The 115343-nt window shown below is 45.0% G+C and carries 78 protein-coding genes, 2 tRNA genes, 1 rRNA gene, 3 pseudogenes and 2 riboswitches; of the genes and pseudogenes, 17 read left to right on the top strand and 67 right to left on the bottom strand.

Translation table 11 applies throughout. From position 1 onward, the window contains the following. Positions 1-49: 49 nt before the first annotated feature. Positions 50-748: an MgtC/SapB family protein gene (locus LWH95_RS07665; protein WP_072181537.1), complete on the top strand. Its 699-nt coding sequence runs from the start codon at positions 50-52 to the stop codon at positions 746-748. Between the two features lie 112 nt (positions 749-860). Then, on the top strand, positions 861-2240 hold the full coding sequence (locus LWH95_RS07660) for an alkaline phosphatase (protein ID WP_133488866.1): 1380 nt from the start codon (positions 861-863) through the stop codon (positions 2238-2240). Between the two features lie 70 nt (positions 2241-2310). Here LWH95_RS07660 and LWH95_RS07655 read toward each other — a convergent pair whose 3' ends face one another. The 19 genes from LWH95_RS07655 to LWH95_RS07565 form a co-directional block, all read right to left on the bottom strand. Then, positions 2311-3312 (bottom strand): phosphotransferase enzyme family protein, encoded by a 1002-nt coding sequence (locus LWH95_RS07655; protein WP_003240104.1) that lies wholly within the window; start codon positions 3310-3312, stop codon positions 2311-2313. Further along, complete coding sequence (locus LWH95_RS07650; protein ID WP_232919267.1) at positions 3305-9733, bottom strand: type I polyketide synthase; 6429 nt, start codon at positions 9731-9733, stop codon at positions 3305-3307. The genes LWH95_RS07655 and LWH95_RS07650 overlap by 8 nt, the downstream gene beginning before the upstream one ends. A gap of 1 nt (position 9734) precedes the next feature. Continuing rightward, positions 9735-17288: a type I polyketide synthase gene (locus LWH95_RS07645; RefSeq protein ID WP_232919266.1), complete on the bottom strand. Its 7554-nt coding sequence runs from the start codon at positions 17286-17288 to the stop codon at positions 9735-9737. 17 nt (positions 17289-17305) lie between these two features. Then, positions 17306-21832 (bottom strand): type I polyketide synthase, encoded by a 4527-nt coding sequence (locus tag LWH95_RS07640; protein WP_232919265.1) that lies wholly within the window; start codon positions 21830-21832, stop codon positions 17306-17308. Further along, positions 21825-24494, bottom strand: coding sequence for a non-ribosomal peptide synthetase (locus LWH95_RS07635; protein ID WP_232919264.1), 2670 nt, complete (start codon positions 24492-24494; stop codon positions 21825-21827). Before LWH95_RS07635 ends, LWH95_RS07640 begins: the two co-directional genes overlap by 8 nt. Positions 24495-24513: 19 nt before the next feature. Then, positions 24514-33609: a non-ribosomal peptide synthetase/type I polyketide synthase gene (locus tag LWH95_RS07630; protein ID WP_232919263.1), complete on the bottom strand. Its 9096-nt coding sequence runs from the start codon at positions 33607-33609 to the stop codon at positions 24514-24516. Positions 33610-33630: 21 nt separating this feature from the next. Further along, positions 33631-34773 carry an acyl-CoA dehydrogenase family protein gene (locus LWH95_RS07625; protein WP_232919262.1) on the bottom strand — a complete coding sequence of 381 codons (1143 nt, stop codon included), beginning with the start codon at positions 34771-34773 and terminating at the stop codon, positions 33631-33633. After that, the gene (locus LWH95_RS07620; protein ID WP_003240117.1) at positions 34760-35029 is read right to left on the bottom strand and encodes an acyl carrier protein; all 270 of its coding nucleotides are present in this window, start codon (positions 35027-35029) and stop codon (positions 34760-34762) included. Before LWH95_RS07620 ends, LWH95_RS07625 begins: the two co-directional genes overlap by 14 nt. 25 nt (positions 35030-35054) lie before the next feature. Then, positions 35055-36116, bottom strand: a complete 1062-nt coding sequence (locus LWH95_RS07615; protein ID WP_019257686.1) for an HAD-IIIC family phosphatase — start codon at positions 36114-36116, stop codon at positions 35055-35057. Between the two features lie 15 nt (positions 36117-36131). Beyond that, a complete protein-coding gene (locus LWH95_RS07610; RefSeq protein WP_084990855.1) occupies positions 36132-36986 on the bottom strand; it encodes a 3-hydroxyacyl-CoA dehydrogenase family protein in 855 nt (284 codons plus the stop codon). Between the two features lies 1 nt (position 36987). After that, positions 36988-37689 carry a thioesterase II family protein gene (locus tag LWH95_RS07605; protein ID WP_232919261.1) on the bottom strand — a complete coding sequence of 234 codons (702 nt, stop codon included), beginning with the start codon at positions 37687-37689 and terminating at the stop codon, positions 36988-36990. Continuing rightward, positions 37686-38669, bottom strand: coding sequence for a hypothetical protein (locus LWH95_RS07600; protein ID WP_133488845.1), 984 nt, complete (start codon positions 38667-38669; stop codon positions 37686-37688). Before LWH95_RS07600 ends, LWH95_RS07605 begins: the two co-directional genes overlap by 4 nt. Further along, positions 38659-40164: a serine hydrolase domain-containing protein gene (locus LWH95_RS07595; protein WP_133488843.1), complete on the bottom strand. Its 1506-nt coding sequence runs from the start codon at positions 40162-40164 to the stop codon at positions 38659-38661. The genes LWH95_RS07600 and LWH95_RS07595 overlap by 11 nt, the downstream gene beginning before the upstream one ends. After that, positions 40161-44657: a non-ribosomal peptide synthetase gene (locus LWH95_RS07590; RefSeq protein WP_232919260.1), complete on the bottom strand. Its 4497-nt coding sequence runs from the start codon at positions 44655-44657 to the stop codon at positions 40161-40163. The genes LWH95_RS07595 and LWH95_RS07590 overlap by 4 nt, the downstream gene beginning before the upstream one ends. Before the next feature lie 81 nt (positions 44658-44738). After that, positions 44739-45932: an MFS transporter gene (locus LWH95_RS07585; protein WP_148983284.1), complete on the bottom strand. Its 1194-nt coding sequence runs from the start codon at positions 45930-45932 to the stop codon at positions 44739-44741. Between the two features lie 124 nt (positions 45933-46056). Beyond that, positions 46057-47247, bottom strand: a complete 1191-nt coding sequence (locus LWH95_RS07580; protein WP_003240132.1) for a CamS family sex pheromone protein — start codon at positions 47245-47247, stop codon at positions 46057-46059. Positions 47248-47262: 15 nt separating this feature from the next. Then, the gene (gene ligA / locus LWH95_RS07575; protein ID WP_232919259.1) at positions 47263-49269 is read right to left on the bottom strand and encodes an NAD-dependent DNA ligase LigA; all 2007 of its coding nucleotides are present in this window, start codon (positions 49267-49269) and stop codon (positions 47263-47265) included. A gap of 23 nt (positions 49270-49292) precedes the next feature. Continuing rightward, entirely contained in the window at positions 49293-51512 is a 2220-nt protein-coding gene (gene pcrA / locus LWH95_RS07570; protein ID WP_084990865.1) for a DNA helicase PcrA, read from the bottom strand. 61 nt (positions 51513-51573) lie between these two features. Continuing rightward, positions 51574-52260, bottom strand: a complete 687-nt coding sequence (locus LWH95_RS07565; RefSeq protein ID WP_003240137.1) for a heptaprenylglyceryl phosphate synthase — start codon at positions 52258-52260, stop codon at positions 51574-51576. Between the two features lie 282 nt (positions 52261-52542). Between LWH95_RS07565 and LWH95_RS07560 the strand changes: the two genes are divergently transcribed. Further along, a complete protein-coding gene (locus LWH95_RS07560) occupies positions 52543-54120 on the top strand; it encodes an FMN-binding glutamate synthase family protein (protein ID WP_232919258.1) in 1578 nt (525 codons plus the stop codon). Positions 54121-54157: 37 nt separating this feature from the next. On the opposite strand, the gene LWH95_RS07555 is transcribed toward LWH95_RS07560, so the two are convergent. Genes LWH95_RS07555 through LWH95_RS07545 form a run of 3 tightly spaced genes read right to left on the bottom strand, consistent with a single transcriptional unit; the run spans position 54158 to position 57239 of the window. Continuing rightward, positions 54158-54472: a YerC/YecD family TrpR-related protein gene (locus LWH95_RS07555; protein WP_003219429.1), complete on the bottom strand. Its 315-nt coding sequence runs from the start codon at positions 54470-54472 to the stop codon at positions 54158-54160. 2 nt (positions 54473-54474) lie between these two features. Further along, positions 54475-55470 (bottom strand): DUF3048 domain-containing protein, encoded by a 996-nt coding sequence (locus LWH95_RS07550; protein WP_232919257.1) that lies wholly within the window; start codon positions 55468-55470, stop codon positions 54475-54477. Between the two features lie 26 nt (positions 55471-55496). Further along, entirely contained in the window at positions 55497-57239 is a 1743-nt protein-coding gene (locus LWH95_RS07545; protein ID WP_232919256.1) for an adenine deaminase, read from the bottom strand. Positions 57240-57369: 130 nt separating this feature from the next. On the opposite strand from LWH95_RS07545, the gene LWH95_RS07540 reads away from it, so the two are divergent. After that, complete coding sequence (locus tag LWH95_RS07540; RefSeq protein ID WP_133488827.1) at positions 57370-57603, top strand: YgaP family membrane protein; 234 nt, start codon at positions 57370-57372, stop codon at positions 57601-57603. A gap of 14 nt (positions 57604-57617) precedes the next feature. Here the strand turns inward: LWH95_RS07540 and LWH95_RS07535 are convergent, their stop codons facing one another. Then, positions 57618-58892: an APC family permease gene (locus LWH95_RS07535; protein ID WP_232919255.1), complete on the bottom strand. Its 1275-nt coding sequence runs from the start codon at positions 58890-58892 to the stop codon at positions 57618-57620. A gap of 143 nt (positions 58893-59035) precedes the next feature. On the opposite strand from LWH95_RS07535, the gene LWH95_RS07530 reads away from it, so the two are divergent. Beyond that, positions 59036-59458: an Lrp/AsnC family transcriptional regulator gene (locus LWH95_RS07530; RefSeq protein ID WP_232919254.1), complete on the top strand. Its 423-nt coding sequence runs from the start codon at positions 59036-59038 to the stop codon at positions 59456-59458. Positions 59459-59492: 34 nt separating this feature from the next. On the opposite strand, the gene purD is transcribed toward LWH95_RS07530, so the two are convergent. The 22 genes from purD to mneS form a co-directional block, all read right to left on the bottom strand. After that, positions 59493-60761: a phosphoribosylamine--glycine ligase gene (gene purD, locus LWH95_RS07525; RefSeq protein WP_232919253.1), complete on the bottom strand. Its 1269-nt coding sequence runs from the start codon at positions 60759-60761 to the stop codon at positions 59493-59495. A 15-nt stretch (positions 60762-60776) separates the two neighbouring features. Further along, positions 60777-62315, bottom strand: coding sequence for a bifunctional phosphoribosylaminoimidazolecarboxamide formyltransferase/IMP cyclohydrolase (gene purH / locus LWH95_RS07520; protein WP_232919252.1), 1539 nt, complete (start codon positions 62313-62315; stop codon positions 60777-60779). After that, positions 62312-62899: a phosphoribosylglycinamide formyltransferase gene (gene purN, locus LWH95_RS07515; RefSeq protein ID WP_019257668.1), complete on the bottom strand. Its 588-nt coding sequence runs from the start codon at positions 62897-62899 to the stop codon at positions 62312-62314. Before purN ends, purH begins: the two co-directional genes overlap by 4 nt. After that, the gene (purM, locus tag LWH95_RS07510) at positions 62896-63936 is read right to left on the bottom strand and encodes a phosphoribosylformylglycinamidine cyclo-ligase (protein WP_060398069.1); all 1041 of its coding nucleotides are present in this window, start codon (positions 63934-63936) and stop codon (positions 62896-62898) included. The genes purN and purM overlap by 4 nt, the downstream gene beginning before the upstream one ends. A 100-nt stretch (positions 63937-64036) precedes the next feature. Then, a complete protein-coding gene (purF, locus tag LWH95_RS07505) occupies positions 64037-65467 on the bottom strand; it encodes an amidophosphoribosyltransferase (RefSeq protein WP_060398068.1) in 1431 nt (476 codons plus the stop codon). After that, entirely contained in the window at positions 65443-67671 is a 2229-nt protein-coding gene (gene purL / locus LWH95_RS07500; protein WP_232919251.1) for a phosphoribosylformylglycinamidine synthase subunit PurL, read from the bottom strand. The genes purF and purL overlap by 25 nt, the downstream gene beginning before the upstream one ends. Further along, a complete protein-coding gene (gene purQ, locus LWH95_RS07495) occupies positions 67655-68338 on the bottom strand; it encodes a phosphoribosylformylglycinamidine synthase subunit PurQ (protein ID WP_004397716.1) in 684 nt (227 codons plus the stop codon). Before purQ ends, purL begins: the two co-directional genes overlap by 17 nt. After that, positions 68335-68589, bottom strand: coding sequence for a phosphoribosylformylglycinamidine synthase subunit PurS (gene purS, locus LWH95_RS07490; RefSeq protein WP_003155758.1), 255 nt, complete (start codon positions 68587-68589; stop codon positions 68335-68337). Before purS ends, purQ begins: the two co-directional genes overlap by 4 nt. After that, positions 68582-69307, bottom strand: a complete 726-nt coding sequence (gene purC, locus LWH95_RS07485; protein ID WP_004397718.1) for a phosphoribosylaminoimidazolesuccinocarboxamide synthase — start codon at positions 69305-69307, stop codon at positions 68582-68584. Before purC ends, purS begins: the two co-directional genes overlap by 8 nt. Positions 69308-69381: 74 nt before the next feature. Then, on the bottom strand, positions 69382-70677 hold the full coding sequence (gene purB / locus LWH95_RS07480) for an adenylosuccinate lyase (protein ID WP_019257664.1): 1296 nt from the start codon (positions 70675-70677) through the stop codon (positions 69382-69384). Continuing rightward, complete coding sequence (gene purK, locus LWH95_RS07475; RefSeq protein ID WP_232919250.1) at positions 70674-71816, bottom strand: 5-(carboxyamino)imidazole ribonucleotide synthase; 1143 nt, start codon at positions 71814-71816, stop codon at positions 70674-70676. The genes purB and purK overlap by 4 nt, the downstream gene beginning before the upstream one ends. Then, on the bottom strand, positions 71809-72297 hold the full coding sequence (purE, locus tag LWH95_RS07470) for a 5-(carboxyamino)imidazole ribonucleotide mutase (protein ID WP_232919249.1): 489 nt from the start codon (positions 72295-72297) through the stop codon (positions 71809-71811). Before purE ends, purK begins: the two co-directional genes overlap by 8 nt. Positions 72298-72437: 140 nt before the next feature. Then, positions 72438-72539: riboswitch (purine riboswitch) on the bottom strand. Positions 72540-72618: 79 nt separating this feature from the next. Continuing rightward, complete coding sequence (locus LWH95_RS07465) at positions 72619-72816, bottom strand: NETI motif-containing protein (RefSeq protein WP_003219403.1); 198 nt, start codon at positions 72814-72816, stop codon at positions 72619-72621. After that, on the bottom strand, positions 72816-73370 hold the full coding sequence (locus LWH95_RS07460) for a DUF2179 domain-containing protein (protein WP_004397724.1): 555 nt from the start codon (positions 73368-73370) through the stop codon (positions 72816-72818). Before LWH95_RS07460 ends, LWH95_RS07465 begins: the two co-directional genes overlap by 1 nt. 214 nt (positions 73371-73584) lie before the next feature. Further along, a complete protein-coding gene (locus LWH95_RS07455) occupies positions 73585-73752 on the bottom strand; it encodes a Fur-regulated basic protein FbpA (protein WP_004397726.1) in 168 nt (55 codons plus the stop codon). Between the two features lie 158 nt (positions 73753-73910). Further along, the gene (locus LWH95_RS07450) at positions 73911-74714 is read right to left on the bottom strand and encodes a hypothetical protein (protein WP_232919248.1); all 804 of its coding nucleotides are present in this window, start codon (positions 74712-74714) and stop codon (positions 73911-73913) included. 209 nt (positions 74715-74923) lie between these two features. Continuing rightward, entirely contained in the window at positions 74924-76246 is a 1323-nt protein-coding gene (gene pbuG, locus LWH95_RS07445) for a hypoxanthine/guanine permease PbuG (protein WP_060398064.1), read from the bottom strand. A gap of 135 nt (positions 76247-76381) precedes the next feature. Next, positions 76382-76483: riboswitch (purine riboswitch) on the bottom strand. A 143-nt stretch (positions 76484-76626) separates the two neighbouring features. Next, the gene (gene guaA, locus LWH95_RS07440; RefSeq protein ID WP_019257661.1) at positions 76627-78168 is read right to left on the bottom strand and encodes a glutamine-hydrolyzing GMP synthase; all 1542 of its coding nucleotides are present in this window, start codon (positions 78166-78168) and stop codon (positions 76627-76629) included. Between the two features lie 160 nt (positions 78169-78328). After that, complete coding sequence (locus LWH95_RS07435; RefSeq protein ID WP_232919247.1) at positions 78329-80542, bottom strand: DUF4129 domain-containing transglutaminase family protein; 2214 nt, start codon at positions 80540-80542, stop codon at positions 78329-78331. A 21-nt stretch (positions 80543-80563) separates the two neighbouring features. Beyond that, on the bottom strand, positions 80564-81760 hold the full coding sequence (locus LWH95_RS07430) for a DUF58 domain-containing protein (RefSeq protein WP_232919246.1): 1197 nt from the start codon (positions 81758-81760) through the stop codon (positions 80564-80566). Next, entirely contained in the window at positions 81760-82722 is a 963-nt protein-coding gene (locus LWH95_RS07425; protein WP_133488801.1) for an AAA family ATPase, read from the bottom strand. Before LWH95_RS07425 ends, LWH95_RS07430 begins: the two co-directional genes overlap by 1 nt. 150 nt (positions 82723-82872) lie before the next feature. After that, entirely contained in the window at positions 82873-83745 is an 873-nt protein-coding gene (mneS, locus tag LWH95_RS07420; protein WP_133488799.1) for a manganese transporter MneS, read from the bottom strand. 412 nt (positions 83746-84157) lie between these two features. Between mneS and gabP the strand changes: the two genes are divergently transcribed. The 6 genes and pseudogenes from gabP (at position 84158) to LWH95_RS07390 (ending at position 89389) form a co-directional block, all read left to right on the top strand. Beyond that, on the top strand, positions 84158-85567 hold the full coding sequence (gene gabP / locus LWH95_RS07415; RefSeq protein WP_004397738.1) for a GABA permease: 1410 nt from the start codon (positions 84158-84160) through the stop codon (positions 85565-85567). 152 nt (positions 85568-85719) lie between these two features. Beyond that, positions 85720-87261, top strand: a complete 1542-nt coding sequence (cotA, locus tag LWH95_RS07410) for an outer spore coat copper-dependent laccase CotA (protein ID WP_232919245.1) — start codon at positions 85720-85722, stop codon at positions 87259-87261. A 98-nt stretch (positions 87262-87359) separates the two neighbouring features. Further along, positions 87360-87848 (top strand): annotated as a pseudogene (locus tag LWH95_RS07405) (DUF4003 family protein); the annotation flags it as partial. An 88-nt stretch (positions 87849-87936) separates the two neighbouring features. Continuing rightward, positions 87937-88752 carry an alpha/beta fold hydrolase gene (locus tag LWH95_RS07400; RefSeq protein WP_133488798.1) on the top strand — a complete coding sequence of 272 codons (816 nt, stop codon included), beginning with the start codon at positions 87937-87939 and terminating at the stop codon, positions 88750-88752. Positions 88753-88834: 82 nt separating this feature from the next. Continuing rightward, positions 88835-89044: a cold-shock protein gene (locus LWH95_RS07395; protein WP_003234008.1), complete on the top strand. Its 210-nt coding sequence runs from the start codon at positions 88835-88837 to the stop codon at positions 89042-89044. A 188-nt stretch (positions 89045-89232) separates the two neighbouring features. Beyond that, a pseudogene (locus LWH95_RS07390) lies at positions 89233-89389 on the top strand (hypothetical protein). 33 nt (positions 89390-89422) lie between these two features. On the opposite strand, the gene LWH95_RS07385 reads toward LWH95_RS07390, so the two are convergent. Together LWH95_RS07385 and walM are read right to left on the bottom strand one after the other, a co-directional pair. Then, positions 89423-90466 (bottom strand): hypothetical protein, encoded by a 1044-nt coding sequence (locus LWH95_RS07385; protein ID WP_232919244.1) that lies wholly within the window; start codon positions 90464-90466, stop codon positions 89423-89425. A 65-nt stretch (positions 90467-90531) separates the two neighbouring features. Continuing rightward, positions 90532-90903: an RlpA-like double-psi beta-barrel domain-containing protein gene (gene walM / locus LWH95_RS07380; RefSeq protein WP_232919243.1), complete on the bottom strand. Its 372-nt coding sequence runs from the start codon at positions 90901-90903 to the stop codon at positions 90532-90534. A 437-nt stretch (positions 90904-91340) separates the two neighbouring features. Between walM and bdhA the strand changes: the two genes are divergently transcribed. After that, positions 91341-92381: a (R,R)-butanediol dehydrogenase gene (gene bdhA / locus LWH95_RS07375; protein WP_004397748.1), complete on the top strand. Its 1041-nt coding sequence runs from the start codon at positions 91341-91343 to the stop codon at positions 92379-92381. 48 nt (positions 92382-92429) lie between these two features. Here the strand turns inward: bdhA and iolT are convergent, their stop codons facing one another. Continuing rightward, positions 92430-93851: a myo-inositol transporter IolT gene (iolT, locus tag LWH95_RS07370; RefSeq protein WP_004397750.1), complete on the bottom strand. Its 1422-nt coding sequence runs from the start codon at positions 93849-93851 to the stop codon at positions 92430-92432. Between the two features lie 609 nt (positions 93852-94460). Between iolT and LWH95_RS07365 the strand changes: the two genes are divergently transcribed. Continuing rightward, positions 94461-95456, top strand: coding sequence for a potassium channel family protein (locus LWH95_RS07365; RefSeq protein ID WP_225516241.1), 996 nt, complete (start codon positions 94461-94463; stop codon positions 95454-95456). 61 nt (positions 95457-95517) lie between these two features. On the opposite strand, the gene LWH95_RS07360 is transcribed toward LWH95_RS07365, so the two are convergent. The 3 genes from LWH95_RS07360 to gutB form a co-directional block, all read right to left on the bottom strand. Further along, positions 95518-96480, bottom strand: coding sequence for a carbohydrate kinase family protein (locus LWH95_RS07360; RefSeq protein ID WP_232919242.1), 963 nt, complete (start codon positions 96478-96480; stop codon positions 95518-95520). Positions 96481-96581: 101 nt separating this feature from the next. After that, on the bottom strand, positions 96582-97958 hold the full coding sequence (locus LWH95_RS07355; protein WP_232919349.1) for an MFS transporter: 1377 nt from the start codon (positions 97956-97958) through the stop codon (positions 96582-96584). Positions 97959-98031: 73 nt separating this feature from the next. Further along, positions 98032-99093, bottom strand: a complete 1062-nt coding sequence (gutB, locus tag LWH95_RS07350) for a sorbitol dehydrogenase (RefSeq protein ID WP_232919241.1) — start codon at positions 99091-99093, stop codon at positions 98032-98034. A gap of 203 nt (positions 99094-99296) precedes the next feature. On the opposite strand from gutB, the gene LWH95_RS07345 reads away from it, so the two are divergent. Beyond that, positions 99297-101798, top strand: coding sequence for a tetratricopeptide repeat protein (locus LWH95_RS07345; RefSeq protein ID WP_232919240.1), 2502 nt, complete (start codon positions 99297-99299; stop codon positions 101796-101798). Between the two features lie 87 nt (positions 101799-101885). Here the strand turns inward: LWH95_RS07345 and LWH95_RS07340 are convergent, their stop codons facing one another. From LWH95_RS07340 to groES, 4 genes and pseudogenes are all read right to left on the bottom strand, one after another. Continuing rightward, entirely contained in the window at positions 101886-102509 is a 624-nt protein-coding gene (locus LWH95_RS07340) for an alpha/beta hydrolase family protein (protein WP_232919348.1), read from the bottom strand. Between the two features lie 210 nt (positions 102510-102719). After that, a pseudogene (locus LWH95_RS07335) lies at positions 102720-103003 on the bottom strand (hypothetical protein); the annotation flags it as partial. 593 nt (positions 103004-103596) lie between these two features. Next, positions 103597-105231 (bottom strand): chaperonin GroEL, encoded by a 1635-nt coding sequence (gene groL / locus LWH95_RS07330; protein ID WP_004397771.1) that lies wholly within the window; start codon positions 105229-105231, stop codon positions 103597-103599. A 46-nt stretch (positions 105232-105277) separates the two neighbouring features. Next, positions 105278-105562: a co-chaperone GroES gene (gene groES, locus LWH95_RS07325; RefSeq protein ID WP_003155970.1), complete on the bottom strand. Its 285-nt coding sequence runs from the start codon at positions 105560-105562 to the stop codon at positions 105278-105280. A gap of 238 nt (positions 105563-105800) precedes the next feature. Between groES and LWH95_RS07320 the strand changes: the two genes are divergently transcribed. Together LWH95_RS07320 and LWH95_RS07315 are read left to right on the top strand one after the other, a co-directional pair. Then, the gene (locus LWH95_RS07320) at positions 105801-106535 is read left to right on the top strand and encodes a CPBP family intramembrane glutamic endopeptidase (protein WP_061186112.1); all 735 of its coding nucleotides are present in this window, start codon (positions 105801-105803) and stop codon (positions 106533-106535) included. Beyond that, positions 106532-106723 carry a YdiK family protein gene (locus LWH95_RS07315; protein WP_003225680.1) on the top strand — a complete coding sequence of 64 codons (192 nt, stop codon included), beginning with the start codon at positions 106532-106534 and terminating at the stop codon, positions 106721-106723. Before LWH95_RS07320 ends, LWH95_RS07315 begins: the two co-directional genes overlap by 4 nt. A 36-nt stretch (positions 106724-106759) precedes the next feature. Here LWH95_RS07315 and tatC read toward each other — a convergent pair whose 3' ends face one another. From tatC to moaC, 4 genes are read right to left on the bottom strand one after another with little or no spacing between them, the layout of a single operon-like run. Then, entirely contained in the window at positions 106760-107524 is a 765-nt protein-coding gene (gene tatC / locus LWH95_RS07310; protein ID WP_225516257.1) for a twin-arginine translocase subunit TatC, read from the bottom strand. A 6-nt stretch (positions 107525-107530) separates the two neighbouring features. Further along, on the bottom strand, positions 107531-107704 hold the full coding sequence (gene tatAY, locus LWH95_RS07305) for a sec-independent protein translocase protein TatAY (protein WP_003225684.1): 174 nt from the start codon (positions 107702-107704) through the stop codon (positions 107531-107533). Positions 107705-107725: 21 nt separating this feature from the next. Further along, entirely contained in the window at positions 107726-108373 is a 648-nt protein-coding gene (locus LWH95_RS07300) for a redox-sensing transcriptional repressor Rex (protein WP_003225686.1), read from the bottom strand. Further along, on the bottom strand, positions 108370-108882 hold the full coding sequence (moaC, locus tag LWH95_RS07295) for a cyclic pyranopterin monophosphate synthase MoaC (RefSeq protein ID WP_003243499.1): 513 nt from the start codon (positions 108880-108882) through the stop codon (positions 108370-108372). Before moaC ends, LWH95_RS07300 begins: the two co-directional genes overlap by 4 nt. 125 nt (positions 108883-109007) lie before the next feature. Between moaC and LWH95_RS07290 the strand changes: the two genes are divergently transcribed. Further along, complete coding sequence (locus LWH95_RS07290) at positions 109008-110936, top strand: ABC-F family ATP-binding cassette domain-containing protein (RefSeq protein WP_232919239.1); 1929 nt, start codon at positions 109008-109010, stop codon at positions 110934-110936. 226 nt (positions 110937-111162) lie between these two features. Here the strand turns inward: LWH95_RS07290 and tsaD are convergent, their stop codons facing one another. From tsaD to rrf, 8 genes are all read right to left on the bottom strand, one after another. Continuing rightward, positions 111163-112203, bottom strand: a complete 1041-nt coding sequence (gene tsaD / locus LWH95_RS07285) for a tRNA (adenosine(37)-N6)-threonylcarbamoyltransferase complex transferase subunit TsaD (RefSeq protein ID WP_060398050.1) — start codon at positions 112201-112203, stop codon at positions 111163-111165. After that, positions 112196-112651, bottom strand: coding sequence for a ribosomal protein S18-alanine N-acetyltransferase (gene rimI, locus LWH95_RS07280; protein WP_060398049.1), 456 nt, complete (start codon positions 112649-112651; stop codon positions 112196-112198). The genes tsaD and rimI overlap by 8 nt, the downstream gene beginning before the upstream one ends. 9 nt (positions 112652-112660) lie before the next feature. Further along, complete coding sequence (tsaB, locus tag LWH95_RS07275; protein ID WP_004397834.1) at positions 112661-113350, bottom strand: tRNA (adenosine(37)-N6)-threonylcarbamoyltransferase complex dimerization subunit type 1 TsaB; 690 nt, start codon at positions 113348-113350, stop codon at positions 112661-112663. Further along, positions 113331-113807, bottom strand: coding sequence for a tRNA (adenosine(37)-N6)-threonylcarbamoyltransferase complex ATPase subunit type 1 TsaE (gene tsaE, locus LWH95_RS07270; protein ID WP_084994826.1), 477 nt, complete (start codon positions 113805-113807; stop codon positions 113331-113333). Before tsaE ends, tsaB begins: the two co-directional genes overlap by 20 nt. 14 nt (positions 113808-113821) lie before the next feature. Next, the gene (gene thiL / locus LWH95_RS07265; protein WP_232919238.1) at positions 113822-114799 is read right to left on the bottom strand and encodes a thiamine-phosphate kinase; all 978 of its coding nucleotides are present in this window, start codon (positions 114797-114799) and stop codon (positions 113822-113824) included. A gap of 179 nt (positions 114800-114978) precedes the next feature. Continuing rightward, positions 114979-115055 (bottom strand) — tRNA-Asp (locus LWH95_RS07260). A gap of 62 nt (positions 115056-115117) precedes the next feature. Further along, positions 115118-115194 (bottom strand) — tRNA-Met (locus LWH95_RS07255). Positions 115195-115216: 22 nt separating this feature from the next. After that, a 5S ribosomal RNA gene (rrf, locus tag LWH95_RS07250) occupies positions 115217-115332 on the bottom strand. Positions 115333-115343: the final 11 nt, after the last annotated feature.

The following is a 115343-nucleotide window of genomic DNA, read 5'->3' as shown; positions in this document are numbered from 1 at the left end:
ACTGTGAGAAAATCATATTTATTTAAAAACACCTTAGATAAGGGGGAAGTTGCTGTTGAGCTGGTACATTGATCCTGATATTTTATTAAAATTGGGCATTGCCACGTTGATTGGCATGGTCATCGGGCTTGAGCGCGAATTAAAAAATAAGCCGCTCGGATTAAAAACCTGTATCGTTATCGCCGTCAGCTCATGCATGCTGACGATCGTCAGTATTAATGCGGCATATCATTTCCCTAAATACTACCGCATCATGATGGACCCGCTGCGTCTGCCGGCACAAATCATCTCCGGCGTCGGGTTTATCGGAGCTGGTGTCATCTTGCGGAAAAGCAACGATGTCATTTCCGGCCTAACGACATCGGCTATGATCTGGGGGGCTGCGGGGCTCGGGCTGGCAACGGGAGCCGGATTTTATAAAGAAGCGTTTGCCAGTCTTCTGTTCATCCTGATCAGCGTAGAATTTCTGCCATGGGTGGTCAGAAAAATCGGGCCCGACCGCCTGCAGGAAAAAGACATCCGCATCAGAATGTCGCTTTCTGATAAGGACAAAATGACAGAGATTTTAAAAGAAATGAAAAGAAGAGATATCAAAACACACTCCGTCCGGATCGACGACCTGGGCGAAAAGGAATTTCCGATCATGGAAGTAAAGGTCCGGGTCCATAAAAACAGATACACGACCGATGTCTACTATGACATTAAAGACATTGAAGGCGTAGTCGGCGTAAAGTGTGATACATTATAAAAGCCAATGGGACATGAATCCCATTGGCTTTTCGCTGTCATCGAAAAAAACATTGAAGTCTCTATTGCTTTCAAATAAAATACATATTAGTAAATAAATATAATAAAAGGAGATGTTCCTCATTACCAAAGCCCGGTTTACAGTAACTGTCGCCCTCATTTTGACTGCTTTCTTAAGTATTTTTGCCATAACAGAATTCATATCCCCTCCTCAATCTCAATCATCCAAGAGCAGCAGCAAGAACCCTAAAAATATTATCTTAATCATCGGAGACGGAATGGGTATGCCAATGATTAACAGCTATAGGACATTAAAAAGCGAAAAGCTGAACACTCCCGTCCAAACAGCATGGGACTCTTATTTAACAGGCATGCAGATGACACATCCTAACGATCCCAGAGACAATATTACTGACTCTTCGGCTGCTGCAACCGCCATGGCAACCGGAACGAAAACATATAACGACGCCATTGCTGTAGACAACAATCATCAGCAGCTCAAAAGCGTAACAGAAGCTGCCAAGGAGAATAAGAAGTCCGTCGGCTTCGTCGTGACTTCGGACTTAACCGACGCCACTCCCGCTGCTTTCGGCGTACATAACATCTCACGGAAAAACTACACTGAAATTGCTGACCAATACTATGATGAACGGATTAATGGATCTCATAAGGTTGATGTTTTACTGGGAGGCGGAGCGAAATATTTCATTCGCAATGACCGAAATCTTGCTGAAGAATTCCAAAAAGACGGCTATCATTATGTGACCACAAAGCAAGACCTGAAAAAAAATCAGCACGATAAGCTGCTCGGACTGTTTGGAGAAGTAGAATTAGATAAAGCGATTGACAGAGAGAACAGTACACCTTCTCTAAAAGACATGACAGAAGCGGCACTCACTCAGTTACAGAAGAACGAAAACGGTTTTTTTATGCTTCTGGAAGGAAGCAATATTGACAATGCAGCCCATGAAAATGACGTGGTGGGCGCTTTGAGTGAAATGGAAGATTTCGAGAAAGGTGTTCAAGCTGCTCTGGATTTTGCGAAAAAAGATAAAGAAACGCTGGTTATTATTACAGCTGACCACTCTACAGGCGGGTTCTCTTACGGCGCAGAGGGAATGACGCGCGAGACCGGCTATAAATGGGACCCTTCCCCAATCATCGCCGCTAAAAAAACGCCGGGCTATATGGCAGAGAAGATCGCTGAAGGCCAAGATGCCGAAAAAGTGCTCAGCACTTATATTGATATAAAGCTGACGGAAAATGAGATCAATCAGGTTAAAAACGCAGCCTCACAATCGAATACAGCTGCTGTCCAAAAAAGCATTCAATTGATTTTTGATAAACGGTCTTTTTCAGGCTGGACGACGTTAGCCCACACCGGGGAAGACGTACCGGTTTATGCTTACGGTCCGGGAAAAGAAAAATGGAAGGGGCTTATCGACAATACGCAGCAGGCAAAAAACATTTTTGCCATTTTAGAACAAAAATAAAAAACTCCGGCTCACTGCCGGAGTTTTTTTATTAAGGAGCGCCGCCCCAGAAAGGATCGGCGCAAATTTCTTAAGCTAACTTCGAAAAGTCAAATTCGGTTATCGGCGTTTGATTTTCGATATCGTTTCTGAATCCCTTCAGCATTTCTTTTTCTTCTTCTCCTATTGAATCAAGGTCAAACATTTGGTGGAGCAATCCATAAATCAGCATATGGCGCAAGCGGAGGAAATCCGGGATTTTCTTGAGCCATTCGGCGGCAATTTCATTTTCCTCCCTGTACCCTTTCATAAAATGCGTCATAAATTCTTCAGTAAAGGCTGCTTTATTTTCATATGGGACAACCGGATACCATAGTACATTGTAGAGGAGAATGCTGATATCATTCACAAACCAGTTGTACCCGATATCATCAAAATCAAATGTAGTGATCTTCCCATGATCCCAGTTAAAATTACCATGGTGAAGATCTGCGTGAACAAGGCCGTAGCTGTCACGGTTTTTTGGCAGTTGCCGCAACTCATTCATTAAATCGTCTGCCTGCTGAAAAACCTTTGTCTGATCTTCAGGGACATATTTTCTGAGCTTCAACTGCTCTTCTTCATCCCACTCTTGTCTTTTAAATCTTGGATTGCTCAGTTTATAGCTTTTTGTCAGGCTGTGCATCTTCCCTGTATATCTGCCAAGCTCGAAAAATAGGGTTTCGTTCCACTCAGATTCGTCTACTTTATGACCCGGCGCCTTTTCATACACTCTCAATAAAAATGCTCCGCCGTTTCCGTCCGGCACTTCCTCAACATCCTTCCCGTTTAACGACGGGATTGGTTTGGCGACTGAAAGCCCGCCTTCAGCAAGATGATGGAGCCATTCCATCTCTCCCATAATATAATCCGGCGACCGGCGAATCGTGTGTGTAATCTTTAAAATATAAGATTCATTGTCTTTGGCAAACTCATACACATAGTTTTCCGCATCCGCTAAAAACTGCACTTGATCTCTAGTAAATCCATATATAACGGCAGCTTCTGCCAAAACCTTTTCTTCATCAAATATTGCTTTAATATCTTTATGCATGCTGATTCTCCCTCTTCATATATTTAGACAATTCCCTTATCGTGTGTTTTTTCGCAAGATTCAAATCATCAACATACCAGCCTTTCTTTTCCATCTCTACTTCCATTTTGACAGCGAGCAGCGAATTTCCTCCTAAATCAAAGAAATCGTTGTCAATTCCTACATAATCCAGGTGGAGAATTTCCTTCCAAATATCTAAGAGAATTTTTTGCTGTTCTGTCTCCGGCCCGCTATCTTCTGTTTCAGCTCCTAAATGTTCCTTCACTAACAGAGCCCGCAAATGCTCCGGCTGATTGGTATCTAAGGCCATTAAATATGGAGAATGCAAGGATTTTTCAGCATGCAGCACTTCCCAATGAGCGTTTGTGTTTTCCATTAAAGCGGATTGCAATACACCATCAGCAATCACTTTCTCCTTTTTGCGAGGCGCGGGCTGTAAAGAGGATGCCCATTCGATATGTCCGCTTTGATCCTCTACCTCATCGACGGTTATGTGATAAACCGTTTTTAACGGGCCAGCCTCTTCCTTAAAGCGATGCTCAGCCAAAAACTCAGAAAAAGCCCGGTTCTTTTCTGATTTCTTATACTCCAAGGACAACGTCGCAAGCTGTTTATCCCGTGCATATGAAGCAAGGCCTGACAGCACTTTATGTTCAATTCCTTTGCCTAGTGCGCGGCAGCTGAGCAGAAAAGTATCTAGCTTTAATGAATCTTCTGTTCGGATTCCCATGATTGCACCGACGATGCCTTCATCACTGAATCTGTCCGCTGCTTCAACGATCCAGCCGATATGGCCGTCCGTATTGAGCCGCTGGGCAAGCTGCTCTTCACGATAGACTGACGGATTCATATTGAACTGATTGATTCTCGCACTCATTTGAGCAACTCGCGGCAAATGCTCTTCTGTCATCTCAGTCAAGGCGATACGCAGGTGTAAGCCGGAAAGAAATTCTTCAAGCGAACGGGACGTATTCAAATCTATTTTTCTTTCTTGCGCAGCCAAATATCGTTCCGTGCGCTTTTGATCAGCTTCTGTCACTCTGAACCTGTCAAATGCCCAGACATGTTCTAGGAACATCGGAATAGAATCTGGATCAGACGGCAGAAGCAAGGTCAGAACCTCTGGCAGGCGTTCGTTCATTTCCAGGCATTGAGCCGGATCATCATCTAAGAATATGAACCGATCCACTGAAATGTTCAGCTCATCGGCCATTTCTTTCATGCTTCTGGCTTTCTCATTCCAATTAATGCGGGACAGGACAAAGTCCTCTTTCTTCAAAATCATATCTGGATGACGTTCAAACACATTCCAGACGTCTTCTTCATTATTTCTGCTTGAAAGCACAAGGAGCAGACCCTCTTCTTGTTTTCTCTTTAAAAATTGCTGCAGCGCTCGGTGGGCAGGAGTAATAATGACCCCTTCCGCACCAGCTTCAGACACGGTACCGCTCCACAAAGTGCCGTCACAATCGATGGCGGCCGCTTTAAATGGCGGTTTGAGCCATGCCGCAAACTCACGTGCCACCCGTGTTCCCATCGCCGCATAAAATTCTTCAGTAAACGGTATTCTTGCCGCTCTTTCACTTTGCGGGTCAAATATGGCATCAAGCTGGTATGTTTGATGCAGCTGGCGGAGATCAATCAAATGTACATCCGTTTCTCCAGCAAGCTGCGCGATCCAATTCTGCTGGGATTGCACAAGGATGTCCCGGAGCTCCTGCTCTTTCACATTTTCCAGCGGAAGCAATCCAATGAAATAAGGCACTTCCTTTTTCTTTTGTTTCATGATGGCGAGCAGTTCATCTGAATTATATTGAACGTGAGCCATTCTTTCTTCCAAAGAAAGACCTGAATCCCCTGCCATATCCTCAAGGCGAATCAACAGCAGGTTGGCACCATTTTTTTGCCGTGACAGCAAGCTTTCTTCATTAAGCAATTCTTGAAACACCTGACCGTAAGGAGACAGCTTTATATCTAGATTGATATCAAACTGTTCGCCCCACCATTTTAGGTAAGGAACAATCGGATCAGCCGTAAAATTGGAACAAATGGTTAATGGGCACGAGATGACTCGGTTTGACTCTCTCTCCCTTTTCCGCTCGGCCTCTTCCTGCTCTTTTTGGCTCAGCACCGGAATGTCCTTTATGCGTTTTTCAGGCTCTTCTGCAGCTTTTTCAGCAAGAGAGATAAAATGAGAAACAAATGCCTGCATGGATTCATGAGTGAAAAGCGACCGGTTGTATTGAAGCACACATTTAAGCTCTCCCGTCACTTCCTTCACGACGTCCATTTTCATATCAAGCTTTGAAATGCCCTTTGCGAATTCGTATGTTTCAAATGTTAATCCGCCAGCCTCTATTTTTATATTCGGGTCATACTCATTATGATAGATCAGCATGGTATCAAAGAAAGGGTTGCGGTTCGGCTTGATCACCGGCTGCAGCGCTTCTGCCATTTGATCGTATGGATAATCCTGATGGTCATAAGCTTCAAGCAGAGTTTGTTTTGTGTGTTGAAGGTTGCCGGCAAACGACTCTTCAGGATTCAAATGAATTTTGATCGGCAAAAAGTTTGTAAACATGCCGATCGTATTCTCAATATCCGCATGACGCCGGCCTGCCACCAATGACCCGATCATCAGCTCCTGCTGTTTTGTATAGCTGGACAAAAGCATGGCATAGAGCTGAAACAGCATGACATTGTTGGTCAGCTGCTGCGCCTCTCCGATTTTCTCAAGCTTTTCTAAAACGCGAGGCGGGATTGTAAACTTAATTGCCCTGCCTAAAAAGCTTTGTTCTTTTCGTTCATAATCAAGAGGCATATTCAGCACAGGCACTTCACCCTCAAGCTGCTTCAGCCAATACTCTTTTTGGCGTTTAAACATGTCACTATTAAAAAATGTCTGCTGCCACTCCGCATAATCTTTATACTGAATGATTTTTTCGGGGAGCTGTTCCCCTCTATATAATTGGGTAAATTCTTTTATAAAAATATTCATCGAGGCGCCGTCCGCCACAATATTATGCATATCAACAAGCAACGCATGTTTTTCTATCTCAATTTTGACGAATTTCACCCGAATTAATGGAGAGACCTTAAGATCAAATGGCCGTATAAATGAACTGATTTCGTCATCAAGCTCATCCATTTTCGCTTCGGTTTGTTCAATCGAAAAATCAAAGTTCTGATGGATTCTCTGCACAGGTTCTCCATCCTTAATTTCAAACGTTGTACGCAGTGTTTCATGCCTTTCGATCAGCTTTTTGAATGTGTCCTCAAAGCGGGCGGCATCAATTTTTCCGAAGCACAAAAGAGCCATCGGCATGTTATATGTGGTGACTTGCCCGATTCTCTGATGAATCAAATACGTTCTTCGCTGTGCCGCTGACAGCCTGTATACGTCTTTTTTCTCTGAAGGCTGAATGGATGTATATTGATTTCGGTCAGAGCGCTCAATAAGTGTGGCAAGCGCACGGATTGTCGGGTGCTGGAACACATCGCTTAACGTAAGCTCCGCTCCAAATTCCTTGTGAATGCGGGAAATCAGACCAGTGGCGTTCAATGAATGCCCGCCTGTTTCAAAGAAATGGGTATCTAATGTGACACGTTTGACTCCGAGAATGTCCTTCCACATAGCAGCCAAGACTGCCTCTGTCTCATTAAATTGAACATCTGATTCTGTATCCGCTGTCTGCCCGTCATTTGCTTGCTCAGGCACCAAAAGCTGAAAATTTTCTGCCACCAGTGTTCCCGACTGTTCATTTGTCCGGCCAATCCAATATCTTTCTCTTTCGAAAGGATACGTTGGAAGCGGAATAAGCTGGCATTGCTCCTGATCATAAAAAGCTGTCCAATCGACCGGCACCCCGTGCAGCCATATCTCACCCAGTCTGCTCAGCAAGTAACGGTAATCAGAAGCTGCCTCCTTTGGATGCCTCATCAGCTGGATTGCAATGTGCTGCTCGTCCTCTGCCTGATACAATTTGCTGACAAACGAACGCAGCGCATTTCCAGGGCCGACCTCTATAAAAATTGGATCCAGCTCTTCTTTTAAGCGTTTTGCGCAGTTCATAAATCTGACGGTTCCCCGCAAGTGATCAGCCCAATATGACGGATCTCCAGCTTCCTCATCAGTGATCCAGTCTCCTGTTACATTTGAGACAAACGGGATCTTTTGTTTTTTAAATTGATAGGCTGAGAGCTTTTGTTTCATGCTTTCTAAAACCGGTTCCATCATATACGAATGGAAGGCATGTGATGTATGAAGCTTTCTGCAGCCGTGTCCTTCCGCGTTCAGCTTCCTTTCCAATGCATCAATCGCACTTGATTCTCCTGATACAACACATGAATCCGATGCATTCACAGCAGCGATTGAAATGGTTCCGTCTGTATACGGTTTGATGTCTGCTTCGCTTAAGGAAACGCTAAGCATAGAACCGGACGGCAGATTTTGGAGTGCTGCCCCTCGATAGCTGACGATGTCAAGAGCATCTTCCAATGAGAGCACACCGGAAATGGCTGCAGCCGTATACTCACCGATGCTGTGTCCCGCCATTGCTTTCGGCTTAATTCCCCAGTGGATCAGCATTTTTGCAAGTGAATATTCGATACAGAACAGAAGAGGCTGCGTATATTCAGTTTGGTTAATCAGTTTTGCATCATGCTGATTATTGTCAGAGAAAAGCACCGTGCGCGGATCTGTGTCCATATGATTTTTTAATATGTCAAAACAGGCATCGAGCTCTTCCTTAAAAATCGGTACAGTATCGTAAAGCCCTTTAGCCATATCAACATACTGCGCCCCCTGTCCCGGAAAAAGAAAGACAACGGGCCGGCTTGCAGATTGAGAGCTGCCGGTTTTAACAGACTCATAGTCATTTTCATGAATAGCCTGAAGAAGCTCAGGCACATCCGCTGCCACAATCGCTTTTTTATAAGGAAACGAATGACGCCCTACTTTGAGGGTATATGCCGCGGCTGCCAAATTGGCCTGCGGATTTTTCACGAAATAGTTTGACAGCCGGTCTGTCATGTTGTTTAAAGCGGCAGGTGTTTTGGCTGACAGCAATAAGAGTTCAGCGTCATGTCTTTCCGCTGCCTTTTGCTGTGCCGGCGCTTCCTCTAAAATGACATGGGCATTTGTTCCCCCAATGCCAAATGAGCTAACGCCCGCTCTGCGCGGGAACTCATTTTCTTCCCAAGGGGTGAGTTTCGTATTGACGACAAATGGTGATTGCTCAAAATCAATTTTGGCGTTTGGCTTTTCGAAATTCAGAGTCGGCGGAATCACTTTATGCTTTAAGCTTAGAACTGCTTTCATAAATCCAGCTACACCAGATGCATCATTTAAATGACCGATGTTGGATTTGACAGAACCAATTCTGCAGTAGCCGCGACGGTCCGTTTGGTAAGCTTGTTTTAATGCTTCAATTTCTATCGGATCACCGAGTGTCGTCCCTGTGCCGTGAGCCTCGACATAGGTAATGGTTTCAGGCTCCACCTCGGCCATGTGCAGGGCTGTTTTAATCGCTGTTACCTGGCCTTTGGTGCTCGGCGCTGTATATCCAACCTTTCTGCTGCCGTCATTATTGATCGCAGTACCTTTTATTACAGCATAAATATGATCTCCGTCTGCTTCAGCATCTTCAAGCGTTTTTAAAATGACCGCTCCTGCCCCGTCTCCAAATACTGTGCCTGCCGCCTCATCATCAAAGACGCGGCAATGCCCGTCTGGAGAATGGATCATACCTTCTTGGTAGAGATACCCGGATTTTTGCGGGAGGCGGATAGAGACTCCGCCTGCAACCGCCATATGGCAGTCCCCATTTAACAAAGCCTGAGCAGCAAGGTGAATAGAGACCATCGAGGTTGAGCAAGCAGTCTGCACCATCATGCTCGGCCCTTTCAGGTTAAGCTTATAAGAAATAAGTGTTGCCATGTAATCTCTCATATTCAAAACGGCTGTTTCCAGCGTCTTTGAGTCTTCTCCAGACTTTGCCCCCTGAAGAGCCCTTAGCACCCATTCTGCATTGAGGCCCGCTCCGGTATAAAGGCCGATCTGCCCTTTATAAGTGAAAGGATCGTAGCCGGCGTCTTCCAAGGCCGTCCACACGCATTCATGAAAGATACGGAACTGCGGATCCATCATGGCAGCTTCCTTCGGCGTATAATCAAAGAAGCCGGCATCAAACAGATCTACATCCTCCACAATTCCTTTTGCTTTGACAAATCGCGGATCATTCAGCAGTTCTTCATTAACCCCCTCTTCTCTCAGCTCCTCATCAGTGAAAAAAGAAATCGTCTCTTTCGCATTTTTTAAATTGCTCCAAAACTCCTGCACGTTTTTTGCTCCCGGAAATCGGCCTGCCATACCGATTACCGCAATTTCAGCTCCATGATTCGCATAATGAGAATTACTCATTCTATTCGCCGCCTCTCAATCTTTTATCTCGCTGATTGCGTATCCGCGTTTTTCTCTGTCCCTTGGATACAGCCGCCATTTCTTCTTTCTCCTCTTCACTTTCTTCTTGATCAGGACTGATAAATTGCGCTAAAGCAGCTACAGACGGGTATGTGAATAAAGTCACCACAGCCTCGTTGGTTCCCAATTCTTTATTTAAACGGTTTGTCACTTGTACAATGTCTAAAGAGCTGGCTCCCAAATCAAAAAAGTTATCATGTATGCCGACTTGCTCCAGACCCATGAAATCTTGCCAAATGCCGCATATGACCTGTTCTGTTTTGTTGCGGGGGGCGACATACGGATTATTCAATTCAGGTCGGGTGTGTAAGGCGCCCGTCTTCTTCTCCTCTTTCGCTATGCTATCGGCATTCATGGATATCCATTGCTTCATTCTGTGTCCCAAATCACCTGTTGAAACTAATAAATGGCGATTGTTGATATCTGACAGCACATATTGAAAAAGAGCTGCTCCTTCTTCAGGCAAAATGGCAAGTTCAGCAATAGATTCTCCGATAGTAGATTCAAGCTGGCCCCAGAAGTTCCATGCATCCCAGTTCACGCAAACCCAAGGAGTCTTGCTGCGCTGATTTACCCTCGCCGCAAAAGCATCCATATAAATATTCGCTGCAGAGTAAGCTGAGAAACCGAGACCTCCAAGCAAAGCACTAATCGATGAAAATAAGAAACAAAAATCTATATTTTCGTTTTCTAATAGAGATTCAAGCACTTTCAATCCCCTGACTTTAGACTGGAACTGGTCTTCTCCGCCTTCAATCGTTGCAGGTATATCTGTAATCGCCCTGAAAGACGAACTTCCCGGAAGCCCGGCAGCGTGAAAGACGCCGTTCAGCTGTCCAAACTCAGTATGAACCTTTCTCATAACAGCCTGCATATCCGACAGGCTTCCCGCATCTGCCTGAAGAGCTGTCACCTTTGCGCCTAACCGTTCCAATTCTTTTATTTTCAGGATTTTCGCCTTAATCGGATCATCTTCCTCATGTTTCTCGCACCAGCTTTCCCACTGGCTGCGCTGCGGAAGTTCACTTCTTCCTGTCAGAATCAGACGGACGTTTCCTTCTTGTGCAAGCAGCTTTGATAACACAAATCCGATTCCGCCAAGCCCTCCCGTAATAAGATAAACACCTTTCGGGCGGATCATATTCGGCAAGCCGGACGCTTTATTTAACTGAACAGGCTGATACATCTGCACCCATCGGCGGCGGTTTCGGTATGCGATAATTTGATCCTCGCCCGCTGCATCAGTTTCCGTCAGGATTTGGTCAATCAACTCCTCTTCTTTCCATGTCAATGTATCCGGTAAAGGAGGAATGTCGATGTTCCAGCACTTCAAATGGTTATATTCCTGCGGGACGACTTTCAACGGCCCCAAAATCGTCGATTTTTCAGCATTGATTTGTTCTTCTCCAGTCACCTCATGAATCCCGCTTGTCAGCACAAACATATTACATTCGTTCATTTGTTTTTGATTAGATGCCGCCTGTGCAGTAAAAATCAAACTATAATAGCCGTTTTCACTGTACGTGCTGAAAGTTTTGGAGGATTCCCCTTGCTCCGAAACGCTCCACAGATGCATCATACAGTTTGGAAGAAGCCCGTCTGAAGCAAGTGAAGAAAATAAACGCTCATAATGTGTCCCATCAGCTGGATTGATGACATACAATCCGCTGTTTATTTTTTTGAATTGCCGGTCTCTCGTGACAATTACGGTCTCATGTCCTTGGCGGCGTATCGCTTGCACCAGCCGATCTCCAAAGGCTGTTCCTTCATGGAAAACCAGGGTTTTTCCGCTTTCAGCTGGCTGCTCTTTCTTTCGGCTGTCAGCGGACTTGATCTTTCTTTCCCATGACGGCAGATAGAACCATTGATCCATCGGTTTCTTTTTATTCCATTCATCAACTGCGGTGAAAGCAGCCGCATTGTCAGCCGCTTCAATCCAATAGCGTTTTTTCTCAAAAGGATAAGGCGGAAGCGATATCAGACGCTTAGGCTTATCACCGCCATACTGCCTCCAGTCAATTTCACAGCCGCAGACCCAAAGCTGACCTAATTTCTTCAAGAAATAGGAATGATCATGCGCTGGTTCTTGAACATGTCTGACGAGATTGACGATGTCATGCTGGCTAGATCTCTTCTTATGCCTTCTGGCAAATGTGCTTAACGTGCTGCCCGGTCCGACTTCTATTAACAGAACGTTATCGTCACTCAAAATCTGTTCTAATCCTTCATGGAAGCGGACTGCGCCTCTTAAGTGCTGAGACCAATAAGCCGGGTCTGCTGCTTGTTCCGGTGTTATCCATGTTCCCGTTACATTCGAAACAAATGGAATCCGAGGGGTGTTCATATCCTGTTGCTTTACAATCGCGGCAAATTCCTCAAGAATGGGTTCCATCATATAAGAATGAAAAGCGTGAGAAGTATGCAGGTGGCGGCCGGCAACGCCCTTTTCTTCAAGAAGAACCGCAAACGTCTCAATGTCTTCTCTTTTTCCGGATACTACGCATAAGTCATGAGCATTGACAGCCGCAAGTGACAGACTGTTCGTAAGCAGCGGCTGCAGCTCTTCCTCTGATAGCTGAACACTCATCATTGCTCCAGATTCCAGCTGCTGCATCAGCCTTCCCCGCTCCATTACGAGCGTTAAAGCCGTGTCTAATGAAAACACGCCTGACAGGCATGCAGCAGTGTATTCACCAATGCTGTGTCCAATCATATAATCCGGTGAGATGCCTGCACTTTGCAGCAGCTTTGCGAGCGCGTATTCAAAGATGAACAGCAGCGGCTGCACAACAGCGGTCTCCGTCAGCTTCGCCCCATCATTTGAATCTGGGAAGACGATCGCCTTCAAATCAATTTGATGTGACTTCTGTGCGAAGGCAAAACAGCGGTCCGCTTCTTTCTGAAATACAGGTTCAGCTTCATATAAATCTTTCATCATATCAATATACTGAGAGCCTTGCCCGGAGAACATAAAGGCAGTCGGGCGCCCACTGTGTCTTTGATAAGCTGTGAGCTCTGCACCGCTTTCCCATTCCGTTGATTTTGACAGCACGACCGCTTTTCGGTATGAAAATTGTTTTCTGCCAACTTGCAAGGTGTATGCCACATCCTCTAACGGAACGTTTGGATGCGTTCGAAGAAATTCCTTCAATCGGTTTGTCATCTGCTCTAAGGCTGTGTCTGTTTTTGCTGACAGAACTAGCAAATGCCGCTGGCTCTCGGAAGCTTCTCTGCCTGACTCCGGCTCTTCTTCCAGTACAATGTGCGCATTTGTGCCGCCAATTCCGAAGGAACTGACACCCGCACGCCTTGGATCAGCGGATTCCTTCCAGTATGTCGCCTCGGTATTGACATAAAATGGCGTCCGGTCAAAATGAATATGCGGATTAGGTGTCGTGTAGTTCAAGCTTGGCAAAATTGTTTTATGTTTTAGCGATAAAACGGCCTTAAAGAGTCCGGCAATCCCGGCAGCGCTGTTTAAATGTCCAACATTGCTTTTCACTGACCCGATTGGAATTGACATTGGCCTGTCACTTTTAAAAACCTGGCTCAGCGCTTCCATTTCGATTGGATCACCCATTTTTGTACCGGTTCCGTGAGCTTCGATATACCCTACTGTGTTCGGATCAATCCCTGCATTCTCGTATGCATTCTTTAACACTTCGGCCTGGCCTTCTACGCTCGGGGCGGTAAAACCGACTTTTCGGCTTCCGTCATTATTCATTCCGACCCCTTTTATGACCGCATAAATGGTATGCCCTTCTTTAACGGCGTCCTCATATCTTTTTAAAACGACAATCCCCGCGCCATCGCCAAAAACTGTGCCGCCTGCATCCTCATCAAAAGGACGGCAATGCCCATCAGGTGATTGAATCATGCCATCCTGATAAACATAGCCTGACCGCAAAGGGGTGCTGACAGTTACGCCTCCCGCAAGCGCCGCGTCACATGCTCCGTTTTGCAGCGCTTGACATGCCGCTCCAATATTGACTAAAGAAGTGGAGCAGGCTGTTTGCATTGTGATGCTCGGCCCATGCAGGTTTAATTTATAAGCAAGCTGGGTACTGAAAAATTCTCTGTCATTTAACAGCATGGAGCTAAACTGTTCAGTCCCATCCAGTTTCCCTGCGAAACGTGTAATCCATTCGAGGTTCGGACTTGTCCCGGTGTAGACGCCGATTTTCCCTGTTGTCCGCTCAGGGTCACAGCCCGCATCTTCTAAGGCCTCCCAGGCACATTCATGTAAAAGCCTGAATTGCGGATCCATCAATTCTGCTTCTCTTGAGGAATATTGGAAAAAATCCGCATCAAACATATCAGAGTCCTCGATGATCCCCTTCGCTTTTACATAATCGGGGTGCTGCAAGAGCTGGTCATCAATGCCTGACGCTTTTAATTCTTCATCCGTAAAGAAGCTGATAGTTTCTTTGCCGTTTACGAGATTATTCCAAAACTCATCCAAATTGCCGGCTCCCGGAAAACGCCCTGCCATACCGATAATCGCGATATCAGATCCCTGACCGTTCAGACGGCTTTGCGACACCTTTTGATGCTGCGTCATTTCTGGCTGCCCAGCCTTCGTTTGAACCTGTTGATGAAGATGCTTCGCCAGGCTGCGAACTGCGGCAAATTGATAAAGCAGAACTGGTTCCACCTTCCAATTCAACTGATCTGTTAATTTTGCCGCTAATTGAGAGATATCAAGCGACGTAGCCCCCAGCTCAAAAAACGGCGCATCATCGTCAAGCTCATTGAATCCAAAATGCTTTATGACAATTTCTCTGATTGTCTTTTCAACAGCAGATAACGGCATTGCACGAAACGGTTCTGCCGACTGGTGAGGCTCATCTTCTTCAAGTTCAGCCCGTACTAAGCCGTCAGGCAACGGGAAATGCTGCTTTGTAAAAGGGTAAGTCGGCAGAGCTAACCTTTTATTATGCTGAGGTTCATGCAGGACGCTGAAATCAACCTCAGACCCGAGACTCCACAACGCTCCGTATATATGTAACTTTAAAACGTCTGTGTGTCCTTGTGTGCCGAGATCACCTGTCATGCCAATTGCTTGGCGCTCTGTAAACACTGATGCCCCCTGAGTCAAACGCAGGTCTATGCAAATAGCAGGTTCCTCCCGCAAACAAGACGAGATGTGTTCAAAAAACCGTATCGGCTTGCAGATTTGGCCGGCCCAATAACTGGCATCCGCTGCTTCGTCATCTGTTATCACTTTTCCAGTGACAGATGAAACGACTGGAATGTCTGGTGACTTCATGTCCAGCGTGCCAAGGAAGTGCATGAATTCTTCCGCTGCGTCGACCAGCAGATCCGATTGATACGCGATATCCCCATCAAATAACTCAGCAGCAATCCCTTTTTGTTCAAGCCGCGCCTTCAGCTGATACACATCCTCTGGCAAACCGGAGACGGCACAATACCGCTCATCAATCAGCGCAAGGGATAATGATTTTTCTAAGTATTGAACGATATCCGGTTCTGACAGGCTGACACCGAGCATTTTTCCTGCCGGCGACATACTGATTAACTCTCCGCGTTTATATGCGGCTGCGGCCCCTTCTTCAAAGGAAAACATCCCTGCCGCGCAGGCCGCCGTAAACTCCCCGAATCCCCGCCCGATAAAGCGGTCTGGTGTTATGCCGATGTGCTGTAAGAAACGGACTGCGGCGTATTCCATGATGAACGACACCGCATGGACCAATCCCAGATTTTCCTCTTCCCGGTACGTTTCTGGAGCAGAAATACATGCTTTAAAGAAGCTAAGTACATCCTGCTGAAAAGCATTTTGCACCTTTTCAAGGCAAGCATCGACTTCTTTTTTGAACAGGTTTTCCGTGCGGTACAGCTGCGCATATCGGCCAAAGCCCTCTTGAACGTCTCCCGCAAATACAAACATGGTGCTGCTTGGAACAACCGCCGATTCGGTGATTTGTTTTTTATGCCGATGATCAGAAAGCTGATCAAGCAGATCCTTTTGATGTGAAGCAACAAAGGAGATTCTGTACTGGAATTGCTTTCTGCCAAGCTGTAACGTACGGGCTATGGCTGGCAGCGGCGCTTCCGGGTTCCGGCGAAGAAAATCAGCCAATTGATCCATTGAACGGGTAAGCTCCTGCCTTGTTCTCGCAGAAAGAACAACAAGCTCAGGACCGCCGGCTGGCATTTCATCAGTATGAGATGGGGGCTCTTCAAGGACAACGTGAGCATTAGCGCCGCCGATTCCAAAGGCGCTCACGCCGGCTCTTCTCGGTCCTTGCAGAGATTCCCATTCAGTCAGCTCTGTATTGACAAAAAACGGCGTGTTCTCAAACTTGATGCGCGGGTTCGATTTTTGATAGTGAAAAGCGGGCGGCAGCATTTTATGATGGAGCATCATAACGGTTTTTATAAATCCCGCTACCCCGGAGGCGGCGTCCAGATGCCCGATATTCGCTTTGACAGAACCAATTCGGCAATATGCTTTTTTATCTGTATTGAAAGCACGGGTCAGCGCCTCAATTTCAATCGGATCTCCGACAGGCGTTCCTGTCCCGTGGGCCTCAACATAACCAATGCTTTCCGGTTCCGTTTCCGCCATCTCCATAGCTGTGGCAATGACATTCGCCTGGCCTTCAGCACTTGGAGCCGTATACCCAGCCTTATTGTTTCCATCATTATTAATTGCAGAGCCCTTGATGACCGCATAAATCACATCACCGTCAGCTTGTGCGTCTTTCAATCGCTTTAACGCCACCACTCCGGCTCCTTCACCAAAAATGGTTCCGTTCGCCTTTTCGTCAAACGGGCGGCAATGACCATCTGCTGAATAGATCATTCCTTCCTGATAAAGGTACCCAGATATATGCGGCAGGCTCAGGGTAACACCTCCGGCTAATGCAAGGTCACATTCTCCTCCAATCAAACCCTGACACGCCATATGTATCGCGACAAGAGAAGTCGAGCAAGCGGTTTGAACTGATACACTCGGCCCTTTCAAATTAAGTTTATAAGCGATTCGTGACGCAAACGACGAATCATTTAAATGCATGATTTGAAAAGCGTCTTCATTCTTATGAAGGGAAGACATATGACGGCCCATCCAGGACAAATTGCTGGAAGCACCAGCATACAGCCCGATCAGCCCGTTAAACCGTTCAGCGTCACAGCCCGCATGCTCCAGCGCTTCCCATGTACATTCATGCATGAGTCTGATTTGCGGATCCATCAAGGCAGCTTCTCTCGGTGAATAGCCGAAAAACTCCGCATCAAAGTCAGAAACTTCATCAATGATCGGTTTTGCTTTTACATATGCTTCTTGACGAAGCAGCGCCTCATCCACTCCGGCTTCTTTTAATTCTTCATCGGTAAATTGAGTGACCGATTCTATTCCTTTTAAAATGTTGCTCCAATACTCATCAATATTTGCCGCGCCTGGAAACTTGCCCGCCATACCGACTACCGCTATTTCCAGCCCTGTTTCTGTCCATTGTTTCTCGTCAGCCATGGAAATCAGCCTCCCATCTATTTTCGTCTCATTCGCTGTTTTCGCCGGTTTTTCCCTTCATTTATGGCTTTTTGGCGATCTGGCTCTATTCCTTTTATGTGTAAGTCATCACCGCTTTGCTGTGCTTTGACGGCTTGGGTTAATGATGCAACCGTCGGGTGGGCATACATCATCACAACCGGGATATCCACGCCAAGCTCGTTTTTGATTCTCCCGCTCACCTGAAGCAGATCAAGTGAAGAGGCTCCTAATTCAAAGAAATTCATATTTACATCTGTCTCAGAATGAAAATAATCTTTGAAAATATTCATTAACCTTTCTTCAAGTGTGTCCAAGCGGTCTTTTGTCAGCACATGCGCTGCGGTTTGTCTGTCCTCTTTCACATAGCTGTCTTTCATTCGTTTGTTTACATCCTGCAGCGAAATCAGGACTTGCGGGTAGCGCAGCTGCAAAGCTCTCATAAACGCTTTCGCTCCTTGAGCCGGCAGGATTCCTTGGTGTTGCTCCTCTTTGTCCGCTATCTTCGAAAGAATGGCTGCCGTTTCTGATTCATACGCCATCCCTACTTGTTCCCAACGGTCCCAGTTAACCGTCACCATGTTTTCACCTTCTTTTCGGCATGCGTGAGCATAACTGTCCAAGAATGCGTTTGATGCAGCGTAGCCGACTTGGCCCCCCGCTCCTAAAAATGAAACAAGAGAGGAACAAATGAAGAAGAAGTCCGGCTGTTTGTTTCTAAGCGCTTTTCTTAACAGAGCGGTTCCTGTTATTTTGGCTTTCGCCATATGCCTCTCATCGTCTGGTGTCCTTGCGTGAATTACTTTGCCATCAGGAATGCCTGCTGCATGAATAACGCCATGAATGGCTTGTCCGAAACGAGATTCTGCCGTTTGCAAGGCTTTTTGAAGCTCTGCCTCGTCTGAAATATCCGCCTGTAATACCAGCACCTCGGCTCCAGCCTTCTCGAGCTCTTCCACAGCCTTGAGTTTTTTGGCTGTATCGTCATTTGCTCTTAGTTTATCGGGCAGTCCTGTCCGGCTTAGCAGCACAAGCTTTGCTTGAACTGTTTCAGCTAAATGAGATGCAAGAGATAATCCGATACCGCCAAGGCCGCCTGTAATGATATAAACTCCTTTATGCCTGAGATTGCCGGCCATATCAATCTCATCTTGCTTGCCCGGCTGCTTCGCCTGCCGAATCCATCTGCTGTTTCCGCGATAAGCCACAATAGGCTGATCATCCTCTTTTTTAAGTTCATAAGAAATCATTTCAGGCCAGCTTGATTGACCGAGTCGCGGGTCCGGACAAAGATCAACAGCTTTACAGCTGATCTGCTTATACTCTTGCGGAATGGTCAAACAGACTCCGGTCAGCGCAGCCTGATGAGGCTGAAGATCCTCCATTCCCGTCACATCGTGAGCTTGATTGGTCACTACGGTCATACTGAATCTTTTGTTGCTCTCTGTTCCAAGTAAACGGACAAGATCAAGGAGAGGAAGATAACCGGCTATTGTATGCTCTGCAATATCTCCATCACGACCATCACAGTCTTGCAGCCACATCCAGATGATTTCATCAGGGATAAACCCCCTTGCATTCAGTTCATCCAGCAGCTTCCGAAAGTGGGCCGTATCACGATGGTTTACCGTAAACGTGTTTCTGTCTGTTTCCGCAAAGTAATCACCCGGCTGGACAGACACGGCTTCCGCTTGCTGTTTTAGGAGATATTGGCTGACATTACTGTTTTCTTCAAAGACAAGTATCCTCTTTCCTTGATGAGTGAATGTCTCATTGACTGGTTCCATTCGTTCCCAGAACGGTACGGAAAACCACTTATCAAAAGGAAGCTGTTTTTCACTTGAAGCAACGTTTAATCTCAATTCGTTTTTGATCTTTTCTTCCATGCCGCCCTGAGATGTTTGCGGATCGGGAAATACTTGATGCTCAAAAGGATAAGTCGGAAGCGGGACCCTTTCGTATGAGCCCACTTGGCGAAAGTGCTCCCAGTTCATGTTTACACCATGCGTCCAAAGCCTGCCGATGCGGTTTAACAGATAGACACGATCAGATGATACTTCCTTTGGATGCCTGATCATGTTTACCGCAGCATGTTGCTCCGTCATAAAACCCTCATGTTTTCTCACAAACTGCGTCAACGTGTTTCCTGGCCCGATCTCAACAAATACAACATTGCCCATTTGTAAAAGTGTGTTCAGCCCTGAATGAAAATCAACCTTTTCCATGATTTGCGAAGCCCAGTATTTCGGATCTGCGGCCTGCTCTGCTTGTATCCAATCGCCTGTCACATTTGAAATAAACGGAAGGCCGGGTGCTGTGAATTCCATATCTTGCAGAATATCAGCAAAACGAGATGCTGCCGGCTTCATCATGCTTGAATGAAACGCATGGGACGTTTTTAAGTGCTGAATTGCCACTCCTTTCGACTGAAGGCGCGCGGCAAAAGCATTGATTGGCTCCATAAGACCTGATACAACCGATAAATCAGAGCTGTTTGAAGCCGACAGCTCAACCCCCTCTGTCAATTCCATTTCTGTCTCTCTGCTAGACAGTCTGACGCTCAACATTTCTCCCTCCGGCATTTCCTGCATCAATTGGCCTCTCATCGCAACCATATGAAGCGCGTCTTCCAATGAACAAATGCCTGACAGACAGGCTGCTGTTAATTCCCCTATGCTGTGGCCAATCATGTATTGCGGTTTTAAACCTTTTTTGTTCAAGAAGGACGCCAGCGCATATTCAAAAGAAAATAAAATAGGCTGGGTATATGAGGTTTCATGGATAAGCTGTTCGGCTTCTTTGCTTTCTGCTTCATTAGCCGGAAACATGATGCTTCTAATATTGAGTCCTTCCTCAGCTTGCAGAATGGTAAAACAGCGCTCCAGCTCCTCCTGGAATACGGGCTCCATTTCATACAGTTGTTTCCCCATATTGACGTATTGAGAGCCTTGCCCGGAAAACATAAAGACAACTGCCGGCTTCTCCAGCGCTATTGAAGAATTTGCCATATCGCTTGTTATCCCTAAAGGACCAGCCGTAAATGCCTGACGATACTGAAAATGCCTGCGGCCCTCTTGCAGTGTATATGAAACGTCTTGGAGCGGTACCTCTTCATTCTCTTTTATAAATTGCTTGACCTGATCCGCGGCCTTCATTGCAGCTTTTTCAGATCGGGCAGAAATAAGCATAAGGCAGTCTTCATGATCCTCTTGATGACGTCTTTCCTTCATCGGAGGCTCCTCCATGACAACATGAACATTCGTGCCGCCGATCCCAAAGGAACTGACGCCCGCTCGAAATACCCGGTCAGATGCTGTCCATTGTTTTGCTGATGTGCTGACATAAAAAGGACTGTTTTCAAAATCAATTTTAGGATTGGGCTTTTTGTAATGAAGGCTTGGCGGCAGGGTTCTCGCTTTGAGACTCAGCGCCGTTTTAATAAACCCCGCAATTCCCGCGGCGGAATCCAAATGACCGATATTTGTTTTAACAGAGCCGATCGCGCAGAATTGCTTCTTTTCTGTTTGAAACGCTTGTTTAAGCGCCTCTATTTCAACTGGATCTCCTAACGAGGTACCCGTGCCATGCGCTTCGACATAAGAAATACTTTCGGACTCTACACGGCTGATGTTCAGTGCTTTTCTAATGACATCTGCCTGCCCTTCGATACTTGGCGCTGTGTAACCGACTTTACGGCTGCCGTCATTGTTATATGCTGATCCTTTAATGACAGCGTAAATATGATCTTGATCCTTCAGCGCCTGCTTTAAGGTTTTCAGCACTACAACACCGCAGCCTTCACCCCCGACTGTCCCTTTTGCTTCCGCGTCAAATGCGCGGCAGCGGCCGTCCGGCGACATAATCATCCCTTCTTGATACATATAGCCCTTTTTATGGGGACAAGTCACCGTTACTCCTCCCGCCAGCGCCATTTTGCAGTCGCCGGTAAGCAAAGCTCTGGATGCGAGATGCACAGCGGTCAAAGAAGATGAACAGGCTGTATCCACTGCAATACTCGGCCCTTTCAAATTCAATTTGTATGAAATTTGTGTATTCATAAAATCCTTGTCCGTCAACTGAACAGCAGCAAACTGCTCAGAAGAACTGCTGCTTCTCAGCAGCATTGAACTTGCCTGCCAGTACAAATTCGCAGACGCAGCGCCGAATAAGCCGATAGGCTGTGAATAGGTTTCGGGATTATAGCCGGCGTTTTCAAGGGATTCCCACGCGACTTCATGAAACATCCGCACTTGCGGATCCATTACCTCAGCTTCGCGCTGTGAGTAGCCGAAAAACGCTGCGTCAAAGTGGTCATGCCGGTCTACTTTTCCTTTGGCCCTGACATAATTCTTATGATCGAGCTGTTCTTTAGGCACACCGGCTTCCATAAGCTCTTCTTTTGAGAAAAATGTAATGGATTCCGTGCCCGTTTTGATATTCTCCCAAAACTCTTCAATATTTTTGGCACCGGGGAAACGGCAAGCCATTCCGATAACCGCTATTTCTAAGCCTGTTGTTTTACTCATCAGAAATCCCGCCTAACAGTTGTGCGACATTTTCTAAATCCTCCGCTGCCTCTTCCCCACTCTCAGCATTTGCCTGAGAACCCTCAGACTCCGTTTGCCGGCTGAGCTGGGCAGCTATTGCCGATACGGATGTATATTGAAACAGCTGAACAACAGACAGCTCTTGTCCAAACTGCTCTTTCAATTTGTTCGATAATTCTACGATGTGAAATGAGTTTCCGCCGATATCAAAAAAGTTATCTTCCATGCTGATATCAGATTCAGGTATATTCAAAATGCCAGCAAAAATGGAAACCAGCTTTTTCTCAGTTTCATTGTGCGGCTTTATGACCTGCTCGTCAGATTCAGGCTCTTCCATAGGATCTGGGAGCGCCTTGAGATCAAGCTTCCCTGACAGGTTCATTGGAAATGAGTCCACGCGGATGAATCGTCTCGGAATCATATAACCCGGCAGCTTTTCTCCTAAAAACCCTCTCATTTTTCGAGTTTTCAGTTTTTGATCGGAAATGAGATACGCCACAAGAAACTGATCATCTGATTCCTTTTGAACTGGAATAATCACCGCGTCATGAATGATTTGTCCCGACTCCCGGTAATCAAGCATGGTTTTTCTAATCTCATCAAGCTCTACTCTGAATCCTCTTATTTTTACTTGATCATCATACCTGCCAAAAAATTCGATTAAGCCGTCAGAACGCCATCTCGCCAAGTCGCCGGTATGATAAAGCTTGCCGGCAGGAATATGCTGCGGTTCTGTAAATTTTTCTGCCGTCAGCTCTGGCTGACAGATATATCCTCTTGCCACCCCGTCTCCGGCAATGCAAAGTTCTCCGTATACGCCAATGGGCACAGGCTGTCCGCAATGATCCAAAATATAAATCTGTTCATTTGGCATCGGCCTGCCGATCGGTACGACAGCTTCATTCCAATGCTCAGGTATGGTAAAAGCCGCTGACTGTACAGTACATTCCGTCGGACCGTAATTATTTGTCATCACCGGCTTATCAGCACGAAACGTTTGTAAATATTGCTGAACCAATTGGGGCGGCAAAATTTCGCCGCCAGCCATTATTAACTTCAATTCGTCAACGTGATGCGGCTCTTTCTCAGCGGCTTTGAGCATTAGGCGCAAATGAGAAGGTGTCGCATCTGAAATATGAATGCGGTTCTCCTCATAAAAAGACCATAGCTGCTTTCCATCCATCCTTGCATGATCCGGTGCAATATATAAGGTGTGTCCAAGAAGCACTGCCGGAAATATCGTTTGCACGGATGCGTCAAAAATATGTGAAGCAAGCATGCCGATGCGGAGATGCTCTTGTGAAAACGGCTCAAAATGAAGGCTGTCTATGCCATATACTAAATTGATGACTTGACGATGCTCCACCATCACGCCTTTCGGTTTTCCTGTTGTCCCTGATGTATACAGCACATAAGCGAGATTTTCAGGAGACGGCAGACGCCCATGCTCCGCCGCCCCTTCAAATTTCATCATTTCCTCTATAAATAAGCTTTTTTGATTCTCAGCAGAAATGTCATAATCCTCATTCGTGATCACAAACCGCGAACCGCTGTTTTTCAGCATATAATCCATCCGTTCGAACGGCATATTTACATCTATCGGCAAATAAGGACATCCTGCTTTCAATATGCCTAATATGCCAATAACCATTTCTGCTGAGCGATGAACCATCAGCCCCACAGGCTCCTCATGACGAACACCTTCTTTTATCAAAAAAGCAGCAACCCGGTCTGACAATTCATCAGCCTCACCGTATGTGAAACTGACATCTTCATACACAATTGCAGGCTGATTAGGTTTGAGAGCTGCCTGTTCTTTGAAGAGATCGACAATCGATTTTTCTTTCGGATAGGGCTGATTTGTGTGATTAAATGTCGTGATGATTCTCTCTCTCTCCTCATGAGAAAGTAACTGCAGCTCAGAGACCAGAGTCTCAGGCGCCGACAAAGCCCGGTCCGCCAGCATGCAAAAATGGCCCGCTATCCGTTCAGCAGTATCAAATGTGTAATGCTTCAAATTCCAGCTCAACTTTCCAGTCAATGTCCCTTCATCACACTGAATGGAGATAAATAGATTCGTGTCCAGCGCTTTCAATGACGCCGGCTGCTGAAGATCATTCATAGCAAGGGAAATGCCAAAGCGTGGCTCCCCTTTTTTATGCAAAGGATGAAGATCGTCCAATAGTATTTTCACAGGATAATTTTGATGGGCATACACTTCTTGAAAAGCTTGTTTCACATGCTCTAGACAGTCTCTGAAACTCATAGAAGGCTTGATTTTCACCAGCAGCGGAAGAAGATCATTGATCACCGGCTGTGTTTCCCGCTGTCTCAACACAGGGGCCGACGCCATGATATCCGTTCTTCCGCTGTACCTGTGCAGCAATGTGACTGCCGCAGTCATAAAAATGATAAACATACGCAAATCTGAAGCTCCGGATGCCTTTAAGATGGCCTTTTCCAGCTGAGCCGGGAATGAAAAAGTGAATGAAGCTTCTTCATCGTTTTGATCAAGAAGCTGTGAATCATAAGGAAACCGGCAGTCCGATGGGATTTGAGATAATAGAGAAGTCCAATATTGCCGCTCCTTCACTTTTTCAAGAGCTGCGGTTTTCAATTGAAAGACATCGGTTTGGTTCATTGTTATTCACCTATTTCTGCTAGATTTTCAGATCGTCTAGTTCCAGCAACGATACCTTTTCTAAATCATTGATGCCTGAAGTCAGGTCAATATCCTTGAGAGCGGTTTGCTTACAATCAATCACGGCTGACAGCACCTTTTTAATCCCTTTCGCAACGCTTTCAATGGTTTCTCTTGTAAACAGCTCAGTGCTGTATTCAATGACAGAAGATAAACCGTTTTCGTCTTCTGAAGCGATCCAAAGCAAATCAAACCGGGAAACCGCTGTTTCATATTCATAGTCGGTTAGTGTGATCCCGTCTACCTCTAAAGCAGGCTGGCTTAGATTCTGCAGAGCAAAAACGGTATCAAAAATATGATTCCTATTTAACGTCCTATCTAACTTCAAATCTTGAACCATATGTTCATACTGATAATCTTGATGATCAAAGTCATCAATTACCAGCTGCTTGACATGGTGCAGAAATTGAGTGAACGTCATCTCTTTTTTCGGATAAAACCGAAGCGGAAGCATATTAACGAATATACCGATGATCCGCTGCAGTTCCTCCTGCCTTCTCCCTGCGACCGGAACGCCGACTACAATGTCGGACTGTCCAGTGAGCTTGTGCAGCAGGATTTGATAGATTGATAAAAGTCCCATAAACAGCGTGGCATCTTCATCGGCCATAATGGATTTAAACGCCTCAAGCTCTTTTTTGCTTATATAAAAACGATAATGGGCGCCGGCAAAGCTTTTGACATCAGGTCTCTGGTAATCAGCCGGCAGCTGAAGCTCACGGAAGCCGTCAAGCCGTTTCAGCCAATATGTTTTCACCTCATTCAGGTCATCAGACTGAAGCATCTGATTCTGCCATTCTGAGAAATCTTTATATTGCAGTTCAAGCGGTGCAAGCTCTTTGCCGTCATACAGATCCATAAACTCGCTGACCAAGATATCCTGAGATAAACCGTCAGAAATAATATGGTGCATATCGAGCATCAGAATATACTCGTTTTCAGAGTTCTTAATAACACCAGCTCTCATCAGGGGAGCCTGATCAAGCTGGAACGGCTTTAAAAAGCTGCTGATGACTTCTTGTTCTTTTTGGTTTTGCCCTTCCTGGCCTGCCACATTTGATAGGTCAAAAAAGTCTGCATGAAATTCCGCATGCTCAGCTATGCACTGCATAGGAACACCGTCTATTGCTTTAAAGGATGTTCTTAAACTCTCATGACGATTAATCAATTGCCGGAACACATTCTCAAGCCTTTGCATATCAAGTTTTCCTGCAATCCGGCCGGCAGTGAACTCATTGTAGCCAGTGCTTGTTTGATCTAACTGCTGAACAAGATAAAGCCGTTTTTGCGCTGAGGACAACGGATAATAATCCCGTTTTTCAGCTTTTTCTATCTTTCTGTACATCTTCTTGTCGGCTTGGCTGATAAATTCGGCCATCTGCCTGATCGTCGGAATGTTAAAGAAATCCGGCAGCGCAATTTCCACATTGAATGCTTGATGAATAATGGAAATGAAAGTAATCGCCTTTAACGAATCCCCGCCCATCTCAAAGAAATCATCGTCTATGCCGATTTGATCAATCTTGAAAAATGACTGCCAATGAACAAGAAGTTCTTTCTCCATATCAGTTACTGGTTCAACATATTCAGCAGTAAGTTCTGGCCGCCCGTACAGCGAAACGTCCTCTTGCTCTTCACCGTTAGGCTGCTGCAGACGATTCACATATTTTTGTATCCTCTCCTGCAGATCCGTGGCAGACACTACAATCTGATCCATAAGATCAAATGTGAAAATTTTCTCGAAAACCTCTCTGCCCTCATGCGCACGAATCAGGGTATTTTCTAAATCCCCTCCGACTGGAATATCCGGTTTTTTGCCGTCTTCAAATTCCCAGCCGTCTAAATTTAGGGCTGTCCACTGAACAGGATGCTGCGCATTATGTTTATATACAAAGGCATCAACAAACTGGTTAACCGCAGTATAGGCGGTAAATCCAAGTCCTCCCAATATCGGAGACAAGGACGAAATCAAAAAGCAGAAATCAAGCGGTCGATCGGCCAACACTTTTTCTAATACCGCAACGCCCGTCATTTTTGCTCGAAAGTGAGTATTCGAAAAACTTTTATCCGTTTGTTCCATCATCCTGAATGATTGTTCGCCTGTTATTCCAGCTGCATAAATTACACCATGAATGGAGCCGTACTTACGTTCAGCCACATGAACCAGTTCAGACATATCCGCTTCACAGCTTGCATCCGCAGCAACAGCAGTGACTTCTGCGCCTGTTTTTTCTATCTCATATATTGATTTTATTTTTTTAACGATCGGATCATCCTCAGCATGCGTGCTGATTAAGGACTCCCATTCACTCCGCGGCGGTAGGCCGGAACGGCTTGTCAGAATCAGTTTTCCTTTTGTTTTCTCAGCAATGGTTTTTGCAGCATGTAAACCGATGAAGCCCAGCCCGCCAATCAGAATATATACGCCTCCGGGACGAAGGTGCCCCTGCGATGATTCTGCAGGCACGGCTTTGTGAATAAAATTCCTGGTGTACCTTTTATTATTTCTGTAAACCGTTAGGAGATTGCCTGATTCGGTCATCAGCTCTGATCTGATGAGTCCCAGCAGCTTGTCTTCTTTCCAGGAATCTTCTTTCTGCCTGTCTATATCAATCACTCGATAGCGAAGGAACGGTGTTTCCTGAGATATGACCATACTCGGCCCCAGATGTACGGCTTTCTCTGGATACAGCATGTCTTCTCCGCCAAGCTGATACGTAAGGGACGATAACACAAAGATCGAAATGTCCTGCTTTGTTTCTTTCTTTTTCAATGCTTGCCCTAAGTAAAGCAAAGAGTAATAGGATTCGTTTTGCATCTGCTCAATCCACTCGGCATCAGCGGTTTCATTCTTCTCTGCCAGCCCCCAGAGGTGCAAAATCCGGCTGTACTGAATCTTTTCCTTCTCCAACACTTCAAAAAGACGGCAGTAATCTTCCGCAGAGTCTGGGCGGAGTGTGTACACTCCTTTTTCAACCTGCTGAAAGTTATGCCCTTTTTTAACGATGACACAAGAAGCACAGGTGGATTGCAGCCCCTGAATAAGCTTATAGGAAAAATCTCCATCCTCCATGAAGACAAGCAAACGTTGTTCCGTCGCTTCAATCTCGCGGGAAATCGGCAGGATTTCTTTTTCCCATTGCGGCAGATAAAACCACTCCTGAAGCGGGAGCTTTCCTCCTGAATGTTTTTTGCCTTTTCCGCTGGCAGTATGTTTCCGTTTGTGCCAGAAGGATTCCTTTTCAAAAGGATATTGAGGCATAGTAATCTTTTCAGGATGTCTGCCCTCGTGCAGCCCGCGCCAATCAATGTCCGCGCCATACATCCACAGCGTGCCAATTCTGCTGAGTAAAAATTGGACATCTGACATACTCTGTCTGCTGTGTTTCAGCACATTGCAAGCATGCTGGCGCAGCTCATCGTTAATCGATCTCTTCACCAGCACACTTAAATCTTGTCCCGGGCCGATTTCGATAAAAATAGCATCTTCCTGTTTCGTTAACACGCCAATACCCTCGGCAAAGCGAACAGTCTCAGTCATGTGCCGTTTCCAATAGTCATAGTCCGCAGCTTCTTCATCCGCTATCCAGTCTCCCGTTAAATTCGAAAAGAAAGGAACATCCGGTTTTTGATAAGAAATGCGCTTAGCCGTATTTCCAAATCGTTCAGCGGCGGAAGCCATGACGTGCGAGTGAGCAGCAATTGAACCTTTTACTCTCATACAAAGCACTTTTTTGGCTTTTAACTGTTCTTCAAATGCGAAAATGTCAGACTCAAGCCCCGACACAATGCAAGAAGCGTCATTAACAACAGCCAATGAAATGCAATCAGGGAGAATCGCTTTCAGTTCTTCCTCTGGCATTGGCACGCTTAGCATGATGCCTGACGGCGCTTGGTGCATCGCTTGTCCACGTAAGCTGATTAGCTTGATGGCATCGCTTAGCGTAAACACTCCCGATACCGCGGCAGCCGTTAATTCACCGAAGCTGTAGCCGATCATAGCCCATGGCCGCAGCCCCCACTTCATCAGCAAAAGTGACAGCGCATATTCCAGCATAAAAATAGCCGGCTGGGCATATTTCGTCTCTTGAAGCTTTATCGCGGCAGCGTCTTCATCCTGCTGGTCAGGGTATAGAATATCCTCAAGCCTCTCACCGGTCGCTTCATAGAATTCTTGAAAACAGTGATCCATCGTCTCTTTGAAAAACGGCTCCTCCGTGTACAAATCCCTGCCCATGTTCACATATTGACTGCCTTGGCCCGAGAACATGAAGATCAATTTTTTCTCCTTTTTTTCCTGAATCCGCGACATTCGGCTGAGTCCTCTGTCCTTCTTCTCGGAAAGCAGGCGGATGACATCCTGTCTGTCCTTTGCCACAAACATTTGCCTATAATCAAAGTGCTGTCTTCCGGCCTGCAGCGTATAAGCGGCGTCTGCTGCATTAAGCTCAGAGTTCCTTTCCATGTGTTCGAGCAAAAGGTCTTTCGTTTTTTCTAAAGCATTCATCGTTTTTGCTGAAAGAGGAAACAGCTGATACGAACGCGAATGTTTCGCACGTTCACTGACAGGCGCTTCCTCCAGAATCACATGGGCATTGGTGCCGCCCATACCGAATGAGCTCACGCCTGCTCGTCTTGGGTTATTTGTTCTCTTCCACACTCGGAGCTTGTCATTCACTAGGAAAGGACTGTTTTGAAAATCAATATTCGGATTCGCTTCTTTAAAATGAAGACTAGGCACAAGTTGTTGATGCTGCAGAGAGAGAACTGTTTTAATGAGACCCGCCGCTCCGGCAGCAGCATCAAGGTGTCCGATATTCGTTTTTACGGAACCAATCCGACAAAACGCGGTCTTATTTGTTTGAAACGCTTTAGTTAAGGCTTCAATTTCAATTGGATCTCCGAGAGCTGTGCCTGTCCCATGGGTTTCCACATAGCTGATGGTTTCCGGTTCAATCCCCGCGTCGGCAATCGCATCTCTTATAACCTCTGTCTGGCCTTCCACACTCGGCGCATTGAAGCCTACCTTTTGGTCACCATCATTGTTGACCGCAGATCCTTTTACAACCGCATAGATCCTATCGCCGTCAGCCAAAGCGCGGCTCAACGATTTCACTGCGACAAATCCGACACCATCGCCTCCTACAGTGCCTTTCGCGTCTTTATCAAAGGCTCGGCAATGGCCGTCTGGCGATTTCACCATATTCTCTTGATAGATGTAGCCTGACTTAACCGGATGGAGAATGGACACACCGCCTGCGAGAGCCATATCAGATTCTCCATTCAGCACTGATTTGCAAGCCAAATGCAGCGCGACCAAGGAGGTTGAACAAGCTGTCTGCAGGGTAATGGCTGGACCTTTTAAATTAAGTTTATGAGCAACCCGCGTGCTGATCGTATAGGTATCATTTAAAGAGCCGATTTCAAACAGCTCTGACATCCTGCCGTCTAATGAGTCAGCGAAATGCTGGAGCCATTGAAAATTTGAGGTTGTTCCTGTAAACAAACCGATTTTTCCTTCATATTCAGCTGAAACACACCCTGCATCCTCTAGCGTTTTCCATACATACTCATGAAGAAGACGGATTTGCGGGTCCATGACCTCTGCCTGTCCCGGTGAATAGCCGAAGAAGGCGGCGTCAAATAAATCGGGGCCGTCGATGATTCCTTTCGCCCTTACATAATCAGTTCTCGTAAATGTTTGTTCATCAATGCCTGCCGCAAACAGCTCTTCATCAGTGAAAAAAGAGATGGATTCCTTGCCATTTTGCAGGTTAAGCCAAAATTCATCTATGTTTTTAGCTCCGGGGAAACGCCCGGCCATCCCGATGATGGCGATGCTGTCATCTGAAGGATCCTTCCGCTTTGATATGAATGGTGTTTTCTTTTTTGATTGCTCTTCATCATGACCTGATAAGAATTCAGCAAGCATCTGAACTGTTGGACGGCGGAACATCTCAACCATCGGAATACTTTTTCCCGTTTCCTTAGAAAGCTGCTGATTGACTTGGATCAAATGCAGGGAAGTGCCGCCGATTTCAAAAAATTTATCCTGAACATCGATGCTGTCTTGACCAAGTACACGTTTCCAAATCTCCAGCACCATCTTTTCTGTTTCAGAAGCTGGTGCTGCCGCAAGTGCCTTTCGTTTTGTCTCTGCAGCAAGCTCCGGCAGTGCTTTTTTATCCAGTTTTCCATTGGCCGTCAGCGGCATCTCATCCATCACAATAAATCGGGATGGAATCATATATTCCGGCAAATGACGGCGCAAGTATTCACGCAGCTGCTTTTCATCAATCGTCTCATCAGTGAAAAGATAAGCAGCCAGGCACGGTGTCTGGGACGCGTCCTTCTTCACGACAGCCGCCGCCCCTTTTATACGTCCGTACCGGCAGAGCCAGTGTTCAATCTCCCCGCTCTCAATCCGATAGCCCCTAAGTTTGATTTGGTCATCGTTTCTGCCTAAAAACTGAATGGTTCCATCCGGTAAAAAGCGGGCTGCGTCTCCTGTTTTATACATTTTTTCTCCGGGTTTAAAAGGATGAGCCACAAAGCGCTCTGCCGTCAGTTCCTTCCGGCCTAAGTAGCCTTCTGCCACTCCTTTTCCGGCAATATATAGTTCTCCCGCTGCTCCCTGGGGCAGCAGGTTCATATGTGAATCAAGAATGTATATATCAGTATGTGCTGCAGGACGGCCGATCGGCACATACAGATCTTTATCCCTTTCAGATGAGTAGCGGTGAATCATGCAGCCGACTACCGTTTCCGTCGGGCCATATTCATTAAAAATTTCAATTTTCCCATCGAAGTTCTCTTCAATTTTCGCCGCCAAGGAGGTTTCTAATTGCTCTCCCCCCAGTATCAGGCACTTCATCACACTGTCCTGAAACGGCATCCCGGAAATGAAATGCAGATGGGACGGCGTTAACTTCATAACGTGGGCTCGATTATCTTTCAGAATTTGTTCCACAAGAAGCTGCTTGTTTTTATCCTGGTACACAATAATTGCGTTTCCGGTTATAAGCGGGGTAAAGATAGAAGTTACTGTTAAATCAAAAGATAAAGACGTATAAAGGGCAAAATCTCTATTATCACCTCTTACATATTGCTCGGCAGCCCAGGAAATATAATTTTCAAGACCAAGATGCTTAACAAGCACCCCTTTTGGCCTGCCTGTTGTTCCAGAGGTATATATGCAATACGCAATATCCTGCGGACCGTAATGTTTCACCAGATTGCTGTCGTTTCCTTGATAAAGGCTTTGATCGGTAATATCTATTTTCACACCATCGTACGAGTAAACCAGCCTCTCAATATCCTCTGTCAGCAGCAGGTTTACCCCGCTGTCCTGAAGAAGATATTCAATTCTTTCCGGAGGATAATCGGGATCAACCGGAACATAAGCGCCGCCCGCTTTTAATACAGCGAGACAAGCGATCACCATTTCAATTGAATGTTCTGTTAAAATACCGACTCTTTGTGCAGGTTTGACTCCCTGACTTTCTAAAAAGCGGGCAAGCTGATTCACTTTTTTATTTAATTGATCATAGGTCAGGGATTCCGAGCGAAATTCCACAGCAAGAGCGTCCGGCGTCTTTTCTGTCTGCCGTTCAAACAAATCAATAACAGTTTGATGTTCGTTGCCGGTCAGACCTTTATAATTGCAAAACTCTTCAAGCTGATAATGCACCTCATCTTGTGAAAGCATATTCAAGCGATGCACAGATCTGTCTGCCGGATACTCAATCACTTCCGATAACAGGTTGAGAAAATGATCCCCCAGCTGCTTCACTTGAAGAGCAGACATGACATCAGGATTATATATAAATGAAAAATGGATATGTTCATCAAAAGCTTGTACACTCAATGTCAAATCAAACTCAGTTTGCTCAAACATGTCATATTGTTCGATTGAAAGAGGAAGACTGTTTGACTTAAGCATCTGATCAAGCGGATAATTTTCAATCACGACAATCGTGTCAAATAATGACTGCTCAGCCGTCAGCCCCGCATATGTTTTCAAATCAGACAGCGGTGTATGTTCATATTCACTTCTTTTGGCAATCTGCTCATGTGCAAGCTGAATCACATCTAAAGGCGTGGATTGAGGCGCAAAGCGAAGACGAAGCGGTATGGTATTAATAAACAGCCCCGTCATTTGTTCTATTCCCGGTACATCGGCGCTTCTTCCTGACACGGTTGTCCCGAAAACCACTTCTTCTTGATCAGAATATTTCTTTAGCAGCAGACCCCAGACACTATATAGAATTGAAGCAAGCGTAACTTGCCGTTCAGCAGCGAGTGAGCGAAGAGCTTTTCCTGCTGAAACCGGAAGCTGTATTTCATGTTTAGAAAAAATAGCATTTCGCTTCCCTGGTCTTTCTGTATTCGGCAGCAATTGTACAGGCTCCCAGTCTTTCAATAACCCTTTCCAAAATGACGCCTGGCTGTCTTTTGTTTTACGCTGCTGTTCCTGCTGCCATTTCACAAATGCTTGATATGATGGTTTTTGAGAAATAACAGGTGTTTGACCCATGGATAACGCTTGATATGACTCCATCCACTCTTTGAGGACAATCCCCATGCTCCAGCCGTCCATCAGGATATGATGAAAGCTGATCATCATCCAGATCCCGTTTTCTTCTATTTGATAAAGCGTGACACGAAAAGGTACTTCTTGAAGCTGAAACGGCTCTTTCCGATCACGCGCCGCAAGCTCCTCCTTCAGCTTTTCCTGAGAAATGCCTTTCTCGAACGAGATACTCTGATAACGGATATCTATTTTATGATGCTTTAATATAACTTGAATGGGCTTAGCTGTTTCCTTCCACCTAAACACCGTCCGCAGCATTTCATTTTGCCGAACCGTTTGCTGCCATGCTTTTTCAAAAAGATCGCGGGCTGGTTCGCTCTCCAGTTTTATCAGCATTTGTTCAAAATAAGCATTACCTTCCGGCTCCATTAAATGATGAAAAAGCAGACCTTCCTGAATGGTTGTCAGTCCGAGAATGTTGGCTATGTTATTTTTATCTATTTTATTCATTTGCTCACTCACAGAATCCTCTCCATCCTCTGCCTATATATGTTTGACAAAATATCGTCTCAATCCATAATTCGCTATAACTTGCTGCTGAATTTGAGATGTTCCTTCAATGATCTCCAATACTTTGGCTTCTCTGTACAGGCGGGCAGCTGAATGATCTCTGCTGAAGCCGCTTCCTCCATGGATCTGCACATTTGAATTGGTAATTTCAACAGCAACCTTTGAAGTGAAATATTTCGCGATAGAAGTTTCCGTCACGGCCTCTGGATCTTGTTTCATCCGCATTTTGCCGGCTTTCATACATAAGGCGCGGGCTGCATGCAGCTGTGTTACGGCATCACCGATCATTCCTTTAATCATTTGATGTTTGTAGAGTTTCTCTCCGAATTGGCTTCTCTTCCGTGAGTATGTTACTAAAGAATCGACTGCTTCCTGTGCAATCGCCAATCCGGCCCATGCCACACTGTATCTGCCATGATCCAAAGCCAAATTAACGATGTAATTAAAACCGCCCCCGATTGGCCCTAATATCTGGTCATCAGAAACCTCAACGCTATCAAACTCTATTTCCGCAAGATAAGAAGCTCTATTGGCCATCATGCCTTCCATTTTTTTTACCGTTACGCCGCTCTGGCGGCTGTCTACAATAAAGGCTGTAACCACTTCTCCATCACGGGCTATGACCAGAAAAAAGTCAGCAATGGCGCCAAAGGAAATCCATTTTTTTCTGCCGTTGATGACATAGCAGCTTCCGCTTTTTGTATACGATGTTTCAATGTGGTTTGCGTCTGAACCAATGTTTGGTTCAGACAATGCAAACGCTCCGATTTTCTCTCCTTTTCCGATGGGGACAAGCCATTCTTCTTTTTGGCGCTCTGTACCGTACCGCAGCAGAGATTCAGAGACTAACGAATTCACAGTCAAAAGAGTTCGAATATTACAGCACGCTTTACCTGCATGTTCAGTAAACAAACCGTACTCGACAGGGTTCAATCCCAATCCGTGATAGACCTCCGGAATACCCGCAGCAAAATAAGATTTGCTCCCTAACTCTTTTATTAATTCTGCCGGGATGCATTCCTTCTCATCAAACTCGCCTGCAAAAGGTCTGATTTTTTCGTCACAGTAACCCCGGAAATCTTGAATGATGTCGGCTTTCATCTCAGCTGTTTTCATTAGCAAGCGCTCCGTTCTGTTTCTTTTCAATTAGGCTGACGATTCGGTTTACTGTGCTGAAGTTAGCAATATCTAAATCTTCGTTATCAAGCTGAAACCCAAAGTTTTGCTCAAGAAATGTTACAAGCTTCATCGCAAATAAAGAATTCACAAATCCCATTTCAAAAATGTGATCATCATTGGTTAATTCGATTTCATCGTCAAAGACCACCAAATTTTGTTCAATATATTCTCTAATTTGTTCATGAAGATTCATCTATTTGCTCTCCCCGCTATTTAGATTAATTGCTGCTTCCCGCAACAGGTGATTGGCTGAATTCCGTTTTGACCTCGACATACGCAGGATACGGCTGAATCCGGCTCAGGTCATTTTCAAATAAAATGAAGCCGTCCGGGCCCTTCGTATGTTCTTTGAAATTGGCAAATTTATATGTGATATACATGACTCTGTTCCGATCTGTTTGTTTAAAATCAGCAAACAGTTTTTTCCCTTTTTGTTTCGCTTCATTTAAAATAGCTGTCAGTAAAATCGTACCGACACCGCGGGACATAACCCGGCATGACATTAAAAGAAGATTAATATGCCATTCATCTCCCTTTTCTTCTATTAAAGAGAGTCCGATCTTTCCATAAGAGCCGTACTTGTCCTCAAGCTCGCAGACTAGCAGCATATGAGAATCTGACTTTCGGAAATAATTTAATTCCTGATAATCGTATGTTTTTCCGCTTGCATTCAGCTGGTTTGTACGCACCGTAAGCTCTTCTGCCCGCTGCAAGTCGCTTTCTTGCGCATGGCTGATCGTAAACTTCATATTCAGAGTGGCAAGAAATTGTTCGGACGGTCCTTCAAACTGCTCTTCGTCCTCTTTTCTGCGATCATCCTCCAGATACATCTGCCGGCGTCTTTTGGCATCCTCCGTTACAAATGCAGGTTTCAGCAAAGGATCGACGATTAGATCCTTATACCGAACGGCATCCCAGCACGAAATCTCTGGATGGGCATTTTTCACTTCTTCCCTTTCAAACGCTTGGTCGTCAATAAAGAGAAGCGTATCCTTATGGATATTGAGGTTTTTGCTGATTTTTTCCAAAGAAACCGATTTGGCATTCCAGCTGATTTCCGGATATAAAAAGAAATGGTCAATTCCAAATTCCTTTAATTTTTCCATAACAGCAGCTTCGTCATTTCTGCTTGCGACAGACAGCAATATGCCGCGTTCATCAAGCTCAGTCAAAATTTCTTTGATATTGTCCTTCAGCTTTACATCATCAGATTCAAGCAGAATACCATCCCATAGCGTATGATCTAAATCCCAGACAACACACTTAACTCCCTTTTTCAATGGTCTGCTCCTCCTTTAACTGTATTGAAAGAATCCTTGTCCTGACTTTCTCCCTAGCTTTCCTGCGTCTACCATTTTCACGAGCAGCGGACATGGCCTGAATTTTGAATCTTTGTAGCTTTCATATAGAACCAGCAAGGAGTTAAGGATCGTATCAAGACCAATTAAATCCGCAGTCGCGAGCGGACCCATTTTATGCCCAAACCCGCCGCGGAAGATTTTATCCACATTGGCTGGTGTCGCCACTTGATCTTGAACCGTCCAAATGCTTTCATTAATGGTCAGCATTAACACACGATTTGACACAAAGCCAGGCAAATCATGAACAACGACAGGATTTTTGTCGAAAGATTTCAAAAACTCGACGGTTGCATTGACAGTCTCATCAGAGGTGGCATCGCCCCGAATCACCTCTACAAGTTCTTTCAGAGGAACAGGATTCATGAAATGTGCTCCAATTACCTTTTCCGGACGATGCATCAGTGAACCGACCTTCGTAATTGAGATACAGCTTGTATTTACAAGGTAGATGGTATCCTCTCGGCAGATATCTTTTAATTGTAAATACACTTGTCTTTTTATCTCCCAATCTTCTGTTACGTTTTCAATGATGATATCAGCCGGCTCCACATTGTGCGGCTCAGTCGTGAATTGAATGTTATCAAGCACATCTTCAAGTGACATGCTGAACTTTTCTTTCCGCATCAGTTGAACAAGCCTGAATGTCTTTTTAATATTTTCCTCTGCGGCTTTCAGTTTTTCATCACTGATATCCAGCAAAATCACTTGATACCCATTCGCAGATAAATCAAGAGCCATATCGGCCCCCATGACGCCTCCTCCGATAACACCGGCAGTTCTGAAATCCATTTCATACCACTCCTGTCTGATTCAAAATATGATTGATTTTAGCTGTCACTTCTTCTGTCTTCTGATTAATGAAAAAATGATCTCCTTCAAATTCGTAAAATCTGCATGTCTGATCGGTGTACTGATTCCAATCAGATAAATCAAACAGCACTGACGGCAGATCACGTTTTCCGTAAAAAACCGAAATATCGCACGATAAAGGAGCAACAGCTGTATTCCTGTATGTTTCCAGCAACTCAAAGTCAGCTCTTAAAATAGGAAGGAAAAAGTCAAGCACCTGCTCATTTTTGCTGAATTCTTCCGGTACACCCCCCATCTCAATAATCGCTTGTTTTAAAGCGGAATTTGAAAGCTGATGAAGCACTTTCTTTTCCGGGATATGAGGCGGGAAACGCCCGGAAAAAAACATATGGATCGGCTGTTTATTTTCCATGGTTAATTTCTTTTGCAATTCGTATGCAAGCAGCGATCCCATGCTGTGTCCAAAAATAGCATAATCCGAATCACCCAAATGGGATTTTGCTTGCTCAAAAAGATCTTCCGTCACGGATCCTGCATAATTCAGCAATGGCTCAGACATTCTCGTTCCATGTCCCGGAAGCTCTAAGGCCACCAGTTCAACTGATACATCAAGAAATCTTTTCCACCCGCTGAAGATGGTGCTCGAACCCCCGGCATACGGCAGACAGAATAATTTGATCATTTGACCCTCTCCTCTTTACCAATATCCTTCAGGCATTCAATATGGGCTGCTTCAAGTTCCAGCACTTTTTTCAGTGAATCTTTGATCCGGTCTTCATAACCAGAAGAAGATCCTCCCGAAAAATAAAGCTTAGCCGCAAGATGCCGCGCTGCTTCCCACTCATCAATAATGTCAGACGTCACAGCGGCAAGCTGTTCAAACGCCGGAAGAAATGCGAGGCGGTATTGCTCTGTTTTTTTTACATTTAAAATTCCATTAAATGAATGAAGGAGCTTTTCGCTGTCTCTTATGCTGTGAAATTGCTCAGTAAACCGGCTGAAGGACGCCAAACCGGATAACATCCGATCTACATGCTCGGTGATGTTATGAACAAAGAAGGCAGCAGCATCCTTGAAAATGCTTTGCCCTGAGCGATCCCTGCCCGGATCATAAGAAAAGGAGGCATAAGAATGAAAAGCGGCAGGAGGCTGAAAATAACTGTGAAAGCCTTGATAGGCTTTGGCCAAATGCTGATATGAAATATGTCTGGCTTCATATGACAAGTTATCGGGATAACGGTTTTCAATAGCAAGAACAGTCTGATCTACGTCATGAAAGCCATAAATCAGTATGCTGTTCCGGTTATGCTTAGACATATATTCCTGTCTATAAGGCTGTGCATATGTATCCAACCAAATGATGACGGGTTTATTTTTAAGAACATCCCGTTTCACATCATCTACGAGACTGCTGCTCACCGATTGCTTATCCGCGCTTATTCCCTGCTGATTCATGACATACTCAGGATCATAAACTTCAGTCCGATCAATCATTGGATAACCGTCTTCATCCAATTGATACGAATATATGTCATTTAAAAGATAAGGATAGATTTCTTGCTGAAACGAGCGAACCACTGAAAAATAACAGTTAAAAAAACAGCTGCGATAAAATAGGTCGTTAAACGGCTGGATATCAGGGATGAATGTTTCACATTTCATGCGTCTCACTCCTTCTTGCGGCACGGTGATTGAAAAAACAAGCGGTTAAACCGAATATACAGGAGGCAAGGAGCAGCACATAATAAATCGCCGCCAAATAAAGAAGAGAACCGGGCCCCCAAATAAATATCATGCTCCAAGGCAAGCCATTAAAGGCGAAGACTGAAATGAGCTTAGGCGCCACTATTCCGGCTGCCAGCAAAATCACCCAAAGCAGTGCCTTTATTCTTGTTCGCTGCTGAGCAGGAACATTTTTCGATTTTACGCCTTTTAGAAAAATATAAATTCTCCACAGCAGAACAATAAGCAATAAACTGAATAAAACCAGCATGGCAGCCGCAGCTTTATCAATGACCTGGAACGGATCAGTGACAGAACCGTCCTGTTTTTCGCTTTGATCGGTTATCACCTGTAAAACAGAACGAGCGATTTTCTCAGGATACGCGCTGTTCATATTAGCCAAAACCCCTACAGCCGCATTATCGTCAGGGCTGAGGATAATAAACGAAGAAAAGTTGGGGTTGGAGCCGGCATGGAACACTTCTCTGACTCTGCCCTTTTTTTCAAAAATTGACCATCCCGCACCATAATACACGCCCGGCTCGTCGGTTTTTACGCTTTTATCAGGCAGGTGGCTCTGCTCAATCAAGCGGCTTATATCACCGTCACTTTGATTCAGCTGAAATCGAAGCCATTTGGATACATCCTCTGCGTTCGTGATAATATATCCGGCAGGCGTGTTCCCCCTATACTCAGGCGCTTTATAGGCTCTGGCCTTTAAAAATCCAATTTTAAAACCTGATGATACATCGCCGGCATGACCAGCGTGCCGCCCAGCATACGTGTTTGACATATCTAACTGCTTAAAAACGTGCTCAGCCATATATTGCTCGTACGGCTGGCCTGATGCCTGTTCAATGATATATCCCAGCACATCATAATTGATTGTGGCATATTCAAATGTGCTTCCCGGCTTATGACTAAGTTCAACTCCCTTTAATCCCTTCGCCGTTTTCTCCAAAGCATCTTCCTTTGAATCAACTTTGATATCCGCTATCGATAAAAAAGGAATTCCGCTTGTATGATGCAGCAGCTGTTGAATGGTGATATCTGTTTTCTTTCCGTTGTAAACTGCATAAAATCCGCTGATATACCGGCTGACAGGGTCATTTAGATTGATTGCCCCCGAACGTACAAGCTTAAGCACACCCAGTGCAGTAAACGCTTTAGAGGTTGAGCCCATCTCAAACAATGTCGAGGCGGTTACAGGGCGGCTATGTCTTTCACCGGCATAACCAAACCCCTTTTCGTATACCACATCATTTCCTTTTACCACTGTCACTGAGATCCCCGGTATTCCGCTTTCCTTCATCTGCTTTTCGATCAGAGCGTCAATGCGCTTATCAACTGGCGTCTGAGCGCTTGCCTGTCCGCCACCCCAGATTTGAATTGACAGGATACAAAGACATAAAACCAGCCATGCGTTTCTCATCATTTGAACAAGGAATCCAATTCTTCAATAGATAATGAGGCGGTTTCAAAATCTGATGGCGTAAATTCGACAGACTCTTGTTTACAGCAATGTTCAGTCAGCTCCTTCAGCTGTACAAAAAATTCATCTAAAAGCTGTTCCATATCCTCTGTCTGATAAAGATCGCTGCAAATTAAATCCAACGTTAGCTGTCCGTCATAGATTCCCGCAGTCAAATCAAGACTGACTGTCAGATCATTTTCAGGTGATGACTCGGCGCCTGAATTTAAATAAGTCATGCGGTATTCTGATTTGTCTGCTAAAAAACGGTCAACTTCTCCCAGATAATTAAAGCGCAGCTCAGGCTTCCTGTGATCCGGCATTCGTTTACTCAAATAGGTGAGAGCGCCGTAGCCAATACCCTTATTGGGAATATTCCGCAGGTTTTCTTTCACTGAACGGATTTGCGCCGGCAGATCAGCCTCTGCCTGAAACACGGCCGGATACATTGCTGTAAACCACCCGAACGTTCTTGAAAAATCTAAGTCTTCCTTTAATGGCTCTCTTCCGTGACCTTCCAATTCCAAAGAAATAACCTCTTTGCCTGTGCAATGATGGCAAGCCCGGATTAACGCAGTGATAAGCAAATCATTTGTTTGGGTTTGATACGCCTCATTTGCTTCACTGAGCAGTTTTTGAGTCATCTGGCTGCTCAAAGACCGTTTCAGTTTTATACTATTTTCAACCTTGGAATTTTCCGGACAAAGCCCATAGATCGGCTCAATCTTTTTCACTTTTTCATCCCAATAGCTGCATTCTTCTTCCGCCTCACGCGAATAAGCGAATTCATGGAGCGAATTTGAAAATTCCTGATAAGAATGTGTCTTTAAAGGCAGTCTCTTCTCTTCCTTCTTATCTATTGAATGTAAAAGAGCAAGAAAATCATCAATCAGGATTTGCCATGATACACCGTCCGCGATCAGGTGATGGGCTGTAAATAACAAATGCGTTTTTTCGTTTGCCTTGATCACACCGGTTTTAAAAAGCACTCCATTGTATAAGTCCGTGCTTTCTCTCATTTCCTGCCCGATCACCGCTATTTGTTTGGTTTGCTCTTCCTCGGAAAGATTAGACAAATCATGGTATTCGATATAAGGTTCGATATTTGTATTGTGATAGACCAAGGTATTCGTTTCTTTTTCTACATTCATTCGCAAGCTGTCGTGATGATTGATTAAAAGAGACAGAACCGCCTTTACATCTTCAAGGTGAACCTCTTTTTCAGCAGTTAGCATAACCGATTGATGCCAGAAATGAGCACACTTTAAATCCAAAGACCAGAACCATTGGGTAATCGGCGTGCCCATCACTCTGCCTTCTGCTTGTTGTTGAGAAATTGCAGGCGATTGTTTGCTAGTCACAGCACTGACAAGTTCTCTAAATACGGGATAAGTCATAATATCCTGAGCCTTAATAAAAAGACCTTTTTCTTTCATTTTCGAAACGAATTGAATGGCTTTGATAGAATCTCCGCCAAGCTGATAAAAATGATCCTCTGGGCAAATATCAGTCTGGCCGAGTATCTCCTTCGCGGTTTCCAAAAGAACCGCCTCTGCTTCCTTCTGCTCTTCATTTAACAATCCGTAATCTGTCTGTTCTTGATACAGTAAAGGATCAGGAAGTGCTTTCTTATCTGTTTTTCCATTTTGCGTAAGCGGAATATGATCCATCTTGATAAAGTAGGCCGGAACCATAAAAACGGGCAGTTTGCCAGAAAGCTTTTTCCTTAGCTCCAGCACTGGCGTAGGTGCAGAGCTCACTACATATGCCGCCAATTGCTTTCTGCCCAGTGAATCATCAAAATCAATGACAACCGCTTCTTCTATTTCCTCGAGAGAAAGCAGGGCTAATTCAATTTCTCCCAGTTCTATACGGTAGCCTTTCAATTTGATTTGATGGTCTTTACGCCCTGCATATTCAAGCAATCCATTATTCGTTCTTTTCGCCAGATCGCCTGTCTTATACATTTTTCTGCCCTTCACGAAAGGGTTATCCAGAAAACGCTCGGTTTGCAATTCCGGACGCTTCCAATATCCTCTGGCAACATTATCGCCTGAAATATACATTTCACCTTGAGTTCCCGGCAATACAGGCTGCAGCTGTTCATCTAATAAATAAATTTCTGTATTCTGCAGCGGAACCCCAATTGGAACCGAAGCTTGCTGATCCTGTTCTCGGTCATATTTGTGGATCATACACCCAACAGTCGCTTCTGTCGGCCCGTATTCATTAAAGATCTCGATGCGGTGATCCGATGCTTCTGTTATTTGGCGTGCTAAAGAAACAGACAGCTGCTCTCCGCCAACGATCATTCTTTTTATAGAGGAATCTTTTAAGTTTGCATCTTTCAGCAACGCTAAATGCGCTGGTGTCAGCTTGATGACAGCTGTTTTCATTTCTTTTACGATTTGATGTAGTATAAATTCCGGGATATCTTCTTGTCTGTAAATGACAATCTTATTTCCTGTCACTAATGGGGTGTAAATGGATGTAACGGTTAAATCAAAAGCTATGGATGAGTACAGCGCAAAGCTGTCCTCTTGGGAAGAAGTATAATTCTGAGAGGCTGATGTAATGTAGTTCACAAGGCTTTGATGTTCGATCATCACGCCTTTCGGCTGCCCTGTTGATCCAGAAGTGTAAATCATATATGCGATGTCGGAAGGATCGTTCCTGATGTCTAACTGTCCCGTATCTAAATCATTAAACATGGTGCAGTCAATACTGATTTGTTTTACGTGCCTTGGCAAACGGCAGTCTATTTTAAAAAGAGGGTCTGTAATAAAAAACGCCGCTTCACTATTTTCTAAAATATACTTGATTCGTTCCGCGGGATACTCGGGGTCGATCGGCACATAAGCGCCGCCTGCTTTTAAAATGCCCAGTAAAACAGCAATCAACTCCGGTGAGTGTTTCATGCTCACGGCAACAAAATCACCGCGGCTTATTCCTTTATGTATAAGGCAGCGAGCAATTTGGTTGGAGCGTTCATCCAGTTCTTGATAAGAAACATGTCTCTCGACATCCTCTATCGCTGTGCGAAACGGATGCTGCAAGGCTGTTGCTTGAATTAATTGATTGATTGTCTGCTCTTTCGGATAGTCGGCCTGCGTCTGATTCCACTTAAATATCTCGTCCCTTTTTTCTTGTTCAGTTAATATAGACAAATGTCTGAATTGAATGTCTGGATCCTCGATAAGCAATAAAATCAGGCGGAGTAAACGGTCTTTCAATTGCTGAATTTCCGCTTCGCTGTAATCCGCAACCTTGTAGTCGAACTGCAATTCGATTGCTCCGCCTTCGTCCCATTCTTTAACCGCAATTTGAAGGGAATAAGGCTGTGATCCGTTATATAATTCATCATATTCGACATGGCATCCATCTATATCAGAAGCAAGATCGGTGTTGTATGAATTGATATACATTTGGAAGAGCTGATCGTATCCCTGTTTTGCCAGCTGTAATTCCTTTATCAGTTCGTCATAGGGGTACCGTTGGTGGAGAAAGTATTTCAGGTAGTCTGAATTGACTTCTTGTAAAAAGTCTGAGAAACGCTGGTCCAGGTCTGTTTTCTTTCTGAACGGCATCGTACTGACAGTCATCCCCGCCGTGCTTTTTTCCTTCTTTCCAGACCTGTTTAGTACCGGCGTGCCGATAATGAAATCATTCTCTCCCGTTGCTTTGCTTAAATACCAAAACAGCGATGCGGTAAACAATGCGTTTAACGAAGAGCCTTGCTTTTGAATAAATTCATAAACAGCAGCAGAATGTTCTTGGTCAAGTTTAAATCGTTTGCGTTTTCCAGCAATGTTCGCTGAACTTTTTGACAAGAAGCTGTCCGGCAAATGAGAAAATTCCTCTTTCCAAAATGCGGCATCTTTTCGATATCGTGGCGAAGAAAGGTATTTTTTCTCTTTTTCTATGAGAACCGAATAGTCGTCACCGCCTTCTTCAGGCAGTTTTCCATTTGCCAGAAGCATGTACAAATCCTTAATCTTATCAATGATGATTTTCATAGACCAGCCGTCAGCAACAATATGATGGCATTTGATTAAATACCCGCAGGTTGCTTCATCTGTTTGGAAAACATAAAATTGAACAAGCGCGCCATCATATAAAGAGAAAGGTATTTTAAATTCCCGTTCGGCCCAATCTAGCATTCTTTCATATGGATGGTCTGCTGAAGTAAAATCGACTGATGGCACACGGGCCTGCGCTCTTTCGTCTATGTATTGAAGAACTGATCCTTCCTGCTTCATGAGGCGTATTCTGAGGGACTCTGTCTGTCTGATACAATGCTGAATGGCTTTTTTTAACGTCTCAAGATGAAGTTTTCCATTGATTTGGATGAGGCCGCCAATATGATTAATAGCTGTTTCTGGGTATAAATTTTCGATATTTAATATCCTTTTTTGATGATGAGAAAGAGGAAATAAATTCAAGTTACCATTCAACATATCCACCTCTTTACAAGTAGTATTTTACATCACCAATTTAAACACACAACAAATAATTTGTAAATATTTATAAAACATTGTCTATATTTGTTCATTTTTTAGTTTTAAAGATAAAAGCGCTGAAACGGTAAAAATGATAAAATTCAAGAAAAATACATATTGAACACCCAGCCAATCAGTAAGGCTGCTCATAATTAAGATCGATGCTCCGTATACAAATGTACTTATTGTATGCTGAGCCGACAGTATTTTCGGAAGCAAAGTTTCGTTTATGTTCTCCTGCACATAAGTTCTGATCGCAATTCCCCGGAGCTGAAATGAAGGTCCTAAAATAAAGACAAAAAGCAGCGATGCCAACGCATACTTGTTAAGCGCAAGGCATAGTGTGCAAGCCCCGATGGCAAGTGATGTCCATAAAATCATCGAGAACAGTTTTCCGTTCATTATTTTTGAAAGTTTCCAAACGATTAAACCGCCTGTAATGGTGCCGGCGAAATAGCTCGCATTAATAAACCCCCACCATGTTTCGTTTTGATGCAGCACTTCATCGACATAAACAAGGATAATGGCTCCTGTCCAAATACTTCTGCCGAACATGGATAAAAGCTCAAGAACAGTCAGCATTCTGATAACAGGCATTTGATAAATTGCTTTCCACCCGGAGGAAATTTTATCAATAAAGGACTCGTTTTCTTCCTTTTCGGCATCTCCTTTTCCCGCATCCTTGACAAAAAATAAAGATACTGTAGAGGTGCCATAAAGCGCAAAAGTCAACAATAGAAGCAATTGCGGCCCGAGCCATTTGATCAAAATACCGCCGAGCAGCCATCCGAGCAGGAGCACGATTTGATCAGAGGTCAGCACCAGGCTGTTTGCTTTCAACAACATGGATTTTGGAACAAAACGGGGAATCATTGAATTTCTGACCGGAATAGTTCCTCCATCTAACAGCGACATTAAAAATACAATAAAGAAAAAAATAAAAATAGATTTAAAATCTATCATAAATATGAGAAGCAACAAAGATAACAGAATGGTTTGCGTTAACTGTAAAAAAATCAAAATGTGTTTTAATCTGTATTTATGAATAAAAACCGGTATAAATACTGCGCTTAATGACTGACCCACGAACTGCATCATGGCTACCAGCGAAGCCAAAAAGGCCGAGTCTGTGACTTGATACGTAAACAGGGTCAGTACCAGCACGTATAAAGAATCTCCTAAATTGGCAATTGACTGGCCCGCCCATATGAAATAAAAGGATTTATTTTTCATAATTTCAACCCTTTTCTATTTTTAGAACATCATAACATAAATAAATACCCTCTCCAATGCTACTTAACCTTCAAAAAAACGCAAAAAACCCCTGCGCCACAGCGGCACAAGGGGTCACCCAATATTAGTCATAAATGTGAACAGTCGGCTCTTTATCTCCCGCATTGCGGATAATGACCGCTTCCTGTCCGTCTGAGGATGTGATATTGACTTCGACATCAACTGAGCTCTTGGAGTAGTAATCCATCACTTCACCCGTTAAGAACTGGGTAAACGCGACAACTTCACTTTTTCCGTAGAATTGCATTGGAATATCAATCTTCATTTTCGTCATTTCATCTTTTTCATACAGGGCAGTCCCTACAACGCCTGTGTAGTTCGGAAAATATTCTTCAATTGAGTTTTTGAACCGCTTAAAGACCTCGGTGTCATCCGGGTATTTTTCTGCTGTGGTTGTATCCGCCGGATAGAATACATATTTTTCGTTTATGTCATCCCAGTTTGAGATATCCGTGGAGCCTGCTTTGACTTCTGTTTTGGCGATGAAGTTCCCCGGCACAATCGAAGTTTTTGACGCCTGCTTGTAGAGCGCGACGGTAATCGGCACATTCTTCAGGTTATCTTTTTTTCGGAGGCGGTTAATGACCTCTTGTGCGATTTTTTCACCCTGCTCGCGAAGCGTGCTTTCTTTAATCTCCACTTCTTTTTGAGGGTCGCCTGTTTTTTCACGATAATAATACACGGAGTTTAACGCCAGTCCGATCATCACGCCGCCAAGCTGGATGGAATTCTTGTCTTTTCTGACTAAATAATCGTGCTCCAGCATGGACGCTAAATAAACCGGGCTGCTTTCGTTCTTTTCTTCTGTTGAACCGGAGCTCGGAAGCGCTGGGTTCAAGCCTTCATTTTTGAAGTTTTTATCTTCTTTTTGGGCTTTTTTCAGATCAGAACCTGTTTTTTTCCGTGCCAGCCAGCTTAATACTGTATCTTCATCTAAATATTGCCCTTCTTGGAACAGATAATCGTCAGTAGAGAAAGAATCTTGGGCAAGACGCATCAGCCCTGTTTCAAACTCATCAATGTCCAGTCTTGTATTCAACTGTTCCGTCGTCAAGCCGCGCGCTTTTCCCGCCTTAAACGGCAGCACCATTTTGTAATAGGAGTCAGAGATATTATATTTCGGGACAATCGCTTTTTCTGACGATTTCGCCGTCTTTTGCGTGATCTCTTCCTCCTTCTCCCCCCCAAAACCTGACGAGCAGGCAGACAGCATTAATACTGCCGCCGTTGCCGCCATTACCAACGTCTTTTTCAATAGAAAACACTCCTCTTATTTCTTTAGCTCTCCCATTAACTGTTCTTCATTCCATACTTCAATGTTCAGCTCTTGCGCTTTTGTCAGCTTGCTTCCCGCCGCTTCTCCGGCGATGACCAAGTCTGTGTTTTTGCTGACGCTGCCAGTCAGCTTGCCGCCGAGCGCTTCGATTTGCGCTTTGGCATCGTTTCTTGACAGTTGTTCCAGCTTTCCTGTCAGGACAATTGTTTTACCGGCAAAGTAAGAATCGCTCTCCTCTGCTTTTATTTTTTTCGGGCCTTTGTAGAGTGTGTTTACGCCCAGCTCCTGAAGTTCATTCAAGAGTTCAAGCATTTCTTCTTTATGAAAATAGGTGATGACCGCGTCAGCCATTTTTTCACCGATCTCATCTACCGCGAGAAGTTCCTCTTTAGAGGCGTTTTTCAGGTTCTCCAGGCTTTCAAAATGCATGGCGAGCGTCTTTGCAGCCTTTGAACCGATAAAGCGGATGCCGAGTCCGAATAGCAAGCGCTCTAACGAATTTTCTTTTGATTTTTGGATGGAGCTGATCAGGTTTTCTGTGGACTTTTCGCCCATGCGTTCGAGCTGAATGACCTGTTCCTTCGTCAGCTTATACAAATCCGCGACATTGCGGACGAGGTTCTCCCCAAACAGCTGTGTGATCACTCGTTCGCCAAGCCCGTCAATGTTCATGGCATTGCGGGAAACGAAATGGATCAGCCCTTCTCGGATTTGCGCCGGGCATTCCGGGTTAATGCAGCGAAGTGCCACTTCTCCTTCGATACGGACGAGTTCGCTTCCGCATTCAGGACATTCCGTCGGCATGCTGAATTCCTTTTCTTCTCCTGTACGCTGTTCAACGAGGACATTTACGACTTCTGGAATGATATCGCCCGCTTTTTTGACGACGACCTTATCCAATATCCGAATGTCCTTCTCTTTAATTAAATCTTCGTTATGAAGGGATGCTCTTGAGACCGTTGTGCCGGCAACTTTTACCGGCTCAAGAATCGCAGTCGGCGTAATCACACCCGTTCTGCCGACATTTAATTCGATATCGAGAAGCTTTGTCACGACCTCTTCAGCAGGAAATTTATACGCGATGGCCCAGCGCGGGCTTTTCGCCGTAAAACCAAGCTCTTCCTGCTGATCAAGGGAATCTACCTTAATCACGATGCCGTCAATTTCATACGGAAGGTCAGCGCGCTTAGCCTGAAACTCATCGATCAGCGCAATGACTTCTTCTATGCTGCCGCATTTTTTTCGTTCCTGGTTCGTTTTAAATCCGATTTCGTCGAGAAAATCAAGCCCCTGGCTTTGCGTCTCCACACCCATCTCATCAAGCTCCGCTATACTGTAGACGAAGATATCAAGATTTCGTTTCGCTGCAATTTTCGGATCGAGCTGTCTGAGTGATCCCGCGGCGGCATTTCGCGGATTGGCGAACGGTTCTTCTTCGTTTTTGATCCGTTCCTCATTGAGCGTTTCAAACGAACGCTTTGGCATATACGCCTCGCCGCGCACTTCGATTGACAGATCACGTTTCATTTTGAGCGGAATATTGCGGATCGTCTTCAGATTCTCCGTAATATCCTCTCCCGTCGTTCCGTCACCCCTTGTGGCCCCTCTGACAAAATAGCCGTCTTCATAACGGAGAGAAACAGCAAGACCGTCTATTTTCAGCTCCACATTATACGCCACATCGTCACCGACGGCCTGGCGAACCCGGCGGTCGAAATCACGGAGATCATCTGCGTTAAAGGCGTTGCCCAAACTGAGCATCGGCGTGCCGTGGGTGACTTTCTGAAACGCTTCAAGCACGGCTCCGCCGACACGCTGCGTAGGAGAGTCAGGCGTTCTGAGGTCTGGATGCTCCTCCTCGATCGAAATCAGCTCCTGCATCAATCTGTCGTATTCGGCATCAGGGACGCTCGGTTCATCTAAGGTGTAATATTCATAGCTATACTTGTTGATGGTGCGGCGCAGTTCGTCTGCCCGCTGCTTCGCTGTTTCTTTGTCCATCTGCTTCTTCCTTTCCTCTTCAATTACTGCTTTTCAATGGGAGCGAATGCTGCTAACAGGCGTTTCACGCCGACAGGGCTCGGGAAGGCAATATCGAGCTCCGTTCCTTCTCCTTCGCCTTTCACACTGACGACAGTTCCTGTTCCCCATTTTTTATGGCCCGCCTTATCTCCGACTGCCCAGTTTAAGGTGTCGCCGCCTGTTTTGCTGGCGTAGGATACCGGACGTGAAACAGGGCCGCGTCTCGGCTGCATTTTTCTCGCAGACGGCGCTCTCGTTTCTTTTTTCTCATTTAGGTTTTCCAATAAATCATCCGGTATTTCAGCAATAAAGCGAGATTCCGGGTTCATATTTGTTCGGCCAAACAAGGTGCGCATTTTAGCGTTGGTCAGATAAAGCTCCTGCTCCGCCCTTGTAATCCCAACGTAAGCAAGGCGGCGTTCTTCTTCCATTTCCGCTTCCTCCATGAGAGAACGGCTGTGCGGGAAGACGCCTTCTTCAAGCCCCATCAAGAAAACAACCGGGAACTCCAGTCCTTTTGCGGCGTGCAGTGTCATCAGGGTAATTGCATCCTTGCCGCCGGACTCCTCTTCTTTCTGATCAAGCTGATCGATGTCTGCGATCAGCGCCAAATCTGTCAAAAACGCAACAAGTGTCTTGTCTTCACTTTTCTGTTCAAAGTTTTTCGTAACAGACAGGAACTCGTCGATGTTTTCTAAACGGCTTTGGGCTTCGATTGATTTCTCGGCCTTCAGCATTTCTCTGTATTCCGTTTTATCAAGAATTTCTTCTGTCAGCTCTGTAATGGATAAATAATCCTGCATATTGGTCAGGTTCTCAATCATCTGCCTGAAGCTGTCGAGCGCGTTGGCCGCCTTGGCGCTGACACCGATAAAATCGACCTGCTGAATCGCTTGGAAAAAGGACAAGCCGTTCATCGCCGCATACGAAGCGATCTTTTCAAGTGATGTCGCGCCGACTCCGCGCTTCGGCACATTGACAATGCGCGTGAAACTGATATCGTCATCCGGATTGGATACAAGACGCAGGTACGCGAGAATGTCTTTAATTTCTTTTCTGTCATAGAACTTTGTGCCGCCGACAATGTTATAGTTCAAGCCTGCTTTGAGAAGCGTTTCCTCAATCACACGCGACTGCGCGTTTGTCCGGTACAAAATGGCGATATCCGACAGCTTCCGCTTGCCTGAGCTGTGAAGCTGATGAATTTTACCGGCCACAAACTGTCCTTCGCCGAACTCATTATCTCCTCGGTAATAGGAGATTTTGATGCCTTCATCGTTTTCCGTCCACAAATTTTTCGGTTTGCGGTTTGAGTTGTTTTTGATGACCTCGTTAGCCGCGCGCAAAATCCGTTTTGTTGAACGGTAGTTCTGTTCGAGCAAAATCACGCTTGCGTTCGGATAATCTTTTTCAAAGGAAAGAATGTTGGCGATGTCCGCGCCGCGCCATCTGTAGATCGACTGGTCAGAGTCCCCGACAACGCAAAGGTTCTGGAAGCGCTCCGCAAGCTGCTTCACGAGCATGTATTGGGCTCTGTTCGTATCCTGATACTCATCGACGTGGATGTACTGGAATTTGCGCTGATAAAATTCAAGCACTTCCGGCACACGGTCAAACAGTTTAATCGTTGTCATAATTAAATCGTCGAAATCGAGCGACTGGTTTTTTAAAAGCTTCTTCTGATAATCAACATACACATCGCTGACCACCTGATCGTAGTAGCCGCCGGCAACTTTAGAGAATTCCTCCGGTTCGGTCAATTCGTTTTTCGCACTGCTGATCGTGCCGAGGATGCTTCTTGGGTCAAACTTCTTCGGATCAAGATTGCGCTCCTTCAAAATTCCCTTGATCACTGAAAGCTGGTCAGCCGTATCAAGGATGGAGAAATTGCGGTTGATCCCAATCCGGTCGATATCTCTGCGCAAGATCCGCACGCACATGCTGTGGAATGTGGAAATCCAGATATCGTCCGCACCCGGTCCAAGAATGCTTTCCACACGTTCTTTCATTTCGCGTGCCGCTTTATTTGTAAATGTGATCGCCAGAATATTCCACGGCGCCACATGCTTTTCCGCCATTAAATAAGCGATTCTGTGTGTCAGGACACGCGTCTTTCCGCTTCCTGCTCCCGCCATCAGCAAGAGAGGCCCGTCCGTTGTTTTGACAGCTTCCTGCTGAACAGGGTTTAGTCCGCTTAATAATTGATTGCTAATGTAATTCAAAATTTGTTCACCCGCCTATACAAAACATATGTTCTATCATAAACCAAATCCGTACAATTTACTACTCGCCTTTCACAGCCGCTACTGTTTTCAAAGCCCGGTCAAAATCCTCATACACCGCATTGCCTACAACGATCACGTCGGCATGCTCTGCATATTGCTTTGCCGTTTCCGCATCCTTGATGCCGCCGCCGTAAAACAAGGTGGACGTTTCCAATACAGCCTTCGTTTTCTTCACGGCTTCTATGTCTCCAAGCACGCCGCTGTATTCTAAATAAAAAATCGGAAGATGCAGCAGCTCAGACACACGCGCATAGGCGACAATATCGTCAATACTCAGATCGGCTTGCGCTTCAGTCAATGCCGCGGCTTTGCAATCCGGATTTGCAATGCAGTAGCCTTCCGCCACGATTTCTTCCATAGACATCAGTTCTCCGAATTCCTTCATGGCTCTCTGGTGCATTCCGACAATCCAGTCCGCATTTTTACTATTTAATACACTCGGAATAAAATATAAGTCAAAGCCGGGAACGATCGCTTCAATCGCTGACACCTCAAGGACACACGGCACTAAAAACCGTCTCACCTTAGACATCATCCGCAGGACATTGTCCTCTGTCACACCATCGCTTCCTCCGATTATGACCGCATCCGTTCCTGATTCACAAAGAATCTCCAGCTGTTCATCAGGCAAATCTTTATTTGGATCGAGTTTAAAGACATGCTTCCACTCCGTTACATCGTACACGTCATACGTTCCTCCATTCGTTTGTTACCATTTAAACATTATAACAAATTCACATAGCACGGAAAAACGGAAAAAGCCGTTAATCTCGTTATTCACTGAAAAAGGTGTTTTGATTCTTTATTCATAAAAAAAGAGAGCGCTCATGAGCATTCGTATGACATGCGGAAGCACCTGTGCTGTAAGTCCCCCAAAAGAGTTTCTGTAATTTCTTCCGTCCAAACTGTTATTGTTTGGAAAGCGTTCAACTGTGGAAATGATTACATAAAAAAGGGAGGCTGACAGATGGAAACCATCATCATTGCACTCATCGCATTTATCATCGGGATCATTGCCATCCCCATCATTTTGTTTGTCTGGATCTACATAAAGGATGAAAAACAGCAGGAGCATTCGATCCTCCGCAACTATCCTGTGATCGGAAGGTTTCGGTATATCCTTGAAAAAATCGGGCCGGAGCTCAGGCAGTATTTATACAGCAATGACAATGAGGAGCAACCCTTTTCACGAAAGGAATATGAGCAAACCGTCATCTCAGGCAAATACAAAAGCAGAATGATGGGCTTTGGATCTGTAAGAGATTTTGACAAACCGGGCTATTTTATCCGTAACGCTCTGTTTCCGAAACAAAAAGAAGAATTGCGTGTAAACCAAACGCCTAAAATTGAAACCCAAATCTATCAACTCGATGCTGACAATCTGTTCAAACGCAAGGAACACGCCGAGCACATCAAGGCCGATCCGTATTTTCTCCACCCTGATGATGTGCAAGTGATCGGCGAGCATACATGCGAGCAGCCTTTTTATGTAAAGGGATTAGTCGGCCAGTCTGCCATGAGCTATGGTTCCCTTGGAGAACGGGCGATTACGGCGCTCTCAAACGGGCTTCATCAGGCAGGCGGCACTTGGATGAATACCGGTGAAGGGGGATTGTCTGAGTATCACTTAAAGGGAGGCGCCGATATCATTTGCCAAATCGGGCCGGGGCTTTTTGGCGTACGCAAAAGAAATGGGGAATTTTCATGGGAGGAGTTTAAAAGAAAAAGCAGGCTTGACCAAATTAAAGCGTTTGAGCTAAAGCTGGCGCAAGGAGCCAAAACCCGCGGCGGCCATGTGGATGGCGCCAAGGTATCAGAGGAAGTGGCAGACATACGGAATGTTGAACCCGGGAAGTCGATTGACAGTCCGAACCGCTTTCATGAATTTTCAAGCGTTCCTGACATGCTCGACTTTATTGAAAAGCTTAGAAATGTCGGGCAAAAGCCAGTCGGAATCAAACTTGTCGCAGGCCATCCTGACGAATTACACGAGCTTTTTTCTTATATGAAGAAAAGCGGAAAGCATCCAGATTTTATCACGATCGACGGGAGCGAAGGCGGTACCGGCGCTTCCTTTTATGAGCTCGCTGACACAGTCGGCCTTCCGATTATGACAGCCCTGCCTATTGTTGATACGCTGCTTAGACAATACGGCTTGCGCGGCCAGCTGAAAATCTTTGCTTCCGGAAAGCTCCTGACTCCTGACAAAATCGCGGTGGCCTTAGCCCTCGGCGCTGACTTTGTTAACATTGCACGCGGCATGATGTTTTCGGTCGGCTGCATCCGCGCTCTCGTATGCCACACCAACACTTGTCCGGCAGGTGTGGCGACAACAGATCCCAAACTGCAAAAAGCACTAAGCGTCGAGGAAAAGCAGCACCGTGTCTGCAACTACGTCATTTCGCTGCGCGAGGGGCTGTTTAACCTCGCTGCCGCAGCCGGCATTAATTCGCCGATCCACTTTTCCAAAGAGCATGTTGTCTATCGAAAAGAGGATGGCAGCATCGTCGACATCGACAAACTCATTCACCAATTTGTTTCATAAAGAAACCGCCCTTGCCGAACGGCAGGGCGGTTCTTTGTTATTTCGAAGAAGACTCTGTTTCCGTCTCCTTCACACGGTCAAGCGCCATTTCATAAGCGTCATTACCGTAATTTAAGCAGCGTTTCACACGGGAAATCGTAGCTGTGGAAGCGCCTGTTTCTGTTTCAATCTTATGGTACGTGTTTCCTTCGCGAAGCATGCGCGCCACTTCAAGGCGCTGAGCCAGCGATTGAATTTCGTTAATTGTGCAAAGATCATCGAAGAACCGGTAACATTCCTCCAGGTCTTTCAGCGATAAGATCGAGTTGAATAACTGGTCCAGCTCTTTGCCGCGTAATTTATCGATTTGCATCGTTACACACCTTCTCCTTTACTAATGGAAGCCGCATCGAGATCAGGCACGATATTAATCCAAGTCTTTCCTGGCACAAACGGCAGCCATTTGCCGTCTTTTACCGGCACAATTCTTCCGTTTACTTGTTTCCAGTCTGTTTCAATGACGTTTCCGTGCTGAAACAACAGACCTTTCCCCCCTGATTCCAGATCGATGTCCCGCCTTCCATCTTGATCAATAGTATGATGGCTGGCTTCAACAATGAAAATATTTTGCATTGCAACCGGCTTTCCGGTTTCCCGGTCTGTCGTTATGACACCATCAGAGCTTCTTTTATAAGCTTCAGCTTTTTTATCATAGTTGTATTCGACAAGATTTGTAACGTTCTTTGTTCCATAATCTACCCGAACATTGTAAGATTCATTTACAGGTTTTGCTTCTGATGTTTGAAACAGCAGCGGATCTGTTTTCTGCTTCAGCTTATATCCCTTTTGTTCCGCCGCCTTTTTTATGTAATCATAAGACGTGTAGGAATTGTGGGGCGGTTTGCTGAAATCGGCTCTCCAAAATAAGCTTCCGTCAAAATCCAATCCGTTAATATAATCGGCAGCTCCGGATTCCAGCTGCTCTTTGGCGCCGGGACTCCAGCCGTGATGGACAAATATGCTGTCAAAGCCATTGCTGAGAGTGACGAAATATTCCCGCGCGCTCCGCACAGGGCCGACAGTTTCAGGCATCTGGCTTTGAAAAATGGCCAGAAATCTTGTAATTTGCCCTTCGGCAAGCGCTTCTATGACAATGTCGGCTTTAGACAGTCCTGACTGCGGCCTCGCCTTCGGGTGATTGTTCACCACAACAGCAACAGGCCGGCGTTCAGTCACCTTCTGTTCAGTCGCCAGTCCCGTCAAAGGAGCTTTCGGCTTCTTTGCAGAATCAGGGACAGCATCCTTCTGCTGGCAGGATACAAGCAGAAAAAACACGAAACACAGCACGCAAACTGTCATCCATTTTTTCATATGTCGGCTCCCCGCTCTTTTATATTTTAACGCATTATCGATGGAAAGAGTACAGTTTTTTTCATGACGTCGAAGATTCCTCTCGGCGTAATACGTATATACGGAAGGTGTGTACTTTGCAAAAAGAGCAGCGTATAGACGGGATCACAAAATTCGTAGCCTCTTTCAGTCAAAAGATCTTTCAGCTTTTGTTCCTTCTCAAGTACATCTTCATACGTTTCCGAAGAGGCACAGCCGCACAGCGCAAGCGGAATTTCATGCAGAATGTTCCCGTTTTCCGCAAGAACAATTCCTCCTCCGATTTCTTTCATGCGAGCGAAAGCGAGCAGCATATCCGCTTTATTTTTTCCAATCGCGACAATATCCCCCGTCGTCGTAAAGGAGCTCACAAATCCCTGCACGCTTGAGGCAAACCCTTTTATCATCGTATTGACGCGCCATTTCCCATGTTTGTCAAGCATCGTCAAATAACTTTCATCATGGTCAAACGAGAGCTGCTCCATCGAATTGTCGATCTCAATCATATACGGCTCCATAATGACCGCATTCCGCATTTTCACGCCCATCGGCATCGAAAACTGTAAATCATCCATCGTCATATCATATGAAAGCTCAAGCGGGACAAGACCGCCTTTGTTCCAGTCCGTCTTTGTAAACGCCTTCATATCACTGCCGTCTTCACGAAGGATAATCCCTTTTGACAGAACGGTCACAGGATTCGGATTTAACGGATCTTCAAGTATGTTCAGCGATGCCAGTCTTCCCGGTCCGACAACTCCTAAATAGTCATCCATTTGGTAATACTTCGCGATATTAAATGATGCCATATTGTAGGTATCGATTGCCGGAACTCCTTCTTCTAACGCGATGCGGATCAGCTCGTTTGTCATGCCGCCTTTATAGAAATTCGGCGTCGCGCCGTCTGTCGTATAAAAGAAGTGGTCATAATAGCGGAAGCCCTTCTCATGCAGCTCCTGCAATATGTTTCTTACATCAGGGCGAATGGAAGAGTTCCGAAGGGAAACATAGTAGCCCAGTTCCAGCCTTCTCATCACTTCATCACCTGTCATCGCTTCATGATCACAATCCGCTCCGAACAGCTTCATTTTTGTAAGCGTTTTATCTGAAGCGCCGGGAAAATGCCCTTCAATACGTTTCCGCTGTTTCTTTGTAGCTTGCATGCAGTGAAGCATTAAATCATCACCATCTACCAAACGAGGCCATCCGGTCATTTCTCCGCCTTGAATGACATCCGGGTGTTCAATCCACTGCTTTCTGACGTCAAACGGAAGAACGTGATCCTCGTTCAGAACCTCGGTCTGGAGGTCATAGCGTGACCACCAAAAATACTGGACCGGCTGCTTTTTGAGTTCATTTAAAATCGTAAGCGCTTTCTTTTTTCCGCTTTGTAAAAGCAAAAATAAGTTATCATTCACAAATGTCGTTGTTCCGTATTGAGACACATATTCCGCCAGCGTTTGGGGATTATATATTTGAAAAGGATGTGCGTGCGGTTCGATATACCCTGGCACAATGTATTTTCCTTCACAATCAATCGTATGAATTTCTTCGGCTCTATTCGGAAGTTCATGACCTACATAAACAATGCGGTCCTGATAAATCCAAATGTTTTTTTTCAGCCATTGTTTTACATATGGATTTAAGACGAGAGCATTCCGTAAAAGGAGCGTTGGAAGCAGCTTTGAGTCTACAACATCAACCTGTGCCCTGATGTCTTTGTTTTTCCAGTTAAAGGTGCGTTCGGACATTCACATACTCTCCTTTACATGTATTAGACTCATGTTATCACATCCTTACTCATCACGCACGATAAAAACGTTACAAATTTTTGAAGGTTCAATTTAAAAAACTTTTTCAAGTAAAAAGGAGCGGATTTCCATGAAGCCAAACATCAGTCTCATCAATGCCGTCTTCAGAATCGCCTGCGGACTGACGATTATGTCAGCCGCCAGCGCAAAGTTTACGAAAAAGCCTTGGTGCAGAATGCACCTCTTTTACATCTTTATGGGGGCCTTGAAAGCAGGTTCGGGAATCTTGCGCTTCTGCCCTATGACCTACATGTTTCAAAACGGCGCTTTCGGAAATAACGAACAAGAGCATCAAGACAGATAAATGGAAAAGCTTGATCACAAAACATGATCAAGCTTTTTTTCATGACATCCCGTTGTCTTCATATAGAGATACCCTGCGGCTGCCAAGGCTGCCGGATAAAGGAGTGCCCAGCCGCTGAACGTGTAAATCACTGCGCACGCCATAAACGCCCCGAGCGCCATCCACCAGCCTGAATCTCTCCATTTCAGCAGTTTCAGTGCTGCTGCCATTGTACATATGTAAGAGGCAATGAATGCCGCACTCGGCCCTTTTAACAGAGCCGTCAAATCGATTTGAAACAAGCCATGCGCCGCAAGCACTAAGCCAAACACTGCGGCCAGCACTATCAATACACGGATAGGCGTATGTTTTGTCTCACTGAGTTTCCCGAAATATAAGGGGATGTGCCCCTCTCTCGCTAATGCGTATACCATTCGGGAAAAACCCGCAATATTGGCGTGAATGGTGGCGAATGTAATAAACAGTGCTAAACATACCGTTACATATACTCCGCTTTCCCCGGCTCCTTTTGAGATAAGCATCGCAAGCGAGGCGATTTCTCCATTCTCTCCATAGGAATGAGTCCCTATCGTGACAAAAGACAGCATGATATACAGCCCTGCCACACACGCCGCTGCCAAGAACAAGCTGAGCGGGACATCTTTCTCAGGGCGATGAAATTCCTCAGCCAATGGGGTAATCATTTCCCAGCCTACAAAAGAGAAAAAAATCATAACAGAAACAGACCCTGCGGCAGACCAGCCATGCGGAAGTAACGGCTTGAATTCTGCTATCCTGACGTGAGGCAATGACACGGCAATAGAAGCGACAAGCAGAAATACGATGACACAAATGACGAGTGTACTGATGTTTGCAGATAGTTGAATGCCTCTTATATGAAGCAAAATGGAGACAGCCAGCATGCAACCTGCAATTAAAGTAATCTGCCAATCCGAAGCCTCTGTAACGTAACTGACGTAATGCGCGCCAGTCAAAGCGATGACAGGAACGCCGATCGGAACGGACCCTAACATGATCCAGCCCAAAATCGCTCCGGCTTTTTTCTGAAAAGCCAGCTGCACATAAGCCGTGATTCCTCCCGCGCTGGGCGCTATTTTCACAAGCCGGGCCAGCGTGCCGACAAGAAGAAAAGATAAGAAAGACATGAACACCCAAACAAATAAAGAAGCGGGACCGGCTGCGTCAGCAGTGACAGACGGCAGGATTAATATCCCGCAGCCTAATACGGCCCCAATCGTTAATGCCGTCCCTTGAATCCAAGTGATAGAACGCTGCAATTCTTGCAACATGATGCCTCCTCTTCCGTTGATGGATTTATTATAAGAAAAATAAGACGGCATCCATATGCTACAATTAAGCTAAATCAACAGCATCACCTTATGATAAAAGGAATTTTCACGAATTTGCTTAAACATGTAAAGGAGCCAGACAAATGGACGATACAGACCTTCAAATTCTCTCGCACTTGCAGCGAAATGGCAGATTAACGATGGTTGAGCTGGGAAAGCTTGTCGGACTCAGCTCACCAAGCGCGGCGGAACGTGTCAGAAAGCTGGAAGACAGAGGAGTGATTACCGGCTACAGCGCGAATATCTGTTACGAAAAACTAAACAAGCACGTAACGGCTTTTATCCTGATGGAGCCGAAAAGCTGCAAACACTATGCCGCCTTTGCTGCAGCGCACCCGGATGTGGCTGAGAACCACCGTATTACAGGGATGTACAGCTATGTGACAAAAGTAGTGACAGAATCGGTACATACGCTTGAAGATTTTATTGACGCTTCGATGACCCATGGAAAACCGACTACGCTGGTTGTGCTTTCTTCTTCCGCTCACCACCCCGCTTTTGTATAAAAAAACCCGCAGCTTAATCTGCGGGTTTTCTACTTTATTTTTGGGCAGCTTTTAAAGCGCGTGCCCCAATGTCTTTTCTGAAAAAGAGTCCCGGCTTGATGATCTCATCAACGGCTTTGTACACTCGGTCTCTCGCCGCTTCAAACGTTTCATCAAAAGCAGTCACATTGGCGACGCGGCCGCCGTTTGTGACGAACTCTCCACCTTCTGCTTTCGTTCCGGCATGGAAGACCACAACCTGCTCAGTTTCCGTTGCAAGGCTGCCGATCGGCGTGCCTTTTGCGTAGCTTTCCGGGTAACCTTCTGAAGCAAGCACAACACTCACTGCCGCAGTATCCTTCCATCTTAAGTCAACTTCCTTATCATTTAAAAGATCAAGAAGCACTTGTACCAGATCAGATTCCATGCGCGGAAGTACGACCTGTGTTTCCGGATCGCCAAAGCGGGCATTAAATTCAATGACCTTCGAGCCGGTTTCAGTGAGCATCAATCCCGCGTACAAAACGCCAGTGAAGGAACGGCCTTCTTGTACCATTGCTTTTGCAGCGGGCTTGACGATTGTTTCTACGGCATGGCGGACGGTTTCTTCCCAAATTTGCGGAACTGGAGAGTAAGCACCCATACCGCCCGTATTCGGGCCTTTGTCTCCGTCAAACGCCCGCTTGTGATCCTGGGCAATCACCATTGGATACACCTTTTCTCCTTTGACGAATGCCATAAGAGAAAACTCTTCGCCGGAAAGAAATTCTTCAATGACAACAGACGCACTCGCATCACCGAACTTTTCATCCTCGAGAAAATCATGCAGACATGCAATCGCTTCTTCCTCTGTCATTGCAACGGTTACGCCTTTTCCAGCCGCAAGTCCATCCGCTTTTATGACAATCGGAGCGCCTTTTTCCTGCACATATGCCTTTGCCTCTTCAAAGGATGTAAACGTGTCGTATTCTGCAGTCGGAATGTCGTATTTCTTCATTAAATCCTTAGCGAACTGTTTGCTTCCTTCGATGATCGCAGCGGCTTTTGACGGGCCGAATACACGCAAACCGGCTTTTTCGAATTCATCAACCAGACCTTCAATTAAAGGAACCTCAGGGCCGACAATGGTCAGGCCGACCTGATTTTCTTTTGCAAACGAGACAAGCCCGGCGTGGTCGCTTTCCTCAATGTTTACAAGCTGTGCGGAAGCTGCCATGCCGTCATTTCCCGGAGCGGCAAATACCGTATCAACGAGGCTGCTTTGCGCCACCTTCCATGCCAGCGTATGCTCTCTTCCGCCTTTACCGATAATGAATACATTCACGTCGTTTTCATCCCCTTAATGTTTGAAGTGTCTAATACCGGTGAATACCATGGCAATGCCGTACTCATCCGCTTTTTTGATAGAATCCTCATCACGGATCGATCCGCCTGGCTGAATGATAGCCGTAACGCCTGCTTTTGCCGCTTCTTCGACAGTATCCGGCATTGGGAAATATGCATCCGAACCGAGCGCACTGCCTTTCGCTTTTTCTCCTGCTTGTTCAATGGCAATTTTCGCTGATCCGACGCGGTTCATTTGACCTGCTCCCACGCCGACTGTCATGTTGTCTTTTGCGAGAACGATCGCATTTGATTTCACATGCTTTACGACTTTCCAAGCAAGCTTCAAGTCTTCCCACTCTTGCTCGTTCGGCTCTCTTTTTGTCGGGATGCTGATCTCTGCATCATCAAAGCCGTGCATATCTAAATCTTGAATCAGCAGCCCGCCTTGAACGGATGTCAGCTGTTTTTCTTTTTGAACGGCAGCTGTCACATCAAGCGTCAGCAGACGAAGATTTTTCTTCGCAGTCAGGATGTCAAGCGCTTCTTGGCTGAATGAAGGCGCAATGATGATTTCTAAGAAAATGTTGTGAAGCGCCTCTGCAGTTGCTTTGTCCACTTCACGGTTCAGCGCGATAATGCCGCCGAAGATAGATGTTTTATCTGCTTCAAACGCTCTGTCAAACGCTTCTGCGATCGTTTTTCCTGTTCCTACGCCGCAAGGATTCATATGCTTTACGGCAACCGCAGCCGGCTCAGTGAATTCACGAACGATTTGAACTGCTGCATCCGCGTCTTTAATGTTGTTGTAAGAAAGCTCTTTTCCGTGGAGCTGTTCTGCTTGCGCAATAGATCCTTTAACAGGAAGCGCGCTTTGGTAGAATGTTGCTTCCTGATGCGGGTTCTCTCCGTAGCGAAGCGATTGTTTTTTCTCAAATGTTACAGTGAATTGTTCCGGTTCTTTTTCACCGACAACATCTGTCAGATAGTCAGCGATCAGTGCATCATATGCCGCAGTATGACGGAATACTTTTGCCGCCAGCTCGCGTTTTTTCTGAAGTGATACGCCGCCTTCTTCTTTGATTTGATTCAGCACAGGGCTGTAATCCGCCGGATCAACGATAACCGTCACATCCTGATGGTTTTTTGATGCCGCACGCAGCATGCCCGGTCCGCCGATGTCGATATTTTCAATCGCATCTTCATATGTGACATCTTCTTTAGAAATCGTTTCTTTAAATGGATAAAGGTTGACGACAACGAGGTCAATCGGCTGAATCCCGTGTTCATTGATCTGCGCCATATGCTCTTCATTGCCGCGAACTGCCAGAAGACCGCCATGAATATTCGGATGAAGTGTTTTTAGCCGTCCGTCCATAATTTCAGGAAAGCCTGTCACTTCAGAAATTCCGATGACATTCACACCGTTTTCTTGAAGAAGCTTTTTCGTTCCGCCTGTTGAAATGACTTCAACGCCAAGCTCTGTCAGTTCTTTTACAAAAGGAACGAGATTTGTTTTATCTGAAACACTGATTAATGCACGTTTAATGGTCATGCCTTTTCACCTCTGTTATTTAATCCTAATAGCTGTTTAATCACACTCGGATACCATTTATGCTCAAGCTTGTGAATCCGCTGTTCGATTGTTTCCAATGTATCGTGTTCGTCAATTTCGATTGCCTTTTGAGCGATGATCGGGCCTGTATCCATTCCTTCATCGACATAATGCACGGTGATTCCGGCAACCTTCACACCCGCGCGGTACGCCTGCCCGACTGCATCAATCCCAGGAAACGCAGGAAGAAGCGACGGGTGAATGTTGATGATTTTTCCTCCGTATGCCTGAAGCAGCGTGTCACCGATCAGCCTCATATATCCGGCAAGAACAATCAATTCAACGTCATGAAGGCGAAGCTGTTCAATAATGGCCCGTTCAAATGCGGCCTTGTTTTCATAAGACTTCGGCTCAAATGCAAAGGATGGAATATGGAACGTTTCCGCCCGTTCGATGACTTTCGCCTGCGGTTTATCGCAAACGAGGAGCGATACGGACGCATCCCAGTTCTCCTCTTTCAAACGCGTGACGATGGCTTCGAAGTTTGAACCGTTTCCGGATGCAAATACCGCAAACTTTTTCATGAAAGTGCCGCACCGCCGAATGTGACGCCTTCTCCTTGTTTCACACGCCCGATCAAATAGGCTTTTTCGCCGTGGCTTTCAAGCGTTCCGATCACATCTGTCAGATGCTCTTCTTTGACTGCCAAAACAAAGCCGATCCCCATATTAAAGACGTTGAACATGTCTTCTTCCTTCAGCTTGCCATACTCTTGCAAGAAAGAGAAAATTGGCGGGATCGGCCATGAGCCGTTATCGATTTCCGCACTTAAGCCTTCTGGAAGCATGCGCGGGATATTTTCGATGAATCCTCCGCCTGTCACGTGCGCCATGCCGTCGACTTTTCCGCTTTTCACCGCCGCAAGCACAGGCTTCACGTAAATTCTTGTCGGTTCAAGCAACTCCTCGCCAAGGGGGCGGTCAAACGGTTCGTATGTTTTATCAAGATCCAGCTCCGCATCATCCAAAAGCACTTTTCTGACAAGGGAAAATCCGTTGCTGTGAAGGCCGCTGGAGCTCAGGCCGATCAAAAGATGACCTTCTTTGATGTTTTCTCCAGTCACAATTTCGTCCTTTTCCGCCACTCCGACTGAGAAACCGGCAATATCGTATTCATCAGCTGTATATAGTCCCGGCATTTCAGCCGTCTCGCCGCCAACTAAGGCTGAACCTGACTGCTCACAGCCGTCTGCCACACCTTGTACGATCTGCTCAATTTTCACAGGGTCCGCTTTGCCGACCGCTAAATAATCGAGGAAAAACAGCGGTTCTGCACCTTGTGCCAGCACATCATTGACACACATTGCAACAGCGTCCACGCCAATCGTGTCATGCTTATCCATGGAAAAAGCGAGCTTTAATTTTGTGCCGACACCGTCCGTTCCCGAAATTAAAACAGGTTTTTGATAAGAAAGCTCAGACAGGTCAAACATGCCGCCAAAACCGCCAAGGCTGCCCATAACGCCAAGCCGTTTTGTGCGCTCCACATGTTTTTTCATTCGTTTTACAGCTTCATATCCGGCTTCGATGTCAACTCCTGCGTTTTTATATGCTTCAGACATCCTATTCACTCCTTTAAGGCGCTTTTCAAAATATCTCCCCGAACGAGGGCAGAATGAGAAAGGCAGCCGAACTGCGCTGCCTTTATGTCATTTTCAAGTTTTATTTGGTTAATACCGCTTCTTTTACATGAGGAAGCACTGTATCCTGATAAATTTCAGTCGGATATTTTCCTGTAAAGCAAGCGAGACACTGTCCGCAATTAGAGTCATCGTATGTTCTGCCAATGCCTTTCAGCAGCCCTTCCACACTCAAAAATGAGAGGGTGTCGGCTCCGATTTCCTGACGGATTTCTTCAACAGAATGGGAAGACGCGATCAGTTCTTCATGTGTGGAAGTATCAATGCCGTAAAAGCACGGATGAGCGATCGGCGGTGAACTGATTTTGACATGCACCTCTGTCGCACCCGCTTCTCTGAGCATCGTGACAATCCGGCGGCTTGTTGTTCCGCGGACGATAGAGTCATCTACCATGACGACGCGTTTGCCTTCCACAACCCCGCGCACCGCAGATAGCTTCATTCTGACGCCTTGCTCGCGCAGAGCCTGAGACGGCTGAATAAACGTTCTGCCGACATAGCGGTTTTTGATTAAGCCAAGCTCGTATGGGATGCCTGTTGCTTCTGCATATCCGATTGCCGCAGAAATACTGGAATCCGGAACCCCTGTTACGACATCAGCCTCGACTGCGGATTCCTGAGCCAGCATTTTCCCGAGGTTTTTACGCGCACTGTGCACGTTAATGCCGTCAATGTTGCTGTCAGGCCTTGAGAAATAAATGTACTCCATGCTGCAAATGGAACGGTTGATATTCATGGAAAAACGCTCTGATTTCATGCCTTCATCATTGATGATCAGCATTTCGCCCGGTTCTACCTCACGAAGATACGTTGCGCCGACCACATCAAATGCGCATGTTTCTGATGCGACAACATAAGCGTCGCCCATCATTCCGATTGACAGCGGTCTAAGCCCGTTCGGGTCAAGCGCGACAATCATTTCTGTTTCGGTCATGATCAGGAACGCGTAAGCGCCTTTCAGCATGGAAAGCGAGTTTTTAATTTGATCCTTCAACGTGAAGTGGCCGCTTCTTTTGATCAGGTGAGCCAAAACCTCTGTGTCCGAAGAGGTCTGAAAAATGCTCCCTTGATTTTCAAGCTGCTGCTTCAGCTGAGTGGCATTGACGAGATTTCCGTTATGGGCAAGCGCCAGGCTGCCGTTGTTTTGGGACCGGAAGAGGAGCGGCTGAACATTTTCATATCCGCCGCCTCCAGCCGTCGCGTACCGAACGTGCCCGATTGCGCCTTTCCCCTTTACTTTGCTGAGCTCGCCGTTTTGAAACACTTCAGTGATCAGGCCTTGGCCTTTGTGCGCCGTCAGTTTTTCACCGTCAGTTGCTACAATTCCCGCGCCCTCCTGTCCTCTGTGCTGGAGGCTGTGGAGGCCGTAATATGTGATTTGCGGGGCTTCTTCATGTCCCCAAATCCCAAAAACGCCGCATTCTTCATTTAAGCCTTTGATTTCAGCAAGCATGGGATAGCTCCTTTCCATGCGCGCTCAAGCTCTTTCGTTTGCGCATGAATCAATTGTTGTCCGTCTTGGTTTTGAATCGCCAGAAGTCCGTCAGCTGTTACCTCACCGATATGAACCGCATCTTTCACCGCTGCTTCAAACGCTGCTTGATGTTCTTTTTTCACAGAAACAACAAAGCGGGATTGAGATTCAGAGAATAATAACGCTGCCCCTCCTTCAACAGTCACGTTTGCGCCAAGGTTTTCCGTCGTCATGACACTTTCTGCAATCGCTACGCCTAAGCCGCCTTCAGACACATCATGCGCAGATTGAACGAAGCCTTTTTTAATCGCATCAAGTAGCGCTCTTTGGCGTGACAGCTCTATATCAAGATCGATTTGCGGCGCTTTGCCGTAAATGCTGCCTTCTGTCATTTTTTGCAGCTCACTACCAGCAAACTCAGGTTTTGTTTCACCGATCACGTAAACGAGATCTCCCGCTTGTTTGAAATGCTGTGTTGTAATGTGTGCTGTATCTTCAATTAAGCCGACCATGCCGATAACAGGTGTCGGGTAGATCGCTGTGCCGTTTGATTCGTTATAAAGCGATACGTTTCCGCCGATAACCGGTGTGCTGAGAACATTGCACGCTTCACTGATGCCGTCAGCCGCTTTTTCGATCTGCCAGAAGATTTCCGGTTTCTCCGGGTTTCCGAAGTTAAGGTTATCTGTGACGGCAAGCGGTTCTGCACCTGAGCAAATGATGTTGCGCGCTGCTTCAGCGACAGCGATTTTTCCGCCGACTTCAGGATCAAGATAGAGATAACGGGCATTACAATCTGTCGTCATCGCCAGCGCCTTTTTCGTTCCGCGGATTCTGAGAACACCTGCGTCAGACCCAGGAGCGACAACTGTATTCGTCCGCACCATGTAGTCATACTGATCGTAAACCCATTCTTTACTTGCGATCGTCGGCTGCTGGAGGAGGGCCTTCAGCGTTTCATTGGCATCATCAATTTGAGGAGCCGGAACGTCTGTCTCTAAAAACTCGCGGTAGTAAGCAGGCTCTTGAGAAGGCTTGTGGTAAACCGGTGCTTCTTCTGCCAAGGCATCAACAGGCAGCTCGCACACTACCTCTCCTTTATGTGTCAGGCGAAGCATTTTATCATCTGTCACACGTCCGACAGAAACCGCTTCAAGATCGTACTTGTCAAAAATATCGATGATTTCCTGCTCACGTCCGCGTTCGATAACCAAAAGCATCCGTTCCTGTGATTCAGAAAGCATCATTTCATAAGCGGTCATGCCTGTTTCACGCTGAGGAATCAGGTCAAGATTCATCTCAATACCAGAACCGGCTTTACTTGCCATTTCGGCACTTGAGCTTGTTAAACCGGCAGCTCCCATATCCTGAATGCCGACTAACGCATCACATTGGATGACTTCCAGACATGCTTCAAGCAAAAGTTTCTCCATAAACGGGTCGCCCACTTGAACAGCAGAGCGCTTTTCTTCAGACGAATCAGACATTTCTTCAGAAGCAAACGTAGCGCCGTGGATTCCGTCACGCCCTGTTTTCGCTCCTACGTACATCACTGTGTTGCCGACACCCTTCGCCTGGCCTTTTTTGATGTCTTCATGATTAATTAATCCGACGCACATTGCGTTGACGAGCGGATTTCCTTCATAGCTGCTGTCAAACTGCACTTCTCCGCCGACTGTCGGGATCCCGATACAGTTGCCGTATCCGGCGATTCCCGCTACTACTTCTTCAAACAAGTACTTCACGCGCGGTGAAGTCAGTTCACCAAATCGAAGAGAGTTCAATACAGCGATTGGACGGGCACCCATTGAGAATACGTCACGGATAATGCCGCCTACGCCAGTCGCAGCGCCTTGGTAAGGTTCGAGAGCTGATGGGTGGTTATGTGATTCAATTTTGAACACAACCGCTTGGTTATCACCGATATCAACGATTCCGGCGCCTTCCCCCGGACCTTGCAGCACGCGCTCTCCGCTTGTCGGGAATTTACGCAGAATCGGCTTTGAGTTTTTGTAGCTGCAATGCTCTGACCACATGACAGAAAAAATCCCGATTTCTGTGTAGTTCGGCAATCTTCCAAGAATGGATTCAATCAATGCAAACTCATCATCACTGACACCCATTTGCTGATACAGTTTCTCTTCTTTTATTTGTTCTTTACTTGGTTCAAGCAGTAGTGACATGAGTTTCCCTCCAATTTTTCACGATAGACTGAAACAATTTAAGACCGTCGGCGCTTCCAAGCAGTTCATCGACCGCGCGCTCAGGGTGAGGCATCATGCCTAATACGTTGCCTTTCTCATTCACGACACCGGCAATGTCGCTGACGCTTCCGTTAATATTGGAGCCGTATGTGAAAGCAATTTGATTGTTTTCTTTCAATGAAGCAAGCGTTTCGTCATCACAGTAGAAATTTCCTTCACCATGGGCAACCGGGATTGTAATCGATTGTCCCTTTTCATAGGAAGATGTGAATAATGTTTTGTCGTTCTGCACAATTAATTCAACCGGACGGCAAATGAACTTCAAATCTTTGTTGCGTCTCATTGCGCCTGGAAGAAGGCCAAGCTCCTGTAAAATCTGGAATCCGTTGCAGACGCCAAGAACAGGTTTTCCTTCAGCCGCCGCCTGTTTGACAGCTGGCATAATATTCGCAAATCGGGCGATAGCGCCGCATCTCAAGTAGTCGCCGTAAGAAAATCCTCCCGGGATTAACACGCCGTCGAAGCCGTCAAGGCTTGTTTCCTCATGCCAGACGTATTCCACTTCATGGCCGAGCTCATCCTTTACAGCATGATACATATCGATATCACAGTTGGAGCCGGGTAACACAATCACCGCAAATTTCACTGTGCGACTACCTCCTCAACCTCGTATCTGTAATCTTCAATCACTGTATTCGCAAGAAGTTTTTCGCACATTTCTTTTACGAGCGCGTCAAGATCACGGTCTGATTTTTCAATGGTAAGCTCCATGTATTTCCCGATGCGCACATCTTGAACCTCGTTGTAAGTCATACTGTGCAAGGCATGCTGGACAGCGCTCCCTTGTGGATCTAGTACACTTTCTTTTAAGCTGACATAAACTTTTACTTTATACATGATGAATGCCTCCCAGTCTTTTGAAAATCTCTTCGTATGCGTCGGTTAAGCTTCCCAGATTGCGTCTGAATAAATCTTTGTCCAGCTTTTCGTTCGTGTCTTTATCCCATAAGCGGCATGTATCAGGTGAAATTTCATCCGCCAAAAGCACTTGCCCGTCTGCATCTAGACCGAATTCAAGCTTGAAATCTATTAATCTGACATGACAATCGTCAAAAATGGTTTGAAGCTCTTCATTTACTGTTTTTGTAATGGACTTAATGGTTTCTACCTGTTCAGGAGTCGCCGCTTTTAAGAGCCAAATATGATCTTCTGTGATGAGCGGATCACCCAGCGCGTCATCCTTGTAGTAAAACTCGATAATCGGCTGTTCAAGCTCCGTGCCTTCTGGAATGCCGAGACGTTTGGACATGCTTCCTGCCACAACATTTCTGACGACGACTTCAAGCGGCACAATCGTTACCTTTTTAATGAGCTGCTCTGTTTCTGAAATGCGCTCGATAAAATGGTTGTTAATGCCTTTAGCATGAAGGTGTTTGAAAATTAAGCTTGAAATCTCGTTATTTAAGCGCCCTTTCCCGCTGATTTCTGCTTTTTTCTCGCCGTTAAAGGCAGTGGCGGAGTCTTTATACACGACATACAGCGTGTTTTCGTCATCGGTTTTGTAGATCTTTTTTGCTTTTCCTTCGTATAAAAGTTCTTTTTTCACAATATTCACGGAAGGCCTCCTAACCCGAATGTTGGGAATTTTCAAACTGCAGCGGCATAGAAGAAGCCGCCTAACAGCTTCTTCTATGCTAAACCTAAACGTTCAAAGATCAGATCAACATTTTTCAGATGGTAGTTGTAATCAAAGCAGTCAGCAATTTTTTCCGGAGAAAGACGGGAAGTGATTTTCTCTTCCGCTTCCACAAGCTCACGGAACGGCACTTGTTTTTCCCACGCTTCCATTGCCTTCGGCTGCACTGTATCATAGGCTTCTTCACGAGTCAGGCCTGTGTCAATCAAAGCAAGCAGCACGCGCTGAGAGTAGATAAGGCCGAGTGTGCGGTCCATGTTGCGTTTCATATTTTCCGGGAAGACCGTTAAGTTCTTCACGATGTTAGAGAAGCGGTTCAGCATGTAGTTCAGCGCGATTGTCGCATCCGGAAGAATAATCCGTTCTGCTGAAGAATGAGAAATATCGCGTTCATGCCATAATGGAACATTTTCGTAAGCCGTCATCATGTAGCCACGAATGACGCGCGCCATGCCTGTCATGTTTTCAGAGCCGATCGGATTGCGTTTGTGCGGCATTGCAGATGAACCCTTTTGCCCTTTCGCGAAAAATTCCTCAACTTCGCGTGTCTCACTCTTTTGCAGTCCGCGAATTTCCACTGCGAATTTCTCGATGCTTGTCGCGATCAAAGCAAGTGTCGCCATATAGTCAGCATGGCGGTCACGCTGAAGGGTTTGAGTCGAAATCGGTGCTGCTTTCAATCCGAGCTTCTCACATACATATTGCTCAACAAATGGATCAATGTTCGCATATGTGCCGACAGCGCCGGAAATCTTCCCAACCTCGATGCCTTCTTTCGCTTGTTTGAAACGCTCAAGATTGCGTTTCATTTCTTCATGCCAAAGCGCAAGTTTTAAGCCGAATGTTGTAGGCTCAGCATGTACGCCGTGTGTGCGCCCCATCATGACTGTGTATTTATGTTCTTTCGCTTTTTCTTTTATAATGTCAACAAATCTCTCAAGGTCCTTGAGCAGAATATCGTTTGCCTGTTTTAATAAGTAAGAAAGAGCAGTATCAACAACGTCAGTTGACGTTAAGCCGTAGTGCACCCATTTTCTTTCCTCGCCCAGTGATTCGGAAACGGCGCGTGTAAAAGCGACAACGTCATGGCGCGTGTCCTGTTCGATTTCTAAAATGCGGTTAATGTCAAATGACGCGTTCTCGCGCATGAGCTTTACGTCTTCTTTCGGGATGACGCCAAGTTCCGCCCATGCTTCACAGGCAAGAATCTCCACCTCTAGCCACGCTTGAAATCTGTTTTCATCCGTCCAAATCGCGGACATTTCAGGTCTTGAATAACGTTCGATCATTCTGCTTGTCCTCCGTCTCTATTCATCCATTTATTTGTGATCCCCTGAATCCAGTGGTCTTCAGGTTGCTTCATAAATGTAATATGCCCCATTTTGCGGCCTTTTTTGATTTCGTGTTTTCCGTATATATATAGCTTTGCTTCTTTTAAAAGCTCCGGCTCCTCCTCAACAAGCTTCACTTCATCGCCGAGAAGATTCACCATCATGCCTGGCTTCAGCAAATCTGTTTTCCCAAGCGGAAGGCCGCATATCGCTCTGATATGCTGTTCAAACTGGCTCGTTTCGCAAAGGTCCAGCGTATAATGCCCTGAATTGTGCGGCCTTGGCGCCAGTTCATTGACCAAAAGCTCTCCGTCTTCTGTCAGGAACATTTCAACAGCAAGCGGTCCGACAAGGTTACGCTCTTCTGCAAGCTTAACGGCCAGCTCGGCAGCCTTCTTCTGAATTCCTTCCTCCACCCGTGCAGGCACGATGCTTTGAAAAAGAATATTGTTGTGGTGAATGTTTTCAGCTGCCGGAAATGTTGAAATTTCGCCGTTTACCGATCTGACGACGATAACCGACAGTTCCATTTCAAAAGAAACCCAGCTTTCAAGAATGCAAGTTCCGTGCTCTAAAAGAGCGGCAGCCTGCTCAATTTGCGCCTCTTCCTTGATGACAAATTGTCCTTTGCCGTCGTATCCTCCGCGGCATGTTTTGAGCACTGCGGGAAGCCCAAGCTCCTGTACAGCCTGTTTCAGTTCATCCTTTGTTTTGACGATGCTGTACGGCGCGACTTCACAGCCCGCGGCTTGTATTGCTTTTTTCTCTGTTTCACGGTTTTGGGTAATGAGCAGCAGCTCACTTCCTTGCGGGAGATACGCATGATCTTTTAGCCAATGCAGCGCATCATAGTCGATGTTTTCAAACTCATACGTGATGATGTCGCTGATTTTCGCCAATTTTCGAATCGCTTCACGATCATTATAATGAGCGGTAATTTCGACATCCGCAACCTGCCCGCACGGCGAATCTTTCACCGGATCAACGACTGCGACTTTATACCCCATTTGTTTGGCGGACACAGCCATCATTTTTCCAAGCTGGCCGCCGCCGATAATGCCGATTACAGCTCCCGGGTTGATGATTTGTTTAGACAAGCTGATCACTGCTTTCTAACACCGTCTGTTTTGTATTTTCTCTTCTCTCATCCAGCTTACGGGCAAGATTTTCGTCAAAAGCTGACAAAATTTGCGCCGCTAACAGGCCTGCATTCACAGCGCCCGCTTTGCCGATGGCTGTTGTCGCAACAGGCACGCCTCCAGGCATTTGGACAATGGAGAGAAGTGAATCCATTCCGTTTAGCGCCTTGGACTGAACCGGAACTCCGATGACCGGCAGTGTTGTTTTCGCCGCCGTCATCCCCGGCAGATGCGCTGCTCCTCCGGCACCGGCGATAATCACCTTGATGCCTCTCTCTCTGGCAGTTTCAGCGTATTCAAACATCAAATCAGGCGTCCGGTGAGCGGAAACGACCTTTTTTTCGTACGGAACATTGAGTTCGTCAAGAATATCGCATGCGTTTTTCATTGTCTCCCAATCGGAAGTGCTTCCCATGATGATTCCTACTAGCGGCTGCATTCTGTTCCCACCTTCTAATGCTTTAGTTTTCAGAAAATAAAAAATACCCGTTCTGCATTGCACTTATGAGGAAGCAATACAAACCGGGCATGGTACATGTATCGTCAGTCGTTCGCTTCTGCGATATATCCATGTCAGTTTTATCGATCACTTTCCTGCATAGTCCGGCAATTTACGGTTGCCGGGTAGAAACTTATGGGCCATATTCCCAAGATTATATGAGGTCGTGTTTTGATTTCATGTTTATCTTAACAACGGACATGGATAATGTCAACGATATTATCGAACGATACAAAAATTCATTCTACTAATGTTCGTGTTTTAGATCAATTTCCCTTCAAATACGATTTTTTTCCCGCACGGAACGATCTGAATTGACCCATTTTCCTTTTTTTCCATAAAAATAGGCTCTTCCATTCGCCGTACAGGCAGATATCCTTCTTCTTTCATTTGCTGAAGCACCGCATCAATGGTTTGCTGCTCTGTCACTTCAAACTTTTTCTTCTTCGGCTTTGCCATTATTCTTTAATTCTCCTCTTCTTCACCGCTTTAACCCAGAAGCCGCCGTGAATTGTTTTTGGTTCATATGCAATAATAAATGCCTTTGAATCAAGTGTTTTAATCGTATCATACAGCTGGAGTTCATATCTTCTCGGTGTCAGAATCTGAAGAGCTGTGCGGTCGCCTTCAAGCCCGCCTGCCACCCAGTTCGTCACGCCGTAGCCTTTTTCACGAAGCTGCTTCGGAAGATCAAGATCAAGCTCCTTCGTAATCACGTTGACCATAATATAGCCAAGCGCCAATTTTTCTTCTATTTTCATGCCGGCAATCACGCCAAGACCGTAACCGAGCGCGTACGCGATTACATTTTGAATCTGGTCTAAGTTATCGAGCACCAGGCTCAGTCCTGTCACATAAACCAGTATTTCAATCGTACTGATGCCGGCCGCTAAATACCGCTGGCCTTTCAGCGTTAAAATCATTCTTATCGTAAAAAATGACACATAGACAATATTAATAATGAGAATTATGAGAACCATGGCTATCCCATTTGATAAGATGGTTTGCATCATTTTATTTCATCCCCCTACTCTTCAGCTTGCATAAAGCATTCATATTCTACTAGAGAAACGAGTCGTTTACAATCCGTTGCGGCCGTAAGCCTAAGGAAAATATTTCGACACACTTTGTCAGGTTGAACAGTAGTAGTTTACCCTCTTTCTCACCTTTTCAAAATCAAAACAAAAAAGCCCGCTTTTCAGCAGACTCACCTCTTCTCATATATTGTCAGATCTCTTTTTTCATTTTCAGAAGGGACTTGTATTCTTTCTCAAGCTCACTCAGCGTATAATCAGCCAGCTGTTCCCCTCTTCCCTGATAAAATTCCGAGAGCAGTAATTTGGTTTTTAAAAATTGTTTCTTCCGATTAATCGCTCGGCGAAGTAAATCGGCCATGTCCATCATCCTCCTTAAACATAAAGGTTTGTGCGCTGGACGTTTACAGCATTTTCCCTATCATACATGGATTAATCCTACAAATCAACTGTGTTTTTTAGATATATTTGTAAAAAGTGTGACATAAAAAAACCGGCTATAAACAGCCGGTTTTTTCATTAAAGCGGAATCAGCGACGCCGTGAAATACTCAGAAATCAACGGCCAAGTCACCGCCGTAAACAGCAGCGCTACCGCAACCACAGCAAATACACAATAGATATAGTCAATCGGTGCATCGTGTGCCGCCTGATACAGACGCTGCACATACAGCGCCATCATAAAAAAGATCGAAAACAAGATAAGCACTGTAAACAGAACTGTCAGCATCGGGATATTCACGATCGCAAAGATCAGCCAAAGGATTGAAACAGCAATCACCGGTACAAGCAATGAACCCAAACCGGCAGCCGCTTCTCTGAACGTCACCTTCTGCTTCATCATATAGCGGGAGACGGCCCATACCGCTAAGACCATTACCGCGAAAAAGAGGAGCAAATACACAAGAACGACTAAAAATCCGTCATAGAAAGCGTGATGGCGTTCTCCAAACCCGAGCGGCCGATTCCAGCTCGCCTTTAACTGAAACCAGTTCCCGATTGAAAAGACCACACTGAATATAAGCATTGAAATCAGCCCATACTTATAATGAGAAAAACCATCCGCCACGACGGTTTTCGCCGGTGATTTTAAAATCGAGAACGCAAAACCGCAATATCTGTTGATGGCTGCCCATACAGACGCAAGCTTTTCTTTAGCAGTTGATTCACCGCGTTCCTGGTGCGGTTTCTGCTTTTGTTTTTGCTTCTGCTTGCTTTGTCGGCTCGCCTTTCTGGACATTCTCGATAGCGGTTCTTCATCTGCATCTATTCTTTCACTCTGGTTAACTTCTTCTTCAAACGTTTCTTTTCTTTCTTCCGTCATGTCAGCAACTCCTATCAAAAAAATACGGCGGAATACCATTCAGTAAGAAAATAAAACACTTATATAAGGTACCGAAGCCTTCCTGAACAGTCAAGTCATTTCCATTTAAGTAAAGCATGGCGGCACATCTACATGACGGTATATCGTATGAAATGGTTTTACCTTTTGCAACAAAAAAACCAGCTGCACCGGCAGCTGGTTTCCATTCCTTATTTTAAGAAGATAAAGTACAGGATAAATACGGCAAACAGTCCGTACATGATCGGATGAACCTCTTTGGCTTTTCCTTTGCACACCATCGTAATTGGGTAGAAAATAAATCCGATGGCAATCCCAGTCGCAATGCTGTACGTTAACGGCATCATGATCATGGTAAGGAAAGCAGGAACGGCCACTTCGAACTTATCCCAAGCGATTTTGCCAAGCGGCGCCACCATCAATGCACCGACAATAATCAGCGCCGGAGCTGTTACATTTGATGTAACGACTGACAGAAGCGGTGAGAAAAACGTAGCCAGTAAAAAGAGAATACCTGTTACAATAGCCGCAAATCCTGAACGGGCACCCGCAGCGACACCTGAGCTTGATTCAACGTAAGAAGTTGTAGTAGACGTACCAAGCACGGCACCGATTACAATGGAAGATGAATCAGCTAAAAGCGCACGGCCCGCACGCGGCAATTTGTTTTCCTTCATTAAACCAGCTTGAGTCGCCACAGCAACAAGTGTACCCGCTGTATCAAAAAAACCGACAAACAAGAAAGTTAAAATGACGATCAGCATTTGGACGGAGAAAATATCCGGCAGGTGAATCCATGCTTGTCCGAACGTCGGCGCAAGGCTCGGCACACTGCCGATGATTTGAGACGGAACCGGAACCAATCCGAAAATCATGCCGGCAACCGCTGTTAACAGCATCCCGATAAACACGCCTGCGTTAACGCGAAGCACCATTAAAATAACAGTTACAATCACACCGAAAATTGTTAATAGTACAGGACCGCTGTGAATGTTTCCGATGGTGACGAGTGTAGAAGGATTCGCTGTAATGATTCCTGAACCTTGTAATCCAACAAATGTAATAAACAGGCCGATACCCGCGCCGACTGCCAATTTCAGCTCAGGCGGAATGGCGTTGATGATTTTTTCACGAAAACCTGTTAAAGAAAGAGCAACGAAAATAAGTCCTGAAATAAAAACACCAGACAAAGCTGCCTGCCATGAAATGCCCATACCGAGGACGACAGAAAACGCAAAAAACGCGTTCAGCCCCATACCGGGCGCGATGGCAATCGGATATCTCGCTATCAATCCCATTAAGATACAGCCTGCTGCTGACGCCAGCGCTGTCGCTGTAAAGACCGCACCTTGGTCAATTCTCAGCGCCTCCGGAAAATCTTTCACACTCTCCAAAGCAAGCGTAATCGGATTGACGAACAAAATATATGCCATAGATAAAAAAGTCGTTAATCCGCCAATGATTTCATTGCGATAGCTGGTGCCCAGCTCATCAAACTGAAAAAACTTTTTCAAGCTATTTGACTCCCTTCACTCTTTGCTATTTATCCTGCCCTGAAAACGCCAAATAAAAAACGCCCCAATACATTTTGGGACGCTTGACTACAGACGGGTTTCAGTTTGAATAAATAAACGTGTTTTATTTATATCAAACGAAAGAAATGTTTACGTAGTCAAGCCATTTACGGTAGCTTGGTAGAGACTTGCGAGCCATATCCCCGCGATTATACGAATTCATCTTATTTGATTTCTGTGTCTATTGTACCAACTTCAATTTGAAAAAACAATACAAAAAAACGAACGATAGCCGCACAAAATCCGATTTTGTTCGTAATAAACAAATAAAACCATCTTCCCGGCAAAATCGCCAAAAAGATGGTTTCGTTAATTGATTCTTATTCCCACTCAATCGTCGCAGGCGGCTTACTTGTAATATCATACACCACGCGGTTAATATGCTTCACTTCATTCACGATACGTGTAGAAATGACTTCAAGCACATCCCACGGGATACGCGCCCAGTCAGATGTCATGCCGTCGATTGATGTAACGGCGCGGATTCCGATTGTGTAATCATATGTTCTCGCGTCACCCATAACACCAACGCTGCGGATGTCAGGAAGAACAGTGAAGTATTGCCAGATATCACGCTCTAACCCGTGATTTGCAACTTCTTCACGCAAAATCGCATCTGATTCACGAACGATTTCCAGTTTTTCTTCTGTTACTTCGCCAAGAACGCGGATTCCGAGTCCCGGTCCTGGGAAAGGCTGGCGCCATACGATTTCATCAGGAATGCCGAGCTCTGTGCCAAGCGCGCGCACTTCGTCTTTGAAGAGCGTGTTTAACGGCTCGATCAGTTCAAACTGCATGTCTTCAGGAAGCCCGCCGACATTGTGGTGAGATTTGATCGTTTGCGCCGTTGCAGTACCGCTCTCGATGATATCTGTGTAAAGCGTTCCTTGTGCAAGGTAGTCGATGCCTTTGAGCTTGTCCGCTTCATCATCGAACACGTAAATGAATTCATTACCAATGATTTTGCGTTTTTGCTCAGGATCAGAAACGCCTTTTAGTTTATTTAAGAACCTGTCTTTTGCGTCTACTTTAATCACGTTCATGTTAAAGCCTTCGCTGAATGTTTTCATAACACCTTCGGCCTCGCCTTTACGGAGAAGACCATGGTCTACAAAGATACAAGTCAGCTGGTCGCCGATCGCTTTATGAATCAAAACAGCAACAACAGAGGAATCAACGCCGCCGCTTAGCGCGCAAAGAACCTGCTTGTCTCCGACCGTTTCACGGATTTTTTGCATTTCAATTTCAATAAAGTTCTCCATTGACCATTTGCCTTCACAATCACAAACGCCGAATACAAAGTTTTTCAGAAGATCATTGCCGTATTCAGAGTGGCGCACTTCCGGGTGGAACTGAACGCCGTACCATTTTTTGTCCGCTTTGCTCATCGCTGAGTTCGGGCAGTGATGGCTTGTCGCGTCAACAGTGAAGCCTTCAGGAACTTCTACAACCAAATCGCCGTGGCTCATCCAAACCACTTGTTCGTTCGGAAGATCTTTGAACAAATCAGGTGTGCCTTCGATACGGATGTTTGCTTTTCCGTATTCACGCTGGCTTGCCGCTTCAACTTTACCGCCAAGGTAATGAGTCATCAGCTGCATGCCGTAGCAAATTCCTAAAACAGGAATATCAAGCTCGAAGATTTTCTCGTCACAGCGGAAAGAGTTTTCATCATACACACTGTTTGGACCGCCGGATAAAATAATTCCTTTTGGATTCATTTCTTTAATTTCTTCAGCCGTCAATGTATGGGGATGCAACTCGCTGTATACCCCGAATTCACGGATACGGCGTGTAATCAGCTGGTTATACTGACTGCCGAAATCAAGGACAAGAATCATTTCATTCACTAACTTTGTCATGGTTGTCACCTAATCTCCTCTAAGTTTTTTGACACAGAAAAAAACGAGGACAGATATGAAGCCGCTCCGCCCTCTTTGGCAAGGCCGTTTGCCGGAGTCCGGCAACTCGCTCCCAGACTCCGATAATATTCACTAATTCTAACAACACGTTGATAAGCGGTCAAGACCATCTTCTTTTAATTAAATTTTCCCATAACTCTCTGGATTCATTCCAAAGCTTCGCCGAATCTTCATTTCTGTACAGCGCCCGTTCATAGCTTGATGTCAGCTTTGACATGTCTTCTGGGCCATGTTTTCCATCAATTCGTTTCGCATAATCACGCAGCGTTTCACTGCCTTGTTTCGGCAGTCCTCTTCTCTTCATCTGTTTTAGGAGAGCGCCGTATGCTTCAAAAAACACGTGCTGATCGCTGCGCCGCTTCAATTTTCTCACAACGAAAACAGGCATCCATAACGAACGGAAAACATACAGCAATACCGATGCCAACAGGAGGACTGCAAGAAGTGCAAGCGCTACATACCATCCTGCACCGGCATTTGCATGTGAAGCGGACGGCTTTTCAGAACCAACTGGCTCCCGTTTATCCTTTTGTTTTTCTTCTTTTTTCGGCTGTTTTTTCTCTTCTTTCTGCTCCTCTTTTGTTTTCTCCGTCGAGCTGCTGCTTTCGCTGCCGGAATCCTTTGTGTCAGTAGAAGTAAACTCAGCCGGATTTGTAAACCCTTTAGTCGGCTCAAATGTGACCCAGCCCTGTTCCGGGAAATACACCTCTACCCAGGAATGGGCGTTGTTATTTGTCACTTCGTAGATGCTGCCGTTTTTGTTTCCTGCTTCTTTATATTCGCCGGACGTATACCCCTTTACCCAGCGGGCCGGAATGCCGGCCGAACGCAGGAGCACCACCATAGCGGAAGAAAAGTTGTCACAGTAGCCCATCTTTGTTTCAAACAGAAATTGATCGACATAATCCTCATCATTCTTAGGGATGGTCACGTTTTCTGTTTCATATGTGAACTCATTTGATCCTAAGTATTCCTCAACCGCTTTCACCTTATCAAACATATTATCGTGATCCTGGGTCAGCTCGATCGCAAGGGTTCTCACCCGCTCAGGCAGTGAATCCGGCAGTTGCATATAGCGGTCGCTGAATGTGTATTCCTCACTGTTGTTTCTCACTTTTACCTTTCTCAGCTCATCCAGCTTGTAGACCGGAGAATTGTACGTTACTGTATAGCTTCCCATATTTCTGATCTCACCGGCTTGTTCACTGATCGGAGAAATTTGTTCAGTGTTCCCGTTCATTTCAAGTGAAACAGCCTGCTTTGGCTGAATGGTTACCGCACCGATCGGATACATCACATGGTTATACCCGTAGTGAGCATCGACTTTTACTCGGACGGTGCTGCGCTCTGTCGAAACCTTGTGGTCAAACCACAGATTTTCAACTTTTCCTCCGCTTAGCTGATATGACATGCCTGTGTCTGTTTCAATCCAGCCTTTTCCTGTATACGTATCCTTCGTTTCCACGCGGAAATACGTTCGCTCTTTTCCTTGCCATGTAAAAACAGGGGTATTATCCTGCTGAAACGGGCCGCCGAGTGATTCATCATGGTTCCCGTATCCGATTTTGCTTTCTCCAGCCGACACACGGTCTTGATTGGTGATTTTTTTGAGAAAAGGCACCGGATCAGGCCAAGCCGGATCTGATTTCGGACCGGAAAGTCCGAATCCCACCGCAGCCAAAATCAATACAGATAAAGGAAGAAACCATTTCAAGACAGATGTTTTTGACAGCTTGATTCTTTCCATCAGCTTGATGCGTTCTAAGTATAAAAGACCCAGCATAAAGAAGCCGATCAGCACGATACGGATGACGGCAAAAGTGGCGTCATATGGCGTAAAGGTATCAAGAATCGTAATATACGCTACTGTCATCATAAAGAAAAACAAGATTCTTCTCTGGTAAATCACCCAATAATGAAGGAGATAGACCAGCAGCCACAGCAGCACAAAAAACAGCAGGGTCCGAAACGAAGGAATCATGTCATTCCATTGCCCTGATTGAATCAGCGTGATATTCAAATAGACATCCTTAAAAAAAGAGCTGACCCAGCTCAAGTCAAATATAGATCCTTGATAAAACAGGATGTGTATCGAGATCAACGTAAATATGACACAAAAAGGAACGGTGACAAACCACCTCATCCTGAAAAAGGTCAGCAGAAACGTCAAGCCGATAAACACAATAAAAAAGCCCGTATGTTTCGTATCTGTAAAACTGTCAAGCGGCCTGAGCCACTCCCACAGCAATAAAAACGCCAGAAAATAAAATAACAGCAAGCTCAAACGGCTTCCCTTCTGATCATCGTGCGGCATGTGCACCCGTCACCTCTCTTTCTAAACAACACGTGAAACTCGTCCGCCCCTCATGACCTGAACTCTGATTTGACGTTTCATCATGCGTTCGATCATGACGTTTTCAGTTTGAGAAAGCTCAGCAGCTTTCTCTTTTGCCAGTATCACTGTCACCCGGCCGCCCCCGATTTCTGCTATGTTCAGCAAATCTTCCGTGAACTGTCCCGTGACGATCACTTTGTCAGCCTGGCGAACAGACGGCTTCCCCAGCTCCTCCCGTACATATCGGCTTACCGGGTCAGCCGCATCACAATGAGCGACGGCTAAATGACGAAGCATATGCTTAAAATGCTGCTCCCCCTCCTGAATAGGAAAAATGTTTTTTTCCTTTCCGACTGAGGCCAAGCCTGCCCCCGCGCCATTTTTTAAAACAGAATGAAGAATCGAAGCTGTCACAGAAACGACCTCTTCGAATGCTTCCGAGGAAAATCGGTCCATCAGAAGAAACAGGTTTTTGCTTCGAGACGGTTCAAATTCCTTCGTCATCAGCTGGTTTCGCCGTGCAGAAGTCTTCCAATCTAATGCAGCAAACCGGTCTCCCGGCTGATAATTCCGCACACTTGCTGCGACTGCGGAATGGTGCTGATGAATCGGAGAAGAACCGCTTACCCCGTCTTCCTGATGCTTCTCATTCACCTGATAAGGAAGACGCTGAAAGGATGGATAAACAAACAAGGTGTCTTCCAGCTCATAAAAAGCTGTTTTTTCAATCAGGCCGAGAACATCCCCGGTCCGCACCCTGACAGCATGAAAATGATGCTCCCCGCGCGGTACCCGAGCTAATTCATACGACATTGTCATACTCCGTTTAAACCAAGGAAAAACGAGCCGTTTGGCCGCGGCTTCGTCTCGGTTCAATGACTCGATTCCTTCTGGCAGGCAATCTTCAATCACCATATACATCAGGGGAAACGGCAGCTTTCTTCTCAGCGTTACCGACACGCCCAGCTTGTCCCCCGCATGCAATTGTGTTTTGGCCATTTGCCGTGAAGCCTGAAAAGATCGGAGTGGGTACAGCGCCAGAAGCCCGGCATACACCACAAAAGGGAGAAATGCGTAAAACAAAAACCAGCTGACAAAGCCGCCCTGAAACATTGCGTAGGAAAAAACAGCACCCGTCAATAACGTTAATACAATCAGCTTCCATCCATATACCAGCCATTGCAATTTCTTCTTCATCAGCGGATCGACGACCTTTGAACCGGTACCTTCACAGCTGACATGATCTCCCGTACAATCGCTTCTGCCTGGATCCCTTCAAATTTCGCCTCGGGCTGCAGCAGCATCCGGTGCGGAAGCGTAAAAGGAGCCAAATATTGAATATCATCCGGAATGACATAGTCGCGATGATGCAGCAGCGCGTATGCTTGGGCCGCTTTCATGAGAGCAATTGATCCGCGCGGACTGACGCCTAATTGAACAGAGCCATGCTGTCTCGTTTTCTGCACAATTTCAACAATATATTCTTTTATGCTGTCATCAGCGCGGACATTTTGAACTTCTCGCTGCAAACGGATGAAGTCTTCTTTTGTAATAACCGGTTCAAGCGTCTCAATCGGATGGCTTTTTTCCTGAAGAGATAAGACGTCCAGCTCCTCATTAAAGGACGGATAACCCATGCGGAGTTTGAATAAAAAACGGTCAAGCTGGGCTTCCGGCAAAGGATAGGTCCCTTCATATTCGACCGGGTTTTGCGTTGCCATCACAAAAAACGGGGCGGCAAGCGGCATCGTATGGCCATCTACCGTTACGCTTCCCTCTTCCATCGCTTCAAGCAAAGCAGACTGTGTCTTCGGAGAGGTACGGTTGATTTCATCGGCAAGCACAATATTTCCCATAATCGGGCCGGGACGGTATTCAAATTCCATCGTTTTCGCATTATAGATGGATACGCCTGTTACATCAGATGGCAGCAAATCCGGAGTGAACTGGATTCTTTTGAAGTCGGCGCCGATTGACTTTGCCAGCGCGCGGACCATCATCGTTTTTCCGACTCCGGGCACATCCTCAAGCAGCACATGCCCTTTGGCAAGAATGGCTGCTAAACTGAGTATGGCGATGTCTCGTTTTCCAACCATTACTCTATTAATATGGTCAACTGCTTTCCCCAGCAAAGGATGCAGGTCTTCTTGATATGCCATTCTTTTCCTCCTAGTCATCTATAAAATTCATCATATCGTAACCTAACTTTACCACAAAAAACAATCTGTATAAAAAAACGATTCTAGCAAATTGTTTCCAATAAAGCAGGCCAAAACACACAAAAAAGCTTCCTGTGACAGGAAGCTCAATTATTTGCGTTCTAAAGGCTCCATATGAACATGCGAATAATCAATTGCATGCTCCTCCTTCATTCTCCGCTCAATTTCATTGGCAATATCGTGGCTTTCCGTAATATTTAAATCTGCCGATACCTCAACTACCACATCTACGTAAACAGTACTGCCCAAGTATCTCGCTTTAATGTCTTTTAACCGGCTCACTCCGGAGACCTTTTCGATCGTCTGTTTATAAGCCGAAATGTCCTTTACGTCGAAGCCATCTGTCAATGAGTGAGATGATTCTTTAAAAATATCCCATGCCGTTTTACAAATGAGAAGACCGATCACAAACGCCGTCACAGTATCAATCCAAGCAAGGTGGAATTGCGCTGCTATAATTCCGATAAACGTGCCGATACTGACAAACGCATCTGATTTATTATCAGCAGCCGCGGCAAGGAGCGCCTGGCTCTTCACCTTTTTGGCCAGCCTTTTATTGTACTGGTAGACCACAAGCATCAGGGCTGCCCCGCCCGCTGCCGTCCAAGCCGCAATCATATCCGGTGTCTCTTGTTTAGCAGAAAAAATAGATTCTCCGGCGCTGAATAGCACTTGCAGTCCGACAACCATCATAATAAACGATGCGATAAGTGATGCAATTGTTTCCGCACGGAAGTGGCCGTATGGATGATCTTCATCAGGAGGCTTTTGAGAGATACGCAGGCCGATCAGCACAGCAACAGAAGCAATAATGTCAGTTGTGTTATTTAACCCGTCTGCCGTAAGTGCTTCCGAGTGAAAAAGATACCCAATAATCAGCTTCATCGCGGATAGGACAAGATACGCGGCAATACTGACCAGCGCCCCGGATTCTCCCTTTTTCAGTTCATCATATCTCTCCATACAAAACCTCCTCTCCGCACGTGTATTCCTATTATTATGATACAAAGCTGAACCGCAGTGGGTCTACAGAAACATGATTCACCAGCCACAGAAAAATAGTGACGATAGAACACTTTTTCTCTAAACCAATTTATTTTCTCATCTGAAAATCCCTTCAATTTCAATGATGCCAACGCTTCTGGCAACCTTCCATATTTTTAAAATTATACCAAACTGCAAAAATGAATAATTAACGGAACATTTTTTCTTTTATTCCAAGCATATCTGCTGAAAACATCGCCAACAAAACACTACAAATTTGAAATAAGCTGTTATATTTTCTTACACGAATTTTCGACAAACTGTATATTTATGATAGAGTTTCAATTATCATAATATTCAGTAATGACTTCATTCTTAAAGGAGGCAACCTATGAACCAGTCTCAATCAGGATTAAAAAAAGAATTAAAGACCCGCCATATGACAATGATTTCGATCGCCGGCGTGATCGGAGCCGGTCTATTTGTAGGCAGCGGTTCAGTGATTCACTCTACTGGGCCCGGTGCCATTATTTCTTACGCGTTAGCCGGATTATTGGTGATTTTTATCATGAGAATGCTCGGTGAGATGTCTGCCGTAAACCCGACAAGCGGATCGTTTTCTCAATACGCTCACGATGCCATCGGACCGTGGGCAGGATTTACAATCGGATGGCTGTATTGGTTTTTCTGGGTGATTGTGATCGCGATCGAAGCAATCGCCGGCGCAGGCATTATTCAATACTGGTACCAAGATATTCCGCTATGGCTGACAAGTTTGATCTTGACGATCTTGCTCACCCTGACAAATATCTACTCCGTTAAGTCATTCGGTGAGTTCGAATATTGGTTCTCCCTCATTAAAGTTGTTACCATCATCGCTTTTCTAATCGTTGGTTTTGCCTTTATTTTTGGCTTTGCGCCAGGCAGTGAACCAGTCGGTTTATCCAATATTACAGGCAAAGGCGGATTTTTCCCGGAAGGCATCAGCTCCGTATTGCTCGGCATTGTCGTTGTCATTTTTTCCTTTATGGGAACAGAAATTGTTGCCATTGCAGCGGGAGAAACATCCAATCCGATCGAATCCGTGACAAAAGCGACCCGATCCGTTGTATGGCGCATCATCGTCTTTTATGTTGGCTCTATCGCCGTTGTTGTGGCGCTTTTGCCTTGGAATTCAGCGAATATATTAGAAAGCCCTTTCGTCGCTGTCCTTGAGCATATTGGAGTGCCGGCAGCCGCGCAGATTATGAACTTTATCGTCCTCACAGCCGTACTCTCTTGCCTGAATTCAGGTTTGTACACCACATCCAGAATGCTGTATTCACTCGCAGAAAGAAACGAAGCGCCGCGCCGTTTTATGAAATTGAGCAAAAAAGGCGTTCCCGTACAAGCCATCGTCGCCGGAACCTTTTTCTCTTATATCGCGGTCGTAATGAACTACTTTTCACCGGACACCGTCTTTTTATTCTTAGTCAACTCATCAGGCGCCATTGCTTTGCTCGTCTATCTTGTCATCGCTGTTTCCCAGCTGAGAATGCGAAAAAAACTCGAAAAAACAAACCCGGAAGCATTGAAGATCAAAATGTGGCTCTTTCCTTTCCTAACCTACTTGACCATCATCGCCATCTGCGGAATTTTAGTATCTATGGCGTTTATTGATTCCATGAGAGACGAGCTGCTGCTGACAGGCGTCATCACGGGAATCGTTCTGATTTCTTATCTTGCGTTCAGAAAACGCAAGGTGAGCGAGAAAGCGGCAGCCAAGCCAGTCACACAGCAGCAGCCCGACATTCTGCCTTAATGCTGATCAAATCCTAAACGGCCTGCCGTTTAGGATTTTGTTATTTTCTTCTTCGGGACAGGCAGCGACACACAAATTTTTTTGTAACCATCACGTCCTTATTGTCATTAACTATAGTACCAATTTGGAAAATTTAGATAAGGACGATGAAAATGACACTTGAAAAATTTGCGGATGCTCTCCCAATCCCAGATACACTAAAACCGGTGCAGCAAACAAAAGAAAAGACTTACTACGAAGTCACCATGGAGGAATGCACTCATCAGCTTCACCGCGATCTCCCCCCGACCCGCCTGTGGGGCTACAACGGCTTATTTCCCGGGCCTACCATTGAGGTTAAAAGAAACGAAAACGTTTATGTGAAATGGATGAACAACCTTCCGTCAGAGCATTTTCTTCCGATCGACCACACCATTCATCATAGTGACAGCCAGCATGAAGAGCCCGAGGTAAAGACTGTCGTTCATTTACATGGAGGCGTCACGCCTGATGATAGTGACGGGTATCCGGAGGCCTGGTTTTCCAAAGACTTTGAACAAACAGGCCCTTATTTTAAACGAGAGGTTTATCATTATCCGAATCAGCAACGCGGTGCTATTTTGTGGTATCACGATCACGCCATGGCGCTGACCAGGCTGAATGTCTATGCCGGACTTGTCGGCGCTTATATTATTCACGATCCAAAGGAAAAACGCTTAAAGCTGCCTTCCGGCGAATACGACGTGCCGCTTCTGATCACGGACCGCACGATCAATGAGGACGGTTCTTTGTTTTATCCAAGCGGGCCTGAAAACCCTTCCCCGTCACTGCCTAACCCATCAATCGTTCCGGCTTTTTGCGGAGAAACCATACTCGTCAACGGGAAGGTATGGCCATACTTGGAGGTCGAACCGAGGAAATACCGCTTCCGTGTCATCAACGCCTCTAATACGAGAACCTATAACCTGTCACTCGATAATGGTGGAGAATTTATTCAGATCGGTTCAGACGGAGGGCTCCTGCCTCGTTCTGTTAAACTGAACTCTTTTAGTCTTGCGCCTGCTGAGCGTTATGATATCATCATTGACTTCACAGCCTATGAAGGACAATCGATCATTTTGGCAAACAGCGAAGGCTGCGGCGGTGACGTCAATCCCGAAACAGATGCGAATGTCATGCAATTCAGAGTCACAAAGCCATTGCAACAAAAAGACGAAAGCAGAAAGCCGAAGTACCTCGCCTCATACCCTTCAGTGCAGAATGAAAGAATACAAAACATCAGAACACTGAAACTGGCAGGCACTCAGGACGAATACGGCAGACCCGTCCTTCTTCTCAATAACAAACGCTGGCACGATCCTGTTACAGAAGCACCAAAAGCCGGCACAACTGAAATATGGTCCATCATCAACCCGACACGCGGAACACATCCAATCCACCTGCATCTGGTCTCCTTCCGTGTATTAGACCGGCGTCCGTTTGATATCGCACGTTATCAAGAAAGAGGGGAATTGTCCTATACCGGCCCGGCTGTTCCGCCGCCTCCAAGTGAAAAGGGGTGGAAAGACACCATTCAAGCTCACGCCGGTGAAGTCCTGAGAATCGCCGTGACATTCGGGCCGTACAGTGGACGATACGTATGGCACTGCCATATTCTCGAGCATGAAGACTATGACATGATGAGACCGATGGATATAACAGATCCCCGTAAATAACCCGACAAACTTGCCTCTTGCAGGCAAGTTTTTTCTTTATGAAACTTTTGGCCCCATTTATCGTATAACGTAAAAACAGCAAAAAGGAGCTGCTTTTTATGCTGACAAACGACCTAAAAGAAAAAACAAAGCGATACATTTCCATTTATGCCGAATTAAAATCAAAATTAAAATGGAAAGTTTCACACGATCAGATATTAATGCTCATTTCTTCTGCATATATTGTGAATAAAAGAGAGTTTGATTTTCAGCGCTTTTATGATTTGAGCAGCTATATCAAATCAAACATCGGCAGCTTCTCAACACTCAATTCACACCACCGCTTTACTGTTGCTTCCATTCTGGACATTCATTTTCAGCAGGAAGCCAAACAAGCATTCCTTACTTTTATTGACAGATACAATGAGATGGTGAGGCTTGGATACAAACGGGACATTTTCACTTACCTTTCCGCCCTTATCATACTCACCGGCAAGTCCGAAGCGATCAATCAAAAAGAACAGATGAACATGGGGCTCTCTGTTTATCAGCAGATGAAAAAACATCACTATTTCCTCACGTCAACTCAAAATGTCCCGCTTGCCATTCAGGCACAGCAGGCAGCCGCGACAGCTGTCATCGTCAGTTCAACAGCAGCCAGTCATTCTCAAGACGGAAACTAGAGGAGGAGTAAAAATGCCCTACATCACATTAGAAGATCAGACACGACTGTACTATGAAACGCACGGGAGCGGTACACCGATCCTGTTTATACACGGAGTGCTGATGAGCGGACAATTTTTCCACAAACAGTTCTCAGCACTCTCTGCCAATTATCAGTGTATTCGTCTCGATCTTAGAGGACACGGCGAATCCGACAAAGTCCTGCACGGACACACCATTTCCCAATATGCCCGTGACGTAAGGGAATTTCTAAAAGCAATGGAGCTTGACCGTACCGTGCTTGCCGGCTGGTCAATGGGTGCTTTTGTCGTATGGGATTATCTCAATCAATTTGGGAATGATAACATACAAGCCGCTGTCATTATTGATCAATCAGCTTCCGACTACCAATGGGAGGGCTGGGAACACGGTCCGTTTAATTTTGACGGTTTAAAAACGGCGATGCACGCCATTCAGACTGAACCGCTGCCATTCTACGAGAGCTTCATCCATAATATGTTCGCAGAACCGCCTGCCGAGACAGAAACAGAATGGATGCTGGCAGAAATCCTCAAACAGCCGGCTGCGATTTCAAGTACGATTTTATTTAACCAAACGGCTGCTGATTACCGCGGCACCCTTCAAAACATCAATGTGCCGACATTGCTGTGCTTCGGGGAAGACCGCAAATTTTTCTCTACAGCTGCTGGAGAACACTTGCATGACCTCATTCCAAATTCGACGCTCGTCACCTTTTCAAAAAGCAGCCATTGCCCGTTTTTAGAAGAACCGGACGCTTTTAACAGCACACTCCTCTCCTTCTTAGATGGACTGATTGGAAAGTCATAAAGAAAAAGGAATTAGGAGATTAGGGAAAAGTATGAGACAATAAGAAATGTGCAGTAAAATACATGAGGGAAGAAGTGACTTTATGTCTTACTATAACAAACGTAATCAAGAACCGCTGCCTAAAGAAGATGTGAGTACTTGGGAATGCACAAAAGAAGACTGTAACGGCTGGACCCGAAAAAACTTCGCCAGCAGTGACACGCCATTGTGCCCTTTGTGCGGAAGTAAAATGGTCGACGGCATCCGTTCATTAGTGAATCTCCAAAACAACAGCCAAACGAAAACAAGCTAGCTCTTCCCTATAATAAATGCAGTCTCCTGCAAGCAAACAATCCCCGAACGGAGACGCAGATTCTATATCCAGAATGAAGGCCTCTCATTGCAAGAGGCCGCAGATTAGAAAGAAGCCCAAAACTGTAAATGTTTAGGGCTTTTTATTTTTTCGTTATGGTATAATATGGATGCAGAAGGGGTGATAACGTGATCACAAACCAGCAGCAAAAAGACCTAAAAAAAGGCTACGTTCAAAAAGCTGAACCTTGCAATCAACTCTTATGTTGAACTTCTGTTTTTGTCGATACCTCTTATCCATCTCTTTAAATGGCTCGGATCATTAGCCCTGCACCTCGTCCATTAAAAAAACCACTCAGCCCATGCCGAGTGGTTTTTATTAGTTGATGACAGAAAAGCTGTTGATGATGCCGTTCGGATTTTCCCACACTTTTTTGAACGTCTTATTTTCAAGGTTATAGGAATAAATCGTCCGCACCTTGGCTTCACGCCCTGTTTCATCCTTCAGTTTTTTAGCCCCCTCGGCTTCGGCAAGAAAATAAATGTTCTTTCCATCCTTAGAGAACTGCGGCTGTGCGTCCATTAACAGCTTAAATGATTTTTGATTTGAAATGATGTTTTCATATTTTTTCGTGTCCGCATTCAACATCTGAATAGAAGCGGTTTGCTCCGTGCCTTTTTGTGTATATGATGTAAACAATATACGTTTATCATCATCAGAAACAGCAATATCGCTGATAAACTGGTCAAGGCTCTTCAGCTCATCAAATTTGTTTTGATGGCCTGCAGCAAAATGAATCGTTGTCGGTTCAGGATCGATCCCTTTTTCGTTCGCTTCATCTGTTTTCTTGTAGTCTTCTTCTACAGAATAATGAAGCAATGCAAATGAATCTGTTTTTTTGTTATAAAAGAAGCTGCTGACGCTGTCATCCTGATCATTCGCGGCAGGATAAAGGTTTTTATACTTCTTTGTTTTCAGATCAAAGGATGCGATCCGGAAATTGCTTTCGTCCGCTTTTCCTAAACGGAAATAGATGGTTGAACGGTCCTTTGATAAAAACAGGCTGTCGGCACTCTCCGCACCTTTATAGAGCATCGTCTTTTTATTAGACTTTAGATCCAGCTTAAAAAGCCTCATTTCATTTTGATCATTATTGCCTGTATAATAGAGCACCTGCTGCTTTTGATCCAAGGCAAATGCGGGATAGCTGGTTAGCTTCTCCTCATGAATCACCTTATCATTTTCATAATACTTCGTCAGCAGATCGGTATTCGTAATCGAAACAAGCAGCTTATCACCGCTTTCCGTATTTACTGAAACATCAGCGCTCTCATGGCCTTTATCCTTTACAATATAAAACGCAAAAACCGCCGCTGCGGCTGCTATCACGATAGTTAACAATAATATGATTCTTTTTTTCATCTTTTATCTCCACCAATAGAAAAAGCAAGAATGTGACTTCTTGCTTTACAGATTATATATGTAGATTAATAGCTGTAATGTCCCGCTACTTTTCCTTTGCTTAATGGGTATCCAAGCGCTTTAAACGCTTTAGGGCTTACATCCAGGACTGCATTAGGCATTCTGCCAACATCATTTTTGTAAATCGTAATCACCTTTTTAGGTTTCGCTTTTGCATAAGCTCTGATTTTTGTCCCGTTTCTAGGAACATCAAATCCGATCTTGGTCGCACAATCCCAATGTCCAAGTTTTTTACCTGAAGAGCCTTTTTTCCCGACTCCATTATACCAAGTAATATTTCCGTTCACATGTTTCGCACTGGCATCTGATGAAAAACTCAAAGCTCCCAAAGTACTTCCTACTAAGATAAAAGCGGCTAAAATGACTTTCTTCAACATTTCGTCCCCCTGTTTGTTAACATCTAGGAAAATTATACACGATGAACCAGGATTTTTTTATTTCAATATCCTTACAGTAATGTTACAAAGTCAAAAAAGTGATCCCTGCTAAAATAAACCATGGAAGATTATCCTATTATAATTGCAGTGTTAGCGTTATAATTGTTGATAGAGTAGTTGTCGCATTCAATATGAACGAACCATTACCGTATTGTTCAAACCAAATTCATAGCTATGTAAACGATTCATACTCTCATATAAAGAAAAAAGAGTGTGCGAGACTCTTTTTTCTTGAAAATTTCTTTTTTCAAAAAAACGTAGATTATATTATATAAAAGTTTCATTTCTTTTTTGGTTTTAAAAATGGCGATTTTGTGAACAGTTCATATTGACCGATGCGGAATTACTCATATCAAAAGATATAGGAGTGGTAATCCATGAAGGCAGCAAGATGGCATAACCAAAAGGATATCCGTATTGAAAATATCGAAGAGCCAAAAACAGAGCCGGGAAAAGTAAAGATCAAAGTCAAATGGTGCGGCATCTGCGGCAGTGATTTACATGAGTATCTGGGCGGCCCGATCTTTATTCCGGTTGACAAACCGCATCCATTAACGAATGAAACAGCACCTGTCACCATGGGCCATGAATTCTCCGGTGAAGTTGTTGAAGTTGGAGAAGGCGTTGAAAACTATAAAGCGGGAGACCGCGTCGTAGTCGAACCGATTTTTGCGACACACGGCCACCAGGGTGCTTACAACCTTGATGAACAAATGGGATTCCTTGGCTTAGCCGGCGGAGGCGGCGGTTTCTCTGAATACGTCTCTGTAGATGAAGAGCTGTTGTTCAAGCTTCCTGATGAATTATCATATGAACAAGGTGCGCTCGTTGAGCCTTCTGCGGTCGCTTTATATGCTGTCCGCTCAAGCAAAATCAAAGCCGGCGACAAAGCGGCTGTATTCGGCTGCGGCCCGATCGGACTTCTTGTGATTGAAGCGCTGAAGGCTGCTGGTGCGACTGATATTTACGCTGTTGAGCTTTCACCTGAACGCCAGCAAAAAGCTGAGGAGCTTGGAGCCATCATCGTTGATCCGTCCAAAACAGACGATGTAGTCGCTGAGATTGCAGAGCGTACCGGCGGCGGTGTTGACGTATCATTCGAAGTCACAGGCGTTCCAGTTGTATTACGGCAAGCGATCCAATCCACTACAATTGCCGGTGAAACAGTCATCGTCAGCATTTGGGAAAAAGGCGCTGAAATCCACCCGAACGATATCGTAATCAAAGAACGTACAGTAAAAGGAATTATCGGATACCGCGACATCTTCCCGGCTGTATTGTCATTAATGAAAGAAGGCTATTTCTCAGCTGACAAACTCGTAACGAAAAAAATCGTGTTAGACGATTTGATCGAGGAAGGCTTCGGGTCTCTTATTAAAGAGAAAAACCAAGTCAAAATCCTTGTCAGACCTAACTAATTTGAAACTAAAAAGAATCCGCGCCCGTATGCGGATTCTTTTTTTATCTTATCCAATCACTTCAGCGCCAGACTCTTTCTTCGCCTCGCCGCGATCATAAGCGCGGAAGTTATCCTCCAGCTGCTCAAGCGAAAGCCCTTTTGTCTCCGGTAAAAACTTCTTCACAAACAGGACAGAGCAAATGCCTAATCCAACGAAGATAAAGAACGTTGTGGACAGGCCAATGGCGGCCAGCAATATCGGGAAAGTGAAACTGACTGCAAAATTCACCATCCACAGACAGAATACCGTGACGCCCATTCCCAGACCGCGAAGGCGAAGCGGGAAAATCTCAGAAAGCATCAGCCACGTCACTGGTGAAATTGCCCCCTGCTGGAAAGCAAGGAATGTAACCGTTAATGACAGGACCACATATGGAAGTGCCGGTGATCCTTCGAGTATAAGTGAGAATATCCCGATCAGCAATAATGCCGTTGTCGTACCGATCAAGCCTGTCATCAGCATCGGCCGGCGGCCTACTCTCCCTAACAGCCAGATTCCAACGAATGTTGCCAATACCGAGATCACGCCATTCGCGATATTTCCGATTAAAGCGGCTTCCGTTTGAAAACCAGAATCTCTTAAAATTTCAGTCCCATAATACATAATCGAGTTTACACCTGTAATTTGCTGTACAATCGCAATCCCGATTCCAATGAACACAATCCGGCGCACCCATGGGACTGAAAGATCTTTAAACGTCGCTTTTTCAAGCTTATCTTCTTTTTTGAAAGCGAATTCAATTTCTTGCAGCTCAGATGCAGCCCGCTTTTCATCCCTGATTTTTTTCAATACCCGCAAAGCATCTTCTTTTCTCCCTTTAGAAACGAGCCAGCGAGGACTCTCAGGCATTCTGATCATGCCGAAAAACAGGAATACGGCTGGAAGCGACGCGATGACCAGCATAAATCTCCACACATGGGAGTTGTCTCCCATTGTTGTTCCAAGGATTGCATTAAAAACAAAGGCCAAAAGCTGTCCTGATACAATCATCAATTCATTCTGCGTCACCATCCGCCCCCTGCTTTCCACAGGAGACATCTCCGCTAAATAGGCAGGAACCGTAACTGATGCACCACCGACTGCAATGCCAAGCACAAAACGGGAAATAATCATGACCGTTACATTTGGAGCAAACGTACACCCGATCGTTGAAATGAAAAATATAACAGCGAGGAACAAAATATTTTTGCGGCGGCCATTAAAATCAGACATCCTGCCGCCAAACACAGCACCGAGCGCGGCTCCAAAAAGAAGTGAACTGGTGACAAGCCCCTCTGTGAAGGCATTGAGGTTAAGCTGGTCTGGCTCTCCCATATACGGCAAAGCTCCATTGAGCACGCCGGTATCATAACCGAAGAGGAGACCGCCGAAAGTCGAGACTAAAATAATTGTACGTAAAAATGACATTTGATTGCCTTGTTTATTCATACTGTTTCCCCCAGTCTTTTTCAAAATCGGTCAATGCGTATTTCAAAAACTTATTCTAGGGCTGCTGCCTTCCTCACATGTCGTAAGCAGGCTGCAGAAAAAAGTTCATCATGTTTTTCTCCAATGGCCTCATAACCTTCCCTTCTTCTTAGCATGGCAGTTCTCTTGGAAGCGATTTCATTTTCCGCTAAAAAAACAGTGGGTATTTCTTTGCACATATACTTCATAACTTGTTATTTTATAGTCACTTCATAGTTCTATTGTAGTGATATCATAGTGATATTTTTGTTACATCTGATATTATCATAATTATAAAAACGTTTTCAGTCAATATAAATTTCTGAAAATTTTTTACTCAATAAAAGCAAAATGACCAATTCAAGGGGAAAATGAACTTTTTTCTTCATAAAAATGTGGAAATCAAGTCAAAATTCCTGTGAGTTTCTGTTCATCTGCTCATATCGACAAAATGAGTAAGTTTTGAGTAACTTCTCCTATCTTTTCTGCAATGACTTTCTTATCAAACATCCGAACAATTGTTTCAGAATCGAGACAAAAGGAAATAGAAAAGGAAAATAAATGATGGCTGGCTTAGGGGAGGCAACAAAATTGAATGAGGTATATGTCATTGCAGGCCTTATATTGTTGACAGCGGGAATGATTGATTTTTTATGGACTACATTATGGTTAGAGAGCGGTGCAGGCCCCATCACAAGATGTCTGTCTGCATGGCTGTGGAAAGGCTGCCGCAAAATCAGCGGAGACCATGCAAAGGTTCTCAGCACGGCAGGTCCTCTGCTGTTATGCCTAACGTTAGTGATATGGATCAGTTTATTTTGGAGCGGGTGGGTTTTGATTTTCTCGAGTGACCCTCATTCACTCGTCGGAACTCAATCGAAAGAACCGGCATCCTGGCCAGATCGAATTTATTTTACCGGCTATGTCATGTTTACATTAGGAAATGGCGACCTCGCTCCGAACGGAGACCTCTGGAAGCTTGTCACTGTCCTTGAAACAGCTCAAGGCCTTCTTACCATCACATTTTCTGTCACGTATTTAATTTCCGTCTTGAGTGCGGTGAATCAAAAGCGGTCATTTGCCCAAAGTGTATTAAGTCTTGGGCATGACGGAACAGAAATTGTCCAGACTGCATGGAACGGCAAGGATTTTCACGACATTGATTTCCTTCTTATCACATTCTCATCAGAGCTGGGTAAGCTGACCGCTCAGCATAACGCCTTCCCTATCCTTCATTTTTACCATAGCACGCAGCGTGAGGAATCATCCGTTATAGCTGTCACCGTATTGGATGAAGCATTAACCATTTTGAAATACGGCATTCCTGATCAATATCAGCCGAACCAGCTTCACATCAAAGAAACGCGGTCAAGTATCAAAAACTACTTGGATACCGTCCATACAGCCTATATCCATCCGGCTGAACAAGCACCGCCGGAACCAGATATCACAAAGCTTCAAGAATCAGGCATACCAACTTTATCAAAGCAAACATTCCAAACTGCCATCAATTATTTAAAGGAACGGCGTCAATTACTGCTGGGAATTATCCAAGCCGGTGCCCGAAAATGGCCTGAACGAGAGTAGGCAAACAAAAAAAGGATGCTTCCCAAAAGTCCAAAGACTTTCAAGAAACATCCCCGATGTTTTATAGAGTAACTTCAATTTCTTTCATGCTGGGCAGTGCATCAATCGCTCCAATTTTAGTGCACACAAGAGCTCCCACCTTATTGGCAAATGACACAATCTCACGGAGCTTCGCAAAATCAGCATCTACAGATTGAATCTGATCCGTGTTTGCCAATTGAAATAAAGCCGCGCCGACGAAAGCATCTCCCGCCCCTGTTGAGTCGATTGATGTCACCGGAATGCTTGGAATGATTTCACGATCTTTTCCATTCGAAAGAAGAGTCCCGCTTTTCCCAAGTGTCACAGCGACAATTTTAGCTCCGATCTCATGAAGGATCGCAACGCCCTCTTCATGATCCTTCGCACCACTGATAATCTCAAGCTCCTCGTCACTGACTTTCACAAAATCACTTAAAGCAATCGCTCTTTTTGCGACACTTACAAACTCTGAAACCCTTCCCTTCCATAAATCCTCACGATAGTTAGGGTCAAACGAAATAAACTGCCCATTTTCTTTTGCAATCGAGATAAGCCGTAAATAGGCTGAGCAAAACGGATCTGATAACAATGCCGTTGCAGAGCCGAAATGAAGGATTTTCGCTTCGTTTAGTTTTTCCTGGTCAATATCCTCCAGCGTAAACAAAGCGTCCGCGCCTCTATTAAAAACAAAATCGCGCTCCCCATTTTGTTTTAACGAAACAAAAGCAAGCGTTGTAGGCGCTTTCTCATCCATGACCAACATAGAGGTATCGACCTGTACAGCATCCAATGTTTGCTTTAGAAAATACCCAAACGGATCCTTGCCTACTTTTCCGCTAAAAGCGGCGTCTCCGCCCAGCTTGGCAATGGCTGCTGACACATTCGCCGGTGCACCGCCGGCACTTTTTAAGAAATTGCGTCCTTCCATTAAATCAACATCAACATCGGTACAAAAGAAGTCGATCAACAATTCTCCAATACAAACAACAGAATGACTACGCATATTATCACACTCATTTATAAAGTCTAGATTACAGTCTCAGTATATTACTTTCTCCTATAAATACAACCGTTTACATCGAATATTAAAAATTTTACATATATTTATCTCGCAGACCTCTGCTCCAGCTCTGAAATGATTTGCTTATATCTTTTTTCAGTTAAAGGGTAGAAGGCAATGAGAATAATAGAAAGCAAAATGAATAATCCCGGAATTAAAGCATTCATATTTTTAATCGCATTCAATGACGTGACTGTCTGGTCTGCATTCGCGACATACCCGGCAATCCCTAAATAAATGGCCGAAAATGACCCGGCTAACGCAACACCCAGCTTATTAATAAAGCTCATGCTGGAAATGACCACACCATCCGCGCGAACTCCGGTTTTCCATTCTGCATAATCGACACAATCCGCAACCATTCCCCAAGCAAGCGTATTTAAAGGCGTTGTGAAAAATCCGGAAACAAAAAGCCAAATAAAAATGAGTGTAATAGAAGAATACGGCGTGAAATGCAGGCCGGCATAAGAAATAAGCGATAGACCTGCCGTGATGATCATGACTTGTTTTCTGCCCCACTTCTCAGAAAAGAAAGGGATAAACAAATTGCTGATCAGCGCTGCTCCGAAAAATAAAACGGTTCCCAAAAATACAAATTCTTTATGGTTTACGTTATACGTAAAATAGTACACCATCGTGCTGAGCTTAATATTAAACCCGATTGCAAAAGCCAAAAATGATGAAATTAACATAAGCAAAGGTTTGTTTCGGAATAAAACGGATAACGTCTTTTTAATCCCTTGTTTTTTTCTCTTTTTTGGCTGAATCCGCTCCCGCACAGTAAAGAAACTGAATAGATTCAAAACGATGCTGACCGCCGCATAGATAAGCGCTGTCATCTGAAATCCAAACGCCTGATTCTCTCCTCCGATAGCAGTTGCAAGCGGTGTCGCACAGGAAATAGATAAAAGAATGCCGATATACACCAAAATCATCCGGGTTGTTGTCAGAACCGTTCGTTCCTCCACAGAATTCGTCATCCGCCCCGTTAAGCTGTTCACCGGAATCGTTTGCATACTAAAGGACATCCCAAGCAGAATATAGGTGATGTACGCATATACCATATTCCCCGTCTCACCGAAATGAGGCGTCGTGAAACATAAAAAGGTAAAAAGCGCAAAAGGGAATGCCACCCACAACAGATATGGCCTTGCCTTTCCCCACCTTGTGTTCGTTTTGTCTAAAATCAATCCCATAATCGGGTCAAAAATAGCATCCAGCACCCGTACAACAAGAAACAAAGTGGCGATCACCGCAGGCTGAATGCCGCCGACGTCTGTATAATAGAATAATAAGTATGCGTTTACAAACTGAAAGACAATATTATACGACATATCACCGAAACCATATCCGATTCGTTCAAACCAGGACAGACCGTGATGCTTCGCCTTCAATGTCGTGACTTTTTCTGTTTCAATCATCATTTCCCACCCCAAGAATCCGTTTTCATTTCCAGTAAACAAGAGGGAGAATACAAAGACCCTCCCTGTTCACTCAGCGATTTGGATACACCATCACTTTTAAACATTCATTCTTAAATTGAAGCGCCCGCTCCATCGCCTCTTGCGTCTGCTCCAGCGAATATTGGTCGGTTACAAGATGCTTCGTGTCCACAATGCCGGAAGCGAGAAATTCGATTCCCTTTGGATACGTATTGGCATAACGGAAGATCCCGTAGATATCAATCTCATTGTCCGCAATAAACGGCACATTGAGCGGAATCTCGTTCTGAGAAGGCAAACCGACAATCGCCAGTTTCCCGCCCCGACGCACAGAAGCCAGTGCGGATTGCAATGCCGCTGGATTCCCCGCTGTTTCCCAAGCAACATCAACGCCTCTATCATTCGTGATCGTTTTAATCTCTTCAAGCGCGTCCTGTTCACGGATATTGATGACATGAGTTGCTCCCATTTTTTTCGCAGCTTCTAACCGCAGCGGCTCTAAGTCGGTCACAATAATTGTGCCTGCCCCAAACGCTTTAGCTGCCGCAACAGCCATTAACCCCACAGGGCCCATTCCCATAATCGCAATCGTTGATCCCGGCTGAAGCTTTGTTCTCGCCGCTGCATGAATGCCGACAGAAAACGGTTCAATCAAAGCCGCATCTTCATAGGAAAGTGAGTCTGGGATCAAAAAAACGAAGTCCTGACGCATTTTGATATATTGAACAAACGCGCCATCTACCGGCGGTGTAGCCAAAAACTGTACATCCGGACAAAGGTTATAGCGTCCTTCCTTGCACGCCTCACAACGTCCGCACGTGACACCCGGTTCAACAGCGACGCGGTCTCCCACCTTAAATCGATCGACAGATGATCCAACAGCGGCAATTTCTCCCGCGCATTCATGGCCAAGGATAAATGGTTTTTCCACTACATAGTTGCCTATTCTGCCATTTGTATAGTAATGAAGATCCGATCCGCAAATTCCGACAGCCATCACCTTAATCAACACTTCATCATGATTGATGTCAGGCACAGGCAATGTTTCGATTTTGATCTCTCTTGTGTCGTGCATAACAGCCGCTTTCATGTTTTGAGGTACTGTGTGAGTCATTTGGCAAATTCCTTTCTTTAGAAAATAAAATGTAAGTGCATACATTTTTGTTTTCTCTGTTACTGCCCTCATTTTATCTGCTTTTCAGCACGTTCAACAGCCTTTCCTGCTGTATAAAAGGACAGCCGCACTGTACTTTACTATTTTCTCATATACAAAAAACGCTGGATTGATAAAATAGTACTAATAGGAGGTGCAGGCTTATGGCTGAACTTGAAAACCGGAAACAATTTGCACAACTGCTGGCACCTGGCGTCAAATCACTAAAACTTCATCCTGATTATAAAGTCAGAAGGAAAAAGAATGAAAAGACAGGACATTCTTATATAGATAAAATCGCACTCCAGCTGGGGGTCTCCTCTAACACGATCAAAAGCTGGATCGGACAGATGGGTGCAAACTATATTCCCGGAAGAATTGACGACGGAAAACTTTTCGGAATGATTTGGATCATTCTCGAAAAGACCGACTTGGATATCGAGTGGCTGACTGACCTGCTGGAAACCACCACCATCCCAGTCATCAAACCCGCATTGCCTGTATGGGCGGCGTCTTGTTTAAAAAAAGCGAAAACGCTGCGAAAGGACGGGTCATTCGGAGCTCCCAATGATGACGATATAGAAAAAGCAGTAAAGCGGCTTTTTCATGACAGACCTAACCAAGAAACGAATGCGCTTACAGAACAGCCTATCACCCATAACCTACCGTCACGCTGGTCAGGATACTTTATTGGACGCAGCTTTGATATGGAAGCGATACGGCAATGGATGCTTTCTCCGTCACCAGTCTGTTTAATCACCGGCTGGGCCGGTATGGGTAAAACCACAATCGCTCTTGAAGCCGCCTATTCCTGTGTCGGCAATTCTTCAGATTGGCCGGCATTCAACAGCATCATCTGGGTCAGCGACGATTGGAAAGGTTTAAGCTTTAGCGATTTTTTAAATACGATCGCCTATCAGCTCGGACGCGCTGAACAAATCGATAAATCAATCAATGAAAAACGATTCGTCGTCCGCAATGCGTTAGCCAATTACACAAGAGAAAAACCGGTACTGCTGATCGTTGACAGCATTGATACCGCAGAACGTGACATTCACGAATTTATCACCAGCCTTCCACAAGGCGTAAAAGTTCTCCTTACAGCGCGGGAAAATGTAAAGCAAACCTATCGAGAAAGCTTCGGAGAAATGACAGCCATTCAGCTGAGCGGCCTTGACCAAACAGATGCCCTTGATTTTTTTCAGCAAGAAGTGCACCGCTGCTTACAAACATGCAACCTTCCACATAAACGGGAAAAGCTGGAGCAGCTGTTCCATCTATCGTCTGAACTGAAGAACGAATTCATTTCAGCAACTGCCGGAAACCCGAAAGCCATGGCACTCAGCATCGCCTATATGTCAGACGATGACATTCCCGCTCAGCAGCTGATTCATGAACTTGGAAAAGCGGGCTACTCACTGCTGGAATTGTTTGAGCTCCTCTTTGGCCGCACCTGGGAAAGATGCAACGAAGATACGCGAAAGCTATGGCAGGCACTTTGCTTTTTCAGCAAGCCGCCGGATGATAAAAGCCTAGCGGCAGCGGCCGGATTAGACGCCCGCCGTTTTCATTACGCTATGGAACAAATGCGGTCATATGCCCTGATTCAGCCGGAACGAAGCGAGGGAAGGACACAATACTTAGCGCATCAAACCGTTGTCGCTTACGGAGAACAGCACTTGTCCGAACAGCATGAATATGAAAAAGAAGCCCGCAGCCGCTGGGCTCACTATTATATTGATTATGCCGAAACCCATTTAAAACGGGAACAGCCCAACTCTATCTATTGGAGCTACCTTCTGGGACGGAATTTAGATCAAATGAAAAAAGAATGGCCAAACATCTTAAAGGTCATCCAATGGACAAGTGAAACCGGACAAAAAGAAACCCTAATCGAACTCATCACCCGCATCAGCCATTTTCTAAGCAGAATCAACCTGCCCCTGCGAATCGAATACGGACGCAAAGCCGCCGATGCCGCCCACCAATTAGGCCAACACACACGAGAAGCATTCTTCCGAATCGACACAGCAGGCTGGGCACTGATGGAAGTCAATGATTTAGATGGGGCGCTTCAGCAAATTGAAGCTGGATTGAGGATTCTGGAACAATCAGACGCAGAAGATCTCGATGCCCACGATTTAAACGTATGGGGTCACGCACTGCAAGCAAGGCTGTTTTTAAAAGCCGGGCAACATGAAAAAGCAGAGACCATTTTAAACGAAATCGAAGATCAACCAATTTCTTCTACCATTCAACACAGAGTTCTATTGGTTCGCGGAGACTTAAGCTTTGCGAGAGGCCATCATGAAGAAGCCATTCAACTATACGAAGCGGCAAATGAAATCAGCTCCACGTACGGCGGCGAAAAAACGATAGAAGCCTATTTCAATCTGGGTGTCGCTTACGTGAAATGTGGTCAATTTGAAAAAGCGGAAGAAGCCTTTGAGCAAATGCTCTACGACAAACATAACGCCAATCAAGTTGAACTGATCTACTATCACTACGGAATGGCGCAGCTGTTGTACCGTAAAGGAGAAAAAACGAAAGCGATGGAAGCTAATCAGAAAGCGATTCGTTTGATTGATTCGTGGGAGCCTGCGATTGGGATTCGGGGTGAGGTGGAAGAACTGGCAATGGTGATTAAAGAAAAGTACTCAAAGTAGTTCTGTCAGCAATCTCACTCAGTTTCTTTACTATAAATAGGAAAGGCCAACTGAAGTTGCAGTTGGCCTTTGGTTTCTTATTAAGGTCTACAAATGTACTGAACCAGGTTTTCCCGTATGTATTCTTTCTCGTATAAAGGAAAGCGTATCATTTGCCAGCTTTTTGCGACAAACAACAATACCGGAATGACCACAATTGTAGACATATCTTGTGGGTTTCCCCCAGCTTTCCCATAAATAATCTGCATCTTTTAAGTCAATATACTGATCATGTTTAGCAGAAATCAGCAGAATGTTATCTTTATTAACTTTCGGCAAGGCTTGACTAGGATCTGTGATATTCCAATATTTTGTTAAATCTTCATAGGTCACACCATTTTGTTCTAATTCTTCTCTTATGAATTTACCTGGGATCGTGTTCCATATTGAATAAGAAAGGCGATTGGCATAAAAGATTGATACCACTACATCAATTTGGGATTCTAGGGTTGCAATTAGATTAGTAACCCATCCCCCTAAGCTTACTCCCACTATGATAACAGGGCCTTTTTTATTTGCTTTTATCCAGTGAATTAACGCTCGTAAATCTACAACGGCCTGTCTTGACGACTCAATTGTACGATCAATATTTGCACTAATCATTAACTCGCCACTATACAGTGAATTTTCCGGTTCTCTTTCAAAATGGTATGGAAGAGAATAATAGTACATGTTCCAGCCTAAATCGTTTATTATACGATTATGAAATATTTTTTTGATCCTATTGTACGAATCCATGCGCCAACCGTGTACAAAGATGACATTGGGTTGATCTATATCATTTTTATTTAAAAAAACCTCCCCTTTTAAAGTATCATTAACAAGATTCCCAGTTTGAATTAAGGATTCATAACTAAATGTTCCAACCCTATAATTTTTTTTAGATTCATTCAAATCAATTGAAACATCAGCAATATTTGCACTGTAAAATTCCTCACTATCAACTACATCGGCTTTACAAGCAGCAGAAAAATGTTTATCTTTGCTTCTTTTTCTGTGTAAATCATATAAAGCCAAACGATCTATCATTTCTGAAAAATGCACTATTAAGTCCTCCTTGATAATATCAGAGTTGATAATTGGGTTGCCTGTCTCTATAGAGTTGGGACGGATTTTATCAAGAATCTAACTCCATCGACAGTGAATTATTGGGGATCGGATGTCATTATTCTGTCGCTTTACCATAAAAGACGAGTTTCCTTATTGCAAGGAAAACATTGTCTTTTAGTAGATAAAAAAAGCAGCACAAATAGACATTTTAACAGGATTTCTCTTTGACAGTACTTTCCTAGGGGAAACCGTCTAAGAGTGTTGGTGGCACTATTATTTAGATAACTGGTCTTTTTTTGTCGTATGAGAGTATACCAATATGGTCGTCTGCAATAGAGAGAGAAGTAACATAGGTTGGGACGAATAATTTTCATACCTTTTTTGTCTCATAACAGAAACGTAGTTTACTGAAGTAACAGTAAGCCGTTTGTCAAAGAAGACGTAAGCAGGAACCTGAGCCGGTAGAATTTTGTATTTTGGTCAATTGAATAGTTCATATCGGGATTACCTACCATTTATCAAAACTATTAAAAATCGATATAGAACAGTGCTGAAAAAATCAAACTACAAAAGACAGAAAAAAAGAAGCCTCTCACAAGTTCGGTGAACTCATGAGAAGCTTCGAAAATTTATAAATGGCATCAAAAGGGCATCAAAAATGACGTCCGTTGCCGACAAACCCTTAGAAATCAAGGTTTTTTTGTCGGTTTTACATCATACCACCCATACCGCCCATGCCGCCCATATCAGGCATTCCTGCGCCGCCAGCGTTTTCTTCTGGCTTGTCAGCGACAACGGCTTCTGTTGTTAAGAACATTGCAGCTACAGACGCAGCGTTTTGAAGAGCTGAGCGTGTAACTTTAGTTGGGTCAACGATACCTTTTTCGATCATGTTTACCCATTCGCCAGTTGCAGCGTTGAAGCCTACGCCGATTTCTTCGTTTTTGAGGCGCTCAACGATGACAGATCCTTCAAGACCCGCATTGTGTGCGATTTGACGGATTGGCTCTTCAAGTGCGCGAAGCACGATGTTGATACCTGTTTGAGCATCGCCTTCAGCTTCAACTGCAGCCACTTTGTTATATACGTTTACAAGTGCTGTACCACCACCGGATACGATGCCTTCTTCAACAGCTGCGCGAGTTGAGTTCAGGGCGTCTTCGATGCGAAGTTTACGCTCTTTCAGCTCAGTTTCAGTCGCAGCGCCGACTTTGATGACAGCTACGCCGCCAGCAAGTTTCGCAAGACGCTCTTGTAATTTTTCTCTATCGAATTCAGAAGTTGTTTCTTCCACTTGAGCGCGGATTTGAGTTACGCGGGCAGAAATTTTGTCTGTTTCGCCAGCGCCTTCAACGATTGTTGTGTTTTCTTTTGTAACGACAACTTTAGAAGCGCGTCCCAATTGAGCAATTTGAGTAGATTTCAGGTCAAGGCCAAGATCTTCTGTGATGACTTCTCCGCCAGTAAGGACAGCGATGTCTTCAAGCATTGCTTTACGGCGGTCACCGAAGCCAGGAGCTTTAACAGCAACTGCATTGAATGTGCCGCGAAGTTTGTTCACAACAAGTGTTGCAAGTGCTTCGCCTTCAACATCCTCAGCGATCAGAAGCAATGGTTTGCCTTGCTGAACAACCTGCTCAAGCACAGGAAGGATTTCTTGAATGTTTGTGATTTTTTTGTCTGTGATTAAGATGTAAGGATTGTCAAGAACCGCTTCCATCTTATCAGAGTCAGTTACCATGTAAGGAGATGCATATCCGCGGTCGAATTGCATACCTTCAACAACTTCAAGCTCAGTTGTGAAGCCTTTAGACTCTTCGATTGTGATAACGCCGTCGTTTCCTACACGCTCCATTGCTTCAGCGATAAGGCTTCCGACTTCCTCATCAGCAGCAGAGATCGCAGCAACCTGAGCGATAGACTCTTTGCCTTCGATCGGCTTAGAAATTTCTTTTAAGTTTTCGATCGCAACCGCTACAGCTTTTTCCATACCTTTACGCACGCCTACAGGGTTAGCGCCTGCTGTTACGTTTTTAAGACCTTCACGGATCATAGCTTGCGCAAGAACTGTGGCAGTTGTTGTACCGTCACCGGCAACGTCGTTTGTTTTGCTGGCTACTTCAGCAACAAGCTTAGCACCCATGTTTTCAAACGCGTCTTCAAGTTCGATTTCTTTAGCGATTGTTACACCGTCATTTGTGATTAACGGAGAACCGAATTTTTTCTCTAGAACCACGTTGCGTCCTTTTGGTCCTAAAGTTACTTTTACAGCATCAGCAAGTGCATCGACACCGCGAAGCATTGCGCGGCGAGCTTCTTCACTAAACTTAATTTCTTTTGCCATGTTTACAAGACCTCCTCAAATGTTTTAAGTATTGTTTATTTAAGAATTAGCCGATAACAGCTAAAATGTCGCTTTCACGTAAGATTAAGTATTCAGTACCTTCGTATTTCACTTCAGTACCTGCGTATTTTGAGAAGATAATGCGGTCGCCCTCTTTTACTTCTAAAGCAACGCGCTCTCCGCTTTCTAACACGCGACCTGAACCAGCTGCCACGATTTTGCCTTCTTGCGGTTTTTCTTTTGCAGAATCCGGCAACACAATTCCGCTGGCAGTTTTTTCTTCAGATTCTACGAGTTCAATGACAACGCGATCACCTAATGGCTTTAACAATGTAATAACCTCCTCAATAGTATGAATATGTAATTTTAGCACTCGACACTAAAGAGTGCTAACACAATTCTTATAATAAAGAATCTCCCTTCCAATTTCAAGTGATAAGATAAAAATTTTTTCACGCTTACATGATTCTTTTCAGCTCCCTTTTTCCTTAGCTTTTTCACCCCCGTTCCGATTATGTTACAATAGCTGTAGATGAACGAAACCCATTTAACAAAGGAGTACATACCATTTGAGAAAACAGTATTGGTTTATTATTTTGACATATATCATCATGCAGTTTTCCGCATTAATCGGGATTCCCTTGTTATTTAAATTCGGTTATGCCGGAGGACAGCCTACAAAGGAGAATATGCTGCACGCACAAGGATTATGGTCCGTTATCAGCTTTATCGCCTGTCTCGTTGTCGTTCTGCTCATTCTGAGAACTGTTCCGAAAACAACGCTGCGAAACGGCCGGAAAGACTCCGTCGGACTTTCTATCCTTTGGGCGATAGCCGGTTTTTTCATTGCCCTCTTCTCTCAAGGAATAGCAGGCTCTATTGAATATTATGTATTTGGCATCGGAAGAGAATCAGAAAATACACAAGCTATTCTGGATGTCATTCAGGCAGTCCCGCTCATGATTATGGTTTCTTCTGTCGTCGGGCCTATATTAGAAGAAATCATCTTCAGAAAAATCATTTTCGGCACACTGTACGAAAAAACGAATTTCTTCTTTGCCGGACTGATCAGCTCGGTTATTTTCGGTATTGTTCACGCTGATTTAAAGCATCTTCTTCTTTATACAGCAATGGGCTTTACCTTTGCCTTCTTGTATGCGAGAACAAAACGGATATGGGTGCCGATATTCGCCCATGTCATGATGAATACATTTGTCGTCATCATGCAGCTTGAGCCTGTTCAGAAGTACCTTGAACAGCAGAGCACACAAATGCAATTGATTATTGGAGGATTATTTTTATGAGAAACCCGGTAGTTTGGGGAATGATCTATTTTGCCGTAGGGTGCATCTTTACTTATCTTGCCGCAAGCTCACCAGGCAGCATGTGGTCATTTTACTCCATTCTGCTGATGGTGTTCGCCGCTTACAACATCAGCATTTCTTTTAAGATGTTCGCCTTTTCTTTTAAAATCAAAAAGAACCAGAAATAAAGAAAATCCATTTCTCAATGAGAAATGGATTTTTTATTATTGCCCGGGAGACACGTCCTGATCGGCAGCACTGCTTTTCTGCGCTTTCCGATAAGCGGCCTTCGATATAAGAATACTGATTTCATATAAAATCAAAAGCGGGACAGTGACCATCATATGAGACAAAAGCTCAGGCGGAGTAATCAGGGCAGCGATCACCAGCAGCGTAAAATACGCATACTTTCTGATTTTCGCTAAGAACATCGGTGTCACAATTCCAAGCCTGGTCAAAAACATGAGGATGACTGGCATTTGGAACAACAGTCCAAACGGAATCGTCAGCTGCAGGAGAAAATGAAAATACTCATTAATTCCAATCACCTGATTGACATTCAAGTCCTGAGAAATCCGCTTCATAAAATCAACAACAAAAGGAAATAAAATATAATATGAAAAAGATAAGCCCGCTAAAAACAGCAAAATAGAGATCGGAATGTAGCTGAGCGTTACTTTGCGCTCTTTCTCATAGAGGCCTGGGCTCACAAAAGCCCAAAGCTGATAAAGAATAACCGGCGAAGTCAGGACAATGCCGATGATAAACGCAAACTGCATAAACACATAAAGCGGGTCTGTCAGATTAAACGCGTTAAGCGTAAGCTGCTTCGCTTCATCTGTTTCTTGCAGATATACAATAATCGGCTTCGCTAAAAAAAATCCCGCGATAAAGAAAACGACAAACGCCAGCGCCACAATCAGCAACCGTTTTCGAAGCTCAGCAATATGCTCCAGCAGCGACATTTGATTCACTTTCATTCGTGTCATCCTAACTTACTGATCTTCTTTCTTTTTTTCCTCGTCATCACTCGTTAATCCTTTAGTAGCGTTTTTAAATTCACGAAGTGTGTCTCCCGCAGCTTTCCCCAACTCAGGCAGCTTTTTGGGACCGAAGATAATCAGAGCAACGATTGCGATAACAGCAAGGCTTCCAGGACCGATCGGCATATTTGGGCTCCTCCTTTCCCTCTATTCGATTTCCTCTAAAACTGAATAATGCTTCAAGAAATAAACCAGTGACTGAAGCTCTACAGCTAAATCTATATGATGAATTCGAATGTGTTCCGGCACATTCAAACGGGCCGGCGTAAAATTAAGAATTCCCTTGATTCCTAACGCGACCAATCTGTCTGTAATGGATTGAGCGGCAACTGCTGGCACTGTAAGAATGGCAACTGATTCATTTTTCACGTGTTGTTCAAGGTCATCAAGGTTATAGACAGGCACGCCGCCTACCTCAGTTCCTATTTTACTCTCATTTATATCAAAAGCCATAGAAATTTTTGTGTTATTATTTTTTGTGAAATTATAGTGAAGAAATGCTGTTCCCAAGTTCCCGACACCAATCAAGATAACGTCTGTCATCTCATCCTGATCAAGCGTTTTTCGGAAAAATGACAGCAAATAATCCACATTATATCCATATCCTTTTTTGCCAAGAGCTCCAAAATAGGAAAAATCCCTGCGAATCGTGGCAGAATCAACCTTTACGGCATCACTGAGTTCAGCGGATGATACACGCTGCTTTCCTGATGCATGCAGATTCTTTAAAAAGCGATAGTAAAGCGGCAGCCGTTTTGCCGTCGCCTGCGGAATTTTTGATTGATCCTTATTCATTTTTGGTCCTCCAAATTATACTCGGATAGTTCTCTTTTAAAGTCACCGTTTTTCCCGCCTGTCTTCTCCAGCAAGAAAGTAGGGCCGATGACCATTCCCTTATCAAGGGCCTTGCACATATCGTAAACGGTAAGAGCGCACACCGATGCAGAAGTGAGCGCTTCCATTTCCACACCTGTACTCCCTTTCGTTTTGACCTGTGCTTTTATATGAAGTATAACTTCTGCTTCTTTTATTTTCCAGTCAAACGATATATCTACCCCGCTCAGTGAAAGCGGATGGCACATCGGAATGATATTGGACGTTTGCTTTGCGGCCATAATGCCTGCCACCTGCGCAACAGCCAGTACATCTCCTTTGCCGATATCATGACTTTGTATTTTCTCGTACACTTCATTCTTCATGTGTACGCTTGAAACAGCTGCCGCAGTACGGACAGTCGAAGATTTTTCGCTGATGTCCACCATCTGGGCTCTGCCCTGTTCATTAAAATGAGAAAATCCATTCATATTAAAACTCTCCTTAAACAGATCATACACTATTTTCTTCTCTATGTCTTATTCGGCCAATGTATTGTTTGCTGACTTCTGGTTCATAAGCTACACTTAACTTATTATAGCAGAGGTGAAATAATATGATGATCTTACAAGTTAATCAGCTGTCCAAATCGTTTGGCGCTGATACTATTTTAAACAATATAAAGCTGGAAGTCAGAAATCGTGATCGCATTGCCATTGTAGGAAGAAATGGCGCGGGAAAATCCACGCTGCTTAAAATTATCGCAGGCCAGCTTTCGTATGAAAAGGGCGAAATCATTAAACCAAAAGATATTACAATGGGATATCTTGCCCAGCATACGGGCTTGGATTCTAAGCTTACCATAAAAGAAGAGCTGCTGACTGTTTTTGACCACTTAAAAGCAATGGAAAAGGAAATGCGGGCTATCGAAGAAAAAATGGCGGCAGCTGATCCCGGTGAATTGGAAAGCATCATGAAAGCCTATGACCGGCTTCAGCAGGAATTCAGAGATAAAGGCGGCTATCAATATGAAGCAGATGTCAGATCTGTGCTGCATGGTCTCGGCTTCAGCCATTTTGACGATTCAACACAGGTGCAAAGCCTCAGCGGAGGTCAGAAAACAAGGCTGGCCCTTGGTAAGCTTCTGTTAACACAGCCTGATTTGCTCATTCTCGATGAGCCGACAAACCATCTCGATATTGATACGCTAACCTGGCTTGAACATTATTTGCAGGGCTATTCAGGCGCCATTCTGATCGTTTCGCATGACCGCTACTTTTTGGACAAAGTGGTAAACCAAGTATACGAGGTATCAAGAGCTGAAAGCAAAAAGTATCACGGCAACTACAGCGCTTATCTTGACCAAAAAGCCGCGCAGTATGAGAAAGATATTAAAATGTATGAAAAGCAGCAGGATGAAATTGCAAAGCTTCAGGACTTCGTAGACCGAAATCTGGCGAGAGCTTCTACCACAAAAAGAGCACAAAGCCGCCGAAAGCAACTGGAGCGAATGGAAGTCATGTCAAAACCGCTCGGCGATGAAAAATCCGCAAACTTTCATTTTGATATTACAAAACAGAGCGGAAACGAAGTCCTGCGCGTTCAGGATCTCACAATCAGCTATGAAAACCAGCCGCCGCTTTTAACAGAAGTGTCGTTCATGCTCACAAGAGGAGAAAGCGCCGCGCTTGTCGGCCCTAACGGAATCGGTAAATCAACATTGCTGAAAACATTAATGGACACCCTAAAGCCAGATCATGGAACAATCTCATACGGCTCGAATGTCAGTGTCGGCTACTATGATCAGGAGCAGGCTGAACTGACTTCCTCTAAACGCGTCCTTGATGAGCTGTGGGATGAGTACCCTGGTCTTCCGGAGAAAGAAATCCGAACTTGTCTCGGCAATTTCTTATTCTCCGGAGATGATGTGCTGAAACCCGTCCATTCATTGAGCGGAGGCGAAAAAGCAAGGTTGGCTCTTGCTAAGCTGATGCTTCAAAAAGCTAATTTTCTCATCCTTGATGAACCGACGAACCACCTGGACTTAGACAGCAAAGAAGTTCTCGAAAACGCGCTGATTGATTATCCAGGCACACTGTTATTTGTCTCACATGACAGATATTTTATTAACAGAATTGCCACAAGAGTATTGGAGCTTTCCCCAAACCATATAGAGGAGTATCTGGGAGATTACGATTATTATACCGAGAAAAAATCAGAGCAGCTTGAATTGGAGAAAATGAATCAGCAAGAGGAAACCGAAAAAACTCCTGCTGAGGTAAAGTCCGACTCCAAACGTTCATATGAAGAAGAAAAAGAATGGAAAAAGAAAGAGCGCCAACGGCTCCGTCGGATTGAAGAAATTGAAACCGCTGTTCAAGCCATTGAAGAAAACATAAGTCACAATGATGAATTGCTTTGTGATCCTGAAGTCTATCAAGACCATGAAAAGGTACAAGCGATCCATGCAGACAACGAGAAGCTTAATCAGGAGCTGGAAACTCTTTTGTCTGAATGGGAAGAACTATCCACAGAAGAAGCTTAAAAAAAGTCAAGCACCTCTTTTTAGAGGTGCTTTTTATCCACAGAAAATAACCTTACAAGCAAACGAAGTAAGCGCTTTATACACATTACCCACAAAATATTCTGAATTTATCCACTTTATTAACAGTGTCTTCAGCCCTTTATCCATCGATATCTTCATAATTACTAACAGATATGTGGATAAATTGAGAATTATCTGTTAATAACAGATAAAAAGTCTCACGCCATTATGTCGTGAGACTTTGATAAGAAGTCAATTCAAGGCCAGGCTGGCCATTCATATCATATGCACCGCGAATGCCCTTCTCAAAAGCAATTGTACCAGCCGCAGCAATCATTGCAGCATTATCCGTACATAACGCTAACGGAGGAATGACGAGCTTAATCCCTTCATGCTGGGCAAATTCCTTTTCTAATGCGGCTCTGAGGCCTCTGTTTGCAGCTACCCCTCCGGCTAAAAGGACCTGTTTGACACCATATTCCTTTGCCGCACGCGCCGTTTTTGTCACCAAGACATCTATCACGCTATTTTGGAAACTGGCAGACAAATCTTCCGGAGCAATCTCTTGTCCTTTTTGAGACGCATTATGAAGCGTATTGATCACCGCAGACTTCAACCCGCTGAAGCTGAAATTGTAAGAGCCTTCTTCGAGCCATGCGCGAGGAAGCGGAATATTGTCATTCCCTTTTTCAGCAAGCTTGTCAATTTGCGGTCCTCCCGGATACGGCAGTCCCATCGTTCGCGCCACTTTGTCGTAAGCTTCTCCTGCTGCATCATCGAGAGTTTCCCCAATAACTTCAAATGATCCGTGTTCCTTCATATAAACTAATTCCGTATGGCCCCCTGAAACGACCAATGCCAGTGCCGGGAACACAATCTCTTCTACAAGACGGTTCGCGTATATATGACCGGCTATATGATGGACGCCAACTAACGGAATGTTATGCGCAAAGCTCAATGCTTTAGCAGCGTTCACTCCGATAAGAAGCGCTCCCACCAGTCCCGGACCTTCAGTTACGGCAATCGCATCAATATCACTATACGTCATACCGGCTTTACGAAAAGCTTCTTCTATGACCAAAGTGATTTGCTCAACATGATGTCTTGAAGCAATTTCCGGAACAACGCCTCCGAAGCGCTTATGGCTTTCAATTTGTGAGGCCACTACGTTCGAAATGACTTCTTTTCCGTTTTTTACGATAGCTGCCGCTGTCTCATCACAGCTTGTTTCAATTCCTAATACGTAAATCTCTTTTTGCTCACTCATTTATCGTCACCCACATAATTAACGCATCTTCCCCGTTATCAGTATAATAGTTCTTTCTTATTCCGCCGGGCTGCATCCCGAACTTCTTATATAAGCCTTGAGCAGGATGATTAGAAACCCTCACTTCAAGCGAAAGCCGTCTCGCGTCTTTTTCTTTGCACAGTTCAATCGCTGAGCGAAAAAGCGTTTCTCCTAAAGACTGGCCGCGATACTCCGGTTTTATCGCTATATTTGTAATTTGGGCGTCGTCCATCACGATCCAAATCCCGCAATACCCAGCAACATGGCCGTCCTTTTCAACCACAAGATAATGAGCATACGGATTTTCCATCAGCTCATGATAAAACGAATCCTTCGTCCAAGGAGACGTAAAAGAGGATGTTTCGATTTCGTAAACATGATCAATATCATCAAGCTGCATGTTTCTGACCGCTGCTTTTGTTTTCATCCTATCACCCTACTTTTGACTTTCAATCCATTTCGCTTCAGCTTCTGCCAGCCGCAAGTACTCCGGGACAAGCCCGTGAACATCAGCTGCTTCTTTTTCCGCCCCTAAAAAAGCCAATTCTGATGGACGCGGGTTATGCTGAGCAGCAGCTCCAATGATCCCTTTTGTCCCAAGCACATCCTCTATCAACTGCTTGTGAATAGAAGTATCATGACCTAAAAACAAAACTGGGCGATCCTTTTCTTTTAGCATCTCCAGCCACTCGGCTAACATCACATTTTGATCAGCAACAACTTGCTCCAAAAGCCCGTTTTTGTATTCATACAGACCTGTATACACCTGTCCCCGTCTTGCATCAAAGATAGGACTGATCAGACCGTCAAAATGCCGTCCATTTGCCGCTAGCGCTTCAAGGCTTGATACAGCAGCAATCGGAATATGTAAAGACCAGGCAAGTGTTTTGGCAAGCGTCACACCTATTCTTACTCCTGTGTATGAACCGGGGCCTTTGGCAACGACAATTTTAGAAAGATCCTGCGGTGTCATATCACAATCATTCAGCAATGAATGAACAGCAGGCATCGCTCTTACAGAGTGGTTCTTTTTCAAATATGTAATGTGTTCTGCTATGACGGTGTCTCCTCGAAGCAGCGCAATGCCCAACGTATAATTTGATGTGTCAATCGCTAATATTGTCATGTCTACTTATCTCCTCACAAAGCATTTCATACCGATTCCCGACAGCAGTAAAGGTCATTTCCCGCTCATCATCACCAGCTCTTTTAATGACAATTTGCAGTCGCTCCTGCGGCAGCTGTTCTTCAATTAAATGGGCCCATTCAACAAGACAGACACCTTGTCCGTGAAAATATTCATCAAGCCCCAAATCTTCACTTTCGTCTTCCATTCTATACACATCCATATGATAAAGAGGAAGTGTACCATCGTTATATTCTTTTATAATTGTAAAAGTCGGACTGTTTACAACACGTGTAATTCCAAGTCCTTCCGCAAAACCTTTCGTAAAAGTCGTTTTTCCGGCTCCTAAATCGCCCTCTAATGTCAGGACGTCTCCCGGTTTAGCAAACGCTGCAGTCAGCTTAGCAATCGCCTTTGTTTCTTCAGGATTTACAGTTCTCCACTTTAATTGCTTCACACGAGTCACCTGTCTTATTTAAAATGATTATATCCTTTTTTCTCTAAGGTCATTGTTGTTTTATATGTTTTTAGGATCACATTGGATTCTGTTTTTTCTCTGACATGGCCAATCTTTGCAATCGGCAGTTGACATGTTTCGCACTCCTGCTTCAACACTTCCCATTCCTCCTTTGAAACCGTCCCTGTCAGCTCAAAATCCTCACCGCCAAACAAAGCCCATTCTTTCCAGTTAGGATGAAGCTTGGGCAAATCTGAATGGACTGGAAGCATGCTTTCATCAATTTCAATTGAAACACAGCTGGCTTCTGCAAGTTCATTCAGTTCACTAGCTAATCCGTCACTGATATCATTCAAAGCTACCCGCTTAAAACTCGAGCATAATCTGCCGACGCTTACTCTTGGCTGAGGCCTTTTATGCCTGTTGATAAAGTAAGCCGTGTCTATAGCTGAGTTTTGAGGAGTAGTCTCATCTAATAATAAAGAAAGTCCTGCTGCAGATGAACCGATTTCACCGGTTACAAACACAATATCATTCGGTCTTGCCAAGCTGCGCAAACAGGCCCGTCCCTTTTCAACTTCACCGATTACAGTGACTGTAACGACTAATTTGTCAGAGGTAGAGACTGTATCACCGCCAATCAGATCCATATGATATAGTTTCGCCAGTTCATTCATTCCTTCATACATCGCCTTGATTTCAGATTCCGTCCATTTTGAAGGTACCGCAAGTGATACCAAATAAAATTTTGGAATACCTCCCATCGCGGCAATATCACTTATATTAACAGCTAACGCTTTATACCCGATATCTTCAGGTGAGGAATAGTGTAATTTAAAATGCACATCTTCTACCATAGTATCAACACAAACAATTTCCTGAACACCGTGTTTCGCAGTGTAGAGCGCTGCATCATCACCAATTCCTACATCAACGGAAGAATGGTGAATGGTCCGCGGAGTAATGCTATGTATCAAATCAAATTCATCCATGAACCAACCCCCCCTTTCAACCTGCTTATGCCTATATGTGCTCTTCCTAGTGTATCGAATTTTGCTGGAATATCCAAGATGTTGCCCATATAAAGAAAGCTTGGCTATGACACCAAGCAGAAGATACAGTAAAAGAAAACACAAAAAAAACGAAAACATGATCGTTTCGTTTACAATAATGGCGGTCCGGACGGGACTCGAACCCGCGACCTCCTGCGTGACAGGCAGGCATTCTAACCAACTGAACTACCGGACCATATTTGTATAAAATGATTTTGGTTGCACCCTTCGGGCACTCCTTATTTCATTTATATATTTTGGTTGCGGGGGCAGGATTTGAACCTGCGACCTTCGGGTTATGAGCCCGACGAGCTACCGAACTGCTCCACCCCGCGATGATAATAATTTAAGATAAAAGCTTGGCGGCGTCCTACTCTCACAGGGGGAAACCCCCGACTACCATCGGCGCTGAAGAGCTTAACTTCCGTGTTCGGTATGGGAACGGGTGTGACCTCTTCGCTATCGCCACCAAACAAATTGAGAG

It is taken from the genome of Bacillus sp. G16 (genome assembly GCF_021282335.1).
Taxonomy (GTDB): Bacteria; Bacillota; Bacilli; order Bacillales; family Bacillaceae; genus Bacillus; species Bacillus inaquosorum.
Note: the sequence above shows the minus strand (reverse complement) of the source record. Positions and strands in the feature narration are given on the sequence as shown.

Bases quoted from the DNA above. Each gene is read 5' to 3' on its own strand.
- guaA (WP_019257661.1), bottom strand. From the start codon at position 78,168: ATGACAAAGTTAGTGAATGAAATGATTCTTGTCCTTGATTTCGGCAGT.
- rimI (WP_060398049.1), bottom strand. From the start codon at position 112,651: ATGAAAACAAAAGCAGCGGTCAGAAACATGCAGCTTGATGATATTGAT.
- LWH95_RS07355 (WP_232919349.1), bottom strand. From the start codon at position 97,958: ATGATTGAAACAGAAAAAGTCACGACATTGAAGGCGAAGCATCACGGT.
- gutB (WP_232919241.1), bottom strand. From the start codon at position 99,093: ATGACTCACACAGTACCTCAAAACATGAAAGCGGCTGTTATGCACGAC.
- LWH95_RS07435 (WP_232919247.1), bottom strand. From the start codon at position 80,542: ATGCCGCACGATGATCAGAAGGGAAGCCGTTTGAGCTTGCTGTTATTT.
- purE (WP_232919249.1), bottom strand. From the start codon at position 72,297: ATGCAGCCGCTAGTAGGAATCATCATGGGAAGCACTTCCGATTGGGAG.
- bdhA (WP_004397748.1), top strand. From the start codon at position 91,341: ATGAAGGCAGCAAGATGGCATAACCAAAAGGATATCCGTATTGAAAAT.
- tsaD (WP_060398050.1), bottom strand. From the start codon at position 112,203: ATGAGTGAGCAAAAAGAGATTTACGTATTAGGAATTGAAACAAGCTGT.
- LWH95_RS07430 (WP_232919246.1), bottom strand. From the start codon at position 81,760: ATGAAGAAGAAATTGCAATGGCTGGTATATGGATGGAAGCTGATTGTA.
- cotA (WP_232919245.1), top strand. From the start codon at position 85,720: ATGACACTTGAAAAATTTGCGGATGCTCTCCCAATCCCAGATACACTA.
- LWH95_RS07640 (WP_232919265.1), bottom strand. From the start codon at position 21,832: ATGAGTAAAACAACAGGCTTAGAAATAGCGGTTATCGGAATGGCTTGC.
- LWH95_RS07595 (WP_133488843.1), bottom strand. From the start codon at position 40,164: ATGATGAGAAACGCATGGCTGGTTTTATGTCTTTGTATCCTGTCAATT.
- LWH95_RS07340 (WP_232919348.1), bottom strand. From the start codon at position 102,509: ATGTACTATTATTCTCTTCCATACCATTTTGAAAGAGAACCGGAAAAT.
- LWH95_RS07395 (WP_003234008.1), top strand. From the start codon at position 88,835: ATGTCTTACTATAACAAACGTAATCAAGAACCGCTGCCTAAAGAAGAT.
- LWH95_RS07550 (WP_232919257.1), bottom strand. From the start codon at position 55,470: ATGAAAAAATGGATGACAGTTTGCGTGCTGTGTTTCGTGTTTTTTCTG.
- LWH95_RS07385 (WP_232919244.1), bottom strand. From the start codon at position 90,466: ATGAAAAAAAGAATCATATTATTGTTAACTATCGTGATAGCAGCCGCA.
- LWH95_RS07400 (WP_133488798.1), top strand. From the start codon at position 87,937: ATGCCCTACATCACATTAGAAGATCAGACACGACTGTACTATGAAACG.
- LWH95_RS07535 (WP_232919255.1), bottom strand. From the start codon at position 58,892: ATGTTGCAAGAATTGCAGCGTTCTATCACTTGGATTCAAGGGACGGCA.
- purS (WP_003155758.1), bottom strand. From the start codon at position 68,589: ATGTATAAAGTAAAAGTTTATGTCAGCTTAAAAGAAAGTGTACTAGAT.
- LWH95_RS07655 (WP_003240104.1), bottom strand. From the start codon at position 3,312: ATGCATAAAGATATTAAAGCAATATTTGATGAAGAAAAGGTTTTGGCA.
- walM (WP_232919243.1), bottom strand. From the start codon at position 90,903: ATGTTGAAGAAAGTCATTTTAGCCGCTTTTATCTTAGTAGGAAGTACT.
- LWH95_RS07345 (WP_232919240.1), top strand. From the start codon at position 99,297: ATGGCTGAACTTGAAAACCGGAAACAATTTGCACAACTGCTGGCACCT.
- ligA (WP_232919259.1), bottom strand. From the start codon at position 49,269: ATGGACAAAGAAACAGCGAAGCAGCGGGCAGACGAACTGCGCCGCACC.
- purN (WP_019257668.1), bottom strand. From the start codon at position 62,899: ATGAAAAAGTTTGCGGTATTTGCATCCGGAAACGGTTCAAACTTCGAA.
- purM (WP_060398069.1), bottom strand. From the start codon at position 63,936: ATGTCTGAAGCATATAAAAACGCAGGAGTTGACATCGAAGCCGGATAT.
- LWH95_RS07465 (WP_003219403.1), bottom strand. From the start codon at position 72,816: ATGGCAAAGCCGAAGAAGAAAAAGTTTGAAGTGACAGAGCAGCAAACC.
- LWH95_RS07315 (WP_003225680.1), top strand. From the start codon at position 106,532: ATGAGAAACCCGGTAGTTTGGGGAATGATCTATTTTGCCGTAGGGTGC.
- LWH95_RS07590 (WP_232919260.1), bottom strand. From the start codon at position 44,657: ATGTTGAATGGTAACTTGAATTTATTTCCTCTTTCTCATCATCAAAAA.
- LWH95_RS07540 (WP_133488827.1), top strand. From the start codon at position 57,370: ATGAAGCCAAACATCAGTCTCATCAATGCCGTCTTCAGAATCGCCTGC.
- LWH95_RS07530 (WP_232919254.1), top strand. From the start codon at position 59,036: ATGGACGATACAGACCTTCAAATTCTCTCGCACTTGCAGCGAAATGGC.
- iolT (WP_004397750.1), bottom strand. From the start codon at position 93,851: ATGAATAAACAAGGCAATCAAATGTCATTTTTACGTACAATTATTTTA.
- thiL (WP_232919238.1), bottom strand. From the start codon at position 114,799: ATGGATGAATTTGATTTGATACATAGCATTACTCCGCGGACCATTCAC.
- LWH95_RS07290 (WP_232919239.1), top strand. From the start codon at position 109,008: ATGATGATCTTACAAGTTAATCAGCTGTCCAAATCGTTTGGCGCTGAT.
- LWH95_RS07555 (WP_003219429.1), bottom strand. From the start codon at position 54,472: ATGCAAATCGATAAATTACGCGGCAAAGAGCTGGACCAGTTATTCAAC.
- mneS (WP_133488799.1), bottom strand. From the start codon at position 83,745: ATGGAGAGATATGATGAACTGAAAAAGGGAGAATCCGGGGCGCTGGTC.
- purF (WP_060398068.1), bottom strand. From the start codon at position 65,467: ATGCTTGCTGAAATCAAAGGCTTAAATGAAGAATGCGGCGTTTTTGGG.
- LWH95_RS07585 (WP_148983284.1), bottom strand. From the start codon at position 45,932: ATGAAAAATAAATCCTTTTATTTCATATGGGCGGGCCAGTCAATTGCC.
- LWH95_RS07450 (WP_232919248.1), bottom strand. From the start codon at position 74,714: ATGACGGAAGAAAGAAAAGAAACGTTTGAAGAAGAAGTTAACCAGAGT.
- LWH95_RS07545 (WP_232919256.1), bottom strand. From the start codon at position 57,239: ATGTCCGAACGCACCTTTAACTGGAAAAACAAAGACATCAGGGCACAG.
- LWH95_RS07600 (WP_133488845.1), bottom strand. From the start codon at position 38,669: ATGAAATGTGAAACATTCATCCCTGATATCCAGCCGTTTAACGACCTA.
- gabP (WP_004397738.1), top strand. From the start codon at position 84,158: ATGAACCAGTCTCAATCAGGATTAAAAAAAGAATTAAAGACCCGCCAT.
- LWH95_RS07625 (WP_232919262.1), bottom strand. From the start codon at position 34,773: ATGAAAACAGCTGAGATGAAAGCCGACATCATTCAAGATTTCCGGGGT.
- LWH95_RS07300 (WP_003225686.1), bottom strand. From the start codon at position 108,373: ATGAATAAGGATCAATCAAAAATTCCGCAGGCGACGGCAAAACGGCTG.
- LWH95_RS07610 (WP_084990855.1), bottom strand. From the start codon at position 36,986: ATGGATTTCAGAACTGCCGGTGTTATCGGAGGAGGCGTCATGGGGGCC.
- LWH95_RS07620 (WP_003240117.1), bottom strand. From the start codon at position 35,029: ATGAATCTTCATGAACAAATTAGAGAATATATTGAACAAAATTTGGTG.
- LWH95_RS07635 (WP_232919264.1), bottom strand. From the start codon at position 24,494: ATGAACCAAACCGATGTCTTTCAATTGAAAACCGCAGCTCTTGAAAAA.
- LWH95_RS07605 (WP_232919261.1), bottom strand. From the start codon at position 37,689: ATGATCAAATTATTCTGTCTGCCGTATGCCGGGGGTTCGAGCACCATC.
- LWH95_RS07455 (WP_004397726.1), bottom strand. From the start codon at position 73,752: ATGGCCGATTTACTTCGCCGAGCGATTAATCGGAAGAAACAATTTTTA.
- purH (WP_232919252.1), bottom strand. From the start codon at position 62,315: ATGACCATTAAACGTGCATTAATCAGTGTTTCAGATAAAACAAATCTC.
- purL (WP_232919251.1), bottom strand. From the start codon at position 67,671: ATGTCACTACTGCTTGAACCAAGTAAAGAACAAATAAAAGAAGAGAAA.
- LWH95_RS07650 (WP_232919267.1), bottom strand. From the start codon at position 9,733: ATGAGTAATTCTCATTATGCGAATCATGGAGCTGAAATTGCGGTAATC.
- moaC (WP_003243499.1), bottom strand. From the start codon at position 108,882: ATGAATGGATTTTCTCATTTTAATGAACAGGGCAGAGCCCAGATGGTG.
- LWH95_RS07360 (WP_232919242.1), bottom strand. From the start codon at position 96,480: ATGCGTAGTCATTCTGTTGTTTGTATTGGAGAATTGTTGATCGACTTC.
- LWH95_RS07645 (WP_232919266.1), bottom strand. From the start codon at position 17,288: ATGGCTGACGAGAAACAATGGACAGAAACAGGGCTGGAAATAGCGGTA.
- groL (WP_004397771.1), bottom strand. From the start codon at position 105,231: ATGGCAAAAGAAATTAAGTTTAGTGAAGAAGCTCGCCGCGCAATGCTT.
- purB (WP_019257664.1), bottom strand. From the start codon at position 70,677: ATGATCGAACGTTATTCAAGACCTGAAATGTCCGCGATTTGGACGGAT.
- tatAY (WP_003225684.1), bottom strand. From the start codon at position 107,704: ATGCCGATCGGTCCTGGAAGCCTTGCTGTTATCGCAATCGTTGCTCTG.
- LWH95_RS07560 (WP_232919258.1), top strand. From the start codon at position 52,543: ATGGAAACCATCATCATTGCACTCATCGCATTTATCATCGGGATCATT.
- LWH95_RS07660 (WP_133488866.1), top strand. From the start codon at position 861: ATGTTCCTCATTACCAAAGCCCGGTTTACAGTAACTGTCGCCCTCATT.
- tatC (WP_225516257.1), bottom strand. From the start codon at position 107,524: ATGACACGAATGAAAGTGAATCAAATGTCGCTGCTGGAGCATATTGCT.
- LWH95_RS07425 (WP_133488801.1), bottom strand. From the start codon at position 82,722: ATGGCATATCAAGAAGACCTGCATCCTTTGCTGGGGAAAGCAGTTGAC.
- LWH95_RS07460 (WP_004397724.1), bottom strand. From the start codon at position 73,370: ATGATGCAAACCATCTTATCAAATGGGATAGCCATGGTTCTCATAATT.
- tsaB (WP_004397834.1), bottom strand. From the start codon at position 113,350: ATGACAATATTAGCGATTGACACATCAAATTATACGTTGGGCATTGCG.